Source organism: uncultured Acetobacteroides sp. (assembly GCF_963667355.2).
In the GTDB taxonomy this organism is placed as follows: Bacteria; Bacteroidota; Bacteroidia; order Bacteroidales; family ZOR0009; genus Acetobacteroides.
In genome coordinates this window covers 346029-461371 of the sequence record NZ_OY763328.2, presented here as the reverse complement: position 1 = coordinate 461371, position 115343 = coordinate 346029, and the positions used below count along the sequence as shown (strand labels likewise).

Genomic DNA, 115343 nt, shown 5'->3' with positions numbered 1-115343 from the left:
TCATGGCCGAAATCCTGCTATCCCGCTACGACCAATTTTGCCTTCAAGGTCTAACAACCCATCTAACCACCAACCTCAACAGCATTGACATCGAGGAGCAGTACGGCAAGCGCGTTCGTTCCCGTATGCGCGAAATGTTTAACCTGCTGGCGTTTGATGTTAATTCAAAGGACAAACGAGTATAATACAAATTGAACGCATATTGGTTTCAATAGCCCAATAGAGTGTATAGTTTCTTAATTTAATAGCCTATATTGATTTGGAGTATAACCTGTTTCGTTTTTAAACATACGACTAAAGTGCTGTGAATGCTTGAAACCTAACTCATAGGCTATCTCACCTATAGATTTGCTTGTATCAAATACTCTCTCCTTGGCAATATCAATTAATTTCAATTGAATATACTCTTGAGCGGATTTACCAGTTTCCTTCTTTATTAAATCCCCAAAATAGTTTGCAGATAGGTGAATCTTTTCTGCACAATATTTTACAGTTGGCAACCCTAATCTTTGGGGTATTTCTGAACTAAAATATTCATTTAGCAAGTTCTCAAACTTTTGCAAGATATCTTTATTAACATTACTTCGAGTAATGAACTGACGATCGTAAAAGCGCATGCAATAATTAAGCAACAGTTCTATATTGTTTGCAATAAGCGTTTTACTGTGCGTGTCTATTGATTGCCTTAGTTCATAATCGATTTTAAGAAGGCAGTCGATAATGATTTGCCTTTCTTTTTCTGATAGGTGGAGCGCTTCATTTACCTCGTAAGAGAAGAATGAGTAATTCTTAATGTTATGACCTAACGAAGTTCCACGAATTAAATCAGGATGAAATAGTAAAGCCCAACCTTTGGGTTCTACTATGTCATTGCTGTTAATGCCTACAACCTGTCCTGGAGCTACAAAAACCAAAGTTCCTTCTTGATAATCATAGTAGTTACATCCATATTTAAGTTCTCCGCATTTTACATCCTTCAAAAACACACAGTAAAATCCAAAGTTTATGCGTAAACTCTTGGTAGGGTTTGCCTTCGACATATCAACTACACTAACCAATGGATGGAGCGTCTCAACTCCTCTCATCGAGTTGTACTGACTAATATTATCCAATTTAAGAATATCGTCCATAGTGGCATTTTTAAAAGGTACAGCACAAATTTAGTCCTTATTTTATAGCTAGTTATAGTCAATTTAAAGAATCCGTAATTGAGGTAAAAGAATCCGTAATCTGTATACAGTACAATTGTGCTAGTCTGCTCAACTTTGCACTGGAATAGGTCTACAAATTTAATTGATGCAATTATGAAGAGACGAAAACTTGGAAGTAGCGACTTAGAGGTGTCTGCCATTGGATTTGGCTGTATGGGGCTAAACTTTGCTTACAGCCACAAACTTGAAAAAACGGAGAGCATTAAATTAATTAGGGCTGCTTTTGAAAATGGAGTAACCTTATTTGACACCGCTGAGATGTATGGTCCCTACACGAACGAGGAGTTGGTCGGTGAAGCATTAGCTCCATTTCGTGATCAGGTCGTCATCGCTTCTAAATTCGGCATTAAATTCGATGATGGGAAACAGGTACAGGATAGTTCTCCTGCACAGATCAGAAAATCAGTTGAAGGATCTTTAAAACGTCTAAATACGGATGTCATTGATCTGTACTACCAGCACAGGGTTGATATAAATACTCCAATCGAAATTGTTGCAGAGACTATAAAAGAACTTGTAAAGGAGGGAAAGATAAAGCACTGGGGGCTTTCGGAAGCTGGCGTAAACACCATACGTAGGGCTCATGCTGTTCATCCAATAGCTGCCGTTCAAAGTGAATATTCCTTGTGGTGGCGTCGACCTGAAGAACAGCTTATTCCTACCTTAGAAGAGTTAGGAATAAGTTTGGTTCCTTTCAGCCCTCTAGGTAAAGGTTTTCTTACTGGAAAAATTGGCACTGACGCTAAGTTTGAAAGCGGAGATTTCAGGAGTATCGTTCCCAGATTTACACCAAACAACCTCGAAGCAAACCAAGGTTTAGTTAATCTTCTCTTTGCTTTCTCCCAACAGAAGGGAGTTACACCTGCGCAAATAGCGCTTGCCTGGCTACTTGCACAAAAACCATTCATTGTTCCAATTCCTGGAACAACAAAACTGCACCGCCTAATAGAAAATACCATTGCTGCAAATGTAGTGCTTTCTTCGAATGAGTTAGCCGAGATACATTCAGCCTTAGCGAACATAAAGATCGCTGGTGAGCGTTATCCTGAAGAACTTGAAAAACGAACAAATCTATAGTGACATGAAAATCAAATTTATTTTAGTAGCATTAGCGGGTATGCTAATGGTTTACTCAGGAGCAGAAGCCCAATCCAATACCAAATCAAAGAGAGTCTTAGTTGCATACTTTTCTCATAGCGGGAATACTCGTGTTATTGCCCAATATATTCAGGAAATTAGTGGCGGAGATCTTTTCGAAATAGTTCCTGTCAAGCAATACCCAACCGATTATAATTCAGTTGTCGATCAAGCAAAGAAGGAGATCAATGCAGGATACAAACCCGCATTGAAGTCTAAACTCGCCAGTATTGATCGCTATGATGTCATTTTTATAGGATCGCCTAACTGGTGGAGTACCATCGCTCCCCCAGTTTCTACCTTTCTGTCTTCCTTTAACTTTAGTGGTAAGACTATTATACCATTTATCACCCATGAGGGAAGCCGAATGGGACGAAGCGTGATCGATATAAAAAAGCTCTGCCCTCAATCAACTGTATTGGAAGGCTACGCATGCCGAGGTAGCAATGTGAAAGATGCACATGACGAAGTGGCGAACTGGCTACAAAAAATAAATATGGTTAAGAAATAGCATATTATAAAGCGTTTCTTTTCGAGTTCTCCTCTTTTTTAAATGGATGGTGGAGTTCCTGTATCATACAGGTTCTGTGACCTTGTGCACCATAATCGTAAGCTTAGTTGTGGATAATGAAAGAAACTATTTGTGATTTCTACAACAATGAATGATAGTGAACTTTAAATATTTAAAGCAATTAGTTTTTTGCCTCTATCTACTTTCAATAACACTCATCTCAATTGCTCAATACAAAAATCAAAACAATATGGATTCATTTTATGCTAAAGGGGTTGAGGCTCCCTCTCAATATTTTGTAGGCAAAGTCTGGGTTAATATAAATATAAACCAGAACGATAACTACAACTCGATGATTGGGACGGTAAATTTTGAGCCAAGTGCCAGAACAAATTGGCATACACATGCTAGCGGACAAATACTTTTTGTAATCGATGGAGTTGGTTACTACCAAGAGAAAGGGAAGCCGGTACAGATCATTCGAAAGGGTGATGTGGTGAAAATTCCTAAAAATGTAATTCATTGGCATGGAGCCTCTCATAGTAATTCGATGACTCACATTGCCATTGTGACTGACCTCGATAAAGACCAAACAGATTGGTTAGAACCTGTATCAGACAAGGAGTACGATAACGGGGATCAAGCCCTACAGGAATCCACAAAGGCTACAAGCCTTACAGAAACCGCCATAAAAAATCACCATGAGCTTTGGCCCAACTACATTTCAAAAGCAAAGCAAACCGACCCTGAATTAGTTGAGGTGTTCGACAACTTTGCATTCGACGAAGTTATTAGCCATAGCAACATCGATACAAAAACACGTGTTATGACGATTATGGCTTCAACCATTGCATCACAAGCACTAACAGAGTATAAGATGTTTGTCAATGCAGCCCTTAATGTTGGGGTTACGCCAGTAGAAGTCAAGGAGATCATCTACCAAGCCATTCCTTATGTAGGCATTGCCAAAGTGATTGATTTTCTCTATGCTACCAACGAAATACTTATTGAACGAGGAATAGCGTTGCCATTGGACGGACAATCTACCACTACTCCCGAAACAAGGCTAGAAGCAGGTCTCGCTTTGCAAAAGAGCATATTTGGCAACATGATCGACAAACTGTATGAGCAATCCCCAAAAAATCAGCTGCACATTCAGCGCTTCTTGTCCGACAACTGTTTCGGTGACTATTTAACACGAAAAGGGCTTGATGTAAAAACTCGCGAGTTACTCACCTTTTCCATGCTAATTAGCATGGGAGGGGCAGAATCGCAAGTTAAAGGACATATTCAGGGAAATATCAGTGTGGGCAACAACAAGGAAACCTTAATAGGTGTAGCAACACAGCTTCTTCCTTACATCGGGTATCCAAGAACACTGAATGCCCTTAATTCAATTAATGAATTAACAGCCAAATAATTAAAAAGTAAGAACAGATGAAGTACGTTAAGTTAGGTAATACAGGTTTGGATGTATCCAAGATCTGTCTGGGTATGATGAGTTTCGGGAAACCAGGTAATGAAAACGGTCTTTTCCCTTGGGCAAAGAATTTTGAAGACGCTAAACCGATTTTCAAAAAAGCAATTGAGTTGGGTGTCAATTTTTTCGATACTGCCAATATCTATCAAATGGGATCAAGCGAGGAAGTGACTGGTAAATTGATCAAAGAGTTTGGATTGGATAGAGACGACATTGTGGTTGCAACAAAAGTTAGAATGGATATGCGCCCAGGTAAGCCCAATGGCGGAGGTCTTTCCCGTAAAGAAATTATGAGTGAAATTGATAAGAGTCTGAAGCGTTTACAGTTGGATTATGTTGATCTTTATCAGATCCATCGTTTAGATCCCCTTACTCCTATGGAAGAGATTATGGAAGCTCTTCATGATGTAGTTAAAAGTGGTAAAGTAAGATATATTGGTGCTTCTACCATGTACGCATGGGAATTCGAACGAATGCAAAATATTGCAGAAAAAAACGGTTGGACAAAATTTGTTTCCATGCAAAATCAATACAACCTGATATATCGTGAGGAAGAGCGTGAAATGATTCCGTTGTGTCAGGATCGCAAAGTGGCAATTATCCCTTGGAGCCCACTTGCTGGTGGACGCGTTGCACACCCTTGGGGTACTAAAACTTCTCGTGTTGAGATTGACGAAGTTTCAAAATGGGTTTGGGATGGCACAAATGCATTGGACAAAGTTGTAGTAGATAACTTGGAGAGGATTGCTAAAGAATGTGGTGTGTCAATGGCACAAACTGCTCTGGCTTGGATGCTTAGCAAACCATTTGTAACATCTCCTATTGTTGGTACAACATCTGTACACCATGTTGAAGAGGCTGTTGCCGCTCTTGATATTCAACTTTCTGTTGATGAGATTGCTGCACTTGAAAAACCCTATGTAAATCATCCCGTTTTAGGTATGATGTAATAACACCTTTATATGAGGGTGTTAGATCGGCACCCTCATATAAAAGTTATCTTCCCTGAAAGTAAATTGAAAAAATATATATGACAGGAAAAGCCATAAAAAATCACGAAGAATTATGGCCTGGTAATACTCCAATTGAATCAGAGCCTGAACTGATTGAGTTTTTTGGAAATTTGGTTTTCGATGATGTTTCAAGTTATGGTAACATCGATATCATAAATCAGAGTGATGACTGCGATGAGTTTTTGCATTGTTCAAGGTGCTCTGGCTGAATGCAAAATAGTTTGCCAATGTGCCATTGAATATAGCTCTTGCCTTATATCCGTTACCTCAAAACTTTAATAACACATTGAATGCTATTAACGAGGTATTACGCTATTTAAAGGCATTGCATTGGATTGTTTGAAGCAGATAGTTTTTGACAAATTTAAAACACAATAAAAATGGAAAATTTCAGCTTTTATATACCAACAACCGTTCATTTCGGCAAAGGTCAGATCGCTAATTTAAGCGCTTCGATAAAGCAGTTCGGAGGAAGCAAAGTCTTGCTTGCTTATGGAGGAGGAAGCGTTAAGAAAAACGGTATTTATGATGCCGTTGTCGCAGAATTGAAAAAAGTTTCCATTGCTTTTGTTGACTGCGATGGCATTAAACCCAATCCACCTGTTGAGGATGTAAACCGAGGCATTAAGATTTACAAAGAGAATGCATGTGATTTCATTTTAGCCGTTGGTGGAGGTTCTACAATTGACGCTTGTAAGGCAATGGCTGCTGGTGTTTGCTACAATGGCGATGTGATGGATCTGATGGCAGGTGGAAAAGGAGAAATTAAAGCAGCTGCTCCATTGGCATCTGTATTAACTATGGCAGGTACAGGAAGCGAATTGGATATGGGTGGAGTAATTACTGCTGGAGAAGACCATAAGAAGCACACAATTATGCATCCGCTTCTTTACCCAAAATTCTCTATACTCGATCCAACCTATACTTTTTCAGTGCCAGAAATTCATTCGATGGCCGGTTGTTTCGACGCCTTGAATCACCTTATTGAGTGTTATTTTATTGCTGGAAGCGAATCTACCGATGTTCAAAACATGATGAACGAAGGGCTGATGAGGTCAATCATTAAAAATGCTCCTTTGGTTCTCGCAAATCCACAAGATTATAATGCTAGGGCTAACATTATGTGGGCAAGTTCAATGGCCTTAGCAAGTTTCCAGTTTGCAATCGGTAAAAAAGGTTCAAACTGGCCAATGCACAGTATGGGGCACGAGTTGTCAAGCCTTTACGATATGACTCACGGTGTTACTTTAGCGCTTATTGCTCCTGCTTATCTGGAATTTTCCCTACAAAAAGCCCCTGAATATACGTGGTTGTTCGCAAATTTCGCCAGAAATGTATTTGGGGTGATTGAATCCGACGATGCGGTAGCAGCAACAAAAGGCATTGAATGCCTAAAAGAATTTACCTTGAAAATTAAGATGCCTAAAAACCTCAAAGACGCTGGTGTCGAAGAAAGCAAACTAGAATATTTGGCAGCTAAAGCAACTGAGTGGGGTAACATTGGCGCACTCTGCAAAATTGAAAAAGAAGAAGCCTTTGAGATATTCAATAGGGCCTTTGCCTAATTAATTGGAGCCTCCGAGTTTAGCATCCTTGGAGGTTCTATTCAATAATTTCCTTACGGCTGATTTAATTAACCCATTATCATCTACTTTTTATATGAGTAAAAAAGTTGTAGTCATTTCGTCAAGTCCTCGTAGAGGAGGTAATTCTGATATTTTATGCGATCAATTTATTACGGGTGCACATTCGGCTGGTCATCAGGTTGAGAAATTTTTTCTTAAGGATAAGAAAATCAACTATTGTACTGGATGCGGCGTCTGCCTTAACGGCGAAAAAAGCTGCCCTCAAAAAGATGACATGGCTGATCTCCTCTCAAAACTGATTGCAGCAGACATCATTGTAATGGCAACACCAGTGTATTTCTACACCATGTGCGGTCAAATGAAAACATTCATCGACCGAATTTGTGCCCGATACATCGAAGTCAAAAACAAAGATTTTTACTTTATCGTTACAGCGGCCGATAGCAATAAACAAGCTTTAGACAAAACCATCGAAGAATTTCGTGGATTTCTAGATTGTCTCGATAATCCGAGTGAAAAGGGGATTGTCTATGGTACAAGCGCATGGAACATTGGAGAAATTAAAAATTCAAAAGCAATGTCTCAAGCGTTGGAAATGGGAATAAATATCTAATCATTTAAAATGCCTTCATCTTTAAAAGTAAAATTTTCTAATCGGTACTTGTTTTATCTGTTTCTACCTCTTGTAGTAGAACAGTTTCTAGAGTATTTGGTAGGTTTGGCCGATTCTATTATGGTGGCTCATGTCAGCGAATCGGCTGTCTCTGGTGTTTCGTTGGTCGATTTTGTAATGGCATTGCTTATCAGTCTTTTTGCTGCGTTATCAACGGGTGGTGCTGTTATTGCAGGTCAATATCTTGGTAAAAAGCAAGTTGATGATGCAAAAGAAGCCGCAAATCAGCTTATTTGGTTTTCTGGTGCTATTTCTGTTATCATCATGCTGATTGTTTACCTTATTAAACCAATCCTATTAAATACGCTTTTCGGTCAAATTTCCAGTGAGGTTCGTCAAGATGCAAATACCTACCTAATGATTACTGCATTATCTATACCTTTTCTGGCTATTTACAGTGCAGGGGCAGCCATTTTTAGATCGATGGGTAATTCAAAGCTCCCAATGCAAATTATGCTTGCTATGAATCTTGCCCATGCAGTTGGTAATGCTATCTTGATTTTTGTTTTTCATTTGGGAGTGGAAGGTGTTGCCATACCAACACTTTTGTCGCGGATAGCTGCTGCCGTTATTATCGTATCGTTAGCGCTAAACAAGAAACAAGTTTTATGCTTAAATCGAAGCTTTTCGCACAAGTTTAATTGGGATATGCTTAAGCGGATTCTCGGTATAGGATTACCTTATGGACTGGAAAACGGCCTCTTTTACCTGGGGCGTATTGTTGTTCTTAGTTTAGTGGCATCGTTTGGTACTGCTGCTATTGCCGCCAATGCCGTTTCGGGGACAATTGTGATGTTCCAGGTTTTACCTGGAATGGCTATAGGCTTAGGCTTAACAGTTGTTGTCTCTCAATGCGTTGGTGCTGGGGAACTAGAATTGGCACAGTATTACACAAACAAGATTATGAAAGTTGTATATGTGGCCAATATCATTAGTTGCGTAATAGTTTTGGCAATCCTTCCCGAATTAATGCATATCTATAATCTTTCAGAAATGGCTACTTCTTTGGCCTCCAAAATTGTTTGGGCTCATGGATTGCTATTTGGCCTTTGGCTTATACATTACCGGTTACGTTCAGAGCCTCTGGCGATGCTAAATTTCCCATGTGGGTTGCTAGTCTATCTATGCTCCTGTGTCGCATAGTATTGGCTTACTTGTTCAGTATTTATTTTAATATGGGCATGTTTGGAACTTGGGTAGCAATGTTTGTTGATTGGATTGTAAAAGCCGCAATTTTCATCTATAGGTATTTAAGTGGCCAATGGATGCAGTTTAAAACAATATAGTATTAAGCAATGGAGAAGATCGTTTTAAATAACAATGTTGAAATGCCAATCATAGGTTTTGGCGTTTATCAAGTTACTGATGCACAAGAGTGCGAAATCAGTGTTTTGGAAGCTATTAATGCTGGTTACAGATTAATAGATACAGCTTCGGCTTATGGCAACGAGCAGGCTGTTGGTAAAGCGATAAAAAGAAGCGGAGTGGCCCGAAATGAGCTCTTCATTACCACAAAGTTGTGGATTTCAGATGCCAGCTACGATAAGGCCAAAAGTGCTTTCGAAAAGTCTTTATCCAATTTGGGGTTAGATTACATTGATCTGTACCTTATTCATCAACCCATTGGCGATGTCTATGGTGCTTGGAGGGCAATGGAAGAACTATACAAAGACGGGAAAATTAGGGCTATCGGCGTGAGTAATTTCCAGCCCGACCGCCTCATGGATTTAATGATGTTTAATTCGGTTGTGCCTGCGGTTAATCAAATAGAAACACACCCATTCAATCAGCAGGTCGACGTTCAAACGTTCCTTTCCGAAAATAACGTACAAATCGAATCCTGGGGTCCATTTGCCGAAGGAAAGAACGACATCTTTAAAAACGAAGTTCTTGTAAGTATTGGCAAAAAATATAACAAGTCGGTTGCTCAGGTTATCCTCCGCTGGCTTACACAACGGGGAGTTGTTGTAATCCCTAAATCAGTTCGTAAAGATAGGATCATTGAGAACTTCAATATTTTCGATTTCCAATTGAGTAACGATGATATGGAATCAATTAAAACCCTAGATAGTGGTAAAAGCTTGTTTTTCGACCATCGCGACCCTGCTATGGTTAAATGGCTGAGCAGCTATAAATTGTAAAGTAACATCCAAGTTGATGAGCAGAACTATAAGAATATCTATTGAGGGTCGAAAGTTTGAAGCATCGCTTAACAGCAATCAAACTGTGGACGACCTCTTGAAAATGTTGCCCTTAGAGTTGACATTACAGCGTTATGCAGGGCACGAATATTTCGGCAAGTTGCCACAAAAACCTTCCGTAAAGGGGGTGGAGATGACATCTTATGCTCATGCTGCAGGCATTTACTATTACGATGGCTGGGCTGCCTTTACCGTGCTTTATGGTGATGCAGACATCACCCCATACAAAGTCGTTCATCTTGGAGATTTGGATGACGAAGTGATACTATTTCTGAAAAACTCGGATGCTCTTGTAGCCGCTAAAGTTGAAGTTGTAGATTAATGTTTTAAAACAAAACGAATATGTCAAAATGTTTAATCGCGTATTATTCGCGTAAAGGACAAAATTATGTTGGCGGAAGTATCAAAAATCTGCCGATCGGCAATACCGAAGTAATTGCAAAGAAAATTCAAGAACTAACGGGCGGTGATTTGTTCCATATAGATACCATTTCACCCTATCCCGTAGATTATATGCAAACAACTAATGTTGCAAAAGAAGAACTCAACACCGATTATCGACCTGAATTGAATGATAGGGTAAGTAATATGGATGATTATGACACCATTTACCTGGGATACCCAAACTGGTGGGGAACATTTCCGATGGCAGTATGTACTTTTCTGGAATCGTACAACCTCTCAGGCAAAACCATTATCCCGTTTTGTACTAACGAAGGCAGCGGATTGGGGCATAGCGAACGTGATATTAAAAAGCTTTGTCCAAGCGCAATAGTTCTTCCGGGTATTGCTATTCGTGGAGGTTCAGTAACCAATGCCGATAAACAGGTTGAAAGTTGGGTTAAAAGCCATTCAAAATAGTTATCGTGGACAAAAACAGATTGGAGGCATTCTCAGATGGTGTTATGGCCATAATCATCACCATCATGGTGTTGGAATTCAAAGTTCCTCACGATACCAGTTGGGAATCGTTGTGGAACCTATGGCCTGTATTTCTGAGTTATGCGCTAAGTTTTGTTTTTGTAGGCCTTTACTGGAGTAGCCACCACCATCTGTTTCACATGGCCGAAAGGGTGAACAATAGAATACTTTGGTCCAATATGCTGGGCTTATTCTTTTTATCGTTCACCCCTTTTGCAACTGCTTGGATGGGCGAAAATACGTTTAACAGCCAAACTGTAACCCTCTATGCTGTAATACTTAGTCTTTGTGTTGTATCGTACTTACTTTTAGTGCATCAATTACGGGCTCTTCACGGTTACGATTCAAAGTTCTCTAAAACATTTAAAGGATATACCAAAATCTTCATAACCATTTCATTAAATTCTTTGGCTGCACTTATTGCGTTTTTTGGATACCCGAGAATAGCGTTTATTTTACTTATCCTGACTTCCTTGGCATGGTTTATTCCCAACCATCGATACGAAAACCACATTACTGATGAGGATTAACTTAATGATCTGTAAATAAAATCCATTGTTTTCAGATCCTTATCATTCTCCCTGCACATTATCACAACACAATGATAGTATGCAAGCCAAGAGATAATACGCTGGATAATATCGAGTTGTATTAAAAGCATCGAAAGCGTTAAATTAGAGGTTGTCCACTAGTGAAGCCTCTTTCTAAGAGTGTATTCCTACAAAAAAAAGCAGCGAACCACAAACCCGAAGGCCCATAGCTCGCTGGTGGGTCCGTCTCGCAAGACTGACACTACAAATATATTGTAATCCTAAGATAAAACCCTAGTTGAAGCATTGACTTTCAAACAAGCAGTTAGTAATTCTTTTATCACTAAGCATTACAAAAGAGCACGCAAAGCGGCCAACGCCTAAGCCGTTGTAAAAGTTTTGTCGAAATCTCCTCTTTCGATGCCGTTCCCGACATCGCCATCATCGAGCAAAACGCCATCTACAAAAGGGTGGTAGAAGTAGGCTCATCCAGCATCCTCACCCACGTTTTCGACATCCAGAAAACCCCAAATTTAAAATACATTTTTGACACCCATTTAGCGCAAAAAGTTAAAGATCAACTATTTTAGACGGATGTTATTTTTGAAATGAACACATAATATCTACACAAATAATTAATTACATTTGCTTGAAATTAACGTGATTTTTCCATTAACTTTTAAAAACCTATTGATGCCTACTGATTTCACAATTATAATCTCTAACAATGACTTACCTGCATTAATTAATCAATTAACTTCTATTCTTGAAGTTGAGGAGAATTCAATAATAAATGTATCTATAAGTCTAACTGCAAGTTATACCACTCCGGATATTTTAATAACATTGTCAGCCTTCTTTAGGAACCTCAAATTGAGGAAAATTGACGTTCATGGTACAATATTTCCAAATCCTAATAATGAAGGTTATCTCAGTAGGATAAACTTTTACGATTCTTTGGGAATTAAATTTCAAGAGAAATACCCTAGAAAGTCCTCTCAAGGTAAATTTTTAGAAATCACCAACTTTAACGTTAAGGACGACTTTCGAATCGTTGATCAAATCATCTTAATATTAAAAAGACAATCAGTTCTTGACACTGACACTATGAGTGTTTTAAGCTTTTGCCTTGGCGAAATACTTGGTAATATTTGCATTCATTCTGAAACTCCAAATGGAGGGTGGGCTGTTTGTCAACATTTTCCTAATCAAAGAAAAATATTATTAACTATTTGTGATACAGGTATAGGTATTCATAAAGCACTAACCATTTCTCCTTTATACAGTGAATGGTCCGAAGAAGAAGCCATAAGTCAATGTATCAATGAAAAGGTAACCAATGGAAAAGGGAAAGGATACGGTCTTTTTGCAACTTCTAATTTTGCAAGGACTAATCAAGGGAATTTAACTATTTATTCTGGCAATCACTTTCTTAAAGTTACTAATAGTAATACTAGTGTTCATAGAATGAACTTTTGGCAAGGAACTATTGTTAATCTGGAAATTAATACTAATATTGCGGTTGATGTTAATAGTGTAACTCCTAATTATAGTGATTATAGAACAGATTATCTTGAAAGATACGAAGATGCAATTATTGACAATTTGTGGGATTAGCAATTTTTAAAGAATAATTATTATGGAAAAGCGAGTGCAATTTTCAATTTTTAGCACAAATTTATCAACAAGAAATTTAGGTGCAATTATTCGCGAGTCATTCATATCTGATCTTAAGAATGGCAATAAAGTAATCTTTGATTTAAGCAACATTGAATCAATCTCAAATTCTTTTGCAGATGAATGTTTTGGAAAACTACTCATCTCATACCAAGTAAATGACTTAAAATCTATTACTTCATTCGCAAACACAACCCCCTTTATTAAAGACACTATTCTTTTTGCTTTAAACATAAGGCTCAAGGACTTAGTTTGCTAATAACATAAATAACATAATTCAAAGAAAAGGATTTAAAGTCAATTAAATCCTTTTCTTTTTTACTATACTTGTAACCAATATTATTCTCTTATCAATACACGTACTGCAAAACGAATAGGCCTAAATGTCAGAAACAAAAGCACAAACCATTCAATCCGAGGCTATTCTCAAAAAACAGTTCATCGAGCAGTTGGTAGCCGAAGGATACTCGCGAGCCATTATACCCGACGAGGATGCCCTATTGATGAACTTCCGTCAACAATTCGAAAAACAAGATGACAATTCTCTCACGTTTGAATCGTTTGTTTTTCAAGTTAATTCATTAAGAATTAGTGATTTTTTAATTGAGGATTCACTCAAAAAGATCTTTGTCTCATATTTCTTGAAACTATCATCCATCGATGATAAAATCTCTCACCTGCAGCAGCAGCAAACAGCTACCGCCAGTTCAAAAAAGCTCTCTTACAGCAAATGTTTGTATAAATATCATATAAAAAATGAATAACGAATTCAATCCAGATGATCATCCCCATGTTTGGCACTACACCTCAATAAACTCTCTAGTAAATGGGTTGATTGAAGAAGATGGTAATCTATGCTTTTGGGCATCTCATCGTCAATATTTAAACGATCCGATGGAAACAATTTTAGGTGTTGATTTAAGAGATAGACTAATCAACGAAAAATCCCTAAAAATAAAATATGGAAAAGCAACACCTGATATATTTATAGTATCATTTTCCCTCTCTCCAGATATTCTTCCAATGTGGAATATGTATGGAGGTAATGGGAATGGCATTATGTTAAAACTTGATTCAAAGTTACTCAACGTAAAAGAATACAGTATGTATCATATGGAATATGACACAATTGAAGTAATAAATCAAATTGAAAATAAATTGGATGATAATTTAAATAGTACATTTACAGAAGGTTGTCCAGAAGATACTTGCAGCAGGGAATCAGCAGTTGTACTCGGAGAGATATTAATTACAGCAAACCTTCCTGAAAAAATAAAAAGTAATTCTTATCAATATGAAAATGAAGTAAGAATTTCACATACAACAGATATTCAACATAGTTTAAAGGATATTAAGTATAGATGTTCAAACGGGGTTATAATACCGTATATGGAATTTCGATTTCTCAAAGAAGCGCTTAAAGAAATCACTATAGGTCCCACAAACGATTTTGAACGCTCTAAATTCTCATTAAAGATGTTTTTAGATTCCAAAGAATTAGGTGATGTCAAAATATCAAAATCCGAAGTTCCTTATCGTGGTTAGAGTACAAACCAATATCACCAACTTCCTATTATCCCTCGATGATAAAATCTCTCACCTGCAGCAGCAGCTAACCAGTTACCGCCAGTTCAAAAAAGCCCTCTTACAGCAAATGTTTGTGTAGCATTATACCCATTAATAATCTATCAATTATGGAAATAGCAAGTATTACAAGAATTATTCAGTTCAAGAATGAAATAAAGGAAAAGATTTCCTCTATTGATAAGAATGCACATAGCGGTAGTACCTTTGGGAGTGAAAGTGAATACACCTATAAAGGGCTAATTTCTGGTGTCGATAGCCTACTAACAGATATAACTACGCTAACTAAATCACCGCAGCAATTCTTAAAACTATCAACCTATAATGAAAGACAAAACATAATAAATGCATTATCTCATATCTCATCGTATTTAAACGATCCTAGCACGCTTATTTCCTACCTTGATACACTTAAAACAGCAATAAGACCATTCCATATACGCTATACAAAAGAACGCCTTCTAGATTTTGATGCTGAACTTTCAGAGTTGGTTCGAAAGAAATCTCAATTTGAAGAAGAGTTAGCAGGTCTTTCCAAAGCAAAAAGGCAAATCAGCAAGGAAATTGAGGCTTATATTAAAATAAAAAAGGAAATCGAAGACCTTAATGCTAACTTCCATTCTGAATATGATGAAACAATAGATAAATATGGTTTGCTTATCACGCTAATAGATAAAGCAAACAACTCTGTTACAGATACTAACAATCTAATTACAAAATCAGAATCCAATTTTAATTCTATCGCAGACACTTTAAACCGTTCTAAAGAACTGTATAGTAAAATAGAAACCTTTAGTAATGGTATTGATTCTGCTTCAGACAAAATGAAATTGATTAATATACACTCAAATGAATTCGAACAGAAGATGCACGGATATGACATTACAATCAATGATTTAAAAGTAAAGGCTTTAGATCTAATAAATAATGCAATAGAGGCTCTAGGTTACAGCACAGCCAAAGGCCTAAGCGCTTCATTTCAAACTCAGATTAATAAAATTAAAAAATCTTGGTATTGGTCGTGGCTTATCGGTTCCGGCATTTTTCTTGCTGCAACAGTAGGCGTTGGGATCTGGATTATAATAGATGTAAAGCCAGATAACTCTTCATTATGGGCTAATATCATTGGTCGTCTAGCAATAACTCCATTCACAATTGCAGGTGCAATCTTCTGTGCAAATCAGTACATCCGTACTAAGAATATACTCGATGATTATTCCTATAAGTTAGTCATTGCTCAATCTATTGTTGGTTTCTCAGAGCAATTAAAGGACAGTACAACAAGTTCAGAAGAATACAAAGACTACATCAGGCTTGCCCTCGAACAAATTCACCAAGACCCTCTCCGCAAGCGTCCCAAAGTTTCTAAAGATGTAGATGGTGGTATTAAAAATGGCATCGACTATGTACTCGAAACGGCTCAAAAAGTAGTCAACTTAACTAAACCAGGTGAGAAATAATATAGTGTCCTATAGAACCCAGTTCGGCTTAGGTTCCTGCCTAATTCGAATCTATCCCCGCAGGCTCTTGCCTGCAATTACCTCGCCAACCACACTCTATTTCAAAAGCACAAAGCTCGGCAGTATTTGGGGCTACGCCGAGTTCCGCCGCGCTACGTTTGTAATGCCGTCGAACTTTTGTAGCGGTTTTTAACCTTTATCAATCCGCTTAATCGCAGATTCCCATGCTCCAAGTTACTCAGGTTTGTATACAATCATTAGCCTATCTTCCCCCTAAGTAATAGTTTAGTGAAATTTGTCTATTGTGTTTCACCCCACCATTCCCTACCTCGCCATGACTTTGTTATCATAAAACAATAGACGGTGTATACCTTTCGAGTAGCTTAAAGTATGCTATTCATTTCTATCTGCACTTCCTCTCTATTACATAAAAATTAATATGCCTAATTTAGCCAAAAGTATTCTTGGCCTTATGATTTGACGAAAGATGTTGCATGTTGTATTAGTTTATTTGTATTAGTTGAATAATGTTAGAATTGAAAATATGGAACTATGAATACATAGAAGAATGTGATCGGAACATATTTACAAATCGTTCTTTCCGTGATTCATAACAAATGGTTTTAAGTACTAATCCTTTTGTTCTTATATCTTCAAGTTTAGACAACATTAGCATTACCGACCCATTGTGTACTTCATACACATGCTCAATATTTGATTTATCTTTAAATTTAAAACCTGCAGAAGGACTTTCAATATTAAGATTTTCTATACAAGAAGCCGATAGTTCAAGTTTAAATTTAGACTTCTGGTTATCTGAAATTGCAATAATAGCATTGTCAAATTTTTCTACTCGAGTTACAACATGGTAATCTAAATACCAAGCATTGCGTTTAAAACGATCGATAAGATGCTTACATAATTCATCCTTGTTTTTTATATCATTAAAACTTATCCCAGAAGCTTTGAAAAAAATAGAATGGCCTTTATTGAATCCAACAACTAAATTTCCTTTTATGACATGAGAAGCAGAAATATCTAGATCTGAGATGTTACAAGATTTTTCGCAATATAAAATAGTGTTATCGCAATGAGGTTTTATCGTTCTCTTTCTAAGTTTTAGCTCATTATCGATATAAATATTTCCTTCAGAAATAAAAACACCATTTCGCATAAACCCATAATCACCAAGTTCTACAGGTTCTATAGGAATCCAAGTAGCATGATACTTTAGGAAATGCTTATTTATTTTATGTGCATAACACTTTGAAATTGAAGTCATAATCTTAATTTTTTAATTTGCATTAAGCAACCCAAGAATAGAAATGTAATAACAAAATTCCTTCATCAAATTTTGTTTTACACAATATATTCCATACTTGTGCAAACAATCATTTTTTTTATGTAAAAAATATTACACAAATCAGTCTTGCATAAATGAAAAGGAACTTCTTTTTTCATTCATCTTTGATAGGTGTAGTTTAATCCGCTCTGTATCTTTTTTTTCTTAGACTCTAACTCAAGATCAATCTATTTGCGGTTCTTTCCCCTCCGTTCACCTAGGTTTCAACTTATAGCGAATCTATCTCGCAGTTTACAACCCCAGTTCGGTTTCGGCTCCTGCCTAATTCGAATCTATCCCCGCAGGCTCTTGCCTGCATTTTCCTCGCCAACCGTACTATAATTCAAACGCTCAAGGCTCGGCGGCATTTGGCTACGCCGAGCTCCGCTTCGCTACGGTTGTAATGCCGTCGAACTTAAGTAGCGTTTTTTAATCGCAATCGAATGTATTAGCAACAGGCATACGCCTTTTAAAACACCTTCTGCTATTTATTGGCTGGTATCAGATGCTTATCTAATCCCCCTTATCTACTTGTTTTTGGCAAACTTCACCACAACTCCCATTTTTTACACTTTCGCTTTTTAAGAGTTTTTACGACTTATCAGGGGCTATTGCTATTTAACACATCATCCATATGGTAGATTTTCCATATTACATGGAAAATTTTCTGAACAAAACTACCATATTCCAGTTTTGCAGTCTATATTTGTAAGTAATTTACCATTTTAAAGCATAAATCAATGATACAGGAGTTTTCTGCCGAAAATATCTACTCTATCCGCGAGAAGCAAACCATATCCTTCGTCGCTTCAAAGGATGCATCTTCTCAGGAACTCCTTACCCACGAGGTAAAGCCAAACTTACGCCTACTAAAGTTGGTTATTCTTTACGGTGCTAACGCATCTGGTAAAACCAACCTCCTTTTTGCCATGCAGCAACTTTGGAGCCTCCTATTTTATCCCAAATCAAATAAAGAGGCTTCTATTGAACGTTATCCGTTCCTTCTTGATAATAAAAGTATTGAGCAACCAACTGTACTCTCTGCCATTTTCTATATCAACTCTATCAAGTATCAGTACTCCGTTTCTTATAACGAAAACCAAATAATTTCTGAAGAAATGAAGTATGCTCCTAACGGCATTCTTTCAAGATTCTATATTCGTACCGCATCAGAAGAAAGTGATGCCCCAAAAATTGAGTTTGGTGACCTTCTTGGTCTGTCCGCTAAGGCTAAAGACATCATTATAGCCAATACCTTACACAACCACACTGTTCTATCTACCTTTGGAAAGATAACAGTTGATGCAGAACCTTTTAGCATTGTCTATAAGTGGCTCAAGAACACCGTACACGGTGTTTTCGAAAACCTCAAATTTATTGACATCACCAAGTCTATCTTAGAAAGCCCCAACAAAAAACGATTCTTTCTTGATGCCATAAAAAAAGCAGATTTCAATATATCCAACCTAGATATTGTAGAAATAGAGTACGACCTACCTCCGAATATTAGGGAGGCTATCTCTAAAAATGATACTATACCATCATCTGAAAAAAAACGCCTATTAAGCGAAACAAGAGAGGTTGTAGAATTTTCACACACTACAAATGAAGGTGCCTTCCCTCTAATCTCAGGACTTCAATCAAAGGGGACTATCCAGTATTTTACCTTACTCGACAAGTTATTCAATATGATAAATGGTAATCATATCTACATGATTGATGAGGTAGAGGACCAATTACACTACGACCTGTTAATTTACTTCCTGTCTAGTTTTTTGCTCAACTCCAACGAAGCGCAGCTTATTGTAACCACCCACAACCAGCAGTTGCTAGACGAGGACTTTATTCGCCGCGATATGGTGTGGTTTGCCGAGAAAAATAGGCAATCTGCAGCATCTGAATTCTACTCCGCTGCCGATTTTGGCCTTCACAAAAACATATCTCTTTACAACGCCTACCGCTCAGGTCGCTTAGGCGCTAAACCTTCTACAGGTTCACTTTTCTTGGAGGATTAACCAATGGTGCTAAAACGTAAAGTTCAACCACAACGCATATCTGTTGCAGTTATTGGTGAAGGTATTACTGAACAATACTATCTGCAATCAGTAAAAGATTTTGTAGGTGTTAATCTCGAACCTAAACTTCCAAAATATTCAGAAGGTTTTGATTACTTAGAGCGTAAGATCAAAGAGTGTATAGAATTAGGCTACCCAAAAATTCTTTGTTTAATAGACATGGACAACAAGGCTAACGCTCAAAATAAAGCCATGTATTCCAAGTTGAAGGATCGTTATCACAACAAAATTATTAAAAACAAAAAAAAAGGGTTAGAAAGTAAAATTGTTTTCTTCGAAACCGAACGCTGTCTCGAACTTTGGTTTCTCTACCATTTCCAGTATACTACACGGAAATTTAGCAGTTATTCCGAGTTGGAAAGAAGCCTTAAAACTTACATCCCCTCATATGAAAAAAGTGAACGCTTCTTTATCAAAGCGAGAGGTCTCCATAGGCTAATCACCAAAGATTGCAAAGGAAACTTTACAACAGCTTTAGCAAACTCTACAAAGTCAGTTTCTTCTAAACTTCAAGATAATCGAGATTATACCTATAGCGAGATGTCCGATTTCTTTAAAGAAATCACACCATCCTCCCAATAAACGCATAGGCGGCTCCTTCCCTTCGGGTAGCCGCCTTTTCGCCATAATTGATTTTCAACTCCACTATATCACTCTACACTTTACTCCCTGTTCTCTTCGGAGATTCCCCGGGGCTGTTTGGGGCCTTTGGCTACAGCCTGTCATGCTTTTTGCATTCGGCACCCTTCGCTTCGGTCTGCTCCAATGCCCTCAATTCCTTCGGGCATCCCAGCAGCCCTTCGCTACGGCTGCCGAGCAAAAAGGCGCAGCTTTCCCCCGGCCCCTGCTGCTCACGCCAGGCTTCTGCCAACGGAAGCTACTTTACCATAACGCGATGTTATAGTACAAACCCCAAGGGGCTACGCTTCGCTCCGGGCTGCGCCTTTATCCTATAACCGCATTATGCAAAGTAGCCCCCAAAACAGCCCCTCGCCCGCCCACCGCCCCTAAATTCAAAGACCACAGCATTCCCCGCCACCCTTTCAGCGGTGCAGTTTTGGAGGGGGAATTTAGGGCAGCGCATCTATCATGTGCCTGCGGTAGCGGCCAACGTTCGCTCATCCGCTCCTCCCTGGCTCCAGCCCATGCTCGTTTCTCGCAAGCCCGTCGCCGCGGTCGGTGCTGCTTCGCTACCTTTTGTCCGCCACCTCGGCACCCCACGGCAAAAGTGGCTCAGGCCTCACCGCTGTTCGTTGCTCCACCGGTCTGTCGCTGCTCCGTTCGTTCCTCCCTCCGCAGTCGCCACCCCGTTCCGCGCCTCACATCGGCTCCTCCCTCGCCACCCTTGCCCAAAACCCCCAGCACCCTTGACACCATCGGCCACCCCCTCCAAAACCGCCCTTTATTCACCCCGCTAAAAGACACTCAGCGTTTCCCTATCGTTGTAACTCTAAAATCTAATGTCTAATATCTATCGTCTAAAACTCCCGCCCTCCCCAGCCGATACGAAATGTAAGTCGTTCCGCGCCTATGCGTCAAGGTCAAGCCCTACGGGTTTTTCGCAAAATCTCCACCCTCGCCTTCGTGCCTCCGGCTCAGGTAGTATTTTCCGAAAAAACCTTGACCCGGCGCTCCACTCCCTTTGCTGGTCGCTATCGGTTGATGAGGGCTACCTCTGCTCGGACTATCAACCTTACCGCTGCAATCAGCCGTGTTGAGGTTTACCCGAACAAAAAAAGAGGACTCCCAATCGTGGAAATCCTCTCAAAAAGGTTTTGCGCATTACCGCTGCTGCGGCTTATCGCTCGTGTGCTACTCGCCTTCAACCGACACCTGGGCTACTGCCGTCATAACGCCACCCGCTAGGGTGATGTAGCCCGCAACGGTTACAACGGCTGCCGGCAGCGCAACGGGGCTGGCGATAATCGCACCGCCAACGGCGGCTAGGCAGAGCCCGATGGTACGAACTCTTCTAAAGAACTTGGGGGTGGGGGCCGCTGCACGCTTGGCCAGGCCCAGCTCATTTCCCTTCATGCTCGCTTGTTTTAAAGATGATCGATTCGAGGTGGTGAATCCGGCGCTCCAGAAACTCAATCCGCTGGTTCATCAGCTCGTTGATCCCCTTGAACTCCGCCTTGATCAGCGCCATGGTCGACTTGACCTCCGTAACGTCCTTTTCCACCCGCTTGAAGTCAGCTAGCAGCTGCCGAAGGAAGTAGGCCACAACGGCCAGCAGCACCGAGATCAGGGCGTAGAAGTAGGGCGCCGAATTCTCCATCTACCGTAGGATTAGGGTTAAGGCTGCGCTAGGCCAGACACCTTAACCAGCGATACCGAGTTGTACTGACCGTTCTTCAGCGAGTAGAGCTCGCCGTTGACCAGCTGAAGAAACTCCACGCCCAGCACCAGAAACAGCGGCTTGGTCTCCGCCTTGGCAAAGGTGCTATTTAGCGATATCGCCTCCTTGGTGGGCTCTGCAGCGGCCACGCTAACCAGGTAGGGCTGAGCCTCGCTTACCTCAAAGGTGCCCGCCTCAAAGTCTACCTTGGCCACACCCGACACCAGCCTCACGTGGGTAGCACCTTCCGGTGCCCCGAAATCGCTCTTTGGCGTAATCACCCCAAAGCTTACGGTCGCCTTACCCTCGGTGCGGTCAATCGTCGAGGCCACCTTCCTGAAGTAGCAGGTACCTAGCTTGGCGTTGCTGTTGAACTCGAACCCCTCCAGCAGCTCCAGCTCGCCGTCCAGCACGTTGCGCTTGCCGCGCGTGCTGGTGCCGTCGGCTTTTACCACCCTCATCATCTCGCCCGTTAGGCGGCTGGTCATGCGGCTATCGGAGCCGTTTCTGATGAAGCTGCGCAGTGCATCCCTCAGCAGCTTGCCCGCCTTGCCGGATCGCCCAAACTCCGCACCGTTCTCGCGCGTGCGCTCAAACGCCGGGTCGCTCTTGATGCGAGCACCATCCACGCCGCCCTTCATGCGGGCGAGGTGCCCATCCTTGGTCTTGTAGAAGGAGAGGTCTCCGACCGTTCCCTTCAGCTTAATTAGTCCTTCCTGTTTTGCCATATCCTAAAAATTTTGGTGAACAGGGGCAAGCTACAAAGCGTAGCCAAGAAATAAAACTAACCGCTTCCGATACTGGTCGTTATCGTCGCTTTTTTACCCATCCTGCCGAATCAGGCAGCCCATTTTTTTGTAACTTTGGGTTAGGCAACTCCACGGATAAGCCAGGGATGCGCCATACATCAAACCTACATAAAGCATACCCCAACATGAAGCAGGCACGCGTAGTCATTTACCCCAAGGACATCCAGTTCATAACGGGCAAGAGCGAGCGTTACGGCAGAATGCTGCTCACCAAAATCCGTAAGGCAAACCGGAAAGACGAGCACCAGTTCATCACCGTTCACGAGTTTGCCGCCTTTACCGGCATTCCCGAGGAAACCGTTGAGGCCTACCTCCGATAAAAGGAAAGGAGAATCGGCAAAAAAGAGCCACTTTGCCCGCCATCATCGCATCCCTAAGTCATCAAAAAATCCCAAATTCAAAGACACCAATTCGGTGAACGACCCTAAAAAGCTCAATTTAACACCCTAATTTTCCACCCATTACAAACCTCGTTCGAATCCCTCCCTCTCCGCAGACCACAACATCAAAGCACAACAAAGCCCTGTAAACCATTCGATTTACAGGGCTTTGTATTTTCACCCCATTTCATTTTTCTACCCCAATTCCCAACCTTCAAGCCGCAAATTTTGTACGTCATTTTTTATCGGCTCTACTTAACGCACCGATTCCCTTGTATAAAACTGGACATTTGCGCTTTACAATATGAATTTTGAGGGTAATTTCCGATATCATCAAGACTATATAGTTTTACGACTAACACTGAGATCTGCATCTACTTGCTAAATTCTATTTGCGATAAAGGCAACAGTTAGGTAATGCATTGTACGTTTTATCGTTGGCCTTTTGCCTATCGGTGTCATGCCCAACCTTTGCAATAGCACTATGAATGACATCAATGCCTGTTTTTGTGGCGTCATACTCTACCTGAATCTTCTTTGTTGTCATGTTCCAAGATGCAAGTACAACCCCTTTTACCGATTTGGCGGCATCTTCAATTCGCTTCTTACAAGACTCACAGTTACCAAAAACCTTAAAAGTAGCATGCTGAATCGTTGCCATTCTTTTTGCTGAAGTTGTTGCTTGCTTTGAGGATTGGTTACCTGTGGAAGACATATCCATTCCCGGCATGCTGCCGTGGTTATGTTCGGCAGAAGATTTTCCGCCATCGCTATTCATCATGCTGGGCTTACCTTCTAGTTGGGCAGCAGCATCAACGCTAAACGTTCCTTGGGTGATAATTTGCTCGCCATCAGACAATCCCCCTTCTACAACAAAGCTATCTCCTAGCTTAGGACCCAATTCTATTTCGCGCATTTTGAATATATGCTCTTCAGTATTAGGCTGCTTAACATACACTATCGAACGTTTGCCAGTCCATAAAACTGCTGAAGAGGGTACCACTATTTTGTTCTTATATTCGCTAAGGTTGGCCTTTATGATACCTGTAGCAAACATTTCGGGTTTAAGTTTCCCCGTATGGTTCCCAATTTCGACTCTAACCTTAGATACTCTATTGGTTGGATCGATTACTGGATCTATAAACTTGATAGCACCTTCAAAACTTTCTCCTGGTAATGCCTGAATGGTAAACGAAATTTTGTCCCCTTTCTTTATAAACGGAAGATCGCTTTCGTAGGCATCAAACATTACCCATAAAGAAGAGAGGTTTGCAATGTCGAATAGGACCATCCCTTGGCTAACATAATCGCCGTTGCTTACGCGCTTTCCAGTAACAATGCCCGATGTATTAGCTGTTATTTCAACGTTATTCTTTATCCTTCCTATGCTTTCAATTTGGGCAATCTGCCTATCGCTTAGCTTCCATAGGTGCAGCTTCTCTTTCGCTGCTTGGTACAATTCAGGCTGTTGCTGCTTATCTTTTGCAGTCTCTAGGAGTTCTTGTTGTGCCGTGACCAACTCGGGTGAATAAATGAGAGCCAAGGCTTGTCCTTTTCGTACAGGTTCCCCGGTAAAGTTCACCAACAATCGTTCGATACGACCGGGAATATGGGCAACCTGATTTTGCAAAAGACGCTCATCAGCCTGTAGCTTCCCGTACAATCGAAGCTCTTTTACCGGTTGTTGGCGCGAAACTACCGTAGTTTGTACGTTGGCAAGCGCAGTGGCCTCCTTGGTAAAGCGTATAGCCTCGGAATCTTCTACAGCCCCTCCTTGTACCAAAGGAATAAGATCCATTCCACAGATTGGGCACTTCCCGGGTTTCGTCATACGTATTTGAGGGTGCATGGAGCATGTCCAAATTGTCGCTTTGCGCGCTTGGGCTATATGGGTGTGCTTACTATCTGTTCCCCCATTAGAGTGGAATAGCAGCCATCCCAAGAATAGTCCACCCAATGCGAATAGACCATATCGTACATATTTACGTGAAAGTATCTTTTCCATTTTTCTTATCATTGATTGGTTTGATGATTTTGTGTTACTGCCATCAATCGGTTAAGCCATGCCACTGCGGTATTGTTATCTACAACAGCATCTACCTGTTTTATCTCATAATCGAGCAATTGCTGGCGCACCCGTAGAATGTCAGTTAATTCGGTGCCAGATGCTGCAAAACTTCTGAGCATAATATCAAGCGTTTTTTTTGTTAGCTGCCCCTGCGCAGCGTAAAGGTTCATCCTTCGCCGTGCATCTTGGTATAGCTGAACGGCTTCGTAGTATTCGGCTTGTAGAGCATTTGCAGTAGCCTGATAGTTTTGCTCTGTTGCCGTTTTCATTAATGCTGCCTCAGCTTGCATTGCCTTATACTTCTTACGGTATATAGGCAGGGTTACTGTAATCATTGGCATAACCATATCCTTACCATTCATCGGAGAAGTCGACATTGTGCTTTTGCTGATTACGGTATAGTTGACACCAAACCCAACCATAGGGTATCCCATGCGTGTAACCATCTTCTTTCGGGCCTCCAACGACTTTTGTTCGTAACCGAGCATTCCCAGCATTGGATTACTGGCAAATAGGCTATCTGTTACCTGGAGTAGTTGAGGATTAATAAATTCAGCATAAAGAGTGTCGGGTAGCATCAACGGCATTCTTACTGACCTATTTAAGGTGGTATTAAATCGGGCAACAATAGTGACCTGCTGATTCTTTAAGAGGTCAATGCTATTTTCCAGCTCTCCAATCTCTATCTGTATGCGGTATAGATCGGATAACCCTGAACCAGCAGCCTGTCCCCCCATTGGGCTACTCTGCATTGGCGAAGATGACGGAGCGGCACCTGCCCCCATGCTGCTGCCCGAACCACCTCCCGAGCCTTGCATTCCCGACGAGCCCGAAGAGGCGCTCTGGGGTGATCCTCCCTGTACGCTTTTAGGAGTGGAAGGACTCCCGCCTCCTGCTGGAGGTGCTTTATATTTTACCAACGAAAGTCTTTCAACAGCACGTAAAATATCAATGTTCTTTTCCGAAATGTGGATGTTCTGTTTTACCTTATACAGCTCATACCAAATACGCTGTACGTCATAAAAGGTCTGCAGCTTTGCATCACGAAACGATTCGTACTTCGCATTTGCCATCAGGCTCATCTCATCCTTAGCAGATTTAAGCACCCCAAACCAAGGAAACATCTGCATAAAGCGAATTTCGGCAACTTGGTTTCCGCTTAAAACCTCCATCGGCTTTAGGAAGAAACCAATGCTTACCTCAGGATCAGAAAGGCTACCTGCTTGTGGTACCTTCTGCAGTGCAGCCTGGTATTCGCTAAACTTCTGCATTACAGTAGGATTGTTTTTTGCGGCAATCTCAAGGTAATGCATCAGCAAATCGGATTGTTGCTGACTTCTGGCTGTAATGCTACAGCTAATCATCACGATTGCGAACAGTATCTTTTTATTTCCTATTGTTTTCATACCTGCCTAATCGTTATTTGGTTCAACAACATCCATGTTCTTTCGGCCTACAGCCCACTCTCGCCACATCGATTGAAATAAGGGCACCACAAATACGGTCATTACCTGTATTACCATGCCTCCAAAGGCTGGAATGGCCATAGGAACCATGATGTCTGCACCCTTTCCTGTAGAGGTGAGCACTGGTAGTAGTGCAATAACAGCGACTGCAGTTGTCATCATTGCTGGTCGAACACGTTTAAGGCCTGCTGTAACCACCGCCTCGCGTACCTCTTCGACGGTAGACGGATGCTTCTGCTCAAATACCTGATGGATGTACGTACCCATTATCACCCCATCGTTGGTTGCAATTCCAAATAGGGCAATAAAGCCAACCCACACCGCGACGCTCAAGTTTATGGGGTGCATTTGAAACATGTCTCTCAGGTTTATTCCGGCTACGGAGAAGTTCATAAACCAATCTTGCCCGTATAGCCACATCATAATAAAGCCCCCTGCAAAAGCCACAAATACTCCAGAGAAATGGATAAACGATGCCGTAACTGTTCTAAACTGGAAGTAAAGCAGCATAAATATCATTATAAGGCTGATCGGAATAACTATTGAAAGCCTCTTTGTTGCCCGAATCTGCTGCTCGTAGTTTCCTGCAAACTTGTACGAAACACCTGGTGGTAGCTTAATTTCCCCCGAATCAATCTTCTTCTTTAAAATTTTGTTCGCATTTTCAACAACATCTACTTCGGCTTTCCCTTCTTCCTTGTCGAATATGACATAACCAACTAAGAAAGTATTTTCGCTGCGTATCATCTGCGCTCCTTGCGTGTAGTTTATATCTGCAATTTCGCTTAGTGGAACCTGCACCCCATTCATTGAGGGTATTAGGATACGCTTCAAATCTTCAGGGGTATTGCGAAGTTCTCGTGCGTAACGTACACGCATTGGAAATCGCTCTCGCCCTTCAACCGAATTGCTCAACGCCATTCCGCCTACGGCAACCTGTAGTACTTCCTGCACATCGTTAATGCTCATTCCGTATCGTGCCATTGCTTCACGGTTTAGCTTTACCTCGATGTATGGAGCACCCACCGAGCGGTCGTAAAATACCGAGGATGGCTTTACATCGGGAATTTTCTTTAGCTCCTGCTCAAACATCAGCCCCGCCTTTTGTATGGTTTCCAAATCGGGGCCATACACCTTTAAGCCCATGGGGGCTCGCATACCGGTCGAGAGCATTACCAGACGAGTCTCAATTGGCTGAAGCTTAGGAGCAGAGGTTAAGCCGGGAATATTGGTAACCTTAACGATTTCGTTCCAGATATCCACCGGACGTTTTATTTCGGGTCTCCACTGCCTAAAGTATTCTCCCTTACTGTCAAAGACTAGGCTATCCTTTGGAATGACCCGAAATCCCTCTTTGTTAGGATTGTATGTCTTCCCACTCTTTAAGACGTAGTTATCATCTCTATCAACCTTAAAGCGCATACGATGCCCGTTTTCGTCTAGAATGTATTCGGGTCGATAGTTGATCGTATTCTCGAACATTTGAACAGGTGCAGGATCAAGTGCAGAATTTACACGTCCCCATTTACCGACAGCAATTTCTACTTCTGGAATTGCAGAAAGCCTCCTATCCAGCGTTTCAACATATTCTAGGTTCTTTTCGATGCTCGAATGTGGCATGCTGGTTGGCATAAGTAGGAAAGAACCTTCGTTGAGCGATGGCATAAACTCTTTCCCTATACCTGGAAACGCATTTGCCGTACCTCTCCAAACAGATGTTTGCCTAAAGCTATTCCAGCCTACCTTTTCAAAACCTGTTGCTACAAAACCCGCTATTCGATCAATACCAAGCCAAATGAGGATTCCAAAGAACAGCGTAAACGCTGGTAGCAAAAGAAACTTTCGCTTGTTACCTAAGCCCCAGCGCAGAATAGGCTCGTAGAAGTGTACCATAGCCATAAGTGCTGTAAGGATAACGCCAACTATTCCTGTTACAAATAGAAAGTTTACCAAAGCGCTATTGTGTGCACCCAAAGGCAACCACTCGATAGAAAGGTAGTATATAGCAACAAGCACGGTAATCGCTATGGTTATATAGCTGGGGTATTCTCTGCGTTTCTCCGACCAACGATGGTCGAGCAGGTTGTTTATTCCAATCGCTGTTAAAGCCAAAATAGGCCAGGTATGCCATAGGGTAAGCAGTGCTAGTCCTGCAACAATTAAGCTCCAGTTCCAGTACTTGCGGATCTTCGTGGTGTTGAATCGAACATTAAAGAAGATATGCATTAGGGTAGGCAGCACCACTATCCCAAGGATAAATGCCGATAGCAGGGCAAATGTTTTGGTAAATGCTAGCGGATGGAATAGCTTACCTTCTGCAGCCTCCATGGCAAATACAGGAAGAAAGCTTATTATGGTAGTAGCAATAGAGGTTACTACAGCCGATCGTACCTCGGTTGTTGCTTGATAGATTACCGACATCAGCTTCTTGCCTCTAATCCCTTTGTTTTCGGGCATCTCGAGGTGTCTCAGTATGTTCTCGACATCTACAATTCCAATATCTACCATTACACCAATGGCAATTGCTATACCCGATAACGCTACAATATTAGCATCAACCCCAAATAGGTGCATCAGGATGAAGGTCATCAGTACCCCGATAGGCAACAATCCGGCAACAATTATGGATGCTCTAAGGTTGAGCACGAGCACAATGATTACGATGATGCTGATAAGGATTTCATGCGATAGCGCCGATTCAAGTGTGCCAATAGTTTCCTTAATTAATCCGGTACGATCGTAAAAGGGAACGACCGTTACCTTCGATACGCTACCATCGGGCAGCGTTTTTTGCGGCAACCCGGGTTCAATCTCCTTAATCTTATCTTTGATATTGCTAATCACCTCCATGGGGTTCGAACCGTAACGAGCAACCACCACCGCCCCAACTGCTTCGACTCCGGACTTATCCAACCCTCCGCGCCTTGTTGCTGGTCCAAAAGAGGTATGCGCTACATCTTTTATGCGCACAGGCGTACTATTTCGAACCGCAATCACGGAGTTGTCCAAGTCTTCTAGGTTCTTTACGTACCCCAAGCCTCTTATGATGTACTCCACGTTGTTGAGTTCAACGGTTTCGGCTCCAATATCAAGGTTGCTTTTGCGAACGGCATTCATTACGTCCATTACCGAAACATTGTAGGCCTTAAGCGCTTCTGGATTTACATCCACCTGATATTCCTTTACAAATCCGCCTACCGATGCAACCTCCGAAACACCTTCGGCGGTTGAAAGTCCGTACTTTACGTAAAAATCCTGTATGGTTCTCAATTCTTGTGGACTCCAGCCGCCATTGGGCTTGCCCGTCTTTGGATTTCGTCCTTCAAGTGTGTACCAGTAAATCTGCCCCAGCGCAGTTGCATCTGGCCCTAATGTTGGTGTTACTCCTGCGGGCAATGTACCTGCTGGCAACGAATTTAACTTTTCAAGGATACGAGAACGGCTCCAGTAGAACTCAACATCATCCTTAAAAATGATATAGATGAACGACATTCCAAACATAGAGGTGCTTCTCACCGTTTTTACGCCGGGAATGCCAAGTAGGGCAGTTGTTAGCGGATAGGTAACCTGATCTTGAATATCTTTTGGCGAACGCCCCATCCATTCGGTGGCCACAATTTGCTGGTTGTCGCCAATATCAGGTATGGCATCAACAGGTATTGGATTGCGGGGGAGGCCTGTTTGCCAGCTAAACGGGCTATAAACGATCCCAAGCACCACAAAGGCTATCAGGAATATAAACGTTACAAGCCTATTCTCAAGAAAATACTTTACGAGTCTATTAAACATTGAGCAATACGTTAAGAGTTTAGATAGCTAGTATGCCGAACTAAAACAAGTTCAGCATACTAGTGATAAAAAAATTCCAATACAAAACCTTCTTATTCTCTACTTCTTCCTAACGTAGCGGCAGCAGCTGGGTAAGCTACGATATGCTTTGTCGTTAGCCTTATACTTCTCAGTATCATGGCCTACAGCAGCGATTCTCTTTTGAACTTCATCGCTAGTTACCTTCGACGGGTTGTAGACTAAGGTTAGCTTCTTGGTATCAACATTCCAATCAGCCTTACTTACTCCTTCAATTTTTGCGGCTTTTTCTATGCGCGCTTTGCATAGCTCGCAGCTACCCCAAACTTTTATGGTTGCAGTTTTTGTAGCAACCATTTTGGAATGGTCGTGCTTTTGAGCGTATGAGGTAATACTCAAAGCAGCAACAATAATAGCTGCTAATACGATTTTTACTGTTTTCATCTTCTTAACTTTTAACGTGTTTAATAGTAATTCAAAACGAAATATACGGAAACGGCAATGCGTTGGCAAATGAGCATAAGCACATCCCCCAAACACATTTAGTCTAAGAAGATTCAAATACGGAAAACACAAATATCTGTCAAGCTAACCATGCTGGTTGATAATTCATCAGGCGGTTTGCTTTCCTTGTTTTGTGATGTGTAAAATGCTAATGTGTGAGTAGAAATACTTGCAGGTAAAGCAACAACCTGCAATGGCTGTTTCCCTAAGTCAAGATGAAAAGAAGTAGGGCTGTAGCTATTGTCAACAGCATACACGGCTACCTCATCGTGGCAGCAGCTTGATGATATGCCATTATGTACGGGACAACTAGAAGAATCATCTTCCATACCACAAGATGCCTTCTGTTCAGAGAAAGACCATTTCACAGCCGCCACCTCTCCGCCACAGCTATGAGCGGCTATAGAGAGGTGCATCCCTGAAAGGAAGATCAGCAGCGCAAACGATATGGATAGAAATTTCTTCATCTTACTTTAATATGCAAGAAAACAATAAAATTGTATAATCCCTGCTATCTGATTTTTTTTAACGATAATCTTTTCCCGTGGCCGTTTGGGGCTGCTGGCTTCAGCCTGTCATGCTTTTTGCATTTTAATAGCGGTTATAAACCGCTACTTAAGTTCGCGCGCATTTACAACCGTCGCGAAGCGGAGCTCGGCGTAGCCAAAATGCGCCGAGCCTCGTGCGTTTATTCTAAGGCGAGCAGAGCCTAGAAAAGGTATGCTATTATAGAATAATTCTATATTTGAATTGAGTTTGTAGTCTTTCGCTCATACCACAGTTTTTCCTTTTGGAGAAGAACTAATTGTACTTTCAAAAAAATAGTAGAATTATCATAACTAGGAATGGATAAGGGAAAATAGATCTCTTTTTTTGGAGGAATAGCAACCCTTCTGTTGAAAAACTCCAAAACAACAGGTGGAATTGAAGTATTTGTTGCATAACCATAGTCGCAGTTTATCGTATTGCTATTCTTATCATGTAAACAATAATATATTAAAATATGAGATGGCTTGGCTGGATCATCTACGAAAAATGAAGATCTAAGCAATATCGTATCAGACAATTCATTCTTTACTAAGAATCCAATACCACAACTATCTTTTACTAATTCAACATTTACGATGGTATTATTCAAAAGCGAATCAGGTATATTTTGTTTATTCTGAGAATGGATATTCGTATTAATTAACATCAACACAGTAAGTATGATAAGTATTCTGCTTTTTTTTATTGCCATCATAGTTAAGTTATTATACCCTTCTCTCCGTAATCTACACCAACGCTCAAGGCCTGTTGAATATTGGCTACGCCAAACTTCACTATGTTTCGGTTGCCTCTTCGACTTTACTAATTATCTGTTTATAGACTGCAATTAATAGGTTATCCAAGAAAAATCTACAACTTACCACCATTTAGTAATGCTTTTAAATTTGTCTAGTAATACATTTTTCTCTTCCTCTTTTATTGTAACCCTTAAAATACTATATATTCCTTTTGTTATAGTTTGAAAAGAGGTATTTACTTCAAAGAAGTAATCCCCAATTTCTCCTTGAATTATTAATAATCTTATAGTTTCATCAAAATCCACAAGCCCATTATAAGGATCTTCAATAAATCTATCCCAAGATTCATTTGAAACCCAAAACGTAACTATCAATTTAGACTCACCTTTCAATTCTGATAGAGATATCCGCATTTCAATTTTAAAAGATGGCATTAGATTGTCAATTTCAATAATCGAAAGTTCCAAATTGATAGGATCATATATTTTTATTTCTGACATACTTTTTCATTTAGGTTGAGCATGAATTAAAGCAGTTAGTTGCCTCAGTTCGGCTTAGGCTCCTGCCTAAGTCGAATCTATCCCCGCAGGCTCTTGCCTGCAATTACCCCTTTCGCTAAGCGCTGCCTCCTCGCTTCGCTTGGTTTAGCGTGGCCTCTGGCCGTATTCGGAGGCGGAAGGTATCAATTACATGTAAGTTTTCCAAGGAGCATTAGCGAGCGCCGCCGTTGATGGTAGCTCCGCTTTTATATTTTTGTTGTTCTCCTATCCGTTTCGCAAAACTACCGCTAACAAGAACATCTACTCCGGCAAAGCCTGCCAACATAACCCGACAGCGGCAAAACCGACCGCCGAATGTGTGCTGATCGTAGCCTCTGCTTAACTGATAAATATCTGAATCGATTAGATGCATCTTTTGGTGCGATAGATGCATCTGAAAACTCAACAGATGCATATTTTAGTGCGAAAGATGCATCTAAAAACTCAACAGATACATATTTTAGTGTGAAAGATGCATCTAAAGACTCAACAGATGCATATTTTAGAGCAATAGATGCATCTGAAAACTCAACAGATACATCTTTTAGTGTGAAAGATGCATCTAAAGACTCAATAGATTCATCTTTTAGTGCGATAGATGCATCTGAAGGCTCAACAAATGCATCTACTCCCGGTAAAGCCCACCAGCAAATACGCCAAGCGCAGCCATTTGCTGGGGCTGCGCTTTATGTGTTTTTTATGTTTGCCTTTTAGTGGTGGTATAAGCCCGCTATAGCAGCATAACCACCTGCTTCTCACTCAGGCAAAGCCTGCCACCATAGCTCGACGGGGCAAAGCCGACCGCCGAACGTGCGCTGATCGTAGCCTCTGCTTAACTGATAAATATCTGAATCGATTAGATGCATCTTTTGGTGCGATAGATGCATCTGAAAACTCAACAGATGCATATTTTAGTGCGAAAGATGCATCTAAAAACTCAACAGATACATATTTTAGTGTGAAAGATGCATCTAAAGACTCAACAGATGCATATTTTAGAGCAATAGATGCATCTGAAAACTCAACAGATACATCTTTTAGTGTGAAAGATGCATCTAAAGACTCAATAGATTCATCTTTTAGTGCGATAGATGCATCTGAAGGCTCAACAAATGCATCTACTCCCGGTAAAGCCCACCAGCAAATACGCCAAGCGCAGCCATTTGCTGGGGCTGCGCTTTATGTGTTTTTTATGTTTGCCTTTAGTGGTGGTATAAGCCCGCTATAGCTGCATAACCACCTGCTTCTCACTCAGGCAAAGCCTGCCACCATAGCTCGACGGCGGCAAAGCCGACCGCCGAATGTGCGCTGACGGTAGCCTCTGCTTAACTGAGGCGAATATAGTGCGTTTAAATAAACTTGGCTTAATGCGAGATTCTCCTTGGATTTTCACCCATACATGCTAGTCCAATATATATGGGTAAAACAAAAAGAAATATTATACTTAGAGTTATAATTACTCTATATTTATATATTTTGGTTTTTGCAAACCAAAAATAAGCAAGAGTAACTAAAAATTGTAATAGCAACAACAAATAACCAAATAGTATAAAAAAAAACAAGATTTTATGTATTTGGCTAGGTAATAATACTGATATAGTTGAATTAGTTAGTTCAACTATAATAAAATCGATTACTCCTAAAATATAGAAGAATAAGCATGTGATAAATACATAGTAAAGCAACTTAAAATTGCGATTACCATCTTGCCTTAATGTACCCATAGTATTATTGTGAAATTTATTTTTCGTCTATTTTGATTGATCTGTAATCTTTTTTTACATCAGTTCGGCCTCAGTTCGGCTTAGGCTCCTGCCTAAGTCGAATCTATCCCCGCAGGCTCTTGCCTGCAATTAACCCCTCCGCTAAGCGCTGCATCCTCGCTACGCTTGGTTTGGCGCGGCCTCTGGCCGTATTCGGAGGCGGAAGGTATCAATTACATGTAAGTTTTCCAAGGAGCGTAAGCGAGCGCAGCCGTTGATGGTAGCCCCGCTTTTATGTGTTGGTGCAAGCTTACCGCTTAATGGCAGACTAAGACCGCTACTTATGTTCTACGTATTTACAACCGTAGCGAAGTTGAACACGGCGTAGCCAAAATGAGCCAGCCTCGTGCGTTCATTCTACGGCGAGCAGGGGAGGATGTGTGCTCTTTATGAGCAGGAATGGCTTCCTCGCTTTAGGAAATGATTTCTGCATTCGCCGATGGCTTTTTCTTCTATTTTTGGCTTGAATGTATTCGAGCTCCGCAACGCAGAGGCAAAGAAGGTGGAGCAATTCCTGCGCTCGGTTCGCGATGTGGTTAATGCCACCTATCCCGACCAGACTAAAAAGCTCACCGAGTACGGCTTCGAGGTTAACGAAGCAGCCCCTAAAGCAAAAAAGGATAGCAAGAAGTAGCACTTAGGTGCATAAAAAAAGAAAGCGTAGCTGCGGCTACGCTTTCTTTTTTTATGAATATGGCATTCCTCACAAGCTACTTTACCTCGCTAGCCTCCACGTAGTACGAGGCTGCGCTTTCTTCGGATACGCTTCTAGCGCAGGTTTCGCCATCGCATCGGCCGCAGGGCTTAGGTGCAACATATCCAACCTTTCTTAGCACGCCCTTAACGGTTACCTTTTTTCCCCTGAAGCTGGCTGCCGATCCGCTCTTTAGCACCACGGCCATGCGTACCGTTCTATCGTTCTCTGGCGATACGAATATTCGCTTATCGCTCTTGGGGCAAACGGAGTAAACCATTCCCGTAAATTCAACTTTCTTCCCTGCAAGCTTCGAAGCGTTCTTGGCCATATTGGCAAGCTCTACCTTGCCGGCCTGAGCAATAATCGCCCCAACGAAAAATAGGGTTACTAGTAAAAACTTTCTCATCATAGCAAATTATAATTAATCATGTTAATGCTTGCTTAGTCGCCTAGCGCTTTCGAGTGCCATATCTCTAGGATGCGCTTCGGCTTAAAATGGTCGTTTGAAGACCGCCTATCCGTTCAGTATCGTTCTACGCAAAAATTACGGAGGCCAGAAAGAGGAGCACCGCTGCCGCCGCAACCGCAAGAGCAATCAGGTGGGTTTGGAAGGTCACCTTTTTGGGGAAGATATCCTTCGCCTCCTTGCGGAAGAAGTCGATAAGCGCGCCGGTAGGGCAGAAGAAGCGGCACCAGGCGCGCGGAATGGCAATGGAGAGCAGCAGGAAGGCTACTGCCATTACTACCACCCCTTTTGATGCCGAGGCGAAGAAGAAGAGCGTAAAGGGCTCGGCTCCGGTAACGTCGATGGTGGATCCAAATATGGCGATGCCCAGCACAATGAGCATTACCTTGGTTCGGGTACGGGCGAGAATGCCGGTTACGCTTTTGGGCAGCTCCAGCTTCTTGGGGTTAAGCTTTCCCAGCAGCTCCTGCGATGCGCCAAAGGGGCACACATAGGTGCAGTAGAAGTTCTTTCCAAAGAAGAATGGAAGCAGAATGGCAAGTGCTGCCAGGGTGAGGAAGATGATCTGGTTCTTCAGCGATATCCCCTGGATGAACCATCCCCCAATCAGCTTGATGGAGAGGAACGAGCCGTAGGCCACGCCCAATACCCCAACCGATAGAACGATCAGCGTGATGCGGTACCTGCTCAGCTTCTTGGGGAAGCAGTAGAAGGCTAAGGCGTACAGGAGCACCAGCAGAATGGAGCCGTAGCTGATAATCTTCTTCATGCTGGCTTTTTGGGCAACGGCCGAGGCCTTGCTGTACTCGGCTAGGCGCTGCTTCACCGTTTCGCCAATGGCGGTGGAGGAGTAGGTGGCCCCCGATACCGCATCCCAGCTCTTGGCAACGGCATCGCTGGCCGAAAGTCCGTTCCACTGTGTCAGGAATCCCTTCTCCTTTACGGTTGCCACAAATTCGGGGGTCTCGTCGTTGCGTAGCAGGGCAACCCCCGTCACCTTGTCGTTTCTGTCGAGCAGAATTGCCAGGGGCACGGGGCCGCTGTAGCCGATAATCTTGCTGGTGGTTTGCTGCGCGATCACCGCTTTCCCGATGGCGCCATTGTTCCGATCTTTTACGATCCACTGCTCTACACCATCGCTTTCGATGGAGGCGGCTTCGGGGAGGATTGCCTTAAGGCAGGCTAGCACCTCGGTGTTGGGGGCTGATGCTATTTTCGATCTCAAGTCGCTACCATTCTCGGCCGTACGGATTCCGATAAGGGCAACAATGGAGAGGAGAACAACCAGCTGGGGTAGCTTAGCCTTTAGGTTCGCAAGTTTCATGGCAATTGGATGATTGGTTTACGCAGTAGGTGAATTAAAAAAAAGCCGTCGCCAAGTCAGAAATCGTAGCAGTGCTTAATCCAATAACGGATAACGAAGAGTGTTAAAGCATGATGTTCGCACCCCGACGTCCTGATCTCTTTGACAGCTTTTTCTTTCTACAAACTGCTAATATTATTGAACTACTAGTTCGTTTAGGATATAGTCTGATTTTGCAAACTTCTCGAGGAAGAATAGGATGAATCGGCTATCCACGCAGATGTTGCGGCAGTTCTCCTCCGTATATTGGTAGTCGGAGTACGCCCCCTGCCAAATCCTATCGAAGTTAATGCCGATGAGCTTACCCTTGGCATCAATAACCGGGCTGCCGGAGTTTCCGCTAGAGGTGTGCGAGGAAGAAAGGAAGCAAATGGGCAGTTTATCTCCCTTGAAGTATTTACCGAAATCTTTCTTCTCGATGAGTTCCTTTAGCCTTACGGGCATTTTGTAGTCTGCATTATCTGAATTTTTCATTCGCTTTTCGTACATGCCATCGGCAGTTGTGCTGCAGCTGTAGATAACTCCATTGTTAGGGCTTACACCCTTAACTTTCCCGTACGATATGCGCATGGTGCTATTCGCATCGGAGTACAGGTTATCCAAACCGCGCATCTCAATAATGCCGGCAAGATAACGAGTATAGAAAAAGCCGTTCTCGTCCTGTGCCTTTGCTCGCTGGCGGATAATCTTATTTACGTTGGTCATGTATAGGCCAATCGCCATTTTATAGATCGGATCGTTTGTTAGCATGTCGATCCCCTTGGTACCAACGCTGTCTAGGAACGACGATACCTTGCTCGAATCGGTAAGTATGGTCGACTTGAAGGCATCTTCGGCAAACTTTTCGAAGTCGCCGTTGTACTTTTTGCCTACCTCTACCATATATTCGGGGTGGAAGTAGCTGGGCAGGTTCTTGTAGTACATGCCCAGCAGTTTGCCAAACACCTTTTGGTCGATGTCCGTATTCCAGTTGCTGTATATCTGGGGTAGCAGGGTTTTAAGATGGCGGGCTTCGCCTTCGGCTGCCTTTGCCGATGATTTACGGCCGCTTTTTACAATGCTTACCAGCTTCTCGAACTTTCCGGCAAAGGGTACCGCCTCGGCACCGTTAATTCCCGCCTCGTTGAAGTAAAGATCGGCTCGGTTATACATCGAGAGAATCCTATACTTAACCCTTAAGCTGTCGAGCACCCCGCCATATTTTGCAATTCGCTCGGGCGAAGCGTTAACCCACTTGGTGAACTCCTCTTCTTCGGCTAGGCGATTCTTGTCGATGCCATTAACGGTTATCCCGTAGAGTTCTCCCTTCCACTTAAGCAGCTTATTCATCATGGAGCTCATGCGGGTGGTGTAGCGAAACTTTACGTTGGCGTCGGTTTCCATTGCCTCGCTCATGATCTTCATCTTAGCTTCGCAAATGGCAATTCGGTGCTGGTTATCGTCCTTAACAATTTGCTCGAGCGCAAACGAGGGAATGTATCGGCGTGATGACGAGGGAAAGCCTACTACCATTGCAAAATCATTTTCTTTGAGACCTTTAGTGCTAATAGGAAGAAAGTGATTTGGCTTATAGGGTTGGTTGGTTGTACGCCATTTTGCGGGGTTGTTGTCGCTGTTGGCGTATACGCGTAGAAAGGCAAAGTCGCCGGTATGTCTGGGCCATTGCCAGTTGTCGGAATCGCCACCGAATTTGCCAAGCGAAATAGGTGGAACGCCTACCAAACGTACATCTTCGAATACTTTGTATAGGGCAAGTAGGTACTGATTCCCTCCCATGAAGGCGGTAATCCCTCCTTCTAGCTTGGTTCCTTTCGTTGCCTTTGCCACGATTTCTTTACCACGGATATCAAGTTGGCGATCATAATCGGCTGCGGAGAGTTTTTCGAGTCCGGCGGTTATCTCTTTGGTGATATCGCGGATTTCTACGAGCTGGTTAACCTTCAGCTCGAAGCAGCGCAGCTCGCGGGTGGTGGTGTCTGCCCAATATCCGTTGGCAAGCAGGTCGTGCTCGGGGTTAGAGTATTGCTCAATATAGCGCATCACGCAGTGGTAGTTGGTCGTTAAAAGCCCCTTCCCCGATACAAACGATGCCGTACAGAAATTCTTTAGTCCCATTCCTTCAGAGGAAAGTCCAACAACGGCATCCTTAATGCACTTTTTGTTGATGCTGTATATATCCTCCTTTGTCAGCTTAAATCCAGCCTTTTTTATATCCTCCATTCGGTACTTGCTTAGCAACGAAGGAACCCAAAATCCCTCATCAGCCTTGGAGGGAATGCTTAAAAGCAGAAGCAGTAGGACAGATAGTCCAATGCTAAAATGTCTCATAGTTTGAATTTGTTTTTGTGGAAGATTTGGGTAGTGCTGCCCTGAAAACGCAGGGCAGCCAGTTTTGGTGTAACAAGTACTACGATTTCAGAATTTGAAGAAGGTATGCTATCTGCTTCTTCTCCGTTCCATTTGTCGATTTTTCAGCCCTTAATGTTAGCATTCCCTTTACACTACTTATCTGTGCATATATAGCAGCCGAAAGTATTGTTCCCTTTTGTTCCTTATTTTCAGATAGTGCCTTTAACTTTTGCACGTAACATATCTGTAGGTTCTGAACATACCGATCGTTGGCAGCTCCTGCTTTAAGGATACAGTTCGAAAGATCGTTGAAGTAGTGCTCTATGGTATAGGTGCATCCCAATCCTTCGTTGGCAATGATTCGCGAGGGGATGAAATTGCCCAACAGATCATCTACCACATCGTTCTGCTTTTGGAAAAGCATATCGGTTTTAGAGCCGATGTAGGGGATTAGCGATGGTTCGTTTAGCCAGCCAATGTTGCGAATTTCGTTTACGGCAAAGGCGAGCGCTTCGCGCTGCTTTTCAGCATCAACCGCCTTTCTTTTTGCTTTTATGTCGCCAATTGTTCCAGCAAATTCGTAAACTCCTCCTAGGTAGCTCAGCGTATGACCTAGTTCCTTGGAGTATTGCTTAAATATAGCCGCATAGGTATTATCGTAAATCTCAGGAGTCTCAGTTTCCTTGTAAAGCCATTTTGCCGTATTCTTGATAATCACCTTTAGGTTTTTTATTCCGTAGGTCGATGCTTTTACGGCATCATCGCCAAGGGCATCGGCTTGCGATGAAGGATCTGGCATAACCTTAGCCACAGCGGCACCACTATAAAGATATTTAGGATCGCTTCCGTTGTTCTTAAACCATTGCTCTAAGGTTGGTACCTCCTCAGTGGTTGAGGTGGCGCTTAGTATTGGCTTATAGCCATACTTTATGGAGAAGTAATCGAAATCGCCTAAGATGGGAGGGGTGAATTTAACCCCTTTGTCCTCTGGTTGCGCCACATAGTTATTGCGGGCATAGTCCATAATAGAAGCAGTAGTGCCGTACCTTTGTGTAAAGGCTGCCGATCTCAAGGAATCAACGGGGAAAGCATACGACGCGCGCATGTTATGCTGTAATCCCAGTACATGCCCCATTTCGTGGGCTACTGCATAGCGGATAAGCTCTCCCATGGTAGCATCATCAAGTTTAAGGGTGCGAACTTTGGGGTCAGCTGCCGCTGTTTGTACGTAACGCCATTCCTGCAGCAGCTTAATAACGTTGTGGTACCAGAATATGTCGCCACGAACGATCTCTCCAGATCGGGGGTCGTAGTATATTTCTCCGCTGGCATTGGCATCTTCAACGGGGAGGTATCGGAAGCAGTTGTGTCGGAAGCTAAACTCGTCGAACGAAGCATCGTTCTGGGGATAGTCCTTCGCTTCTACTACATTTTTGAATCCTATTTTTTCAAAAGCTTTGTTCCAGTCTTCAATGCCTTGCTTAACATACGAGCGCCATTTGGCAGGCATTACAGGGTCGATGTAGAAGATGATGGGTTTAGCAGGAGCTACTAATTCACCTCTCTTGTACTTCTCTGCATCTTCTGGTTTAGGCTCAATGCGCCAGCGGGAAATAAGCTGTTGGGTAGATACAGGTTGTCCCGATTCGTAGATACGTTTTGACTTTGAGAAGAACCCGATACGGTCGTCGTTGGCACGAGCCATCATGGGTACTTTGGGCAGCAGGTAGAGCGAATAGCGGAGGATGATTTTTGAGGCATCTCTTTCGCTAACAAAAGGTAGAACCGTGCTAACCTCTAAGGTTTGGTCGTTAACGCTCATACGTATAACCTGTACACCTTTAGTTTCTAGGCGTCCCGATTTAATTTTGCCATCGAGCGGAGATACATACGCTATCTCGTCGGCAAAGAATTTGGTTACATCAATGATGTAAGAGTTGTTACCCGTAGTCTCCTCAATGTCGAAGAACTGAAACTCTGGGGTGATGTTATTTTTGTCAATAGCCTTGGCTATTGGATCTTTCTCGTCAACAATGCGGTAGTCTTGGGGGTATTCTATTACAATTCGATTTCCCTTTTTTTGGAAACGAACAAGGATTGGATCCTTACGGATTTGGCCAGCTGATATTTGTTTGTTGTTGCTAATCTTTTCTACACGTCCAGCAAATAGTAGGTCTCTACCAAGTATGCTGTCGGGAATCGCGAGGTAGTAGCTATCCTTTACTTTAAGTACGCTAATAAATCCAGCCTCTACATGCGCTTTATCTTGTATAGAGGTGGTTTTCTTTTCTATGGTTTGTTCTAGTGGAGATGTTGTGGTCGATCTTTCCTTTTTGGGATTAGAACCCTGAGCGTAGTTGCCTACGCTCAGGGTAAAAAGGGTAAGAGTCACAAACGTAAGTTTGGTGATCATCCTGTTTATTTTATTACAGCTTGAGTGAATTGATAGCGAATGGTGTATTTACCGTTCTCATTTTTTACGATATAGTTGGCTGTAGGTGCAAAGTTAGAGTCCGAACATTGAAGTATAATGTCCATTGAAATTGTAGATGTTGTTAGGTCGTAGGAACCATTGATGCTCTCAATTTTTACAATAACAGGTTCAACATTTGTTGATTGCGATATAGCACCAGATGTTTGTTTTGAGTCGGTATACCAGTTTGTTACAGTTTTACCATTAACAGTCGTTGTTCCGAACCAGTCGTATCCTGCCTTCGATTTATACAGAGTTACATCTTGTGATGGTATGATTGCAACACCCTTCATTCCATCTCTCTGTGTTGGTATAAATTTGATAAAAGAGTCGTTGATAAATCCTGTTGTGACATTTCCATATTTTACAATGTAACCTGCGGGGAAATAATCTGATATGTTTAGTAAGTTTTTGGTAAGAATCTCCCATCTTTCAGTTTCTACAGTAATCGATGAAGTCCATCCTGCCTTTTTAAACCATGTATGTACTTCAGGTTTCCATGCATTTCTTTTATCTAAATTCACCCAATGTTCTCCGGTTGACTTAAACGCGTTGGTTGTCATATCCCAAATTAGAGTCTTTATTCGGTAAGCCGTTTTAGTGTCAAATTGAGTAGCAGTGCCATTGCTTAAACTGAAGTTCTTAAAAATGTTATTTGCATTAAAGAACGAAGTTGTAAAATCAACCTCAGGGTTAATCAGCGTAACTGTTGCTGTTTTTCTTGTGTTATCGACGATGAATTCTTGAGAGTCGCCAGCAAAGTTTATTTCAAGCTTCTTTTCTTGTGTGATATCTGCCGATTTTACTTTTACCTTAAAGGTTGCCTCTAGGGCGTTGGCAGGAATGCGGATGCTGCCGCCGTCAAGACCTTCGGTCGTAAAGTCAGTTCCTTCTACTGCACCAATAAAAGACAAAGGAACAACAATGTCCTTTGATAAGGCTTCGCTTAGCGCAACCTTTACATCAATGGTTTCGGCAAGAAGTGGATTGGTGAGCACCTCGTTGGTATTCACGAACGACACCTTGGTGAGGTTCGACTTCTGCGAGTCCATGATCGTAACGGTAACCGCATTTTTTGTAGGGTCTACAATAAAGCCTGCAGCCTGCTTAAGTGTAACGGTAAGCGTGTAATCGTCGGCTGTTGCCGAGATGCTAGGTTGAAGAATAATTTCACCTGATGAGGCTCCTGCAGAAATGGTAACATTCTCGGCATCCGAAATCACATAGTTTGTGCCATTGACAGCCGTACCCGTAATCTCGATTGGAATTGTTAGCTGTTTTTCAGCTGGTGCGCTTAGGTTAATCTTTACTCTTACATCGCCACTCTGGTTTTCGTAAACCTGAATAGCATCTTTTTCGAACGAAACTGTAGGCGTAAATGGCTCATCGTCCTTTTTACATCCCATAGCCAGCACTGCAAGGGTCAACAGCAGCGCAAAGATTTGTTTGGTAGTTTTCATACTATTTGGAATTAAGATTTGGATTACGTTCTACTGCATTCTTTGGGAATGGCAGGATTAACTTATCACTTGGGAAAGGCACATCTTTGTTATTGATGCCATTAAAGTAGGTTCGTGTAATACCTTTTCCCTTACGGATAAAGTCGTAGTAGGTGTGTCCCTCAAATGCGAGCTCTTTTCGACGTTCCAGCATAATGGCATCGATAAGTGCTTGCCCTGAAGGGTAAATTGGAGTTGCATTAACATTTGCACGCTGCCTGATAGTGTTTAGATCGTTACGAGCGGTAATTACATCAGACAGTTCTGCAGCAGCTTCAGCTCTGGTTAGGTACATCTCTGAAAGGCGAATTGCTGGAATATATCGTTCTTTAAGACCGATACTTTTAAACTTGATGGTAACAGTATCTCTAGCATCACCTGGAAATGGAATTATTAAACTTTTGCGGACATCATCGTTTTCGTATAACGAGTATAAGTCCTTAGAGACAGAACAAGCAACTGTCTTTTCTACATCAGGAACTCCGTAGTAGGTCGAAACCGTTCTCGTAGTTTTGGCGGTGAAATCTATTATCCAAATATCTTCCTGGTTTGGAACTGTTGAGCTCCAAGCACCAAGATAATCCTTGTTGGGGACTAACGAGTAGCCATAATCGGCAATCACCTTGTTCGAATAGTAGTAGGCGTTTTTATAGTCTCCTTTGTAAAGAAGTACCCTTGCAAGCAGAGCCTGAACTGCGGCCTGTGATATCCAAGCCTGCTTTATTCCAGTAGTGCGGCTGTTGTTCGTTAATAGGGTATCGGCCTTTTTTAAATCGGAGATAATAAGGTCGTACACAACGTATAACTTGCTACGTACAGGATAATCTAAGACGGGGATCTTCTTGTCCATCATTACGATTGATTGATGGCTTCCTATTTTAGAGTAGCTGTAGGGTTGGGCATATAGGTTGCAAAGGTTGAAATGAGATAGCGCTCGCATAAACAGTGCTTCGCCATAGTACTGGTCGCGAAGCTTCGTGTTAGCGTAGGTTCTGGTTTTGCAAGCTTCGATGATGTCGTTTGCCTGATTAATGATCTTGTAAAAATTCTCATAGAAAAACATAACGGCATCATCTTCGTCGTCGTATAGGTTACTAAACTCGTAGGAGGGCGTAATGTCTTTAACTAGGGCACTTGTTGCCGATTTGGCCATTTGCAAGTTTCCGCTTCTGCTCTCGGAGTAGGCAATCAGGGCGCTTCCATAGGTATCCATTATGTTGCTATAGTCTCCAACTACTGCAAAATTTAACCCTTCTAGGTCCTTCGTAATTTCATTGTTCGATATGGTCATGGTAGGTTCCCTGTCGAGGAAACTCTCGCATGAGGTTGTGCCGACAAGTGTTCCCAGCACAAATGCAATATGGAATATAGTACTGCTTTTCATTGTTTTTTAGAATCTAAGGTCAATACCAAAGGTTATCTGTCTCGATTCGGGGAAACCGTAACGGTATTCAGCAATTCCGTTTCCGCTTCCTCCTTTTTTGTCCTTGTACCAGTATGCTAGATTGCTAATCTGAGTGTTGATGCTGGCATTGTCAATCTTTATTCGCTTTATCCATTTTGATGGTAGCTTGTAGGCTAGGGATAAGGTCTTAAAGTTGATATTGGTCATATCGTATAGATAGCGGGTAGAACCGTATCCCACGTAATTGTCGAGAGAGAGCTTTGGAACATCGGTAATCTGTCCTGGTGTTGTCCATCGGTCAAGCTGGTTCACCGTTTGGTTGTGTATTAGGATCTGACGTCCATCCGAGTTTGTGTTGAGGTAGCTGTATGGGATTGTTTTCTTACCTCCGATATTGTAGCTCATAACAATGGATAGCGTAAAGTCTTTATACTCGAAATCGTTTACAAAACCACCAAAGAAATCTGGAGATGCTTTTCCTGCATACACACGGTTCTCGATCTTATTAGCCAGCACGCCGTCGGTAGTAATGGTCCCATCTTTTAAGTACCATAACGCAGTTCCTGTTTGAGGATCTACTCCAGCATAGCGTGCGGTGTAAATGCTGCTCACGTCCTTTCCGAGCTTTAGCCCATTATACGAGTAACTAGAGGGTGGCAACTTGTCGAGGTTGTTTGCCAGCTTTGTTAATCGATTGGAGTTGCTGGAGATGTTAAAGTTCGACCTCCACTTAAAATCTTTGCTGTTTATGTTCTTTGTTTTAAGCGTAAATTCGAATCCCTCGTTCACCATATCGCTGGTGTTTGCCGAGACTGTAGAGAATCCTGATTCTAAGGGGATGTACAACGATTGAATTCCTCCGATTACTGTGTTTCTATAGTAATCGAATGTTATGCCGATTCTTGATTTGAGAAAGCTGGCATCGAAGCCGATGTTTAGCTTGTAGTTCTGTTCCCATGTAAGGTCGAGATTGGGAGCGGAGCGTGGAATCGCTCCGGCTTCACCGTTATAGACATACGATGATCCATATGCGTATGTTCCACGTGCTGAGTATGTGCCAATTTTAGAGTTTCCGGTGCTACCGTACGAAGCCCTTAGCGTTGCCAAAGGTACTAGATCGGTAGGGAACCAATTTTCTTTTGAAAGAACCCACGTTGCCCCAATTGATGCGAAGTTCTTTGCCTGTACATCGCCCCCAAAGATGGAGGATGCATCTCGACGAAAGTTTACGCTGACATTGTATTTTGAGTCGTACGAGTATCCAACTCGGCTGTAATACGAAATGGTTCCTTCCGAACTTTCTGAAGCAGATGCGTCAACATTTTCGGTTGCTCCATATCCGATAATTGGGAGTTTTTCCATCGGTAAATTCTTCTCGGTTGCTCGTAGTCCGTTGGAACTTTTATCGCTGATTTCCATGCCGGCTAGAACAGAAACGTTGTGCTTGTCGTCAAACGTTTTATTCCATTCTAGCTGGTTAAAGTTGTCCCAAGCAAACGTTGAATTGTAGATGTCTTTTATCATACCTCCAGATGTGGCACCCGATGCATTCTTCTTCGAATTGAAGACGTATGTTCTTGCGTTTGTGTAGTCAACGCTCATAGAAGTTTTGAAACTTAGATCTTTTAGGATATGGTAGGTAAGCGACACATTGCCGTTGGTGTTGTAGTCCTTCTTTTGGTTCTTATTTTGTGCCAATGCGGCCAAGGGGTTTACATACGCCTTGTCAAAAGGAGGATTGGTGTTGAATGTTCCATCGGCATTGTAGGGCGAAAGATTTGGTTTCAATGCGAAAGCCCCGGAGAACATGCTAAACACATCCTTATTGGCCATAGAGAATCCGAAGACGGCATCGAAGTCGAGCTTATCGGTCAACTTTGTGTTAAGATTAAGGCGCGAGGTAATTCGATAGAGATCATTCCCCTTGGAAACTGATTTCGTATTGTTATAGCCTGCAGAGAAGCGGTAGGTTGTTCTTTCGGAACCTCCTGATACGCTCATATTGGTCTGTGAAGTAAAGCCTTGTCGAAGGACTAAATCGTACCAGTTGGTGTTGATGTCGGTTGCCCCTGCTTTTAGCTTTGCATCTTCGAGAGAAATACCTGAGTTTACTTGTGCTTCGATGGCAAGTTTTACGTAATCTTCCGTATTCAGATACTTTACGCTGTTAATGACGTTGGCAACTGAAAACGACTGCGAAATGTTGAAGGTTGCTTTCCCTGCTTTTCCCTTTTTGGTTGTAATAAGGATTACTCCGTTGGCAGCATTTGCCCCATAGATGGCGGAAGTTGCCGCATCCTTTAAAACGGTGATGGTTTCAATGTCGTTTGGATTTATAAGCGACAACGGATTTGTTTGTGTTACCCCTTGGTTGAAGGCTTTGTCGATATTGGGATTCGATGCATCAAGCATGGGAATACCGTCTATGATGAAGAGAGGTTGACTTGATGCTACAATATCGGAACTTGTAACCTGAGTTAATGAACCTTGTCCGCGCACCTGTATGCTTACGGATGCAGATCCTGGATCGCCAGAGTTGTTCTCAACAAGTATACCCGCCATACGACCTTCCAGCATTTTATCTACGCTTTCGGTTGCTCTGTCTACTTGAAGATCCTTAGCCGAAATTTGCTCAACGGCTCCAACAACGCTTTCGCGCGATTTTTTGCTGCCGTAGCCAAGCACGATGGCTTCCTGAAGCTGGATGTTCTCCTCTTCGAGGATCACAACAAGGTCGTTTTGCTTGCCAACAACAACTTCTTGGCTTTTATAGCCGACCATACGAAACGTAATCTTGCTGTTTGCCTCTGATACCTTTATGAGGAATTCGCCGCTTATGCCTGTCGAACTCGCCAATTTCGAGCCTTTAAGGGTAATGTTTACTCCGGGAATAGGCTGGTTGTTTTTGTCTAGCACCTTTCCTCTCACATTTCGAACTTGTGCTTCTGCTGCGAATGCTATGAGCAGAACAAACAAGAACAGAACTAATCTTTTTGTCATTTAGATTTGATTGTAGTTGGTTAATTCTTCTTTATAAAAACGTATGGGTTCTCTGTAACCCGTTTTTCTCCCTTCACCATATGCGTAAAGGTTGGGTGGTTGAGGAGCAAAAACAGCTTTTCCCGATCCGATGCTCTTTTGCTCTCGAATACAATTTGAAGTTCGGGATATGTAACACTACTTTTTGCCACTATGCTGTGAATGTGGAATTGCTCGATTTCTACATCCTTAAGGAAGGGAGAGAACGGAAGCTTTCTACCAAAAGGGAATTTCCGCATGGTAAGTGTTAGCGTATCTAGCCTTGTTCCTGCTGCAATTTCCTCGGTCGATTCGTAGCTGTTCTTGATGAAGATCTTGTTTAGGATTCTGCTGCGTTGGCTATCGGCGTTTTCGACATCAACAGAGTTTATGGTGTAGCAGGTGCCTACCTCTGTTGGCTTCTTCTTTAGAATCATTACAACCGATGGGCTTTCGATTCGCGCCTTTAGGCTATCGACGTTGAGGCCTTGCTTGGCGAAAATGTCAACGAAGAGCGTCTTCTTATACTCCGATTCGATGAAGTAAACGCCGTTCATCGTTTGCAGCTTATACATTAGTACGAGCCCATCGAATGAGTCGTAGTAGTTGTTGATGGAAAGCCTGTACCTAAAGAACTTGATGTTGGTATCTTCGGGATAGGCAACTGGATGCTTAGCCTTGGTGTGGAGTATTTTGCGAAGGTTATCCTCGGTAACGATGCTGTCGTTTACGTAAACCGTTAGGTCTTCTTTAGAGGGGCTGTACTGCACGCCATAAATTCCTTTGTGGCGCTTTAGCTTATCGGCGAGCGCCTCGAAACCGATGGAGTTGCGGATGGTTTTGTAGTTGTTCAGTTCTATTGAGCTTGCATTTTTGTTCAGATCTAGGATGTGCCAAACGTTTCGGTAAACGTATAGGTTACGTTGGGCAATAAGGTAGACCGATGTTGTTAGAAAGAGCAGCGTAGCCGCTAGGATAAGTAGGCCGGTGCGCTTTTCAATCAGCTTAACGGCATAGCGCTTTTTGTTTAGAACCTGCTCTATGGGAGGTCCTGTGCGGTTGTTGGGGGAACCGTTCGGATGATCCTTCATATTCCCCTCTTCGTTTCTGTTTTTGTCTTGGTTCTCGAACATAGGTTTAGGAGTTTTCGGTAGCAAATAACGAGTAATGAAAGGTGGTTGTCGTCTTAATTCAACATTTGAGACCTGTGTTTTAGGTCTCAAAAAGATGTTTTTAATTTCTTGTAAAACTCAGTTGGATAGGTGAATGGTAATAATTGAGACCTTTATTGAGCAGGGAAGGACTGGTGGGTTGGTGTGTTTTAGCTCGAAAAAGCAGGTAGGTTTGACGGATAACTAAACCGATACCCTTTCACTTTTCTACCCCGATTAGCGGAGGCGCAAAATGGAAGAGTAACACTGTAGGCATATAGGGTAATCTTCCCCTTTTGTTGGAGGTAATGCTATAGAGAATGGGGGAGTGCATGCGGTACACCCGGTAGTATTTTCTGGTGGAAATATGTACAGCGGAAGGGTGGCTACTCTTCGTTGGGGCTTAAGCCTAGCTGGGCGGCGTACTCGCTGGGGGTAACGCCCTTTTGCTGCTTAAATATGCGGTTAAACGAGGCTTTGGAGTTAAAGCCCGACTCGAGCGCAAGCGATAGCAGGGTGTAGGTTTTGAATCGTGGCGAATTCATCTTTTCGATCACCATATTTACCCTATACGTATTTATATACGACGGAAAGGTTTGGTTGGAAAAGATCTTTACGGCCTGGGAGACTATGGCAGATGGCACTTTTAGCCTCTCCGAAACCATCGATAGGGTTAGCTCGGGCTCTTGGTAGAGCTGCTGCTCCTTCATCAGCTGGTCTACATCATTAAATATCCTTTCGAACTTCGGATCAATCAGCTGTTCGTCGTCCTGGGACAGTGGGGCGCTGCTCTTTTTCTTGCTGGGCTGATCTACGCTGCTGCTTACCTTCGATAGCAGAAAGGCATACTTATTGCCAATGTATATAAATAGGATGGCAAAAGTAGAGGTGAGGACATTTATGACAAGCAGCTTATCGGTAATCTGGTAAATGCTCAATACCTGAACCAGCTCCAGCGCTACAATAAGACCAAAAAGCGTTACGCTTCCTAGAACCACTGTGGCTAACCACCACTTGGTTTGGGTGGATAAATCGAGAAGGTAGGAGTCGGTTTTCTTGGTCCTCAGGTATAGGAAGAGCACGTAAATAACGTAGGAACCGACTACGAGCACCTTATACCAGCTAATCAACCTTTGGAAGATGTTGTTCGAGCAGGTGCACGATCCTTCGGCCTCGCAGCTATACAGGTTCCACACATCCTGCATGAGGACTTTTCCAACAATTAAAACCGCCAAGGGGATAAGGTGAACGAGCGTAGAGCGGCTAAGCGTGTAAGCCTTGTTGAGCATGCTCTTTACGTATACTAAAAGCGTTGCTCCATGGATTATATTAAGGCTGCAGGTGTTTTCTACAATAAAGTGGAAGCGGTGTATCAGCACCGATCGCTCAACTAGGTAGGCTACCTGCGCAACAATTAGAATCCCCAACCAAAACATAAGGATTTTCTCAGACAGAGTCTTCCCCTTTTTGTTGGTAAATGAAATAAAGAAGAACGAAAGTAGGGCTAAGCTAACTACGTTTAGTTGTTCCATGGAGTTGTCCCTTACTCTTCAATTACAAAAAACACGCTATGCAATTTCAACCTTTGCAAATGTAAATAAATAAGAATAGATAGAAAATTGTTGCGCATTTTTAAATGCGCTACCCTCATAGAATGGTCGCACACGGGGGAAAAGCTAATGCCGAAAAGAATTTACCCTCACATATCGCAAAAATCGAAGATATTGTAGGTGAAAGTTGGCGCTAATCTCGTGCTGTTTGTTTATACGTAAAGGATGCCGTCGAAGGTTGCCGATGCGTTAACCCCTCTCAATCTACTACGATGAAAAACAGTTGCCATAAGCGTAATTTGATGCACGTTTCCCCTTACTTGGAAGGGCAGGGCGTAGGATTTCTCCATCTTCCTCACGTAGTAACTCCGGTTTGGATGCCACCGTACTATCTGCCAACTGCCATAAGGGCAAATAGTACAAGGCGTAAAGTCCTATACTGGAATCTTATGAATTCCAACCTTTAAGGTTGCTCCATTCTTCCACCTGCCTGCCATCTCCAGCAAAGATGTTGCGGAGCTTTGCGTTACCGCGAGCGTTGCTCTTCTTTTTGCTCTCGTTTCTGTATCGCTAATCGAGCCTATCTGCTAGGTAATTTCGATCTCCAGATGTTTTGCAGCGAGTCTTCTCCTCGTTGCGAGTCTATATTTCCGTTAGTACACCCGCCTATATGCGTGTAAGTTGGTAATACAGCCGTATGCTATCGTTGCAGCTGCCGACCAATTAACGGATTTGGTGGTAGATTGTCGGTTATGCTGTTGCAGCTGGAACTTCGAAGATAGATAGTGCCGACTGCATCGGAGAAAATGGAATGATATCCTGCGAATTGCCCAAACAAAAAAGTACAAATGGATATCCAACTGCCAATGTGTCCGATTGTACTTGTACAAATGGATAAATGAGAGGTGATTTACCCATTTGTACAAGTATAAATGGGTAAATGGCCGTGAAATATAAAAAAATACAAGTGAAAATTAGTAAATGAGCTGCAGTTTATCCATTTTCACAAGAGAAAATGATGTTTTGCTGACAATAAGTCCGTTTGTAACGGAGAAAATGGGTAAAATAGGGGCAATAGGTTCATTTTCCAAAAAATGTTTGGGTAAATGGGCCGCAATAGGTGTTGTTGACCATGAATAATTAGGCAGCTTGCAAAGGATATGTTGTAACGCTCGAAAAAGTTGGGTTCCCAGACATGTGTTTGATGCCGATATGCTAAAGCATGTCAATGATTTTAAAGGTATAGTTCTACTGGATCGCTACGTAACGGTATTCGCAGCTCCAGTAGAACCATATACATAAATGCTTTGTAGATGCTGCTAAGCATAAGCTCGAAGCGTAACGCTGCTAATGAGTGCTTGCTGGCATTTTTGCTTTTCGAGCGGATCTTCTTTACTCCTTTACTGCATTCATTACCTCGTCGTAGGGGAGCTTCTTGGTGCAGAAGAACCAGTCGTAGCACTTTATGTTGCCTTTACTCTCCATGCGCTCCTTGGCAACGCCGCACGAGCCTGCAGTTGGTACAATTACATCATCGCCAGGCTGCCAATCGGCAGGTGTTGCCACGCCAAAGGTGTCGGCGGTTTGTAGGGCCACAATCACGCGGTATAGCTCGTCGAAATTTCTGCCTAAGCTTAGCGGATAGTATATAATAGTCCGAATTATTCCGTTAGGGTCGATGACGAATACGGCTCTTACAGCCTTGGTGCTGCTCTCTCCGGGTTGAATCATTCCATACTTCTTGGCTACTTCCATGGTGATGTCCTCAATAAGCGGGAATTTCACCTCAACATCCTTCATGCCCTTGTACTCAATCTTCTCCTTTATGGTACGGAGCCATGCAATGTGGCTGTACAGCCCATCAACCGATAGCCCAACCAGCTTGCAGCTAACTTCGGCAAACTTGGCCTCCTGGCTGGCAAAGGTCATAAATTCGGAGGTGCATACTGGCGTAAAATCGGCAGGATGGCTGAATAGAATCACCCAGCTGCCCTCGTAGTCGGCTGGAAAGTTGATGTCGCCTTGGGTGGTTACGGCCTTAAAGGCGGGCGCTGCGTCGCCTATTCGAGGCATCGATACTACTTCTTGTTCCATAACAACGCATTTTATTGGGTTTACATTCTAGTTTTCTTCCATTCCTCCTTCATGCGGGTAAGATCGGTAAGCCAGTCCTCGATGTCGTTCTCATGCTCCAGCTCTTCGTTGAGAATTGTCACCGCCATCTGGTAGGTGGCGTGGTCTTTCCCATGCGTGAAATCCGCAATCTCCTGATAGCGCTGTATCGCGCACCGTTCGCCCTTCAAATTCTGCTCTAAAATGATCTCGATATAAAAATCGGAGGGGGCATCGTAAGGACAGCGCGCCTGCGTCATCCAATCCATTGGGTTGGTTACGGGTATCCCGCCCAGCTGGATTATCCGGTTTACGACCAACACTGCATGGTTGAGCTCCTGGGTGGCATGCAGCAGAAGTTCCGGTTCAATTTCGCTCCGCATGGGGCCTTCCATTAACCTTGCTCCAATCCAGTACTGGTAGTAGGCCAGCCATTCCTCCGAGAGCGCTGCATTCAGCATCTCTATAAGCGTATCAGCATCAACAGATGATATTTTAGTTGCTCCTATACCCATGTCGTTTGGCTTTAAGTAAGAAATACACAATTTAATCTATTATGGATGAAAACTCAACGGGAACAGCCTCTTCTTTTATGCTGATGGGGAAGTGGGGGAGAGGTGGAATTGGATTCCCTTTTGAGGTGAGTGCTTAGTCGTCGTTGCTGTTGTGATGGCTAGCCGGATGGGGGAAAAAGAGGCGGCGCCATGCCGGATAATATCCTGCAATGGCGCCGCATTTTTTAGCTGCTGCAAAAGGTTTAGCACCTGCTAACCCTCAATTCTGCGTTGGCAGCTGATGCTTAAGTCTTACTTTATCTTGCCTACAAAGGTTACCACGCTACGAGCAGGAACTTTAAAGGCGCTGGTCGAGCTTAGCGCGCTTCCAGGCTTAAGATTGTCCCCTGTTGCATCGGAGGTGGTGTAGGGCACGTACGAGCTGATGGTTGCTCCCTTTACGATAGGGGAGAAGGTCTTATCCACCGTCGAGTAGTTTACGGCAACGACAATCAGCTCTTTTCTGTTATTGTCTATAAAACCCGAAAGCATAAGGCCTGTAGGGTCGTTGGTCTTGTAGGTAGACGAGGCAACGCTAACGCGTACTGCGCCGGGCCTTACAAATCGGCTAAAGTTACCCATGGCCCATAGCAGCTTCGAGTCGGTAAAGGTACCATCCGAGGTGTTGTCGCTGGCGTACACCAATCCGTCCTTGTAGTCGCCATTGGTGATGCCTAACCACCATTGCCAAGCCGATGCATTGGCTGTGGTGATGTCGAAGTGCATGATGCGGGCAACGTAAAGGGCAAACGTCATGGTGAGGTCTTTGCCAGGGCCGCTACCAGCCAAAGGATCGGTTTCGAGCATGCAGAATTCGGTTTGCCAAAATCCCAAGTTCTGATTTTTTAGGGCCGCGCCCATGCTTTCTCGGGTCGAAACCAGCTTGCTTTCAGGTGTGGTCGTAAAGTAGCCGTGGGCTCCAATCAGGTTGGGTACGTGGCTCAGATTCCCGATGTAGCTAGGCGAGGTTGAGTTGAAGAAGTTGAAGATATGGTTGCTTCTACCGGGGTAGTTGTTGTCTGCCTTGTAGGTTAAGTCGTACTGACCCGATTCGCATACCAGAATTTTCGAGTTCAAGTTGGCCTCGGTAAGCTTTTGGTCGAGATTTTTTACCACTAGGGCAATGTCGGAGTCAAGCGCAGGCGATCCTTCCTGGCTGCTGCCGTCCCACTTCCACTCGGGCTCGTTAAAAGGCGAGATGTAGTTGATGTCTACACCGTCGGTTTGCTTGATGCCTTTTACCACGTTAACCAAGAAGTCGGTGTATTCGCCTATCTTGCCCGATTTTAGGTTGTAGCTTACGCTTGTTCTACCCTTGTTGTTGGCAATTCCGTTTTCGGTCATGTAAACAGGGGGCGAGTTGGTGAATCCAATAAAGGTTTCCACGCCTCTGGTCTTGGCGGCGCGAAGAAACCAGCGCTGTCCTTCCTGCTTGTTCCAGTCGTAGGTGCCATCGGCATTAAGGAAGCATTCCGATCTTCTCCATACCGTTTCGATGTTGCTCGTAGATCCCTGTTCGGCGCTTCCCGCTCCGATGTTGAATCGCCACGACGAAAGGCCAATTCCTTTTGGTTGTCCGTTGGCATCCATTGCGGTGCTAAAGAGCAAGTCGGCCATGGCATTTCGCTTCTCTACGGGCCAATTCTTTCCAATAAATTGGGCTGTCCAGCAGTCGGATGCCCCAAAGTTATCCATAGTTTGGTACGTCTTCGAAACATCTATAGTAACAACTGCCTGCCCAGGTTGATACTCACTTCCGTTTGGGTCCGATTTGTCGGCCTTACAGTTGGTTGTTAGCGCAGTTAAGGCTACTAAAAAAAATGATTGAAATTTCATCTGTAATAGGAATTACATGCTGCTAGTAAAATAGAAAGTGTTGCTCGGTAATCCTAGAGCACACTCCTCGTATGTTTGTAAAAAAAAGTGTTGGGAGGATCTTTCCTCCCAACAACCAGGCTTATACTACAACCCTGGATTTTGTTTTAATAAACCACCAGACAATTCTATTTCTGATTGAGGAATTGGGAATAGATTGTACACACCCTCCTCAAAGTAAATACCCTTATCTTGTCTTTCTCCCTTGTTGGCCCATTCTAGTGGGTCGGCAGTGGCTTCGTTCATATTCCACTTTACAAAGGTTCCATTAGGACCAAAGATGTAGGATAGCATTGACTTTGATACATCGGATGGATTCTTCCATCTGCGTAGGTCGTACAGGCGATGCCCCTCGGTAGCTAGTTCAAGACGGCGTTCCTTATAGATTGCATCTCTTAATGCATCACCACTAAGGTTCATGTCTGTTGTCAGGTGTACTCTATCTCGAACTTCCTTAAGTGAAGCAATGGCTTCATCAGGATGATTGCTATTGTATGCCGCTTCAGCATGGATGAGGAGTAGATCTGCATACCTCATCATGATGTAGTTAAGGTTATTGGTGCTAGCATCGTAAGGAGTTGGTCTATCTGCTTTAGGAATGTAGTACTTACGGCAGATACGAGCTGACTTATGCTTGCTTGGCGTAATAACGTATGCCTTAGCATTAGGGTCACCATAGACATCGTCACCATTCTTAATGATGGTAGAGCGGAGTCTTTCTATATCACCCTCGTCCTTGTATGCTTTTTCAAGGTTTGCAGATGGTTGTCCCCACGACCAACCTTGGTCATCTCTAGAACCTGAAACAACTGGAAGTCTAAAGCCTGTATTTAGTTCTGTATTCTTGTTGAACTGAACTTCGAAGATCGATTCCATTCCATTTGGATTTTTTGTGCTCCAAACGTTTGCAAAATCAGGCTCTAGTTTATAGATCTTCTTGCCAATTATTTCAGCAGAAACAGTACGTGCAGAATCCCACTTCTCGGTGTAAAGACAAGCTTTAGCTAGGTAGGCCATGGCAGCCCCCCAAGTAGCGCGTCCCTTATCGCTTGCTCCGTACGACTCAGGTAACACTTGCGCCGCGCTTTTCATATCGCTCTTTACCTGGTTGTAGATCTGCTCAGCAGTTGATTTGGCCATCTTTACCTCGGTTGGAGGAATTGCTTTAGTTAAAAGAGGTACTCCTCCATAGTTCTTAACAAGTTCAAAGTAAATAAGTCCTCTTACGAACTTGGCTTCTGCAATTAGACGGGCTTTAAGTTTATCGTTGGTTATTGGCGAGTTGGTAATGCCTTCAATGGCAATGTTGCAACGGTAAATTCCTTTGTAACAAAACTGCCAATGGTTGTTGTTTACGCCATTTCCAGCCTTTCCTTTGTACATGTAGTGACATAGTTCCCAAGTTTCACCACCATCTTGAGTGGTGTTACCAGCCCACATATCGTCGGTACACATGTCGGAAACTAACTTGAAGTAGGTAGTTTGCCACCAGTCGTCATACAGTATAGATTGGTAACAGCCATTAACCGCTTGAGTACATTCTTTTTCGGTTTGGAAATAGGTGTTTAAATCTTGAGTACCTCTTGGTGGTTCTTCAAGAAAATCGCTACAGCTCGCAAATGCAGCTGCAAAGCCTACTGCAAATAGTAGTTTTGATATCTTCTTATTCATCACGTTTTCTTTTTTTATAGGTTAGAATGATAGGCTCATGTTTACCAAATAGGTACGCGCAACTGGATATGTACCCCAGTCAATACCTGCGTTTAGGATGCCACCTCCAACTTCTGGATCAAGACCCGAATATTTGGTAAAGAGGAATGGGTTTTGAGCGGATAGGCTAACTCTTAACTTGTTGTTGGCAAATAGACCTTTGTTAAAGGTGTATCCAAGTTGAATGTTTTTGCAGCGAACAAAGGATGCATCTTCAACATAGTAACTAGAGATTCTGTTGAAATTGCTATTCTTATCAGCCGAAGTTAGTCGGGGTTGAGAGTTGGTTGGATTATCAATTCTCCAAGATGCATCATATAGTCCTTTCTTAACATTGGCATTGTTTGCTCCACTCATCAAGGCATACTTTGTGGTGTTGAAGTTTTCGTTGCCAAATGATCCGTACCAGAATGTGGTAAAGTCGAAGTTTTTATACTCCAGCTTAATGTTTAAACCAACTGTTACATCAGGGTAGGGGTTACCTAGGTATTCTCTATCCTTGTCGTTAAGAACACCATCCTTGTTCAGATCCTTGAAGCGGAAATCTCCAGGTACAGCATCGGGTTGAAGCAGGTTTCCTGTATTGGATGTATGTGAGTTGATTTCTGTTTGATTCTGGAATACGCCATCAACAACATAACCATAGTATCCAGCAAGCACAGAACCTTCGATGGTGCGAGTAATGTTACCACCTTGGAATCCACCATCAAGAATTTCGCTTCCGTTGGCTAATTTTAATGCTTTGCTCTTTGCATGGGTTAGGTTAAGTCCAATGTCGTACTTTAACCCATTGTATTCGTCGTGATAGTTGACGGATGCTTCCCATCCTTTAACTTGGATACTGCCCACATTTGCCCATATACGCGAAAGCCAAGTTGGATAACCACTATAGGTTGGGTATTTGGTCTCCATGAGCATATCTTTAGATTCCTTGGTGTAGTATTCTCCTGTTATGGTCAACTTATCATTTAGTAAACCAAGGTCTATACCAATGTTATAGTCTTCAACAGTTTCCCATTTAAGGTCTTTGTTGCTCACTGTTGATGGGTAAGTTGCAATTACAGCACTTCTGTCACCTCCAAATACATAATAACCACTAGAGAGTTGATCTATATAGGCTCCATCAGAAATGTTTTGATTACCGATTCGTCCCCATCCTGCGCGTAGCTTTAGGTTGCTAATCCACGATATATCTTTCATGAAGTTTTCACTGCTAGCTCGCCAAGCAAGAGATAAAGAAGGGAATGTAGCCCACTTGTTATTCTCAGAAAATTTCGAAGAACCATCAGTACGAACAGATGCTGTTAGGTAGTAACGGTTATCGTAGTTGTAGTTGATACGGCCAAGGTAGGACATTAATGAGCTTGCATTGTCTACACCGCTTACACCTTTGTCGCCAGTTGCTGCGTTAAGGTAGCGAAGCAGCTCGTTGCTGTTGGGTAAGTCCTTGCGGCTAGCATATAAGTTGCTATAGGAGTAGCGCTCCATATTATAACCAGCCATGGCTGTAACATTGTGCTTGCTTGCAAAGGTTTTCGTATAGGTTACAAAGTTATTCCATACGTAGTCAAATGCGTTATTATGTGTACTGCTAACTTGATCCTTATCATTTTTCTCTAAGTTGTCAATGAAAAAGATTGGGGTGTAGCTACGATACTCGTCGAAACGAAGGTTTAATCCTAACTGAGACTTGAAAACTAAACCTGGTATAGGCTCAATTGCAAGGCTTGAGTTGGTTGTCATTGCATATTGCTTGTTTTGATCGTTACCTGCGCGGTAAACAATTCCTGCGGGATTCCACGATTGGTTGTGGACAGAACGGGCAAACCAGCTAATAGGCTTAGAGCGATCCGTAACTCCATTATTTATTCTTTCCTCCACGGGAATATAAACAGGCGTTGTGGGATCCATTGACAAGGTGTTGGAGATTACATCAGGGGTGTTAACCCAACTTTCGTAGCGAGGATTGAACGTTTGGCTAAAGGTGATGTACTTGTTGAACTTGTACTCGGAATTGAAACGAGCAGACACCTTTTCCCATTTTCCCTTATCCATTTGTGATTCCTGCTTAAAGTAACCAATGCTACCTGCATAGGTGGTCTTTTTATCTCCGCCTGCGAAGCCTAGGTTATAGTTCTGCATAGGTGATGTAGGTCGTATAACTTCGTCCCACCAATCGGTTCCTGATTTTACTGTACTTAGATCAGAAAAAGGAAGCGTCTCGCCCGCATTGGCTTTACGCTCGTTCATTACCTTAGCATACTCTATTCCATCGGCAAGTTCTGGCTTTGGTAGTGTTTGAATGCCATAGTAGGCGTCAAAGTTGAAGGTAATCTTGCTTTCCTTTCCTTTTTTTGTTGAGATAAGCACAACTCCGTTGGAAGCACGAGTTCCGTAGATAGCAGTTGCTGAAGCATCCTTAAGCACTTCGATGCTTTCAACATCGCTAGGATTTAGAAAGTTAAGACTATTGCCCATTGGTACTCCATCAACAACATATAGAGGATCTGAACCATTAAATGATGAGATGCCTCGAATTAACACCTTTGGGGTCGATCCTGGTGCTCCAGATCCATTCATAATCTGCACACCAGCAACTTTCCCTTGAAGCGCATTGCTGATATTGCCAGATGAAAAGTTCTTAACTTCCGATCCTTTAACTGTAGAAATGGAGGTGGTTAAGTCCTGCTTTTTTACAGTACCGTAGCCAACAACTACAAGTTCGTCAATTAGCTTGGTGTCTTCTTCAAGCGTTACGTTCAGAGTCGTGTTGTTGCCAACCTTAACCTCTTGCTTTTTAAAGCCTACGGCCGAGATGGAAAGTACATCTTTGGCTTCTGCTTTAATTGTAAAGGTTCCCGTAACATCCGAAATAGCGCCTTTGGTAGTCCCTTTTACAATAACGGAAGCACCAATAACAGGGCTCTTGTCCTTTGCAGAAACAACAAGTCCCTTTATGTTTTTTACTTGTGCTGATACCTGCAGTACTCCAAAGAGTAGTAGCAAGGTTAGCATCCAACTGAAATATCTTTTCATAAAGTGAATTTTTACGTCTTAGTACTATCGTTTGATCATCTTCGCCCTGTTGAGGTGCGAGTCAAAAATGAACGTGTAGGCAGTGCGGGTTGGCACGTTAAGGTCAACGTTGTCTCCGTTGTTAGGTCGTGTTTTCTCTGGATTGGTTTTACTGTCAAATCTCCAGAATGGCTCTATCCACCATCCCCATGGGTGTTGAGGACCAATGATAAACTGAACATTACCCTCCAGTTCAACGTCTAATGAATAGATGTATGGATTAGTTGTAGACTGTTTTAGGAGAATTGCTGAACTAGGACTCCAGTTTTGTTCTGGGTGATCAGCAAAGCCTTTTCCGATAAGCCCAATTTGTATAGGAGTGTCAACGCCATCTAACTTATAAGTAAGCGAATTTGGGGTTGCATCGGTTGGCGTGTATTGTTTAAACGAGTAGGTGCTAGTTTTTGTATTCAAAACAATCTCATAGTATCCAACAGCAGGAAGTACAATTGGGTTGGAGTTGGGATCGTTTATGATAACTGTTTTGCTATCATCTAAGCCAAAACAGTTGGGTTGGAAGTCTGTTTTCTGTGGAATAAAGCGAACCTTAGTGTCTGCTGCTGCTGAGTAGTATTTTGCAGTGTAGGTGTAAGGAACTGTGTGATCTACAAGCATAGGAACACCAAAAAGATCGGAGTTTAGCGCAACTTTGGTGTCTACATCTGTCAAGTACATCTTTTCGAAGTCAGGCATGTCTGATACTGTAAGGTTTGTAGTTCTTGTAACCCTATTTCCTTTCTCTGTACCAATTGCCTTGTCTCCAACGGTGTACTCGAATTTGTAGTTGGCTATCTCGCTAGGTAGTGTGTATATTTTTTCAACAGTAGCAGTCTTTCCGCTTACTAAAACGCTGTCGTAGTAGTTTAGCGGTGCTCCAGATTTTATTACAACATATCCTAGTTCCTTGTTGTCTGAAACATCAATAGAGACTCTAAATACGGTTTCTTTGGATGCAACTTGAGACTTTATTACTGTAAGGGCATTATCGGGTGCCGATACAAATACGGGCATTGTAAAGTCTCCATCCATGTGTACGATTATCGACTTCTGAATCGTTTTCCCGCTAACGTCAGTAACGGTGATTACGATTTCGTTTGGCTTGTCCACAGCAGTAGCGGGTACCTTAAACTTGTAGTCGAGGTTGAAAGATTTTACCAAAGAATCTTCAAAGGTTATTGTTTTGTCTAACGACCATTCGGCAATTTTAAGGTTGATACTTTTAATGCCGATATCATCGGTTACGGTTCCCTGTGCATAAAGATCATAACCTTGAACCCAGTGTAACTCGCTAGTCTTTAAACTAAGCGTTGGTGCTGCTTTGTCTTCGTTTACGTAATCGAGTTCTGACTTTTTACATCCCTGCACTACCAATAGGAGTAGTAGCAGATAAAGCCAAATGCGATGTTTTCTCATAGAATGTGTGTTTTAAAACGTCTGTAAAAACTACTTCCAAGTGTTAATTTTAGAATATCAAATTAACGCTAAAGCAATACCATGTTGATTAAACATTGTCTCAAACTCTTTTGATATTGTCGATTTCAGCTAAAAGTGAAAGTCCTTAGAAAATGATTCAAAATGTTGTTATTACGGCAGATAGTACGGATTATCGCAAGGAAAGTTCTGTTGCGTTTCCTTTTTTTTGATAGTTTTGCATGGAGAATGCATAAGAGGGGGTGACCTTAACTTATTTTTTAATCGAATTGGTTTTTTTGTATATGTATTTGCTTGTTGATGCCTGTTGTCGCCTTTGGGGAAGACTGATTACTTGAGATTGCTAGCATGTATTACAATTTTAGAGAATTCTACATGGGCATTCTCAATGTTAGAATTGTCACCGAACCTGTGAATAATTTAAATCATGATTGGTACTGTCGTTTTTTTGAGTCGTATTTCTTTTAAAAGCCTTAGTGTTGTATTCGGTTTGTTGTTTACAATAGCTACAGTGGTGGCATCACCTAACAATACTTCCAATATTAAAAAGTACACCACGGTAAATGGCTTAACAAATAATGTGGTTTACAAAATCGTACAGGATAAGCAAGGCTTTATGTGGTTTGCTACCGAAGACGGGCTTAATAGGTACGATGGGCATCGCTTTGTAGGTTACAGAAATGATCCGACGAATAAGAAGACAATCTCGCAAAATTTCATTCAGAGTATCTACTGCGATGCGCATGGCGATATTTGGGTTGGTACTGCTGAGTCTGGTTTGAACCGTTATAACTGTAGAGGTGACGATTTTACCATATTCCGCCATAAGAAAGATAGGTATAGCATTAATGGGAACGATATTATATCTATTATTCCTGCCAGAGATGGGAATTTGTGGGTGGCTTCCTATCGAAATGGGATAAATTACTACGATAGAAGGAGTGGCAGATTCTACGATAGAAAAGACATTCTTGCTGCATGCAAAAGTAGGGGTGACTATAAAGTGCAATCAATACTTGAGGGGAGAAATGGCATTTTTTGGGTTGGCACCCAGGGAAATGGGCTATATGCGTACGATTTAGTCAACAGGAAGAGCACTCCAATCAAGGGTGTAAATCCTGCGGGGTTAACGGTGTTCTCTATTGGTGAAGACCCTACGGGCCATGTTTGGATTGGTACCAACAGGGGATTACTGGTTGTGAAAGATGGAGTGCTGCAAGTAGTACCTAATTTGAAAAGCATTGCGGGTAAGGAGGTCTTTGCCATATTCTGCGATAGAAATCAGAATATGTGGATTGGTACTGACAAGGGTGCCTACATTTTTAAGCTTCGGGATGTCTTTCGAGCAAATGCGATAAGCGTCGATTATATAGGGGAGGGACCGTCTGGACTTTCTTACCAGTCTATTAGATCCATTTCTCAGGATAGAGATGGCAATATTTGGATTGGAACCTACACTGGTGGTGTCAACTTTATTAGTAGTATCCCCGATAAGTTCAGGCTAATTGCAAAGGATACGCCAGGTAGCGCCCTGTCGTACGATAAGGTATGGGGCATGTGCGAGGATAAACAGGGGAACCTGTGGGTTGGCACCGATGGTAGCGGTATCGATAAGTTTGATGCTAACCTCAATAAACTAGGCAGCATGCGTTCCAATCCGTCTAATACAAGTTCGCTAAGTAGCAATGCAATTTTGTCTGCCTACTGCGATAGGCGGGGGGAGCTGTGGTTCGGCACTTTCGAGAGTGGGCTAAATCGTGTTGACCCTCGGAGCGGTAAGGTTACCCGGTTTCTGAAAAATGGAACTAGCCGTAGCATCAGCGACAATACCGTGCGCGCCATCTTTGAGGACTCGCAGGGGAAGTTGTGGGTGGGAACCGATGCAGGAGGACTTTGCTGCTACGATCCTAGGTCGCAAAATTTCGCGGTGTATAACACAAAGAATTCGGGAATCAGCGAGAATGACGTACGGTCGATCTGCGAAGATGCCCGTGGAAATCTGTGGGTAGGCACGTATGGCGAGGGACTTAACCTGTTCGATAGAGCCAGGAGGCATGTTGCCGTCTTCCGTAATGTACAGGACGATCCTTCGTCGTTGAGCTCGAACCGGGTTCAGGCAATGCTCGTTGACTCGAAGGGGCGCCTGTGGGTGGGAACGTCGAGTGGCCTATGCCGCTACTCCTACGAAACACGCAACTTTAAATCGTTTACCGAAAAGGAGGGGCTTGTCAATAATAACGTAATGGCGATCTTGGAAGATGGCAAGGGCAATTTATGGATAAGCACCACCCGGGGAATTTCTAGGTTCTGCATCGATAAAGGCAAGTTCGAGAACTACGACCTGCACGACGGGCTGCAGAGCGGGCAGTTTATGCCGGGCTCTGCCATTCGTTGCAGGGGTGGGCGCATGCTTTTTGGGGGGACGAACGGGCTAAACGTTTTCGATCCGTCGAGAATCAGCAGTACCCAGTTTGAGCCAGAGGTGCTGATAACCGATTTCCAGATTTATAATGCCATTGTTCCTATTCGAAGCACGGAGAATCCGAAGAGTCCGCTTCTTCAGAGCATTACACTAACATCGGATGTTGAGCTGAGCTACCGACAAAATACGCTGTCGTTCGACTTTGTTGCTTTGAACTACAGCTTCCCAGAAAAAACGCAATACGCCTACATGATGGAGGGTGCCGATGAAGGCTGGAATAAGGTTGGCGGTAAGACTTCAGCGACGTACCGGAATCTTGGCCCTGGGAAATACGTGTTTAAGGTTAAGGCCACCAACCAGGATGGTGTTTGGTCGAAAACGGTTAGGGAGATTCGCATAACCATTCGTCCTCCGTTTTGGCTTACCTGGTGGGCGTACCTCTTCTATGCCATTTTGATAGCATTGGCTGTCCGGGCATCGCTTAGGCTGTACACCTTTAGGATTAGAACGCTTAATAAGCTGGAGATTGCGCGTATCGAACAGCAGAAGTCGGAGGAGGTGCACCAGGCAAAGCTTGAGTTCTTCACCAACATCTCTCACGAGTTTAGAACTCCTCTTACCCTTATCATAGGGCCGTTGGAGCGATTTATTGCTGCCGAAGCAGATCCTGCCAGACGGAAGCTGCTGGACATGATGCACCGAAATGCGAATCGCCTGCTTCGGCTTGTGAACCAGCTGATGGATTTGCGGAAGACGGAGCGGGGCGAGATGAAGCTCAAGGTGCAGGAGATGGATCTTGTTGCCTTCTTGCAGGAGATGACGTTCTCGTTCGAGGAGTTGTCGCATCAGAAGCATATTACCCTGCAGCTGGATGCGGAGGAGGAGCATGTTTTGGGGTGGGCAGATCCTGAATTTCTCGATAAGATTCTCTACAACCTCCTCTCCAACGCCTACAAGTTTACCTCTAGCGGTGGTCGAATCGTCATAAGCGTACGGAGGATGTCTGTCTATGGGCAGGAGCATGTTCGAATCGGTGTTGAGGATACTGGGAAAGGCATGCGTCCAAAAGAGTTGGACCGCATATTCGAGCTCTTCTACCAGGTGCCCGGAGTGGGCAGCGCTTTGCAAAAGGGTAGCGGCATAGGCCTGCACCTTACCAAGATGCTGGTTAAACTGCACAAGGGCGAGATTAGCGTATCCAGCGAGGAAGGGCGGGGGACCTCCTTCTTCGTTGATCTTCCCCTGCAAAAGGAGGCCTACGCTGCCGCCGAGGTGGCCAGCGAACCCGTGGAGAAGGCTGTGGTAACCGATCTTGCCGAAAGAGCCATTGATATAGAGCCTATGCCCGATGAGGATGTGGCTAAGCACGTTGGCCGGCTGTACACCGTGCTGGTGGTTGAGGACGACGACGACATCCGACGCTACGTTAAGGATGAACTGCACAACCTGTACAACGTTATTGAGGCCTGCAACGGCGAGGATGGGCTTAAGATGGCAGCCGAGTTTCAGCCTGACGCCATCATCAGCGACGTAATGATGCCCGTGCTCGATGGGGTGGAGATGTGCAAGCAGCTGAAGCTGGATATCACCACCTCGCACATCCCCATTATCTTGCTTACGGCGAAGTCGTCCATCGAAGATAGAATTGAGGGGCTGGAGAGCGGGGCCGATTCGTACATCCCCAAGCCGTTTAACCCGGCTCACCTGAAAACCCGCATCGCCAAGCTGATTGAGCTGCGCGAGCTGCTGAAGCAGAAGTTTAGCAAGAGCATCAGCTTTCAGCCCAGCGAGGTGGTGGCTTCCTCGCCCGACGAGGAGTTCCTCCGAAAGGCGCTGGCGCTGATCAATGAGAACATCTCCAACTCCGACTACAATGGCGACCTGCTGAGCAAGGATTTGGGCATGAGCCGCGCCAACCTGCACCGCAAGCTGCGGTCGCTGCTCAACCAGTCGTCGAGCGAGTTTATCCGCAACATCAGGCTTAAGCAGGCCGCCATCCTGCTTAAGCAGAATAAGCTTACCATCGCCGAGGTTGGCTACGAGGTTGGCTTCAGCTCGCCAACCTACTTCTCGGCGTGCTTCTCCAACTACTTCAAGATGTCGCCCTCGGAGTATGTTGCCAAGAATGCGGAGCGGAAGTAGTAGCGCATGGCAAAGCGGGCGATTCCGTATTTTTAGCTGAGGCCATCGCCGTTAAGCTAAGCCTGAATTCAAAAGGATAAACTCCCAATTGCAGCACGTTATCCCCTCCACTGGAGGGGCAGGGGTGGGTTAAGAACGCGAAGTGAAGCGAGAATGCTGTTTTTTAAACGAACAAACCCACCCCCTACCCCCTCCAAGGAGGGGACAACTATTTTCAATCATGCACTAATGCTTGATATCTATCTTCATTCTTTCAAAGCAGAGCACTAAACATCCTTCGCTTGAAGGTCAGGCCTGTGGCATTGCCCTTATGGCGCTGGATTAACCTCTTTTATAGTATACTTCGATGGGGTGTGCTAGCATATTAACGATAATAGTACTAGTTTTGCGGCACTTTTGCCTAGTTATAGGCATTGATTAAAACTTAGGATAATCGAATGATTACAGTCTCAAATCTGGCGATTCAGTTCGGGAAGCGCGTTCTTTTTCAAGATGTGAATTTGAAGTTTACCCCCGGCAATTGCTACGGTATTATTGGCGCAAACGGTGCCGGAAAGTCTACATTTTTAAAGATGCTTAGTGGTACGCAGGACTCCACCCGTGGAAAAATAGAGCAAGGGCCGGGCGAGCGTATGTCAGTGCTTAAGCAGGACCACTTCGAATTCGACGAGTTTCGCGTGCTGGATGCGGTGCTGATGGGCCATACCGTTCTCTGGGGCATCATGCAGGAGAAGGATGCGCTTTACGCAAAGCCCGATTTCTCGGAAGAGGATGGCATCCGCGCCTCGGAGCTTGAGGAGAAGTTCGGCGAGATGGACGGATGGAACTCCGAAAGCGATGCGGCCATGCTCCTAAGCGGCCTAGGCATTAAGGAGGATAGCCACTACAAGCTCATGAAGGAGCTCAACGGTAAGGAAAAGGTGAAGGTGCTGCTGGCGCAGGCCCTATTCGGCAAGCCCGACAACCTGCTGCTCGATGAGCCTACCAACGACCTCGACCTCGAAACCGTAATGTGGCTCGAAAACTACCTCTCCAACTTCGACAATACCCTTTTGGTGGTATCGCACGACCGCCACTTCCTCGACTCGGTGTGTACGCACATCGTAGATATCGACTTTGGCAAGGTTAAGCTATTCCCCGGTAACTATAGCTTCTGGTACGAGAGCAGCCAGCTGGCCCTCCGCCAGCAGGCCAACCAAAATAAGAAGGCCGAAGAGCGCAAGAAGGAGCTGCAGGAGTTCATCCAGCGCTTTAGCGCCAACGTGGCCAAGAGTAAGCAAACCACCAGCCGTAAGAAGATGCTCGAGAAGCTCAACGTGGAGGAGATTCAGCCCTCAACCCGCCGCTACCCCGGTATCATCTTTACCCCCGAGCGCGAAACCGGCAACAGCATCCTCGAGGTTAAGGACCTCAACAAGGTGGCTGAGGATGGTACCGTGCTGCTCAAGGACGTTAGCTTTACCGTAGAGAAGGACGAGAAGATCGTCTTCCTATCGAAGAATCCGTTGGCCATGACCGCCCTCTTCGAGATCCTCAACGGCCACATGCAGCCCGATTCCGGCTCGTTCGACTGGGGTATCACTATCACCACCGCATACCTGCCCTTGGAGAACGGCGATTTCTTCCAGAACGAGATGAACCTGGTGGAGTGGCTGGGCCAGTATTCGTCGGATACCAGCGAGAGCTTCCTCCGCGGCTACCTCGGCAAGATGCTCTTCTCGGGCGAGGAGATCTACAAGAAGTCGAGCGTGCTTTCGGGAGGCGAGAAGATGCGCTGCATGATCTCGCGCATGATGCTCCGCAACGCCAACGTGATGATCTTGGACAATCCCACCAACCACCTCGACCTAGAGTCGATTCAGGCCTTCAACAACACCCTTACCAACTTTAAGGGTAACGTGCTGATGTCCTCGCACGACCACGAGTTCATCGAAACCGTGTGTAACCGTATCATCGAGCTTACGCCAACCGGCATTATCGATAAGCAGATGGACTACGACGACTACATCACCAGCGATAAGATTAAGGAACTCCGCGATAGCATGTATCAATAGCATAAAAAATCCCGCCACCGAGCGGGATTTTTTGTAGAGACGCGTTTCAAACGCGTCTCAATTGATCCCCAATTTATCAGATGCGTTTCAAACGCATCTCTACGTGTTTGTAGGCTTTGACTTCTTTATCTTCTCCAGTATCATCCTTTCAATCTCGTCCATCTGTTCCACGGGCAGCCCCTGCACCAGCTTCACCAGCCCCACGGCGGCATCCTTGCGGCGGATGGACTGTAGAGCATGCCCCTCGATGTCGTTTTCGGGCTTCGATGGCGTCCACTCGAACAGGTCGTTTGGGGTACAGTTTAGCCCTAGGCATATCTCCTCAAGGTCGTCTACGTCTACCTTTTGGGTTAGGCTTCGCGACAGGTGGTATGCCTTGTTGTGCTTGTAGCCCTGCTTCTTTAGGTAGACGTAGGCATTGTCGATTCCTTTAAGGGCAAGCACGCGCGAGATGTTCATTTTTAGCATGTCGTTTAGATTTTTTGGGGTTACTTCCGCTAATTTATGGCATTCTTCATTTCGATGGACCGTTTGCCCCCAGAAAAATGGCGATTCCCCTCCGAAAAATTGAAAAGCCACCCCTAGGGATGGCCAATTCTGTGCTTGTTTCGATATCCGTAGCTGTACAAAGGAGCTGATCGGAATCCACTTTGATATTTGTAGATGTACAGAAGAACTAACTGGAACCCATTTGAGTCTTTGTAGATGTACAGAAGAATTAGTCGGAACCCGTTTGAGTATTTGTATATGTAAGGAAGAGCTAACTGGAACCCATTTGGGTATTTGTAGATGTACGGAAGAGCTAACCGGAAACCGTTTTGGTATTCGTAGTTGTTCGGAAGGACTAATCGGAGTACGAATTGGTATCAGTAGCCCTTCCGAAGAGCTACGGGGTGTACGAGTAGGCTACGGCAGCTGGCTTATAGCACCCGAGCCATCCGCTCCACCGCCTCCTTTACGTAGGCGCGGGGACAGGCCAGGTTGATGCGGCGGAAGCCGCGGCCGTTGGTGCCAAACGTGCTGCCGCTGTTGAGGCCAACTTGGGCCTCGTGGATCAGTTTGCGGTCGAGCGCATCATCGTCAAGACCGTATGCGCTAAAGTCCATCCAAGCCAGGTAGGTTCCCTCGGGCTTGTAGAGCGTAACCTTGGGCAGCATTGCTTTAAGCAGCTCCTCCAGCAGGTCGGCATTGCCCTTGATGTAGGTAACGAGCTGGTCGAGCCACTCGTCGCCGTGGCGGTAGGCCGCCTCGAGCCCCACGATGCCGGCGATGTTGCCCATGCCGAGGTGCAGCTGCTGCTCCAGCACGTGGAGGTAGCGGGCTCGTCGCTCGGCGTTGGGGATTACCGCGTAGGCCGTCGATAGCCCCGCCAGGTTAAAGGTCTTGCTGGGCGCCATAAAGGTGACGCTGGCCGCGGCAAAGCGCTCGTCGAGGTTGGCGATGTGCAGGTGCCTATGTGGGGGAAGGATGATGTCGGAGTGGATTTCGTCGCTGATGATGGTAACGCCATGCTTCAGGCACAGCTCGCCGATGCGGCGCAACTCCTCCTCGTCGAACACGCGGCCCACGGGGTTGTGCGGGTTGCTAAGGATGATGGCCTTTGCGCCCGCGAGCTTCTGGTCGAGATCATCGAAGTCGATCACGAAGCGTCCGTCGGCCACCGTAAGCGGGTTTTCCACCAGCGTGCGGCCGTTGTGGTTTACGGCATCGAAGAAGGGCGGGTACACGGGCGTTTGGATGACGATTCGGTCGCCGGGGTTGGTGTAGGCCAGCACGGCCACGTTGAGGCCGGGCACCACGCCGGGGCAGTGGGCAATCCAGTCGCGCTCGATGCTCCAGCCGTTGCGGCGCTTCACCCAGCCGATGATGGCCTCGAAGTAGGAGTCGGGGCGAAGGGTGTACCCCAGCACGGGGTGCGTAAGGCGCTGGGCGATGGCGTCGATCACGAATTGGGGCGAGCGGAAGTCCATATCGGCCACCCATAGCGGGAGTACCTCGGGGTTGCCGAAGACGCCCTGGCGGGCATCCCACTTGATGCAGGAGGTGTTGGTGCGGTCCACCACCTCGTCGAAGTTGTAGGTCATGGTCTTTTAGTTTGATATGAGGGTTGCTGCTTGCGGTGTGCGATTCCGAGCGGCTCCGTCGCATGCCGAGCAGCGCAAAGTAACAAAAAAGGGGGAGCAGCTGCTCCCCCCTTTTTATTTGGAGTTACGAAAAGTCGATATTACTTGTTTAGCTGGCTAATCTTGCCGAACATGCCGTCAACCTTCTCAAGAAGTTCCTTCCAGATGGCCTTGTAGTAGGCTCTCACGAGCTTCTTGTTGTCTTTTCCATCAGGCGTGTTAGCGCGGCTGATCATCTCCTGGCGAAGCTCAATGGCCTCGTTGATGATATTGATCGCTTCTGCTTGCTTTGCTGGATGGAAGTAGGAGAACGTATAACAGTCTGCAACAACTTCGCTCACTAGGTAGTCGATGTCCTTTTTTAGTCTTCTTACGCTTGCCATACTATGTAGGTATTTGTTGATTATGGCGCAAATTTAGCATCTTTTTAATACAAATTTTAAGCCTTTTGAGTTTTTTGAAGTTTATAAATGAAAATTATCGAAGGCGTGGTTAGTTATGCTATTTTTGTCGCCTGTTGTGGATATGCCGCGAATCATTATAGAGTAAATGAAAAGACGTTTCAAGACTGCGTTTTGGAGGCGGATAGAGCTGCTTGCCAGGCTTAAAAAAAATGTGGATAAGCTCGTTTCTACCGTACTAGCTCTGACCAGTATTTTTAGCATAGCGCTTATCGTATACGAGGTGGGCTTCGACCTTAGCGACGAATTTTATGCTGAGGCCAGCAGGTTCTACTTTGTTGCGCTGCTAATCTTTTTTGTTAGCTTCCTTTTTCGTTCGTTTAAGCAGGAATTCCGCGAAGCGAGAGAGACGCGGCACTACTATGTGTGGGGCTTTTTTGCGGTGATTTTTTTTCTCTTGCTGATCGCCTACATTAAGCCCGACGAGTATATCCGAACAAAGGCACCCTTGCTTGCTGTGTTTAAGAGTCAAGTATTCACCTACGTGTTTCTGCTTGTGCTGTCGGTTATGGAGCTATCCCGCTCCACCTTCGGCTTTTTGAAGAAGGAGATCAACACCTCGCTCATATTTGCCTTCAGCTTTTTCTTTATCATCTTCGTGGGGGCGGGGCTGCTGATGCTCCCCAACTCTACAACGCATGGCATCACCTTCGTAGATGCGCTGTTTACATCAACAAGCGCGGTGTGCGTTACCGGCTTGGTTGCTGTCGATACCGGAACTGCCTTTACTACCCTTGGCCAGTTCTTCATTATCATGCTTATTCAGATCGGCGGTATTGGCGTGATGACGCTAACCTCTTTCTTCGGTATCTTTTTGGTGAATAAGCTCTCGTTTAAGAACCAGATCAACATGGGCGACTTTATTAGCGAGGAAAACCTAGGCGAGATATTCCGTACGCTGATGAAGATTGTACTGGTAACCTTCATCATCGAGGCAATAGGTGCAGTCTTTATATACTTCTCGGTTAAGGATACAATAGGGGATGTGAGCGAGGTGTACTACGCAATTTTCCACTCCATATCGGCGTTCTGCAATGCGGGCTTTTCGTTCTTTGGCGATAGCCTGTACGATGCGCGTGTACGCTATAACTATAGCCTGCATACCTACATCTCGTTGCTGATTATCTTTGGAGGTATTGGCTATCCCATTCTGTTTAACTACATGCAGCTGGTAAAGCATGTGGTGCGAAACAAGGTTCGGCAGCTGTTTGGGCTGCAGCATCGCTACCACCATCTGCCCAAGATTATCAACTTGCATACGAAGCTGGTGGTGTATACCACGCTCATCTTGCTGGTGGTTGGCACGGTATTCTTTGCAATTTTCGAGTATAACAACACGCTGAAGGGGCTGCCCTGGTACGGCGTGCTGGCCGAGTCGTTTTTGGGATCGGTAACGCCAAGAACTGCTGGGTTTAATTCGGTAAACATGGGGCAAATTCTACCTCAAACCATTTTGCTCACCATGTTCCTGATGTGGGTTGGTGCATCGCCCGTATCTACCGGTGGTGGTATCAAAACAACGACGTTTGCAATTGCTGTACTTAATGTTTGGAATACTATGAGGGGGCGTGAACGTCTCGAAATCGGGGGGCGCGAGATTACCAACAGCACGCTGCTGAGGGCTTTCTCTGCCATTCTCCTCTCCGTTTTTATGATTGGGTTGTCCAGCTCGCTGATAAAGCTTTTTGAGCCTAAAATAGATATGATGGCTATCGTATTCGAGTGTATCTCGGCGCTAAGTACCGTGGGGCTGTCGTTGAATATTACCCCAACGCTCGACGATGGCAGTAAAATCGTTCTAATCTCCACCATGTTTATTGGTAGGGTAGGAGCGCTTACGTTTTTATCGGGATTTGTTAAGCATTCCGCGGAACTGAATTACCGCTATCCGAAAACTAGCATATTTGTCAACTAGAAATTATTCGTGTTATGAAATATATCATTATAGGACTAGGAAACTACGGCTCGGTGCTTGCCGAGCGCCTTACGTCTATGGGGCACGAGGTAATCGGTATCGACTCGAATAGCCATAGAGTCGAGGAGTTAAAATCGAAGATTACCAGCACCATTTGTATGGATATAAACGAGGTGCACCTACTTAAGGTGCTCCCACTTAATGATGCCGATGCGGTTGTGGTGGCAATTGGCGAAAATGTTGGCGCTTCAATTCTTGTTTCGGCAGAGCTAAAGCAGCTAAAGGTGAATAAGCTAATCGGTCGTGCAATCTCCACCCTGCATACCACCGTGCTTGAGGCTATTGGGGTAGACGAGGTGGTAACGCCGGAGAAAGATTCGGCAGAAGACTTTGCGCTTCGCCTGGATGTAAAGGGGCTTCAAGACTCGTTTCCTGTTGCCGAAGGCTTCCGCATAATCTCCATGGCAGCACCTCCTGTAGTAGTCGGACAAGCGGTGGGCGAGCTGCTCCTTGGCGATAAGTTCAACCTTAAACTGGTGACGATTATTCGAAAAGAGCATGTGATCAACTTCTTGGGATCGAAGTCGGTTGTCGAGAAGGTTATTCACCCAATTGGGCTGGGTACCATCATTGAGAAGGATGATATCCTTTACCTGTTTGGCGAATCGAAAAACCTGAAGGATTTCTCGCAGTTCTTTTCCTAGGAACGGCTATTTCTTAAAGATAAAGAACACGGCTAGAATCAGGAAGCCAAATCCAATAAGGTGGTTCATTTTTAAGGTCTCGGTTTTGAAAACCAGTAGGCTGAAGCTCATGAAAACCACTAGGGTGATAACTTCCTGAAGCACCTTTAGCTCGACTAGCGAAAATGGTCCCCCATTTTGGTTGAAGCCGATACGGTTGGCTGGAACTTGGAAGAAGTACTCAAAAAGAGCGATTCCCCAGCTTATAAGGACTACAGCAAAAAGTGGAAGTGCGTGAAACCAGCTGTATTCTTTGAATTTGAGATGCCCGTACCAGGCAAAAGTCATAAAGATGTTTGAAAGAACCAACAGCGATATGGTGAGTAAAACTTTCATCTTGTTCTTTTCTTTTGGGGGGCAAATATAGTAGTTTAGCCTCAAAAGTAGTTTTGCGTTTCGGACGTAATAGAATTTAATAACACACACTATGATACTTGATTCGATTAATCAGCTACAATGCTATTCGGCTTTTCTTCCTGCTGTAGAAAAGATTGTAGACTATATTAACTCCGTAGATTTAAATAATCTTCCATCCGAAAAGGTCTTCATTGATGGTGAGAACCTCTTTGTAATTCCTTCGGTTTCTAAAGGAAAACTCGCAAAGGACGCTAAGCTAGAAGCGCATAATGTATATGCCGATCTTCAGCTATGCCTTAGCGATGGCGAGACTTTTGGATGGAAGGATCGAAAGGAATGTCAGCAGCCAATAGGGGAGTATAGTCACGAAAAAGATATTATCTTCTTCGACGATCAGCCAACAACCTATGTTTCCGTAAAACAAAACGAGTTTGTGCTTTTTATGCCCTGGGATGCTCACGCACCCCTTATTTGCGAAGGAGAGGTTACGAAACTCATATTTAAAATAAAGGTAGGTTGATTTGTTTAGTGTAAAAGTAGGGTATAATACCTAATTATTTTTTCAAAGGAGATGGCAATTGTCATCTCCTTTTTTAGTTTTGTGTTTTATTTAATGGCAAATAATGAAATTAAGCAGTAGGGTTCCCGATTCTCATTACCTATTTCGATACTTAGCGTTTGCATTTGCTACTAAAGCAAAGCAGTCGGTCTTCGATTTTCGTTATTTCCCTTTTAAGGTTTTAAAAGGTGATGAGAATATTGCTTTGGATACCAATCTAGATTCCTCGATTGGCAGAATTCCAATTGCTCATAATAATCTAGCGCAAACTCTTGATGAGTTAGTTCGACATACAGATACCCTTTCGTTCTTAGTTTTAAAGGATGGGAAAGTTGCCTACGAATACTATGCTGATGGAATTAATGGGCGAACACCTATGCTGTGCTACTCAATTACCAAAAGTATCTTTGCAAGTTACTTGTCTGTACTAGAAAGCGGTGGAGTTATTTCCTTTTCCGATGCGTTGAGAAAGTATCATAGTCATTTGCCAGACTTTGTTGCAAATCGAACTTTTCAGAGCTTGATGAACATGGAGTCGGGTATACGTTATAGGCATGGTAAAAGCCCTTTTACCGATATGGCGAAGTTTTGGCTATCTCCAGATATTCGAAAGGATTTAAGATCAATAAAGCCTTGCTGCGAGGGTAATGGCTATTTTTACTACAACGATATCCATTTGCACCTGCTCACCCGAATGGTAGATAGCCGGATTTCCGACTTGTCGGTAGATATCAACCATAATTTTTGGCAGCACCTAAAGCCTACTTCAAATGCGCTTTTCTGCATGGATAGCTTAGAGGGGAGGTATTTGAAGATGGATGGGGGTATGGCAGTTGCGCCTTACGATTTGGCTAAGTTTGGCTTACTCTATGGTAATGACGGCACGATTTATGGGAAGCAGCTGCTTAATAGCGAATGGTGTGCTAACCTAAAGAGTTCGGATGACGTAAGAACCGATTTGGAGTACTGGGATTTATATCGCCAAATGAAGCACGATTGGTATTCAATCTTTAGTCAAGAACGTACCTATTACAAGAATTTTTGGTGGGGAGTTAAGCAGGATGAAGGTCCAAACGACATATATGCAATGGGGATTTTGGGGCAGTTTGTCTATGTCTCTACTCGGAATAATGTTGTTATTGTGAGGCAGGGCAATAGTTGGGGGGTGAAAGGCTGGTGGCCCTACATATTCGAGGAGTTAGCTTCTAAAGTCTAGTTTTATCAGAAATTGAGGTGTGGCTGCTTTTGTAGTAGCGATATGCAAAAAGTAAGGCTGACCTTTTGGGTCAGCCTTACTTTTTATATTTTTTGTAATGGACTGCTAGGCATGTCGTAAACTAACGAATGGGCTTCGATGGTAAACCAGTCCTCGAAAACCTCCCATGATCTTTCAGTTGGCCATAAACTTTCGTCGGAATACCAATCGAGCAGCTCATTTCTAAAGATCTGATCGTAATTCTTTTCGAGATATTCAACTATTTCATCTTCATTCTCGAATTCAGGAATCAGGTAAACGTTAAAGTCTCCACTTTCTTCAATCTCTTCTAAATCAAACTGCTCATCAACTGATAAAAGCCAATCCCAGAAAGGCTTTTGTGGAATTACAGCTAGCGCGTTCCTGTTAACAATCTTCATTATAAACTATTTTTATGGTTAGATGTTCCTTTGTAGTTTACGCATCAGAATATGGTTGAGCGTAACGTAAAACGGTTCATCTTTTGGGTTAAACAAATGTAGCGAAGAAATTCGAACTCTTCAAAATGAATCCTGCGAAAGCAGATTTTCTTCAACACTAAAAAAAAAACGTAATTAGTTGGCATTGTTATTATTCTTTGCAAAATTTGCTCCGCTTTATAAACACTCATTTTTTTATGTTAGGAATAGATACGGTGCATTTTATCATGCTAGTATTGTTGGTGATAGCAACTGCTGCCTTTGAGTTCATCAACGGGTTTCACGATACAGCAAATGCTGTTGCGACGGTAATTTACACCAATTCGCTTAAGCCTAAGACTGCTGTAATTTGGTCTGGATTGTGGAATGTTCTGGGCGTGTACGTAGGAGGAGTTGCTGTGGCAATGGGTATTATGCACCTTATACCTGCAGAGATGCTTGCTGACCACAACGTATACAAGGCAATGGCATTAATTTGGGCAATTATTCTTACGGCTATAGCCTGGAACTTCTTTACTTGGTACTACGGTATTCCTTGTTCGAGTTCGCATACGCTTATTGGTGCTATTTTTGGCGCAGGGTTGGCTTACACTCTGCTACATCCCGAATCTTCTGTTGTTCTAAACTGGCAAAAGATTATTGATATAGGATTAGCCTTGCTGATCACCCCTGTTTTGGGATTTGTACTAGCGTTAGGGATGATGTACATTCTGTTTAAGGTGGTAAAGAAGAAAAAGATTTTCAAGGAGCCTAAGGAGAAGAAAGCGCCTCCTTTTTGGATACGCTCTTTAATGATATTTACCTCTACCTGCGTAAGTTTCTCGCACGGGTCTAACGATGGGCAGAAGGGGGTTGGCTTAATGATGATGATTCTTGTAGCTCTTGCACCAGCATACTTTGCCCTTGATAATAATAAGGATCCTAGGGATTTGGTTGAAAGCATCCAGCGTGTAGAGTCTGTTCTTAATAGGGTAGATTCAACCAAATTAAGTTATGGAGAGAAGCAAACCGTAGCTATATCTGTTGCAAAGTTTAATGCTTTGGCTGCTGATTTATCTAAGGTAGATAAGTTTAGCGAACTGCCTCATAATGTAGTTGCTGATGCTAGGGTGGACCTTACTAATTCTGCAAAAAAACTAAAAGCCTTAGAGGAAGAAAATAGCGATGCCTTTGTTGGCGTAAATAAACGAGATATTAAGCGTTTTAAAAGTGATTTAAAAGGGATTGATAGCTATGCTGAATATGTTCCTATATGGGTAATTCTTTTAATTTCCATTTCATTAGGTCTTGGTACTATGATAGGATGGAAGCGAATAGTAGTTACCATTAGCGAGAAAATTGGGAAAACGCAGATGTCATATGCTCAAGGGGCAACATCTGGAGTTATTGCTGCTTCTACTATTTCACTATCGTCGGTTATCGGTTTGCCTGTTAGTACAACGCATATTTTATCGTCGGGGATTGCGGGTTCGATGGTTGCAAGTGGAGGTTTGAAGAACCTTCAGACAAAAACTCTGAAGAACATTGGAATTGCTTGGTTGGTAACCCTGCCTATTACCATTTTGGTGTCAGGATTGCTGTATTGGCTATTCCTTTCAATTATAAATTAGTAATTGATAAGATATTTAAAAACGCCGAAAAGGGGGTGATTTGTTGATCGCCTCCTTTTCGGCGTTTTTATGCGTTGAAACTGCGTAAGGCAGAATGTCAGAGACGGCTTTGAAATACTTTTAAAAGCCGAAAAAGAATGCAACAACCTAGCCTTTTATCTAAATCTTAAGCATATAAAATGATCACCTATGAAACGTCATGATGTTGTATTTATCCTTGTAGTCTTGGCTCTTTTTGCGCCATTTTTTCTCTCTCAATCTCTTTATGAGATCTACTGTAAGTTTAATCTTGAGCATGGACTTGTGATGAGCTTCATAAAGTTTGCCATTTTGGCGACTTTGGGCGAGTCCTTGGGCTTGAGAATTCGGAAAGGGATTTACGACTATAAAGGTTTTGGTCTATTACCCCGGGCTGTCGTTTGGGGCTTCTTAGGGATTGCCATTAAGGTTTCCTTTTTGCTGTTTCTGCCGGGAGCGGTAAATTTACTGGGTTATCTAGGTGCTGCTGGCGATTCGTTTGGTTTTAAGTTCTTGCAGTCCTTTACAGCCTCATCCCTTATGAACCTAATATTTGCTCCTGTGATGATGTCGCTTCACAAAATAACCGACACCCATATTTTAGAAACAGGGGGTACTGTAAAAGGTCTTTTCTCAAAGATTGATGTTGCTGTAATACTACAAAAGGTAGATTGGCGCATGATGTGGGGTTTTGTTTTCAAAAAAACGATACCACTTTTTTGGATACCCGCACATACCATAACCTTTTTGCTTCCTGCAAGTTTTCAGGTGCTTTTTGCTGCTATTCTTGGAGTAGTATTGGGTGTTATACTTGCTTTTGCTGCCAATAAAGCGAAGTAGAAGCAGGAATTTGACTATATTCGCACACGGAAAATTTGAAAAGGGAAAGAGTTCTTTAGTAAGATTGAAAGATTCGGCATAAAACCGATTTACTTAGAAGTTCTCTTTTTACGTATGATATGGAAACGGCTTCAGGTTTAACAACCTGTAAGTCGTTTTTTTTTGCCTCTATCAGACTTTTTGTACTAATAGTATTTGAAGATTTGAGCGATGTGGATTGGTAATTGTAAGTTGCAGGCAATGATTTGTAATAATGTGTAATCGCAGGTGGGTGGCAATCTTATATTTTGTCATTGATTTATTTGTTGTTGCCTACAATGTGATATCATATATGCTTGAAATGTTTATAAATTATTTGTCAAGCCAAGAAAAAACTATTAAATCGTTTTTATTTATTAAAATAATCAGTAAAATTGTCAAACTGAAAATCAATCATCTTGTGGTTATGCATCAAACCCCTATAAACATTGAAACCGTGGATCGGTTGAAGCGCGAATCAGGTATTGCAAGTATAGGCAAAGCCTCTATACGCGAACTTGTTAAATTGGTAAACCAAATTGAAAGTGCAACCAATTCCCAGTTTGTAAAGATGGAGATGGGGGTGCCAGGATTAGCAACACCATCCATTGCTATTGAGGCAGAAATTGAGGCATTGAGGAATGGAGTTACATCGATTTACCCAAATATTGAAGGTATTGCTCCTTTAAAAAGAGAGGCTGCTCGATTTGTGAAGAATTTCCTCGACATAGATGTTCGCGAAGAGGGATGCATTCCAACTGTTGGTTCGATGCAAGGAGGAATGGCTGCTTTTATGGTTGCTGGCAGGTACGATAAGGCTAAGGATAATGTTCTTTTCATCGATCCAGGCTTTCCTGTTCAGAAAAACCAGCTAAAGATGCTTGGAATGAAGTACGAGACGTTTGATGTTTACAACTATCGTGGAGAGAAGTTGCGATCGAAGTTGGAAAAGTACTTGCAGCAGGGCAACATTTCGTGCATCATCTACTCAAATCCGAATAATCCAAGTTGGGTTTGTTTTACCGAGAAGGAACTACAAATAATTGGTGACTTGGCAACTCAATACGATGTAGTAGTAATTGAGGATTTAGCCTATTTCGCTATGGATTTTAGAACGGATAAGTCTAAGCCTGGTGTGCCACCATATCAGCCAACTGTTGCCAAATATACCGACAACTACCTGATGCTTATCTCGGGGTCGAAGGCATTCAGTTATGCTGGGCAGCGCATTGGCTGCGTGGTAATATCCGATGTGCTTTTTAGCCGTCGTTTCCCCGATCTAAAGCGCTACTTTCCCAGTGACGAATTTGGTAAGGCTATGATTTTTGGTCCGATTTACGGTCTTTCTTCTGGTGTTGCCCACTCGGTTCAGTACGGATTTGCAGCGCTTCTAAAGGCTGTGAACGATGGGGAGTACAACTTTGTTAAGGATACGCGTGAGTATGGCGAGAAGGCTAAAGTCTTGAAGCAGGTATTTGAGCAAAACGGCTTTCATATCGTTTACGACAGAGATGAGGATAAAATACTTGCCGATGGATTCTACTTTACCGTTGGCTACCAAAATCTAACAGGCGAAGAACTCGTAGAAGAGCTGCTTTACTATGGCATAAGCGCTATTTCGCTAAGTACAACCGGAAGCAACCGCGAGGGAATTCGGGCTTGCGTATCGCAGGTTGTCCGAAGCCAGTTCGATGTTCTGAATGAACGCTTGAAAAAATTTAACGAGAATCATAAGGTAGACAAGGCCGTTGCCAAATCTGCCGCATTATAAAATGTGTAATCCAACAAAATAACTGCATATGGCAAAAATTCGAGGAGCAATAGTTGTCGACACTGAGAAATGCAAAGGATGTTCTCTTTGCGTTGTTGCTTGTCCAACTAAAGTTATCAGCCTAGCGCAAGAGGTAAATGGTAAAGGCTATAACTACGCTTACATGGAAAATTCAGAGAGCTGCATCGGTTGTGCTAGCTGCGCACTAGTATGTCCCGACAGCGTTATTACGGTTTACAAGGCCAAAGTTGAGGCCTAATTTACCCTAACTAGAATAGCAAAAGAATATGAAAGAGCTAAGGCTAATGAAGGGGAATGAGGCTGTTGCAGAAGCTGCAATTCGTTGTGGTTGCGATGGCTATTTTGGATATCCAATTACCCCACAGTCCGAAGTAATGGAAACCCTAATGGTGAGAAAGCCATGGGAACAGACCGGGATGGTTGTTTTGCAGGCCGAAAGCGAAACGTCATCCATCAATATGCTCTACGGTGGTGCTGCTACCGGGAAAAAGGTAATGACTTCATCTTCGTCGCCAGGCGTTAGCCTTATGTGCGAAGGTTTGACATATTTGGCAGGTGCCGAGCTTCCTTGCTTGGTGGTTAACGTTGTTCGTGGAGGCCCAGGTCTTGGAACCATTCAGCCAGCACAGTCGGACTACTTCCAAGCCGTTAAGGGTGGTGGACACGGCGATTATCACATGATCGTTCTTGCACCAGCTTCGGTTCAGGAGATGTACGATTTCGTTGATCTATCCTTCGAACTTGCATTTAAGTATCGTACTCCAGCCATGATCCTATCTGACGGCGTTATCGGTCAGATGATGGAGAAGGTTTACCTTGATGACTACAAGCCACGCTGGTCTAAGGAGGATATCTTGAAGTTGCATGGCGAATGGGCTTGCACCGGTAAGACTGCCGATCGTGAGCGTCATATTGCAACATCGTTGGAGCTTGAGTCTGCTCGTCAGGAGCAGTTCAACCATAAGCTACAGGCTAAGTACAATACTATTCGCGAAAAAGAGGTTCGCTGCGAGGAGATCATGTGTGAGGATGCTGACTACATCATCGTTGCCTACGGTTCATCGGCCCGTATATCGTCGAAGGCGGTTGAGCTTTGCCGTGCCGAAGGGCTAAAGGTTGGGCTTCTTCGTCCAATCACCCTGTTCCCTTATCCTACCAAGGAAATTCAGGCTCACCTTTCGCACGTAAAGGGATTCCTTTCTGTTGAAATGAGCGCTGGACAAATGGTTGAGGATGTACGACTAGCCGTAAACGGAAAGGTTCCTGTTTACCACTACGGTAGGTATGGCGGTATGATCCCTTCGCCAAACGAGGTGGTTGATGCAATTAAGACTAACTTCTTAGGAGGAAAATAGCGATGGCAGAAATTTTAGTACAAGATATCGTTAAACCAGAAAACTTGGTTTACGAAAAAGCAAAAGTGCTTACCAATAATGTAATGCACTACTGTCCTGGTTGTACCCACGGCGTTATTCATAAGCTGATTGCCGAGGTTATTGACGAAATGGGCATTCAGGAAGATACCATTGGCGTATCGCCAGTAGGTTGTTCGGTGTTGGCCTACAACTACCTCGACATCGATTGGTTGCAAGCCGCTCACGGCCGTGCTCCCGCATTGGCTACCGCTGCAAAGCGCCTAAACCCAGAGAAGCACATCTTCACCTACCAAGGTGATGGCGACCTTGCTTCGATTGGTACTGCCGAAATCATGCACGCCTGCAACCGTGGCGAGAACATTGTAGTGATCTTCGTTAACAACGCCATCTACGGTATGACTGGAGGACAAATGGCTCCAACTACCCTGATTGGCCAAAAAACGGCAACCACCCCATACGGACGTTCGGTTGAGCTTAACGGACACCCATTGCGCATCACCGAGCTTATCGCTCAGCTGCCCGGTACATCGTATGTAACCCGCCAGAGCGCTCAAACTCCTGCTGCCGTTCGTAAGGCCAAGAAGGCAATTCGCAAGGCATTCGAGAATGCGGCTGCCCGTAAGGGAACCTCGTTTGTAGAGGTGGTAGGTACCTGCAACTCGGGTTGGAAGCTATCTCCAGTAAAATCGAACCAGTGGATGGAGGAAAACATGTTCCCATTCTATCCGCTTGGCGATCTTAAAGACGAATAGCCAATTCTAACATCAAAATTTCTAAAGCAATGAAAGAAGAAATCATTATAGCAGGATTTGGTGGACAAGGCGTTCTATCAATGGGAAAAATTCTCGCCTACTCGGGCATCATGCAGGGCCAAGAGGTAACCTGGATGCCTTCGTACGGCCCCGAAATGCGTGGTGGTACTGCTAACGTTACCGTAATCCTAAGCGACGACCGTATCAGTTCGCCCATCGTGCACGAGTACGATACGGCCATCATCCTTAACCAGCAGTCGATGGATAAGTTTGCCGAGTTGGTAAAGCCCGGTGGCGTGCTTATTTACGATCCTAACGGAATCGTAAACCATCCTACCCGTAAGGATATCAACATTTACAGGATAGAGGCTGCCGAGGAAGCTGCTCGCATGAACAACGCTAAAGCGTTTAACATGATCGTACTTGGCGGATTCCTAAGCCTAAAGCCTATCGTAAAGATGGAAAACGTGCGCAAGGGGCTCGAAAAGTCGCTTCCTGCCCGTCACCACCACCTTATTCCAATGAACGAGGAGGCTATCCAAAAGGGGATGGAAACTGTAAAGGCGGTTAATGTGCTTTAATAGCGAAGGTTATTTATAGAGTAAAAGCGGTCCATTTGGGCCGCTTTTTTTGTTGATGGACGTAAATGTTCCAAGTTTCGATGTGGTTTTTCATACAGCGATAAAAGAGTATCAAACTACGAAGTAAATATCTATACAGCGATAAATATGTATCAAACTACGTCGGAGTTTTTTATACAGCGATACTGTACGCCAAAATGCGGTGTGGATTTTTATAAAACGATAAAATGGTACAAAAAATCGGTGGAAATTGTCGTTTTTTGGAAATAAAATTCGAAAAGTAGTGAGTGATAATCGCGCTATTCGTTAAATTGGCCTCTGTTACCCGAAAAAACAAAGCCATATGCTAAAGTTCGATGTGTCGAGGGTTCTTCTGATGAAAGGTATCGGAAGACCGGGTGTTTACCTTAGGAAGCTGGGATACACGCAGGGAAAGGCCAGCCGACTGGTTAATGGTACTACGGCCAGCATTAACCTGTACGATTTGGAGCGGATTTGCTTGAGGCTAAACTGTACGCCCAACGATTTGCTGGACTGGTCGCCAAGCGACAGCGAAGACGATATTGCCAACCATGCGCTGCAGTCAATCCGTCGCAAAGAAGCCGCTGTAGGGCTTGTGGCGCTGGTTCAGGGACTTCCGGTAGAGAAGATGCAGGCTATAGAAAAGCTGATTCTCGAAAATATTGGAGAGAAAAACGCTAAGTAAAAAAGACGAAAGGCCTACAACAGTAGGCCTTTCGTCTTTTATGGCTTATGAGGGATAACCCTTCTCTGGAAGCTAGGGTATCTGCTTTACAATCCCAAAGTTTTTCGAGACGTCAACAATGGGGTTTCCCTTGTAGAAGAGCGTCCCAAAGACGCTGATGGAGCCGGATAGCCTCTCCTGGGCGTTAATCCGCGCCTTGCCCGTTCCTTCGATTATCACCTTGGCCTTTTCGGTCACCAAGTTGTAGCCGTCGAACATTCCCGAACCCTTCATGCGCAGAACAAAGGTTCTAGATGTCCCTTTTATCTTGAGGTAGGCGGCGCCGCTGGTTTCGATGGTAAGGTTGCTGCACACAAGCGCTACGCCCAGCTTGCTCGCTCCTTTTAGCATCAGTTCTAGGTTTTCGAATTTTAGGGGGCGTGGCGAGGTTATATTTGCGCTTCCATCAATAAATAGGTTGTTGATGCTCCTAAACGATAGGTGAAGGGTAGGTATCTCGGCGCTTTTGAGGCGCATGCGGCGGTCGCGCTGCTTGGGCATCTCTACCATAAGCAACCCGTCGCGGACGGATACGTTTATCCGTTCTACAATTGATGCTTGACCGCTAATGGTGAGGGCTGGATTGCTTGTTTGGACCATGCGGATCTTGTAGCTGCCTACAATGGCAATCCGGTTGAAAGCGGGTAACTTAATAGTCTTGCTGGTGACTTCCGAGGCAAACAGGTATATCGGAAGAGTCAAAATGGTAAGAACGAGGAGGGCTCTTCTCATGGTTGTTGACTTTTCCGAAAAGTAAACAAAAATGGAGGAAAAGTTACGCGATGGGAGAAAAAAGTTGCCCAGATACTGACTAAGGTATCTGGGCTTGCAAGATCGATATCCGAAGATATCTGGGGTATTAATTGGTTTTGCAAATATAGCAAAAAAGAATTATGCCGACTTTTTGCTGGTGCTAAGTGCTGTTAATAAAATGTATGCTAGGCAGGCTAGTGGAACTGCGAATCCGGCAACGATGCTTTGGCTATAATCGGCCACCAATCCGAAGAGGAGAGGGATAACTGCTCCACCAATGATAGCAGCTACCCATTAGTCCCAATATTTCATTCGACCAAGAAGCACTTTGTCGATATCGTTCTTGTGAAGATGGTCGTGCCTTCGGGCGTTTTTAGTCCATTGTGATTATTATTTTCCCTCTTGTGTGCCCCTTTTCTACCATTTCTTGCGCTTTTGCAGCCTCTTCGAGCGGGTACTCCGCGTCTACATGAATTTTAAGCTCGCCATTCTCCACCATTTCGCGTAAGCTGTTTAGGTTCGAAGAGTTTGGCTCAACAAAGCAGTAGTGGTACTCAATTTCGGGTTTAGGTAGAAGCGATGCTTCTTTAATATTTTCGATTATGGATATAACCCTGCCCTTTCTCTTTACGATGTCGAAGCTTCGTCTGAATGTTTCTCCTCCAATGGTGTCGAATACGAGGTCGACTCCTTCTGGTGATAACTTTTTTACCTCTTCTTCTACATTTTGAGTGGTGTAGTCGATGGCATATTTTGCTCCAAGTTTTTTGGTGTACTCTATATTCCTTTTGCTTGCGATGGCTATTACCGTAGCCTCCTTTTTTGTTGCCAGCTGAATGGCAAACGAGCCAACACCACCCGATGCCCCCCAAATAACGATCGTCTCATGTTTCTTCAACTTGCCATGGGAAAATAGCGATTGGAAGGCGGTTAGGCCTGCAAGTGGTAGCGCCGCCGCATTTTTTAGGGGAATGTTTCGGGGAGCCTTGGTAATATAGGCTTCAGGAAGAGTTATGTAATCTGCATAGGTGCCATGCTGTATGGTTGGCCTGCGGCAGTAGCCAATAACCTTCTCACCTATATCGAAGCGGTGAGCGGCAAAGCCGTGGTCAACAACTTCGCCCGAAAAATCCCATCCTGGTATAATGGGGAATATGCAGGGAACACGGCTGACTAGTAGTCCTTCCCTTATTTTTACGTCGACAGGGTTTACGCCTGCTGCGGTTACCTTAACAAGAACCTCGCCTTCTCCCGGTTTTGGTAGCTTTAGGTCGACGAGTTTTAGAACCGACGAAGGTCCAAAATCGTCGTATTGAATTGCTCTCATCTTTTTTATTTTACAACATGCTAGCTGCATAAATGTTGGCAATAAAAAAGGCCGCTAGCTTAAATTAGTAGCGGCCTGAAGCAATCAATTTTATGTTGTTGCAGATTTAATCTTCCAGTAGGTCGGGGCGGAGCTGTTGGGTTCGCATTATGGCTTGCTCTTCCTGCCACTTGCTAATTTCCTTGAAGTTTCCGGAAAGTAGGACCGCTGGCACTTCCCAGCCATTGTATACAGCAGGTCGGGTGTAAACCGGTGGAGCAAGCAGCCCATCCTGAAACGAGTCGGTCAATGCCGAGGTCTCATCGGAAATAGCGCCAGGCACAATTCGCACTATGCTATCTACAATAACGGCGGCAGCCAACTCGCCACCCGAAAGAACGTAGTCGCCAATCGAAATTTCGAGCGTTACCAGATGTTCGCGAATACGATGGTCGACCCCTTTGTAGTGTCCGCAAAGGATGATGATGTTTTCGAAGGTGGCCAGGCGATTCGAGATTCCCTGCTTAAGCGTCTTTCCATCGGGGGTAACGTATATGATCTCGTCGTAGTGGCGTTCCGATTTCAGTTTTTCAATGCATCGGAAGATCGGATCACACATCATTACCATGCCGGCATCGCCCCCAAATGCGTAATCGTCTACGCTCTTGTGTTTGTCAGTGCTGTAGTCTCTGATGTTATGAATAGCAATGTCAACAAGCCCTTTTTGTTTGGCTCGTTTTATAATGGAATGGTTAAACGGACTTTCGAGAAGCTCGGGGTGAATTGTAAGAATGTCAATTCTCATAGTAAACTTTTTGCAAAGTTAATTTCCTGTAGCGTATAGGCAAAATGGATGGTTGTGATTCGCTGAAAGAATGTTAATTGTAGGATACTGTTCAAGCACTTGAATTAAGTGCTTAACATGCTTAATTTTGATTGTTGCATTAGGAGACCTTTGCTTATGCCAGGTTTGGCAGCAATGAATACCTGAATGTTTGATTTAAGATTTCATGGCGAGATAGTGCCGTGGATGTTTATTGCTTCTTATCTGTCATTTGCAGAATTGAATCATAGATCCAAAATACAAGCAGTTTTCAGGTTGTATTATAAACTTTATTAAAGTCAAATTAACGGTTTTCGCTTAGGCCCCCAATGGCATTAGGCAAAATATTATTTCGTTTGGCATTGGTAAATACTATATTTGCACTCTGGTATTCGAATGTGTGCCATAATTAATTGGCGACAATTTGTGGAAACTCCAAATTAAATGTTATGGAATCTGAAAAAAATGATGCTCTAGTTCCTGAGGAACAGCTCAACAAAAGCGTTGAGGATACTGTGGATGCTACCCCTGCTGCTAATATCGAAGTAGTAGAAGAAGGAAACGAAACTAGTCCTGCTGTTGATTTTTCGGAAGAGGAAGCTATGCTTGCTGCCGAAGAAATTGATCTTGGAGAAGAAGAAGAGACTGAAGATGCTGCACATCCAGTGGTGGACTATTCAGGTCACTCTCTTCAAGAGTTGGTTGCTGCTCTCGAAGCTATCGTAACGAATAGCTCAGAGTCCCCACGTCGTGAAATCGAAGCTATTAAAATTGCTTTTTACAAACGACTTCGTGTTGATGTTGAGGCTAAAAAGGCTGATTTTTTAAAGGCAGGGGGAGAGGAAACTGAATTTAAAGCACCGGAGTGCCCCGAAGAACAAACGCTTAAGGATCTCATAATGGCCTATAGGAATGCAAAGCATCTTAAGGGTAAAGAGATAGAGGCCGAAAAAGAAAATAACTACAAGGAAAAACTTCAGATTTTAGAGGAATTAAAAGTTCTTTCTGAAGGAGCTGAAGCTCACAATCATACTTATCAAGAATTTAGAAGCCTTCAAAACAGGTGGAAGGAAATTGGTCAGGTTCCTCAGGCTCATGTTAAAGATCTTTGGGATAACTACCACTACCTTGTTGAAAAGTTTTACGATTATATAAAAATCAATCGCGAGTTACGCGATCTAGATCTCAAGAAGAACTACGAGAACAAAATTCTTCTTTGCGAAAAGGCAGAAGAGTTACTTCTTGAACCATCTGCAATTCTATCTTTCCAAAAGTTGCAAAAACTTCACGAACAGTGGCGCGAGGTTGGTCCTGTTGTAAAAGAGTTTAAGGAAACGCTTTGGGAAAGATTTAAGGAGGCTACCTCTAAAATAAATAAGAAGCACCAGGAGTACTACGACCTGCAAAAGGAAGATCAAAAGAAGAACCTTGATGCTAAGACTCTACTTTGCGAAAAGGCAGAAGAACTCTTAGAGAATGATCCTAAATCTACAAAAGATTGGAATAAGAGATCGAAAGATTTAATTGAGCTCCAAAAGGTTTGGAAAACTATAGGTTTTGCGCCAAAGAAGGAGAATCCCAAGATATATCAGCGTTTCCGTGAGGCTTGCGATGCTTTTTTTGCAAAAAAACGTGAGTTTTACATGCAGTTAAAGGGCCAAATTGAGGTGAACCTTCAAGCAAAATTGGAACTTTGCGCTAAGGCTGAAGAAATCTCTGCATCAACAGATTGGAAGAAGGCTACAGACGAGTTAATTGCTCTTCAAAAGCAGTGGAAAGAGGTTGGTCCTGTGCCTCGTAAGCATTCGGATGAAGTGTGGAAACGTTTCCGTGCCGCATGCGACTCTTTCTTTAACCGTAAGTCTGAGCATTTCTCAGGTATCGATAAACTTTACGAAGAGAATTTGACTGCAAAAGAAGCCCTAATTGAGGAAATTAAGGCATTTGAATCTTCGGAAGATGTGATGGGGAGCTTTGAAGCATTGAAGGAGTTTCAGCGTCGTTGGGCAGAAATCGGTTTTGTTCCAATGAAAGATAAGGAGCGTATTCAATCGACATATCGCGAGGTGATCGATGCTCAATTCCAGAAAATTAAGGGAACCGATGCCGAACGTAAAATTGGAAAGTTTAAAGGTTGGGTGGAGTCAAACACTGGTAGGGGTGATAAAAAGTTCCGTGCCGAGCGAGATAAACTCATCGGTAAGATTCGCCAGCTGGAGTCCGATATCAGCGTGTGGGAAAATAATATTGGTTTCTTCGCTAAATCGAAGAATGCAGATACGATGATTAAGGACGTTAAAAACAAAATCAATAAGGCAAAGGAAGAGATTACCCTTATTGAGGAGAAGATAAACCTAATTGATTCTCAGCTACCCGAATAGATTGAAAAAAAACGATAATGGCACAGACTAAGTACATTTTTGTAACTGGAGGCGTAACATCCTCATTAGGAAAAGGAATTATCTCGGCATCGCTTGCTAGGTTGTTACAGGCTCGGGGGTATTCTGTAACCATTCAAAAGCTCGATCCATACATTAACGTTGATCCAGGAACATTGAATCCTTACGAGCACGGAGAATGCTATGTAACCGAAGATGGAGCAGAAACAGACCTTGATCTTGGACACTACGAGCGTTTTACCAATAATCCAACTTCTCAGGCAAACAATGTAACAACCGGAAGAATATATCAGTCGGTTATAAATAAGGAGCGTCGTGGAGAATATCTAGGGAAAACCGTGCAGATTATTCCCCATATTACAGACGAGATTAAACGCCGTATTAAAGTTCTAGGATCGAAAGGTAAGTACGATGTGGTAATTACTGAAATAGGTGGAACTGTCGGTGATATTGAATCGTTACCTTATGTAGAGTCTGTTCGTCAACTTCGTTGGGAGTTGGGAGCAACCAATTCGTTGGTTATTCACCTTACGCTTGTTCCTTATGTTGCAGCAGCAGGCGAACTTAAAACAAAACCAACGCAGCACTCTGTAAAAATGCTTCTGGAAACAGGAGTTCAACCTGATATTCTAGTGCTAAGAACAGAAAAATCGCTCTCTCCCGAGGTGAAGAAAAAAGTTGCTCTTTTCTGTAACGTCGATAAGGATTCTGTAATAGAATCGATTGATGTTCCAACTATTTACGAGGTTCCTCTTGTAATGCTTAAAGAGAAGTTAGACCTTACTGTTCTTCGTAAGCTAAACCTGCCTTCGGATAATGAAGTTGAACTGTCGGACTGGATTAATCTGGTTGATAGTATTAAGCATCCTAAGCATGAGGTGTCTATCGCACTTGTGGGTAAGTATATCGAGTTGCATGATGCCTACAAATCGATTGTTGAGGCATTTATTCATGGTGGTGCATCGAATTCTTGCAAGGTGAAGATTAAGTGGATTAATTCTGAAAAGATTGCAGATGATAATGTAGTTAGCTTGCTTGGCGATGTTCATGGGATACTAGTTGCGCCAGGTTTTGGACATCGTGGTATTGAGGGTAAGATTTCAGCCATAAAGTTTGCTCGCGAGAATAAGGTTCCATTCTTTGGTATTTGCCTTGGAATGCAGTGCGCTGTTATTGAATTTGCTCGTAACGTGCTTAACATGGCAGAGGCAAATTCCACAGAGATGGTTGTTTCTACTCCATATCCTGTAATCGACTTGATGGAAGATCAGAAGGATGTAACCGATAAGGGCGGTACTATGCGACTTGGTGCATACCCTTGCTTGTTGAACAAGGATTCGTTGGCGTACAAGGCGTACAAGTCTGAGGAAATTTCGGAACGACATCGTCATCGATACGAGTTTAACAACCAATATATCGATCAGTTTGAGGCTGCTGGTATGAAGTCTGTTGGAACTAATCCAGAAACCAACTTGGTTGAGGTGATTGAAATACCAGAACATCCTTATTTTGTTGGTGTTCAATTCCACCCAGAATATAAGAGTACGGTAGCCAATCCACATCCGCTTTTTGTAGCCTTTGTAAAGGCAGCCTTAAAGCATAAGACTGAAAAGTGTAAATAAAGAACAATTTATTTAAATGGATAAAAAAAGTATTATCGGTTTGGTATTAGTAGGTGTAATCCTAATCGGATTCAGCTACTACAATAACCGACAAATGTCGAAGTATCAAAAGGAACAGGCAGTTGTTGATTCGATTGCTAAGGCAAAAATGCCAAAGGATACGTCGAAAAATGAGGCATCTGTTGTTCAGGAGCAGCTTAAGCAAGAAAAGGCTAAAGATAGTCTCGAAGTCGCATCCATTTCTGAAGCAATGGGTGCTTCTATGGCTAGCGCTATTAAAGGAACAGAGGAGTTTTACACCCTTCAAAACGACCGAATAAAGGTTGTGTTTTCGAATAAGGGAGGTAGAATTGCTTCGGTGGAGGCTCTAAAATATAAGCGTTACAATGGCGATAAGTTGGTTCTATTTACTCCTGAAAAGAGTCAATTTGATATTAACCTGTTTATTGGACAGAGTATTTCAACTTCGAAATTTTACTTTCAGCCTGTAAACGTTGGTAAGAACGGTGTTTTATCTGCAAAAGATTCTGTGAAAAGCGCAGTTTTCCGTTTGTATACCGATGCTTCGAGTTACATTGAGTATGTGTACACCCTTAAGAAGGGGAGCTACATGGTTGACTATAAGGTCAACTTTGTTGGTTTGGAAGGTAAGTTGCCACAAAACATGACCAGTTTGGACATTAACTGGGCTATGGATGCTCCACAGCAGGAGAAGGGCTTTAAGTACGAGAATAACTATACCAATGTTGCCTACAAATTCCCAGGTGAAAAGGGAGATTTAGAAGAACTTTCGGCAATGAAGGAGACTGGAAGCGAAAAAGTAACAACCAAGATTCAATGGGTTGATTTTAAGCAGCAATTCTTCTCTTCTATTCTTGTCGCAAAAAATAGTTTTACCTCTGGAGATGTGAGCCAAACTACGCATCAACCAAATTCTGGTTATGTGAAGAACTTTAAGGCAACTCTTCAAGTACCATTTACACCTGCTACAAAGAGTATTGATCTTGCATTCTACTTTGGGCCAAACCTTTTCAATGAGCTTAGAAAGTATGATATGGGCTTTGAGACGGTTGTGCCTCTTGGTTCTTGGATTATACGTTGGATTAACCGTTGGGTAGTTATTCCTGTATTCGACATGTTGGAATCGCATATTGCCAGTTTTGGTATAATCATCCTTATCCTTACCGTTTTAATTAAACTCGTTCTATTTCCGCTTACCTACAAGTCTTACTTGTCGATGGCGAAGATGAGGGTGCTTAAGCCAGATGTGGATCAGATTAATGCGAAGTACCCTAAGAAGGAAGATGCAATGAAGAAGCAGCAAGAGGTTATGGCGCTCTACCGTAAAACTGGCGTTAATCCCATGGGGGGGTGCTTACCAATGCTTTTACAGATGCCAATTCTTTTTGCAATGTTCAAGTTCTTTCCTGCATCGTTTGAACTTCGTCAGAAAAGTTTTCTTTGGGCTGATGACCTTTCGTCGTTTGATTCAATTGTTAATCTGCCTTTCGATATACCAATGTATGGTGGGCATATTAGTTTGTTTACGCTTCTAATGGCTGTGTCGTTATACCTAACATCTAAGATTAATACGGCTCAGATGGCAGATACTAACCAGCAGATGCCAGGTATGAAGTTTATGACGTTGTACATGATGCCTGTGATGATGCTACTTTGGTTTAACAACTATGCGGCTGGTTTGAGTTACTACTACTTGTTGTCTAACCTTATCACGTTAGGTCAAACCTACTTTATTCGTCAAACGGTTGATGATGCGGCTGTGCATGCTAAATTAAAGGAGGCTAGTAAAAAGCCTGTTAAGAAGTCACGTTTCCAACAAAAGTTGGAAGAGATGGCTAAACAACAAAAAAAAAAATAGATAGTTAATGTCTGTATATGAAAGGCCACCTTCGGGTGGCCTTTTTCGTGTATTGGATTATAAAATACTAGCTTTGTCTGGCAGTTAAGGATACGTCTTAAGTCTACCTGCTTTTGAGTTAAATGTTTGTTTTTGATGGATAGGTTTTTTTTTCGCACTTGCTCATTTCTGCTAATTTCCACAATCGTTTTTGCTTTTTTTGTTGAAATAGAGCCTGCTGGTGCAAAGATTAAGTATAAGCAAAGTGTTAGTACTAGGGAACAGTGGGTTGATTCTGTATTTTCACAGTTAACCACTCGGCAAAAGATCGGGCAGCTGATGATGGTTGCTGCATTTTCTAGAAAGGATTTGCAGAATGTGGAGGAGGTTGAATCTCTTATAAAGAATTATGGAATAGGAGGTGTAATCTTTATGCGTGGTGGTCCTGTAGCCCAAGCTAAACTTACCAACAGATACCAAAACCTCTCTAAGATACCACTTATGGTTGGTATTGATGGCGAATGGGGGCTCTCGATGCGACTTGACAGTATTAGGGGGTTTTCTCGACAAATGCTTTTAGGAGCATTTAAGAATGATAGCCTTATATATGAAATGGGGAAAGAGGTTGCTCGTGAGTGTAAGCTACTTCGTGTAAATGTAAACTTTGCGCCTTCTGTTGATATTAATAGCAATCCGCTAAATCCAATTATAAATGTTCGTTCTTTTGGCGAAAACCGCGATTTGGTCAGTCAAAAGGGAATTGCCTACATGCGAGGTATGCAGGATCATGGCCTAATTGCTTGTGCAAAACACTTCCCTGGTCATGGAGAGACAGAGGTTGACTCGCATCGTGCACTTCCATTTTTGGGGCTTAGCCGTCAGCGGCTAGATTCTATAGAACTTTATCCATTTAGGAAATTGGTGAATGCTGGTGTTCAGGGAATAATGGTAGGGCATCTTTCAGTTCCTGCATTAGAGCCTAACCTTGACAATCCAACAAGCATATCGCGAAAGGTTGTTACCGATTTATTGAAAAAGGAGATTGGCTTTAAAGGTTTAGTGTTCTCCGATGCGCTAAATATGAAGGGAATATCAGCTTCGCGATCGCCCGAGAAGGTTTGTTCTGATGCTCTAAGAGCGGGGAACGATATCTTACTTTTCCCAGAAGATGTTCCTGCCTCCATTCGTAAAATTGAATGGGAGATTTTCTGGGGGCGTATTGACGAGAAGGAGGTAGACGAGAAGGTAAGGCGAGTGCTTGGTGTAAAGTTCGATCTTGGATTAACAGGTTATTACCCAATTGATGTAAATAACAACCTGGTAAAAGATTTGAACAGTACTAATGCCGAAGGGTTACGAGAAAGCATGGTGGCGAGTGCAATGACGGTTATCTCTAATAAGGATGACATTCTTCCGCTTATGCGTCTAGATACGTTAAGTATTGCAGTTTTGAATGTTGGGGAAGATATGGAGAATACTTTCACGAACACGATGGCACAGTATTGTAAGATTCGCCAATTCGATATACAGAGAAATGCAGGTCAAGTAGCATTCGATAGTCTAGGTAACGTTTTAAAACCGTATAATCTAGTTATAGTTGGGTATCATGATACCGATGCTCGTGCCGAGAAAAACTATGGAGTAGATAGCGTTTGTGCTGCATTTATTGGCCGATTAGCCACCGAAAAGAAATGTATTTTAAATTACTTTGGAAGCCCTTACGGAATAGGTCTTTTCCCAAATTTGGATAACTTTTATTCTATTACTGTTGGGTATGAATCATCGGTGCAAAGCGAAAAGTGCATGGCCGAAGTGCTCTTTGGTGGACGAAAGGCTACGGGATTTCTTCCTGTTTCTATTAACCCTGAATTCAAACAAGGAAGGGGAATTCAACTCGATTCTGTTATTCGTATCCGGATGGGAACGCCTGAAGAGTTCGGTATTAACAGGACGAGCTTTGCTGATGTTGAAGAGTTGGTGAATAAGGCAATTAGTATTCAGACAATTCCTGGTTGTCAGGTCTTGGCAATGAAGGATGGGGTGATCTTTTATTATAAAGCATTTGGATCGAAGACTTATAATGGTGATGATACAGTTTCTACAACCGATATGTACGATATAGCATCGGTAACCAAGGTAAGCGCGACTCTGCCTGTTCTTATGAAACTTTCTGACAACAAGTTCTTGGATGTAGATCGTAAAATAGGTGACTATCTTCCAGAACTTAAAAACACCAATAAGTTTGATATTACTTGCAGGGAGATACTTGTCCACCAGTCAGGACTTTCTTCTGGAATATCGATGTACCCTAAGTACTTGCGTTCGGTATTTAAAGGTAAGCCACTGTATAGTGCTACAATTTCTGATGACTATCCGTTCAAGACCGAAGACGGGAAGTATCAAAATCGAAGCTACTACTTGGATAATGCCCTTTTTGGAACGGAGTATTCCGAAAAGCACCAGCTTCAAGTGGCGTCATCTATCTATGTCTCGAAATCGATAAAGGATAGTATTTTGGTGGATATTACAGGTTCGAGAGTTAGCGGTAGAGGCGAATACCATTATTCTGATCTTGGCTTTTACTACTTTCAGCGAATCATAGAAAATTGCTACCACAAATCGCTAGATAGGGTTGTGGATAGCTTGTTCTTTAGGAAACTGGGGATGAATTCAACCATGTATAATCCTACTGACAAAGTAAGCCTGGCGAACATTGTACCAACAGAGGTTGACTATACGTTTAGAAATCAGTTGTTGCGCGGATTCGTTCATGATCCAGGTGCTGCTCTTATGGGAGGAGTTGCTGGGCATGCCGGTGTATTCTCTAATGCGATAGATTTGGCGAAGCTAATGCAACTTTACCTTAACAAAGGAGTGTATGGAGGGGATCGGTACTTTAGCGATTCTACCTTTAACTTGTTTAACACACCTCAGTTCTCAAACAACCGACGTGCATTGGGGTTTGATAAGCCTGAACCCGATAGCAAAAAGGAAAGTCCAGTAGGGAAGGAAGCCTTGCGGCTATCTTTCGGTCATACAGGCTATACGGGTACAATGGTATGGGCTGATCCTACCCGAAAATTTGTGTATATTTTCTTGTCAAATAGGGTTTATCCGTCTTCGCAGGGGAGTAAACTTAGCGAGTTGAATACCCGAACCGATATATTAACAAAGTTTCTGCATATGATTGACGATAAATCCTCCACTAAGCATAAAGACTAAGGCTGTTTTATTGATTACTCCTTTGAAAAGAAACAAGTTGTTCTTTTTCGTCGTGATTGAGATGTTGTGCTTTTATTTTAAGGCTCTGTACTCTTTGTAGTTTAAAATGCTTCATTTTCAAAGTTAAAAATGAAGCATTTTATAACCATTGTTTTGTATAATTAAAAACAACTATTATATTGCACGACCTTTAATTAGGGGCTAATCCTTTAAGTCATGACAGCAAAATTCAGTAAGACACGCGAGACCATTGTAGATGTTTCCCGTAATGTTTTCGGGGAAATGGGCTACTATAATGCCACAATTAATGATATTGCGCTTGCTTGTAATAGAGGGCGACGCACAATATACACCTACTTTAAGTCTAAAGATGAGATTTATAACGAGGTAATAAAGGTTGAGTCTACTAAGATGTCTGCCGAGTTACAGAATTATTTCTCGAATGTACTCGATCCTCATGAGAAACTTAGGATGTACATCATCAAGCGTATGGAGATTATTCGGAATTTGGTGTATGCGCACAAAGCTTTGAAGACTTGTTTTTTTAAGGAGAAGGCTCATTTTGATCAAATTCGTCGGGAATTTGATAAGGAAGAGATTAAAATTGTGCTGAGCATCCTCGACGAAGGTATTCGTCGTAGTGTTTTCCAGGTTCTCAATATGAGCTTAACGGCTCACAATCTCTTGGTAACGTTGAAGGCCTTTGAGAGCAACTTTATGGAAATGAACCCTGACGAGGCGTTAAAGCAAAGGCAACAAGAGATTATTAGAGTTATTCTATACGGCATTTTCAATAATAATAACCTACGATAGCGAGCCTGTTACACAATTTTGCTTTTAGGATTCTAGGTTGAGAACGCTTGCTAGCTTTCTATGTGGAGCGTTCTTAAATAAAACGAACAATTGGCGGCGGGAACGCTGCATGCGTGAAAGGGACGAAAAGAAGGGGTCAATAATTATAGGAAGAGCCATCAACAACTATTTTAGGAAGGTTGTTGATGGCTCTTTTCGTTGTTGGTATGGCGTACATGGCTCTGATCGCAAGCTGCAGCGGTGCTTGGTTGCTGTTCGGGGCTTGTTTTTGGGTGCTATTTGCTATCTTGCAGCACCAAACTTAATTCAATGCGGCGTTTCTTTTGGCTGTTAATCTTCATTCTCCTGTCTGCAACATCTTCTTTTTCGCAAAGTCGGCTTAGCGTTGTTGGCTTTGTTTCTGATACTACGGGAAAGCGCCCTGTAGAGTTTGCCACGGTTGTGCTTCTTTCGAGCAGAGACTCTAGCATTGTTAGCTCGGCGCTTGCCGATGTTAACGGCGTGTTCGAACTGCGGAATGTAGCTCCTGGACGTTACCTCGTCAAGGTTTCTCAAATGTCATTCAGCTCTACTATAAAGCGCATCAACGCGAGAGGCGCTAGCGGACTTTATAACGTGGGGAACATCCGAATGGTGCGGAAGCAGATTGCCCTAGGGGAGGTGGTTATCACCGGGAAGAGCACTCCGGTTAGGGTGGCTAAGGACACCATCGAGTTTAATGCTGGTGCCTACAAGCCAAGGGAGCAGGATATGGTGGCCGATGTGCTGCGCAAGCTGCCCGGCGTTACGGTGGACAAGGATGGCGCTGTTACCATCAACGGAAAGCCAGTGACGCAGATCATGGTCGACGGCAAAAAGTTCTTCTTGAACGACCCGTCGCTGGCTACCCAGAATCTGCCGGCTGATATCATCGATAAAATACAGGTGGTCAACAAGAAGAGCGACCAGGCGGAGTTCACCAAAATTGATGACGGCAACACCGAGAAGGTGATCAACCTCACCCTGAAGAAGGACAAGAAGCGGGGCGTATTTGGCAGCTACCGGGCGGGCGTTGGCACTCGCGATGCCTACGACGTGGGGGCGCGAACCGGCGGTTTCGAGAACGCCACGCAGCTGGTGGCCTTTGGGGGGTACAACAACATTAATAGGCATGGCGGGGGGAGCGGCGCGGCTTTCCCGAACGCCTCGAAGCAGGGCATTGTCACCATTGGCAACGCTGCGGTGAACCTAAACTACGAGCCGAGCGAGAGGCTGCACGCCAATGGGAGCTACCGATTTGGGTATAGCAGCACCGATAAGGATGCAAGCGCCAACCGGCAGAACTACGATACGCGGGGAACCTTTAATAGCGATAGCCATACGGAGGGGAATTCGATTAGCCGCTCGCATAGCCTCTACTCGCGGGTTGAGTATGCCGCAGATACTACGCTTTCGGTGATTATCTCCCCGAATGTTCAGATGTCGGGGGGCGACTCGCATGACGGCAGCCGTTCGCACCTGTTCGACACCAATGGGGCGCTGGTTAACTCGGAGGAGCGGACCTCCTCCCGTAAATCGAGCTCGGAAACCTACGGGTTGGCCGTGCTCCTTCAAAAGAAGCTGGCGAAACCCCGCAAGACGCTCTCGCTCGATGTTGACGGGAAGCTGTCGAACAGCAGCAGCGACGATTTCATCCTTCAGAAAAACTACTACGCGGCGAAGGACTCGACCAACATCCGCAACCAGAGCGTTGATGCCAGCGGCAGGAAGGCGTCGTTGGGCACCAACCTAGCCTATACGCACCCTCTGGGCAAATACCTTACGGCGGAGCTCAGCTACCAACTGAATGCCACCAGCAACCGGAGCACCAACGCCGCCTTCGACTTTAACCCCTCCACCAAGCGGTACGACATGGCCAACGGCATGTACTCGAAGCGCTACAAGAACGAGGAGTACAAGAATGCCGCTGGCGTTTTCCTGAATTTCTCGAACGGCTGGCTGGTGGTCAACCTTGGGGCCAATGCCAACATCATCAGCCAGGACTACCACAACCGGATGGGCGTGGCCTGGCTCGATACGTCTGTCGTGTACAGGAATATCTCGCCCTCGGCGCTCGTGTCGTTAAGTTCCGGCGAGGGAAGCGACCTCTCCTTTAGCTACAGCGGCAATACGCGGCAGCCTGGGGTGGAGCAGCTGCACCCGATCCAGAACCCCAATACGCCCAACAGCATCTACCTGGCCAATCCGCTGCTGAAGGAGGAATTCGGCCATTCGTTCTCGCTTAGCTACAGCTACTTCAACAAGGTTTCCTTCCTCTCGTTTAGCAATAACCTTGGCTACAGCTTCACGCAGGAGGCCATTGCCAGCAAAAGCTACCGCGACGAGCTGGGGAAGTACTACCAGCAGGCCGTTAACGTGGATGGCCAGTACAGCGTGAGCAACTTTACCACCATCGCCAAGTCGATGTTCACCAATATGCTGCACCTGTCGGCCTCCGTGAATACGGGCTACAACCACACCCCCAGCTTCTTTAACCAGGTGAAGTACTTCGCCAACCAAACCACCCTGGGCGAGACACTTAAGGCGTACCTTACGCTCGAATCGGTAGAGGTTGGCGCCAATTGCGGCTACTCCACCAATTGGGCCTCGTACGATGGGCTTGCAGCCAATGCCTCGGCCACGAAGGAGAGCAGCCGCTACTCCACGCTCTCGTTCGGGGGGGATATGACGGTTCGGCTTCCTGCCGGCTTCGTGGTGAAATCTACCATCGAGGCCTCGCGCAAGCAGGGGAGCCGCAATGCGGGCGGCGAAAGCTCGTATCTGTGGAATGGTGCGCTAACCAAAATGTTCCTAAAGGATAGGTCGCTGGCGCTGACGGTGCTGGCCTTCGACATTTTGGATAAGTTCCGCCCCTTTTCGAGAACTGTGACGGCTTCGTACATCGAGGAAGCCCGGTATAAGGCCATGTCGCAGCTCTTTATGGTGTCGCTGAGCTACAACCTCAACCGATTCGGCGGTGCGGCGAAGGGTCGATAGCATCGGCGGCTCTTGGTGGACTTCCATAGCTGGGCCAGATCGTATGAGAAGTACCCCATCTACGCGTAGATGGGCGCGAAATTCTAAAAGAATGGTTCATCTACGCCTAAAAGAGCAGGATCGCTGCTAAAATTACTCCCATTCACACTTAAAAGAGCATGGGTTTTGCTAAGATTATGCACATCCACGCTTAAAAGGGTAAGAAATTTGCTAAGAGTTTACTCATCCACGCTTAAAAGAGCACGGATTTTGCTAAGCGGCTGCTCTTTTACGTGTAGATGGGGACGAAATTTTATGGATAGGGTTCATCTACGCGTAGATGGGTCCGTTGCTTTTTATCTGTCGCCCCTTCGACCTGTCGGTGTGGCCGATGCTTACGCCCTCCGTCATCTTGCTGCTAGGGAGGAGTCCCAGCCATAGCGCTACGGCCATCATCGGCAGCAACACTTCCTAGAAGGCCGTTGATTCCTTATCCATCACCCTGCTATTATAGGCAAAAAGCGGGAGATCCACTGCTGGATCTCCCGCTTTTCGTTGGCGGTATTCGGTTGGCTGGGGCTACATTATCTCCTCGTCCATGCCGTTGGCGTCTTGCTGTTTCTGCTGCTTGCGCTTGAAGTCGTTGATACGGTAGGTGAAGCCCATAAAGACGTTGGGCGTCTCCCTCCAGTTCTTGGTGTACGAGGTGAAGCCGTTTCCAAAGCCATCGCTGATGTACTTGTTGGTATTGAACACGTCGCTAACCCTTAGGCTGATATCCCCTTTGCCTTTAAGAATGGAGTAGCGGGCTCCCATATCTACGTAGTAGCTTGCGTGGGTTTTTCCCTGCGAGCTTCCGCCCATTCCGTGGAATCCGCCAGCTCCGGTAGTCACCACGGGCGATTTATAGTTGTACATCACCTGAAAGCTGAGCTGCTTGCTGAGGAACCAGTTCGACGTGGCGCGTAGTGTCCACGAATCGGAGTCCTTGGCCTTACTGTCGAGCACGCTGCTGCTGTTACCGGTGAGCTTGGTGTGGAAGTAGCTGTAGCTGCAGTTGGTATTCCACCATTTGAACAGGTTGATGTTGGCCGAAGCCTCGGCGCCATACGATTCGCCGCTGTTTAGGTTTACGAAGGTGGTATAGGAGCGGAGCGCGTCTATTTGTTGGCGGATACTTGCTACAATCCCGGTAGTTTTTCGGTAGAACGTAGTTAAAGTAAGAGAATTCTTGTTGAACAGGCGGGTATAGCCTACCTCAAATGAGTTGATGTACTCGGGATTGAGGTCGGGATTACCCTGCGAGGTATTCAGCGTATCGGCGCGGTTCACGAAAGGGTTCAGCGACCACATCCTTGGACGGTTGGTGCGGCGGCTGTAGTTGATGCCGAACTCGTTGTTGTCGTTGGGGGTGTACTTCACGAATGCAGAGGGGAAGAAATCGAAGAAGTTCTTGCTGAACGACTTCTTTTCGGTCTGCTGCTCGCCATGGGTATCGGCATTCTCGGCGCGTATCCCTGCCTGCGCCTTAAACTTGCCCACGCTGATGCCATAGTTGGCATACACCGCGTTGACAGTTTGACGGTAGTCGAAGTCGTTGGTGTACTGGGACTGAAGAACAGGGGCGGTGTTGGCGGCGTAGGCCTTGGACAGGTCGTAGGTCGACTTGCTGTCGTTGTTCGAGAGCATGTAGCCCACCTCAATGCGCCCCTTCTCGGCCAGCGGAAGCACATAGTCGGTACGAAGCATGGTTCTCGTATTATCGTTGGTGCTGCTGGTAAGCTGATCGGTGTAGGGTGTCAGCGGTTTTGGGTTGATATTGGCCGGAGTTTTGGCGTTTTGCTCGATGGAGGTCTGCTCCAGCTTGTCGTTGCCCCTATCTATGTTGAACTCGGCCGTCAGCTCCTCGCCTTCGCGGGCAAAGGTATGCTTGTAGGCTAGGTCGTACTCAAAACCGTTATTGTTGGTTCTCTTATTCCAGGTTTGGCGCTGGTAGTCGTACATCTTCACATTGTCGATGCTGGTGGAACCGGTAGCATTCTCGTTCGACTTCATGTTTCTGGGCTCGAGCGTAAATGAGGTGTTCAGCGTATTCTTATCGTTCAGGTAGAAGTCGACCCCCGCCTGAATGTTCTGCATCCTCATCTTATTATTGGTGGTTGTATTGCGCTGCAGCAGCGTGTTGGCGCTGCCGAAAGTGTTGTTCGACCACATATCCTGGTAGCTTTCGCCATCGAACGAGCGCAGGGTGTAGTTCACAAAGTAGTTGAGCTTATTCTTTCGGTAGTTGAGGGTTGCCGATCCCATCCACTTGTTGTTGTAGCCAGCGTTTAGGTTCACCATTCCGTTAAGGCCGCGCTGCACATTCTTCTTTAGGATGATGTTGATGATGCCCGACATGCCCTCGGGGTCGTACTTGGCCGAAGGATTGCTGATGATCTCCACCCTCTCGATGAGGTGGGCGGGCATCTGATCGAGGCTGACGAGGTTAGAGGGTCTCCCGTCAATCAGAATGGTAACGTTTGATCCGCGCATCGACACGTTGCCGTCGAAGTCTACGGCAACCGCAGGGAGCGACTGCATGATGTCCAGCGCCGTTCCTCCGGTGCCGTACATGCTCTTGTCGATGTTGAAAACCTTCTTGTCGAGGTTGTTCTGCACCTCGCTCTTGCGTCCTGTAACGGTTACCTCTGCAAGGTTTTTGGTGGCTGGGGTTATGTCAACCTTACCAACTTCGGTATTTGGTTGCATGGCTTTAACATTTTTGATTACGGAAGTGGCGTAGCCGATGAACTTAACCTTTACCGTGTATAGACCGTAGGGAACTCTATCGATGGCAAACCTTCCGGCGTTGTCGGAGATGCCTCCCGTTACAAACGTGCTATCTTTTGCCCGAAGGATGGTGATATTGGCGTACTCTACTGGCTTGCTTGTCGATTTGTCGATCACCGTTCCCGTCAGCTTCGAGAACTTAAGCGATCCAGAGGGATTCCCGTTGTGGCCTGCACCCGTCCCTCCGCCCGAGCGCTGCTGCGCTGTGGCAGCCGCGGCCAGCCCGAGGAGTGATGCAAGCATGAAAATCCTGAATTTGTTTAAACTCATTGGTCGATTTTTTGATTTACATGTGAGATAACTGCCTTCTTAGACACTCCTTTTCTTGCAGAATTGCGTTTGCTTATCCTATTTTTGTTAAGGCTTTGTTAATCGTAATAGTTAAAGCAAGCAGATGGTAAGTAAGCGCATTGTTGTAAGCGGTCGGGTTCAAGGTGTTGGATTTCGGTATTATGTTGATCGAAAGGCCCAGGAACTGGGCGTGTATGGGTATGTAAGGAATCTTCCCAATGGAAAGCTGGAGGTGGAGGCTGAGGGTGACGACGTTTCCGTGGAAACGCTTATCGACTACTGCCGCATTGGGCCTGCCCGCGCGCTGGTTGATAGGGTAGAGGTGCACTCGCAACCCGTGGTTGGCTACACCCACTTTGGGGTGAGGTAGCCTAGCGCAAAGGCAGCGTAAGGCTCAATGCGCGGTTGCAGATGCAGCGCTCTAGGGGGGGCGTGAGCTGATGTTGGGAGAGTCGGGTATTCTATCTTTACCCGCTTAGCGGATGCTGTTAACCAGCACGATGTACTGCCAAGGTAGCAGGCTTATCCCTTTAGATGCTCCGTAATCGGTGCCCTTCATGTAATCGGTTGTAGGGTATGGCGGTGTAGCGGTGCAGGCGGTGCTCGAGCTGAAGTTGAATATGCCAACAACGGTGCTGCTGTACTTCTCGCGTTCTATGGTAAAAATTTTGCTGCTGCTATCGAAGTGGTAGCTGAAGGCGCCTCCCAGCTCGCCATTCCAAAGAGCCTCGTACCTCTTCTTTAGCGCAGCTAGCTTCCTGTATAGCTCCTCGAAGTCGCGGTTCACGTTCCACTCGATGCAATCCTTATCGAAAAACTTAAGGCGATGGCTTAGGGCCACCTCCTGCCCGTTGTATATTAGGGGGATGCTCGGCACTAGGAAGGAAAGGACGGCCATCTGCTTTGCGGCAAGCCCCATCCGCTCGAATTCGGTGCCGCTCCAGCTGTTCTCATCGTGGTTCGAGGTAAAAACGAGCCTCATGTCGTGGGGGCCGAAGAGGGTGTGCTGCTTCTTGAAGCATCGGTCTAGATCTTCGACGGTATTCTTACCCTGCGCAAGGCCGTTCATGATGTGGTGGATGTCCCAGCAGTAGGTGGCGTCGAAGGCGCTGCGGTGCAGGTGAGGATCTTCGCTCTCGGCGAGCATAAACACGTGGCGTACTGGGTCGAGCTCCTGGCGGATATACTCCCAGAATTCGACGGGCAGCAGGCTGGCCATATCGCAGCGGAAGCCATCGATGTTGGCCTCGGTGAGCCAGTACTTCATGCAGCTGGCCATCTCTGCCCACATCTGGCGGTTGTGGGTGTCGAGCTGGGCAACGTCCGACCAGTCGTAGGGGGCTACGATCTTCCCGTTGTTATCCCACTTGTACCAGTCGGGATGCTCCGCTATCCATGCGGCATCGCGCGAGGTGTGGTTGGCCACCCAGTCGACGATCACCTTTAGCCCCTTTTGGTGGGCATCGTCAACAAAAGCCTTGAAGTCGTCGAAGCTGCCAAACTCGGGGTTGACGGCCTTGTAGTTCTTAATGGAGTAGTAGCTGCCGAGCGTGCCCTTCCGTTCATCTTCCCCGATAGGGTAAATCGGCATCAGCCAAATGATCTTAATCCCCAGCGCTTTTAGGCGGGGGAGGTGCTCTTGGGCGGCTCTAAAGGTTCCTTCGGGGGTAAGCTGCCGTACGTTGAGCTCGTAGATGGTTGCGCTCTTTGTCCAATCGGGGTGTTTCACGGGGTACTTGCTTTTAGGGCACTTTTTTGCTGCCTCAAATATAGCGCAGAAGAGGTTGTGTATTCAAGGGGGAGGGGGGTAAGATGCGTTAGGCGTTGGTTATCGTTTGCTATTGGGAGAACTCAGCATTTGAGGTGGTGGTGGCCTGTGCGATCGAATCAATGGAGGTTTAGGTTCTGCTAGGCAAAGGATAGCCTGTTCGTTACCAGCTGCAGTAGCTCCAGAACTCGGCGCAGTAGGACTAGAGCTGGTCGCAGTAGTTCCAGAGCTGGCCGCAGTAGCCTCAGAGCTCGTCGCAGTAGTTCTAGAGCTGATCGCAGTAACGTTAGAACTGGCCGCAGTGGCTCTAGAGCTGGTCGCAGTAGCTCTAGAGCTGGCTGCAGTAGCAATAGAGCTCAGCCAAGTTGCCCCAGAGCTCATCCCAGTAGCAGAAGAGCTGGGGCTAGGATTATTCACGGAACTGTGTCTACCCTATTTTTTCGGAAGCAGGAATTACGCCTGCCTTTTAGGTTAGGGCTGCTAGCGGGGCAAGGGTGGCGGAGGAACGGAGCCACTTGTATACCCTTGCCCCGCTAGGAGGCCTGGCCTTCCTTCGCGGGTGTTCTTCATGCTCCAAACTTGGCCATCCGCTCGGCAAATTTAATGCAAAGCTGCCCGTAGATGAGCTTCCACCCCGCAACTTCCCGCTTTGGGCTCGAGTTGATATCCCGAATAACGAGGTATATCAGCTTCTTGATGGCCATGTCGGAGGAGAAGCACCCCTTGGTCTTGGTCACCTTCCGCATGCGCCGGTGGATGCCCTCGATGGGGTTGGTGGTGTACATGAGCCGGCGGATCTCCCTGCCGAAGTCGAAGAAGGAGCTCAGCTTGTACCAGTTTTCCCGCCAGCTCTTGACGGCGGTGGGGTACTTCGTCCCCCAGCGCTCGGCGAAGCGCTCGAGCTCCGCCTCGCCCGCCTCCAGCGTGGGGCTGCCGTAGATGGCCCGCATGTCGGCGGTGATGGCCTTGTAGTCTTTTTTAACCACGTACTTGAGCGTGCTGCGCACCTGGTGGACGATGCAGCTCTGGATGACCGTCTCGGGAAAGGTGCTGCTGATGGCCTCGCTGAAGCCCTTGAGGTTATCCGTGCAGGCGATCAGGATGTCCTCCACGCCCCGAAGGCGCAGATCCTGCAGCACCTCCAGCCAGAAGCGGGCCGACTCGCTCCCGGCAATGTAGATGCCCAGCAGCTCCCGAAAGCCCTCCTGGCTGACCGCGTAGACGTTGTAGAGCGCCTTGCCCTGCACTGCACCGCCCTCGCGGCACTTGAAGTGGATGGCATCGAACCAGACTATCGCGTAGAGCGGGCTCAGCGGGCGCTGCTGCCACTCCTGCAGCTCGGGGATGAGCCGATCGGTGAGCTCGCTCATCTGGGCGGGCGAGAGCGAAAGCCCGTAAACCTCCATCAGCAGCTTCCGAATGTCGGCGTAGCTCATCCCCTTGGCGTAGAGCGAGAGCACCTTCTCGCAGAGCTCGTCGTCCAGCAGCACCTGCCGCTTGGCCACGATCTCTGGGGTAAAGGATCCGTTACGGTCTCTGGGGGGGCTGAGCTCAAACTCGCCGTTCGAGCTCTTAACCGTTTTGGTGGTAGCGCCGTTGCGCTTGTTGCCCTCCGAATCCTTCAGGTGCTGCTCCAGCTCCAGCGCTAGGGCCTTCTCCAAAAAGTGCTTGAGCAGCGGGGCGAACACCCCATTCTCGCCGCTTAGGCTCTTGCGCTCGTAAAGGCCTTTGATGGCCTCCTTCTCAAATTCCTCGTAGCTGAAGCTCGCTACTTTTTCTTCCTCTTTCATTGTCTGCAAAGTTATCGTTATCATTTTGCAGACACAGTTGCATGAACAGTCTCCTGGGGCTGAAACCTCAAAAACTTATCTCAAACGCGAAAAAGCAGAGGCCGAAGGCTGGAGCGTACGGAGAGGGATGGAAAAAAAAGAGGCTGCTCGCAGGAGCAGCCTCTAAGCATTGTGGTGTGCTACTTTACGAAGATTAGGAACTCCCAAGGCTTGAGGGTAATCTCTGTGTTTGGCTTGTAGGTTTTACCGCTAAGGTACTCGGCTTTGGCCATGGAGGGGGTTTTAGCCTTCGCCGCTTTCCCGCTCATGTTGAAAATGGCAACGACCTTACTTTGGCCGCTGGTGCGCTCTACCGTAAGGGTGTTGGTGGTAGGGTTGGCCTTGTAGGTGGCGTTGCGGTTATCGCCGCTCCAGAGGGCTTTGTTGGCCTTACGGAGCTGGTTGAACTTCTGGTAGAAGGTGGTGTAGGAGGCGTCGCCTGTCCACTGGATAGGATCCTTCTTGAAGAATTCGAGCCGCTTGTTGAAGGCTACCTCCTGCCCGTTGTAGATGAGCGGCATGCCCGGCATCAGGTAGCACAGCGCGGCAAAGGTTTTGGCGGCAGGGCCCATGCGCTCGAACTCGGTGCCGTTCCAGCTGTTCTCGTCGTGGTTGGAGGTGAAGTTCATCCTGATGGCGCTTTGTGCGTAGAGCGAGTCCTGCTTTTTGGAGTACTGGGCGATGGCGCATACTCCCTGCTTGCCTTGGGCAATTTGGTTCATGATGTGGTGGAGATTCCAGGCGTAGTCCATGTCGAAGGCGCGGAGGGTAAGCTCGGGCTTCTCGGCTTCGGCGAGCATGAATACGGGCTTCACCTTGTCGAGCTCGCGGCGGGCGTCGTTCCAGAAGTCGGTGGGCACCTCGCCGGCCACATCGCAGCGGAACCCGTCTATGTTGGCTTCGGTGAGCCAGAACTTCATGGCATCGATCATGGCGGCGCGCATCTGAGGGTTGGCGTAGTCGAGCTTGGCCACGTCGGTCCAGTCGAAGGGGGCAAGGATGTTGCCGCTCTAATCCTTTACGAACCACTCGGGATGCTCGATGAGCCACTTGGAGTCGCGCGAGGTGTGGTTGGCCACCCAGTCGATGATCACCTTGAATCCTAGCTGGTGGGCCTCCCTAACGGTGGCCTTAAAGTCGTCCAGAGTGCCGAACTCGGGGTTGATGCTCTTGTAGTCCTGAACGGCGTAGTAGCTGCCCAGCTCGCCCTTGCGGTCCTTTACGCCGATCTGGTGGATGGGCATAAACCAGAGGATGTCCACGCCCAACTGCTTTAGGCGGGGGAGGTGGGCCTGCATGGCCTTGAAGGTCCCCTTGGGGGTATACTGCCGGGTGTTCACCTCGTAGATTACGGCGCTCTTGGCCCAGGCTACGTGGTTGATGGCTGGCTGTGCACTCTGCTTGTGTTGGCCGAATGCGGTGGCGGTGAGCAGCAGCGCGAGGACTCCAATTACTGCTTTTTTCATCTTTAATTGTTTTGTGATGTACGGTAGTACTGAGAGTGTGCAAAAAGAGGATGCTCTAAAATTAGAGCATCCTCTTATATTAATCTATTAGATTTTTAGAGCTTAACAATTGAATATGTCAGCGCCTTGGTGTTTAGCTTGATGGTGTACGTTCCTGCTACTGTAATAGGAATATTTGAACCACCGTTTGATAAAACGCCGCCAGAACCACCTAGGTTTTTATCCCAGCTGTTGTTGAAGCGGAATTTGATTTCGCCAACAACAAGGTTAACGGTTGCAACATACTCATCGGCATTGTCGCCATCGTCCATCATGAAGTCTGGACCATCCCATTTATTTGGGGTGGCGCTACCAACAATACCCCAAGTTTTAACATCAACAGGGGTGTTGAAAGGCGTAACGGTCATCGACTGGATGGCAGTGGTGGCACCGCCGTCAGGGTAGGTGCTGCTAGGTAGCCCCGAGGTCGATGCAACTATTCGGTAGTAAACCTTCGCAGCAACCTTCGGAGTTAGTCGAAGACTACCAATCAGGAATTCGTCGAATGCAAGGTTGGTAGGCGTGTAGGTTTTGCCTAGGTTAACGCTGCTTAAAACCTTAGCTTTTGACATATCCGCATTCTTCGAAAACTGAATTTGGTATTGGATTGATGCCTGAAAGCCATAGTCGGCAAGGCTCTAGGTAAATGGCTGTGCAAAATTGGCGGTTTTTTGCACATCGGTTAGCTTCGTTAAATCAAAAGATGATTCGTTCTGAGGAGAGCTTAGAACAGGCGCTGTTGGGGTTTCAGAAATGTAAACCTTGGTTTCGTCCTTGTCGCAAGCGGCGAGCAAAAAGATGCTAGCGGCGACGTATGCTAATAACTTCATTCTTTTCATAGTTCAATCGTAAAAATTAGTAACCAACGTTTTGTGTGAGGTTCGGATTACAACTCTTATCTCTTGTAGGGATTGGGTAAAGGTCTCTATAACCATCGGTACTAGTTCCTGCCGCTACATTACCCTTCCAAGGCCATACGTAGCTGCCGTTTGAGAATTGTCCAAATCGGATAAGGTCGGAGCGACGATGGCCCTCCCAGTACAGCTCTCTCGATCTTTCGTCGAGGATAAATGGAAGATCGTAGCTGGTAATGTTTCCGCTTGTATTGCCATAGGCACGTTCGCGGAGCTTGTTGATATATATGATGGCCTGAGCCTCGGTGCCTTCTGTACTTCCTCTTTTAACCGCTTCAGCATACATTAGGTAAACATCGGCAAGGCGGAATACGGGGAAATCGACATCAACAAAGTCGGGGTGCGCGTGGGTTGCAGGCGAACCGTTAGCTTTTACGTTGCGGAATTTGGTGATAGCCCATCCTTGGCCAAACTGAGCAACGTCGTTGATGTCAAGAGTTTGATCCGTTGAATAGAACATTGCACGCTTGTCTGCACTTGCATCTTGAGGGGCAGGGAACTTGTTAACAAGGGCTTTGGTTGTACGGATACCGCCCCATCCTCCGCCAACACCGAATTCGTTAGCTTTCATACTTCCACCAATGGCGGCATGAACAAGGTAGGTTGTTCCACCGTAGGTAGTAGTGGAAGACCCATCAAAGGCAATAGCGTAAATGATTTCATTGCTGGTGTTGTTGTCGGCTAGGAAGTTGTTCCTGTATGGGGTGTTCTCTACCGAATAGCCCCCAGAAATCACTTTCTCGCAGTACTTAGCGCACTCGGTATTCCATTTTATGATGGCATCATTGCTAGGCTTGTTTTCCTTGTTGTAAACAGATGCGTTTAGGTAAAGCTTAGCAAGAAGAGTCCAAGCAGCAGCTTGGTCGGCACGGCCATACTCGTTGGCGCGAGGGGCTACCATATCCTTTTCGATAGCCAGAAGTTCGGTTTCGATGTACTTGAAAAGATCGGCACGTTTGATCTGCTTTGGGAAGAACGAGCCTGGCTTATCCTCTTCGGTAACAAAGGGCACATTGCCGAACATGTCGATGGCGTGGTAGTACGAAAGAGCGCGAAGGAAACGGGCCTCAAGAATAAACTTTTTTGCCTTCTCCTGATCTGCAGCACTTAAGTTGCTCATAAACTCGTTGGCATCACGGATGTACTCATTCTCAATGGTAATCGCGTAGAAAATTCTCGAATAAAGAGCAGCGATAAAGGTGTCGTTGGGAGTCCACGTTTGGTAGTGGAAGTCCTTAATGGTGGCATCGTTCCAAGCCATTATCGCTTCATCGGTAGAAAGTTCCTGCGCATTCCATAATTGGCGGAAATAGTTGCCGAAACCTTCGTCGATACCGATAATGTCTGGTTTACCCGAAGGACCTTGTTGCCCGCTCACCGCATAGGCTGCGTACAATTTGGCAAGTGCCTGCTTGTATCCGGTGGCATTGGAGAAAACGTCTTTCGAGAACGTTTGGCTTGGGTCGATTGGAGTTACATCCAGATCGCTGGTGCATGATGCTGCACTAAACATCACTCCAACTATAAATATTGCGATTTTATTCAATTTCATGACTTTAATTTTAATAGCGTACTACTTAAAATTGATGTTCAATCCAAGGGTGAAAATTCTTGGACGAGGATAGATGCTATTGTCGATACCACCCGATACTTCAGGGTCTAAACCACTATAGTTTGTAATAACAAATGCATTATTTACGCTAGCCGTAATTTTACCCGATAGCTTCTCGGTGAAAAGCTTGTTGAAGCTGTAGCCTAGGCTGATGTTGTCCATGCGGAAGAATGAACCATTCTCCACGTAGAAGTCAGACCAGTACTGAGGGGCGGAGAACTTCGTCTTGTTTACAGCGGTAGGGACGTTGTTAAGGTAGCCCGACTGGTTGTAAACTGAGGCATAGGTTGCTCTATCCGATGCAACGTTGTTGTAAACGTAGTTGTCGAGATAAACACGTCCGGCAAATGATAAATCCCAGTTCTTGTATTGCAATGCGCTCGAAATACCCATCGAAACAGTTGGGTTTGGCTGCTTGTAGAGGTACTTGTTAGAGTTGTCTGCGCTTACAGATCCACCCTTACCAGTTCTATCTACGTACAAACCTTCAATAGGCATTCCTGTTTTTGGATTGTAAACTTGCTGGAAAACTTGATATGAGTAAATAGGGGAACCAACTCTTAGTACCTGAACTTGGTTGCCATTACCTCCCGAGATTCCTCCTTTTTCAATACCTTGGAAGTTTGGATCGTCAAACTTGGTTAACTTGGTAATCTCGTTCTTGTTGTAGTTGATGTTGTAGCTAACGCTCCAGTTCAAATCTTTTTGCTGAATAGGACGAAGGTTTAACGAGAAGTCAATACCCTTATTCTCCATATCGCCTACATTGGTAATAAGGTAGTTTGAGAAGTTGGTTCCTGCTGCAATTGGAATTTCAGAAAGCAGGTCTTCGGTCTTGCGTAGGTATACGTCAACAGAACCCGAAACTCGATTATTGAAAATCCCAAAATCGGTACCGATGTTATATGTTGTTGTTGTTTCCCACTTTAGCTTTTCGTCGTAAGCAGCAGGGCGGTATGTATTAACGAATTTGTCGCCAAATTGGTATGCAGCAGATGGCTCGCTGATGGTCCAGTAAGGAATGTAGCCATATTCGCCGATACCCGCTTGTTGTCCGGTAATACCCCAACTGGCACGTAGCTTAAGCTCGTTAACAATTGTATTGGCAAGGAACTCTTCTTTGTTGATCTTCCAGCCTACAGCAACTGATGGGAATTGACCCCAACGGCCACCAGAGTAGAATTTCGACGAGCCATCAGCTCTAACAGTTGCCGAAAGGTAGTAGCGTTCTAGGAATGTATAGTTAAGTCTTCCAAAGAAAGAAAGTAGGTAACTTTCGTTTTTGCTGATGATGTTGTCTCTATTTACTTTGACAGAACTAGCATCGAAGTCTCTTCCTCTATACCAAAACCATTGGTCCGAATATCCAGCAGTTGCATCAAAAGCATGGTTACCGATAGTTTTGTTATAGTTCAAATAGATTTCAAAAAGCTCGTTTCTGTTGGTTTTATTCGAGTTGTTTATTCTTCCAATACCACCACGGTAGGTCCATGCGGCATCGTTTGGAGCGTTGTCAACATAGTGGCTTTCGGTGTAGTCTAACGCTGCGTTTACGGTTGCCTTAAGTTCAGGTAAGAAGTGGAACTTGTAATCAACTTGAGCATTTCCAATAAACTTGTAAATATCTCCTGTATTGTCGGTTTGATTAATCAACGAAACAGGGTTGCTTACACCAATAGGGTTAGGCTGTCCGTTCGAGTTGTTAGAGCCATTAGCGTTGGCGTCCGAAAGGTTAGTCCAAGTAAAGTAGCCACCATATTTAGAGTTGTCTCTAATCACTTGTGTAGGGTCGTAAGCTATTGCTGCACCAACGGCATCCTGCTCGCTATAGTTGATAGCTTGCTTAGAACCTCTAGCGTTAACGGTTAGCTTAAGGTAGTCGTTTAAAAAAGAAGGGTTGAACGAAACTGCAAGAGAGTTGCGCTTGTAGTTGTCGCCCTTAAGAACTCCATTTTCATCTCTGTAACCGTAAGATACACGGTAAGGATATCCTTTATATGAACCTTGGATAGCAATGTTTTGGTCTGTGCTGAATGCTGTACGGTAAACCTCGTCTTGCCAGTCGGTGTTAGCGCTGCCTAGGCGTTTTACGGCTTGGTCGTTTACTCCGGCAACTTTCTTTGCTGCAAGATCCTTAATAAGGGCTCTGTACTCATCGCCATTTAAAACATCGATTGTTTTTGGCAGGTAGCTAATTGACGAAGAGCCGTTGTAGGCTACACTTAGCTTAGAATCTGCTCTACCTTTTTTGGTAGTAATCATAATAACGCCTGTTGTTGCTCGCGAACCGTATATTGCAGTTGATGCAGCATCTTTTAAGATGGTAAACGATTCGATATCGTTAGGGTTTACAGCGTTAAGATCATCAGAACTCATAGGTATTCCGTCAATAACTACAAGAGGGTTGCTGCTTGCATTTAGTGAAGACTCACCACGGATACGAATCTTTGTAGCACTTCCAGCGCGTCCACCTTCAGAGGTAATAACGACACCTGCAGACTTACCAGACAGTAGCTGTTGTGGTGTGGATATAGCTCCTTTGTTGAAGTCTTTTGAGCCTACGGCTTGTACGGCACCAGTAGCATCAGACTTCTTTACCGTACCATAGCCAATTACTACTACTTCGTCAATGGCTTTGGCGGCTTCGGTAAGCTGTACGTTTAGAGTTGCTCCTCCAACTTTAGCATCGAATGGCGTGTAGCCCACAAAGGAGAACACGAGGGTTGCACCTTTAGGCGCATTAATTGAGTATGCACCGTAGATATCGGTAGCTACACCGTTGGTAGTACCTTTAACGATTACGCTTACCCCTGGTAGACCTTCACCAGTTTTGGAATCAGTTACTTTCCCTGTAACTTTCAGATTTTGAGCTATTGCTCCAACTGAAAATAGGGAAACTACCAGTAAAGTCATAAGGGATTTCCTTAATGCAGAAATGGGTAGTTTCATAATTCAAGTGTTAATTTACGTTCTAGAAATTGACCTTTTTGCACTACAAAACTATTGTAAGTTTAATAATGTTAACCAGTGTTGATTGTTTGTTTTTTTAGCAAACGTTGTCGCAATCGTTTGCGACTTGTAAAAAATGTTGTAAAACATAAAAATCATGGGTCGAAAATGGAATGTCAGAAAGAGTGTCATCTTTTCCTCTAAAAATGTTTATTTTGTAAATAAATTATTGAAACGCCTAATCGAATGACAAATAACCGAGTGACAATTAAAGATATCGCCAAAGAATTGGGGCTGTCGGTTTCGACGGTTTCTCGTGCGCTAAAGGATCATCCAGATATTAGCATTGAGACTAAGCGGGCTGTGGTGGAACTTTCGCAGAGGCTGAAGTACAAGCCGAATATGATGGCCTTGAGTTTGAAGAATAGCCGTAGCAATATTATTGGGGTGATTATACCGGAGCTGGTTCACTACTTTTTCTCTTCTGTCATTGCAGGTATTCAGGAAGTGGCTGATAAGCATAAGATGCGCGTAATTGTTCAGCAAAGTAACGAAAGTTTTGAGCAGGAAGGCGAAGCGCTAGACGCTTTTTCGGATGGATGGATTGAGGGGCTAATCGTATCTATTTCGAAGGAGACCATTTCCTATGAGCATTTCGACGAGCTGCAGGCAAAGGGCATCCCTATAGTATTCTTCGATAGGCCTATCGATCAGGATAACGTCGACTCCGTGGTCTTCGACGACTACAAGGGGGCTTACGAGGCAGTTGAGTATCTCCTTAAAATTGGAAGACGAAATATCGTTCATTTCGCTGGTCCTGCATCGACGCACGTGGGGCGCGAAAGGTTACGCGGCTACCGCGATGCGTTACGGGACAGCTCGATTCCCTTTAGGGAGGAATTGGTGGTGCATGCCGACTCGTTCGAAAAGGGAGGTACTGGTGTAGAGGCCTTGGTTGCGAAGGGGATTGAGTTTGATGCGATATTTACCTGCAACGATTTTACAGCAATTGGAGCTCTGAAGGCCCTGAAACGGGAAGGCTTACTGGTGCCCGACCAGGTGGCGGTTGTTGGCTTTGGGGATGAAGATATTGCCAAGATGGTAGATCCTCCGCTAACTACGGTGCGCCAGCCAGGGAAGGAGATGGGACGTGTGGCAATGCTAACGCTTATTGAAAAGATTAATAACGCTCCTACTAAGGAGCGAGAACATAAGCTAGAAGCGAATATTGTTGTCCGCGAAACCACCTAGCCACTAATTACAGTAATGCTATTTGAAGAGGGAATGCCGCTGGCATTCCCTCTTGCTATTTGAAGGGATAGGGCTTATGCTGCTTTTATCTACATGCGTCGAATTTTGCATTTTACCCAGTAGGATGAGGTGAACTGTTGCTGCGATTGCCGAATCTTGCAGCTTGTGTTCTGTTTTGAACTAGCATTAGCCTTATTGTGTAGCTCTGCTTTATGGCTACATCCTTTTTGTTTTTTCATTCTAACGCCTATTGGAATGCTTGTAAGGCTGTTTTGCTTTCTCGAAATACCGCTTTTCTACTGCACAAGAATCGATTTCCTGTCTTCGGGAAAGTAGTTCTGGTGCCACAGGAATTGATTTCCTGTCTTCAGGAAAGTAGTTTTGGTGCCACAGGAATTGATTTCCTGTCTTCAGGAAAGTAGTTCTGGTGCCACAGGAATTGATTTCCTGTCTTCAGGAAAGTAGTTTTGGTGCCACAGGAATTGATTTCCTGTCTTCAGGAAAGTAGTTCTGGTGCCACAGGAATTGATTTCCTGTCTTCAGGAAAGTAGTTCTGGTGCCGCAGGAATCGATTTTCTGTCTTCAGGAAAGTAGTTTTTGTGTTACAGGGAATGGTTTTCAAACTTTTGGTAGGTACCCTGGGTATTACCCGATTAGGTTTCCGAGGCATAATAAACCATTTTTTGTGCCATCAGAGGCGCTTTTCTGGTTCGGTGTGGGCACGTCTGGTGCTAGTAATGCTTTCTTTCGGAGTATATGGGCTGCGCGGTTGGGGGAGGATGCACGAACGGCAGGTACCTTTGGAAGTGTTTGTCCATGTATTTGGGGCAACTCCTGCTGTAGCAGGGGAGGTGTGCTCATCCAATATTTTTACCGTTAGAATTACCGTTTTCGATGGAATCGGGTGGACTGCTGCTTTTTCGGTAGGTGTTGCATCTGTGTAGAGGTGCCTTTTGAGAGCTATGCTAGCCGTACAGGAGTGTCGCCGACTCGGCATTGTGGCTGGTGGGAGATGCTTGCCCCTGCAGCTATAAGAGGCTGTTCCTGTCGTTCCGAAGGCGGAGGCGTGGTATCCTTCTGCATCGTATCCCGAGAAGAGAAGATCGAGCTGCTGTTGTGCGTAGATAGCGGTCTTTTATCTCCTTTTCTCGCATTTTTTCCTTCCGATCTTTGTTGGTTAGCCCTATTTCTGGTTTCCGCAAACCTTTGCGGTGGAACTGTTTCACCGTGGAAAAGATGTTGTGCAACATGTATTGGGTGAAAAATGTTAAAATATATACTCATGCAAACGTTTGAAATGCCAATATATCTCTTTTGCATTCTCTTAGCGA

The 115343-nt window shown here is 44.6% G+C and carries 88 protein-coding genes and 1 pseudogene (1 of these 89 only partly in view); 45 read left to right on the top strand and 44 right to left on the bottom strand.

Going from position 1 to position 115343, the window contains the following annotated elements; all coding sequences use genetic code 11:
- Positions 1–185, top strand: partial view of a hypothetical protein gene (locus tag ACHZA1_RS01915; RefSeq protein WP_320053553.1) — the 3' portion only. 418 nt of this gene lie to the left of the window's left edge; the window shows 185 of its 603 coding nt (coding positions 419–603); its start codon lies beyond the left edge, outside the window; it ends in the stop codon at positions 183–185.
- A 51-nt stretch (positions 186–236) separates the two neighbouring features.
- Here the strand turns inward: ACHZA1_RS01915 and ACHZA1_RS01910 are convergent, their stop codons facing one another.
- Positions 237–1130, bottom strand: a complete 894-nt coding sequence (locus tag ACHZA1_RS01910) for a helix-turn-helix transcriptional regulator (RefSeq protein ID WP_320053552.1) — start codon at positions 1128–1130, stop codon at positions 237–239.
- A gap of 174 nt (positions 1131–1304) precedes the next feature.
- Between ACHZA1_RS01910 and ACHZA1_RS01905 the strand changes: the two genes are divergently transcribed.
- From ACHZA1_RS01905 to ACHZA1_RS01830, 16 genes are all read left to right on the top strand, one after another.
- Positions 1305–2288: an aldo/keto reductase gene (locus ACHZA1_RS01905; protein ID WP_320053551.1), complete on the top strand. Its 984-nt coding sequence runs from the start codon at positions 1305–1307 to the stop codon at positions 2286–2288.
- 4 nt (positions 2289–2292) lie between these two features.
- On the top strand, positions 2293–2859 hold the full coding sequence (locus tag ACHZA1_RS01900) for a flavodoxin (RefSeq protein ID WP_320053550.1): 567 nt from the start codon (positions 2293–2295) through the stop codon (positions 2857–2859).
- A 250-nt stretch (positions 2860–3109) separates the two neighbouring features.
- A complete protein-coding gene (locus tag ACHZA1_RS01895; protein WP_320053549.1) occupies positions 3110–4279 on the top strand; it encodes a carboxymuconolactone decarboxylase family protein in 1170 nt (389 codons plus the stop codon).
- A 17-nt stretch (positions 4280–4296) separates the two neighbouring features.
- On the top strand, positions 4297–5289 hold the full coding sequence (locus ACHZA1_RS01890; RefSeq protein ID WP_320053548.1) for an aldo/keto reductase: 993 nt from the start codon (positions 4297–4299) through the stop codon (positions 5287–5289).
- 443 nt (positions 5290–5732) lie between these two features.
- Positions 5733–6917 (top strand): iron-containing alcohol dehydrogenase, encoded by a 1185-nt coding sequence (locus ACHZA1_RS01885; protein ID WP_320053547.1) that lies wholly within the window; start codon positions 5733–5735, stop codon positions 6915–6917.
- 94 nt (positions 6918–7011) lie between these two features.
- Positions 7012–7551, top strand: coding sequence for a flavodoxin family protein (locus ACHZA1_RS01880; protein WP_320053546.1), 540 nt, complete (start codon positions 7012–7014; stop codon positions 7549–7551).
- Positions 7552–7560: 9 nt separating this feature from the next.
- Positions 7561–8754 (top strand): MATE family efflux transporter, encoded by a 1194-nt coding sequence (locus ACHZA1_RS01875; protein ID WP_320053545.1) that lies wholly within the window; start codon positions 7561–7563, stop codon positions 8752–8754.
- Between the two features lie 152 nt (positions 8755–8906).
- Entirely contained in the window at positions 8907–9752 is an 846-nt protein-coding gene (locus ACHZA1_RS01870; protein ID WP_320053544.1) for an aldo/keto reductase, read from the top strand.
- A 16-nt stretch (positions 9753–9768) separates the two neighbouring features.
- Entirely contained in the window at positions 9769–10134 is a 366-nt protein-coding gene (locus ACHZA1_RS01865) for a cyclophilin-like fold protein (protein WP_320053543.1), read from the top strand.
- Positions 10135–10154: 20 nt separating this feature from the next.
- A complete protein-coding gene (locus tag ACHZA1_RS01860) occupies positions 10155–10673 on the top strand; it encodes a flavodoxin (protein WP_320053542.1) in 519 nt (172 codons plus the stop codon).
- Positions 10674–10678: 5 nt separating this feature from the next.
- Positions 10679–11263 carry a TMEM175 family protein gene (locus ACHZA1_RS01855; protein WP_320053541.1) on the top strand — a complete coding sequence of 195 codons (585 nt, stop codon included), beginning with the start codon at positions 10679–10681 and terminating at the stop codon, positions 11261–11263.
- Between the two features lie 693 nt (positions 11264–11956).
- Complete coding sequence (locus ACHZA1_RS01850; protein ID WP_320053540.1) at positions 11957–12880, top strand: hypothetical protein; 924 nt, start codon at positions 11957–11959, stop codon at positions 12878–12880.
- A gap of 22 nt (positions 12881–12902) precedes the next feature.
- On the top strand, positions 12903–13199 hold the full coding sequence (locus ACHZA1_RS01845) for an STAS-like domain-containing protein (RefSeq protein WP_394701051.1): 297 nt from the start codon (positions 12903–12905) through the stop codon (positions 13197–13199).
- Between the two features lie 124 nt (positions 13200–13323).
- Positions 13324–13704 (top strand): hypothetical protein, encoded by a 381-nt coding sequence (locus ACHZA1_RS01840; RefSeq protein WP_320053538.1) that lies wholly within the window; start codon positions 13324–13326, stop codon positions 13702–13704.
- Positions 13697–14485 carry a DUF2971 domain-containing protein gene (locus tag ACHZA1_RS01835; RefSeq protein WP_320053537.1) on the top strand — a complete coding sequence of 263 codons (789 nt, stop codon included), beginning with the start codon at positions 13697–13699 and terminating at the stop codon, positions 14483–14485. The genes ACHZA1_RS01840 and ACHZA1_RS01835 overlap by 8 nt, the downstream gene beginning before the upstream one ends.
- Positions 14486–14634: 149 nt before the next feature.
- Positions 14635–15984 (top strand): hypothetical protein, encoded by a 1350-nt coding sequence (locus ACHZA1_RS01830; protein WP_320053536.1) that lies wholly within the window; start codon positions 14635–14637, stop codon positions 15982–15984.
- A gap of 550 nt (positions 15985–16534) precedes the next feature.
- Here ACHZA1_RS01830 and ACHZA1_RS01825 read toward each other — a convergent pair.
- A complete protein-coding gene (locus tag ACHZA1_RS01825; RefSeq protein ID WP_320053535.1) occupies positions 16535–17266 on the bottom strand; it encodes a hypothetical protein in 732 nt (243 codons plus the stop codon).
- Positions 17267–18066: 800 nt separating this feature from the next.
- On the opposite strand from ACHZA1_RS01825, the gene ACHZA1_RS01820 reads away from it, so the two are divergent.
- Both ACHZA1_RS01820 and ACHZA1_RS01815 read left to right on the top strand, forming a co-directional pair.
- Positions 18067–19341, top strand: coding sequence for an ATP-binding protein (locus ACHZA1_RS01820; protein WP_320053534.1), 1275 nt, complete (start codon positions 18067–18069; stop codon positions 19339–19341).
- 3 nt (positions 19342–19344) lie between these two features.
- Positions 19345–19983 carry an RloB domain-containing protein gene (locus ACHZA1_RS01815; protein WP_320053533.1) on the top strand — a complete coding sequence of 213 codons (639 nt, stop codon included), beginning with the start codon at positions 19345–19347 and terminating at the stop codon, positions 19981–19983.
- Positions 19984–21213: 1230 nt separating this feature from the next.
- On the opposite strand, the gene ACHZA1_RS01810 is transcribed toward ACHZA1_RS01815, so the two are convergent.
- Genes ACHZA1_RS01810 through ACHZA1_RS01800 form a run of 3 tightly spaced genes read right to left on the bottom strand, consistent with a single transcriptional unit; the run spans position 21214 to position 22467 of the window.
- Entirely contained in the window at positions 21214–21435 is a 222-nt protein-coding gene (locus ACHZA1_RS01810; protein ID WP_320053532.1) for a hypothetical protein, read from the bottom strand.
- Positions 21422–21679, bottom strand: coding sequence for a hypothetical protein (locus tag ACHZA1_RS01805; protein WP_320053531.1), 258 nt, complete (start codon positions 21677–21679; stop codon positions 21422–21424). Before ACHZA1_RS01805 ends, ACHZA1_RS01810 begins: the two co-directional genes overlap by 14 nt.
- A gap of 17 nt (positions 21680–21696) precedes the next feature.
- Positions 21697–22467: a hypothetical protein gene (locus tag ACHZA1_RS01800; RefSeq protein ID WP_320053530.1), complete on the bottom strand. Its 771-nt coding sequence runs from the start codon at positions 22465–22467 to the stop codon at positions 21697–21699.
- Between the two features lie 206 nt (positions 22468–22673).
- Here ACHZA1_RS01800 and ACHZA1_RS01795 point away from each other — a divergent pair, with 206 nt between their 5' ends.
- Positions 22674–22868, top strand: coding sequence for a hypothetical protein (locus tag ACHZA1_RS01795; protein ID WP_320053529.1), 195 nt, complete (start codon positions 22674–22676; stop codon positions 22866–22868).
- Positions 22869–23316: 448 nt separating this feature from the next.
- Here ACHZA1_RS01795 and ACHZA1_RS01790 read toward each other — a convergent pair whose 3' ends face one another.
- From ACHZA1_RS01790 to ACHZA1_RS01760, 7 genes are all read right to left on the bottom strand, one after another.
- Positions 23317–24942, bottom strand: a complete 1626-nt coding sequence (locus ACHZA1_RS01790; RefSeq protein ID WP_320054936.1) for an efflux RND transporter periplasmic adaptor subunit — start codon at positions 24940–24942, stop codon at positions 23317–23319.
- On the bottom strand, positions 24942–26402 hold the full coding sequence (locus tag ACHZA1_RS01785) for a TolC family protein (RefSeq protein ID WP_320053528.1): 1461 nt from the start codon (positions 26400–26402) through the stop codon (positions 24942–24944). The genes ACHZA1_RS01790 and ACHZA1_RS01785 overlap by 1 nt, the downstream gene beginning before the upstream one ends.
- A gap of 6 nt (positions 26403–26408) precedes the next feature.
- Entirely contained in the window at positions 26409–30251 is a 3843-nt protein-coding gene (locus ACHZA1_RS01780; protein ID WP_320053527.1) for an efflux RND transporter permease subunit, read from the bottom strand.
- A gap of 99 nt (positions 30252–30350) precedes the next feature.
- Entirely contained in the window at positions 30351–30713 is a 363-nt protein-coding gene (locus ACHZA1_RS01775) for a cation transporter (RefSeq protein ID WP_320053526.1), read from the bottom strand.
- A 113-nt stretch (positions 30714–30826) separates the two neighbouring features.
- Positions 30827–31240, bottom strand: a complete 414-nt coding sequence (locus ACHZA1_RS01770) for a hypothetical protein (RefSeq protein WP_320053525.1) — start codon at positions 31238–31240, stop codon at positions 30827–30829.
- Between the two features lie 272 nt (positions 31241–31512).
- On the bottom strand, positions 31513–32016 hold the full coding sequence (locus ACHZA1_RS01765) for a hypothetical protein (RefSeq protein WP_320053524.1): 504 nt from the start codon (positions 32014–32016) through the stop codon (positions 31513–31515).
- 162 nt (positions 32017–32178) lie between these two features.
- Positions 32179–32559: a hypothetical protein gene (locus ACHZA1_RS01760; RefSeq protein ID WP_320053523.1), complete on the bottom strand. Its 381-nt coding sequence runs from the start codon at positions 32557–32559 to the stop codon at positions 32179–32181.
- Positions 32560–32913: 354 nt separating this feature from the next.
- Between ACHZA1_RS01760 and ACHZA1_RS01755 the strand changes: the two genes are divergently transcribed.
- The 3 genes from ACHZA1_RS01755 (at position 32914) to ACHZA1_RS01745 (ending at position 34995) form a co-directional block, all read left to right on the top strand.
- A complete protein-coding gene (locus ACHZA1_RS01755; protein WP_320053522.1) occupies positions 32914–33312 on the top strand; it encodes a hypothetical protein in 399 nt (132 codons plus the stop codon).
- 244 nt (positions 33313–33556) lie between these two features.
- Complete coding sequence (locus ACHZA1_RS01750) at positions 33557–33826, top strand: hypothetical protein (protein WP_320053521.1); 270 nt, start codon at positions 33557–33559, stop codon at positions 33824–33826.
- Positions 33827–34800: 974 nt separating this feature from the next.
- A complete protein-coding gene (locus ACHZA1_RS01745) occupies positions 34801–34995 on the top strand; it encodes a hypothetical protein (RefSeq protein ID WP_320053520.1) in 195 nt (64 codons plus the stop codon).
- Between the two features lie 76 nt (positions 34996–35071).
- Here ACHZA1_RS01745 and ACHZA1_RS01740 read toward each other — a convergent pair whose 3' ends face one another.
- The 16 genes from ACHZA1_RS01740 to ACHZA1_RS01665 all read right to left on the bottom strand — a co-directional run bounded on the left by ACHZA1_RS01740 (position 35072) and on the right by ACHZA1_RS01665 (position 61071).
- Complete coding sequence (locus tag ACHZA1_RS01740; RefSeq protein WP_320053519.1) at positions 35072–35467, bottom strand: hypothetical protein; 396 nt, start codon at positions 35465–35467, stop codon at positions 35072–35074.
- A 124-nt stretch (positions 35468–35591) separates the two neighbouring features.
- Positions 35592–36848 carry a 4Fe-4S binding protein gene (locus tag ACHZA1_RS01735; protein ID WP_320053518.1) on the bottom strand — a complete coding sequence of 419 codons (1257 nt, stop codon included), beginning with the start codon at positions 36846–36848 and terminating at the stop codon, positions 35592–35594.
- A gap of 174 nt (positions 36849–37022) precedes the next feature.
- Positions 37023–39215: a S46 family peptidase gene (locus ACHZA1_RS01730; protein ID WP_320053517.1), complete on the bottom strand. Its 2193-nt coding sequence runs from the start codon at positions 39213–39215 to the stop codon at positions 37023–37025.
- Positions 39216–39294: 79 nt separating this feature from the next.
- Positions 39295–41649, bottom strand: a complete 2355-nt coding sequence (locus ACHZA1_RS01725; RefSeq protein WP_320053516.1) for a zinc-dependent metalloprotease — start codon at positions 41647–41649, stop codon at positions 39295–39297.
- A 5-nt stretch (positions 41650–41654) separates the two neighbouring features.
- Entirely contained in the window at positions 41655–43169 is a 1515-nt protein-coding gene (locus tag ACHZA1_RS01720) for a hypothetical protein (RefSeq protein WP_320053515.1), read from the bottom strand.
- A 1-nt stretch (position 43170) separates the two neighbouring features.
- On the bottom strand, positions 43171–44592 hold the full coding sequence (locus ACHZA1_RS01715; RefSeq protein ID WP_320053514.1) for a RagB/SusD family nutrient uptake outer membrane protein: 1422 nt from the start codon (positions 44590–44592) through the stop codon (positions 43171–43173).
- A 6-nt stretch (positions 44593–44598) separates the two neighbouring features.
- On the bottom strand, positions 44599–47613 hold the full coding sequence (locus ACHZA1_RS01710) for a SusC/RagA family TonB-linked outer membrane protein (protein ID WP_320053513.1): 3015 nt from the start codon (positions 47611–47613) through the stop codon (positions 44599–44601).
- A gap of 20 nt (positions 47614–47633) precedes the next feature.
- Positions 47634–48764 (bottom strand): hypothetical protein, encoded by a 1131-nt coding sequence (locus ACHZA1_RS01705; protein ID WP_320053512.1) that lies wholly within the window; start codon positions 48762–48764, stop codon positions 47634–47636.
- Between the two features lie 404 nt (positions 48765–49168).
- Positions 49169–50314 carry an AraC family transcriptional regulator gene (locus ACHZA1_RS01700; RefSeq protein WP_320053511.1) on the bottom strand — a complete coding sequence of 382 codons (1146 nt, stop codon included), beginning with the start codon at positions 50312–50314 and terminating at the stop codon, positions 49169–49171.
- Positions 50315–50544: 230 nt separating this feature from the next.
- Positions 50545–50682, bottom strand: a complete 138-nt coding sequence (locus ACHZA1_RS01695) for a hypothetical protein (RefSeq protein WP_321427029.1) — start codon at positions 50680–50682, stop codon at positions 50545–50547.
- A 1042-nt stretch (positions 50683–51724) separates the two neighbouring features.
- Positions 51725–52426, bottom strand: coding sequence for a peroxiredoxin (locus ACHZA1_RS01690; RefSeq protein ID WP_320053510.1), 702 nt, complete (start codon positions 52424–52426; stop codon positions 51725–51727).
- A gap of 20 nt (positions 52427–52446) precedes the next feature.
- Positions 52447–52959: a ferritin-like domain-containing protein gene (locus tag ACHZA1_RS01685; protein WP_320053509.1), complete on the bottom strand. Its 513-nt coding sequence runs from the start codon at positions 52957–52959 to the stop codon at positions 52447–52449.
- A gap of 291 nt (positions 52960–53250) precedes the next feature.
- Positions 53251–54834: a glycoside hydrolase gene (locus ACHZA1_RS01680; RefSeq protein WP_320053508.1), complete on the bottom strand. Its 1584-nt coding sequence runs from the start codon at positions 54832–54834 to the stop codon at positions 53251–53253.
- Positions 54835–54960: 126 nt separating this feature from the next.
- Complete coding sequence (locus ACHZA1_RS01675; protein ID WP_320053507.1) at positions 54961–56544, bottom strand: RagB/SusD family nutrient uptake outer membrane protein; 1584 nt, start codon at positions 56542–56544, stop codon at positions 54961–54963.
- A gap of 21 nt (positions 56545–56565) precedes the next feature.
- Entirely contained in the window at positions 56566–59619 is a 3054-nt protein-coding gene (locus ACHZA1_RS01670) for a TonB-dependent receptor (protein ID WP_320053506.1), read from the bottom strand.
- Between the two features lie 24 nt (positions 59620–59643).
- Complete coding sequence (locus ACHZA1_RS01665) at positions 59644–61071, bottom strand: hypothetical protein (RefSeq protein ID WP_320053505.1); 1428 nt, start codon at positions 61069–61071, stop codon at positions 59644–59646.
- A 532-nt stretch (positions 61072–61603) separates the two neighbouring features.
- Here ACHZA1_RS01665 and ACHZA1_RS01660 point away from each other — a divergent pair.
- Both ACHZA1_RS01660 and ACHZA1_RS01655 read left to right on the top strand, forming a co-directional pair.
- Positions 61604–65653 carry a two-component regulator propeller domain-containing protein gene (locus ACHZA1_RS01660; protein WP_320053504.1) on the top strand — a complete coding sequence of 1350 codons (4050 nt, stop codon included), beginning with the start codon at positions 61604–61606 and terminating at the stop codon, positions 65651–65653.
- A 437-nt stretch (positions 65654–66090) separates the two neighbouring features.
- Positions 66091–67707: an ATP-binding cassette domain-containing protein gene (locus ACHZA1_RS01655; protein ID WP_320053503.1), complete on the top strand. Its 1617-nt coding sequence runs from the start codon at positions 66091–66093 to the stop codon at positions 67705–67707.
- Positions 67708–67806: 99 nt separating this feature from the next.
- Here ACHZA1_RS01655 and ACHZA1_RS01650 read toward each other — a convergent pair whose 3' ends face one another.
- The 3 genes from ACHZA1_RS01650 to ACHZA1_RS01640 form a co-directional block, all read right to left on the bottom strand.
- Positions 67807–68175: a helix-turn-helix transcriptional regulator gene (locus ACHZA1_RS01650; RefSeq protein WP_320053502.1), complete on the bottom strand. Its 369-nt coding sequence runs from the start codon at positions 68173–68175 to the stop codon at positions 67807–67809.
- Positions 68176–68627: 452 nt separating this feature from the next.
- Positions 68628–69791 carry a MalY/PatB family protein gene (locus ACHZA1_RS01645; RefSeq protein ID WP_320053501.1) on the bottom strand — a complete coding sequence of 388 codons (1164 nt, stop codon included), beginning with the start codon at positions 69789–69791 and terminating at the stop codon, positions 68628–68630.
- A gap of 140 nt (positions 69792–69931) precedes the next feature.
- The gene (locus tag ACHZA1_RS01640; protein WP_320053500.1) at positions 69932–70213 is read right to left on the bottom strand and encodes a hypothetical protein; all 282 of its coding nucleotides are present in this window, start codon (positions 70211–70213) and stop codon (positions 69932–69934) included.
- A 166-nt stretch (positions 70214–70379) separates the two neighbouring features.
- Between ACHZA1_RS01640 and ACHZA1_RS01635 the strand changes: the two genes are divergently transcribed.
- Together ACHZA1_RS01635 and ACHZA1_RS01630 are read left to right on the top strand one after the other, a co-directional pair.
- The gene (locus ACHZA1_RS01635; protein WP_320053499.1) at positions 70380–72206 is read left to right on the top strand and encodes a potassium transporter TrkG; all 1827 of its coding nucleotides are present in this window, start codon (positions 70380–70382) and stop codon (positions 72204–72206) included.
- A gap of 14 nt (positions 72207–72220) precedes the next feature.
- Complete coding sequence (locus tag ACHZA1_RS01630) at positions 72221–72910, top strand: TrkA family potassium uptake protein (protein WP_320053498.1); 690 nt, start codon at positions 72221–72223, stop codon at positions 72908–72910.
- Between the two features lie 6 nt (positions 72911–72916).
- On the opposite strand, the gene ACHZA1_RS01625 is transcribed toward ACHZA1_RS01630, so the two are convergent.
- Complete coding sequence (locus ACHZA1_RS01625) at positions 72917–73285, bottom strand: DMT family protein (RefSeq protein ID WP_320053497.1); 369 nt, start codon at positions 73283–73285, stop codon at positions 72917–72919.
- A gap of 91 nt (positions 73286–73376) precedes the next feature.
- Here ACHZA1_RS01625 and ACHZA1_RS01620 point away from each other — a divergent pair, with 91 nt between their 5' ends.
- Both ACHZA1_RS01620 and ACHZA1_RS01615 read left to right on the top strand, forming a co-directional pair.
- Entirely contained in the window at positions 73377–73826 is a 450-nt protein-coding gene (locus ACHZA1_RS01620) for a YhcH/YjgK/YiaL family protein (RefSeq protein ID WP_320053496.1), read from the top strand.
- 103 nt (positions 73827–73929) lie between these two features.
- Entirely contained in the window at positions 73930–75081 is a 1152-nt protein-coding gene (locus tag ACHZA1_RS01615) for a serine hydrolase (RefSeq protein WP_320053495.1), read from the top strand.
- 83 nt (positions 75082–75164) lie between these two features.
- On the opposite strand, the gene ACHZA1_RS01610 is transcribed toward ACHZA1_RS01615, so the two are convergent.
- Positions 75165–75500, bottom strand: coding sequence for a hypothetical protein (locus ACHZA1_RS01610; RefSeq protein ID WP_320053494.1), 336 nt, complete (start codon positions 75498–75500; stop codon positions 75165–75167).
- A gap of 236 nt (positions 75501–75736) precedes the next feature.
- On the opposite strand from ACHZA1_RS01610, the gene ACHZA1_RS01605 reads away from it, so the two are divergent.
- The 8 genes from ACHZA1_RS01605 (at position 75737) to ACHZA1_RS01570 (ending at position 83232) form a co-directional block, all read left to right on the top strand.
- Positions 75737–77149, top strand: coding sequence for an inorganic phosphate transporter (locus tag ACHZA1_RS01605; RefSeq protein WP_320053493.1), 1413 nt, complete (start codon positions 75737–75739; stop codon positions 77147–77149).
- 189 nt (positions 77150–77338) lie between these two features.
- Entirely contained in the window at positions 77339–78007 is a 669-nt protein-coding gene (locus tag ACHZA1_RS01600; protein ID WP_320053492.1) for a hypothetical protein, read from the top strand.
- A 445-nt stretch (positions 78008–78452) separates the two neighbouring features.
- Positions 78453–79796: an aminotransferase class I/II-fold pyridoxal phosphate-dependent enzyme gene (locus ACHZA1_RS01595; protein ID WP_394701086.1), complete on the top strand. Its 1344-nt coding sequence runs from the start codon at positions 78453–78455 to the stop codon at positions 79794–79796.
- 28 nt (positions 79797–79824) lie between these two features.
- The gene (locus ACHZA1_RS01590) at positions 79825–80055 is read left to right on the top strand and encodes a 4Fe-4S binding protein (RefSeq protein WP_320053490.1); all 231 of its coding nucleotides are present in this window, start codon (positions 79825–79827) and stop codon (positions 80053–80055) included.
- 28 nt (positions 80056–80083) lie between these two features.
- Complete coding sequence (locus tag ACHZA1_RS01585; RefSeq protein WP_320053489.1) at positions 80084–81172, top strand: 3-methyl-2-oxobutanoate dehydrogenase subunit VorB; 1089 nt, start codon at positions 80084–80086, stop codon at positions 81170–81172.
- A gap of 2 nt (positions 81173–81174) precedes the next feature.
- Positions 81175–81945 (top strand): thiamine pyrophosphate-dependent enzyme, encoded by a 771-nt coding sequence (locus tag ACHZA1_RS01580; protein ID WP_394701050.1) that lies wholly within the window; start codon positions 81175–81177, stop codon positions 81943–81945.
- Between the two features lie 29 nt (positions 81946–81974).
- A complete protein-coding gene (locus tag ACHZA1_RS01575) occupies positions 81975–82526 on the top strand; it encodes a 2-oxoacid:acceptor oxidoreductase family protein (RefSeq protein ID WP_320053488.1) in 552 nt (183 codons plus the stop codon).
- 343 nt (positions 82527–82869) lie between these two features.
- A complete protein-coding gene (locus tag ACHZA1_RS01570; RefSeq protein WP_320053487.1) occupies positions 82870–83232 on the top strand; it encodes a helix-turn-helix transcriptional regulator in 363 nt (120 codons plus the stop codon).
- 72 nt (positions 83233–83304) lie between these two features.
- Here ACHZA1_RS01570 and ACHZA1_RS01565 read toward each other — a convergent pair whose 3' ends face one another.
- From ACHZA1_RS01565 to trmD, 3 genes are all read right to left on the bottom strand, one after another.
- Positions 83305–84003 carry a head GIN domain-containing protein gene (locus tag ACHZA1_RS01565; RefSeq protein ID WP_320053486.1) on the bottom strand — a complete coding sequence of 233 codons (699 nt, stop codon included), beginning with the start codon at positions 84001–84003 and terminating at the stop codon, positions 83305–83307.
- A 394-nt stretch (positions 84004–84397) separates the two neighbouring features.
- The gene (locus ACHZA1_RS01560) at positions 84398–85351 is read right to left on the bottom strand and encodes an NADP-dependent oxidoreductase (protein WP_320053485.1); all 954 of its coding nucleotides are present in this window, start codon (positions 85349–85351) and stop codon (positions 84398–84400) included.
- 106 nt (positions 85352–85457) lie between these two features.
- Positions 85458–86135, bottom strand: a complete 678-nt coding sequence (gene trmD / locus ACHZA1_RS01555; RefSeq protein ID WP_320053484.1) for a tRNA (guanosine(37)-N1)-methyltransferase TrmD — start codon at positions 86133–86135, stop codon at positions 85458–85460.
- Between the two features lie 467 nt (positions 86136–86602).
- Here trmD and ACHZA1_RS01550 point away from each other — a divergent pair, with 467 nt between their 5' ends.
- The 6 genes from ACHZA1_RS01550 (at position 86603) to ACHZA1_RS01525 (ending at position 99082) form a co-directional block, all read left to right on the top strand.
- A complete protein-coding gene (locus tag ACHZA1_RS01550) occupies positions 86603–88534 on the top strand; it encodes a DUF349 domain-containing protein (protein ID WP_320053483.1) in 1932 nt (643 codons plus the stop codon).
- A gap of 17 nt (positions 88535–88551) precedes the next feature.
- Positions 88552–90174 carry a CTP synthase gene (locus tag ACHZA1_RS01545; RefSeq protein ID WP_320053482.1) on the top strand — a complete coding sequence of 541 codons (1623 nt, stop codon included), beginning with the start codon at positions 88552–88554 and terminating at the stop codon, positions 90172–90174.
- Positions 90175–90190: 16 nt separating this feature from the next.
- Positions 90191–92053 (top strand): membrane protein insertase YidC, encoded by a 1863-nt coding sequence (gene yidC / locus ACHZA1_RS01540; protein ID WP_320053481.1) that lies wholly within the window; start codon positions 90191–90193, stop codon positions 92051–92053.
- A gap of 135 nt (positions 92054–92188) precedes the next feature.
- Positions 92189–95254: a glycoside hydrolase family 3 N-terminal domain-containing protein gene (locus ACHZA1_RS01535; RefSeq protein WP_320053480.1), complete on the top strand. Its 3066-nt coding sequence runs from the start codon at positions 92189–92191 to the stop codon at positions 95252–95254.
- Positions 95255–95470: 216 nt separating this feature from the next.
- Positions 95471–96067, top strand: coding sequence for a TetR/AcrR family transcriptional regulator (locus ACHZA1_RS01530; RefSeq protein WP_320053479.1), 597 nt, complete (start codon positions 95471–95473; stop codon positions 96065–96067).
- Between the two features lie 309 nt (positions 96068–96376).
- A complete protein-coding gene (locus tag ACHZA1_RS01525) occupies positions 96377–99082 on the top strand; it encodes an outer membrane beta-barrel protein (RefSeq protein ID WP_320053478.1) in 2706 nt (901 codons plus the stop codon).
- A gap of 558 nt (positions 99083–99640) precedes the next feature.
- On the opposite strand, the gene ACHZA1_RS01520 is transcribed toward ACHZA1_RS01525, so the two are convergent.
- Positions 99641–102163, bottom strand: a complete 2523-nt coding sequence (locus ACHZA1_RS01520) for an outer membrane beta-barrel family protein (RefSeq protein ID WP_320053477.1) — start codon at positions 102161–102163, stop codon at positions 99641–99643.
- A gap of 124 nt (positions 102164–102287) precedes the next feature.
- Between ACHZA1_RS01520 and ACHZA1_RS01515 the strand changes: the two genes are divergently transcribed.
- Entirely contained in the window at positions 102288–102554 is a 267-nt protein-coding gene (locus ACHZA1_RS01515) for an acylphosphatase (RefSeq protein WP_320053476.1), read from the top strand.
- A gap of 105 nt (positions 102555–102659) precedes the next feature.
- Here ACHZA1_RS01515 and ACHZA1_RS01510 read toward each other — a convergent pair whose 3' ends face one another.
- The 7 genes and pseudogenes from ACHZA1_RS01510 to ACHZA1_RS01480 form a co-directional block, all read right to left on the bottom strand.
- Positions 102660–103913, bottom strand: coding sequence for an alpha-amylase family glycosyl hydrolase (locus ACHZA1_RS01510; protein ID WP_320053475.1), 1254 nt, complete (start codon positions 103911–103913; stop codon positions 102660–102662).
- Positions 103914–104518: 605 nt separating this feature from the next.
- Entirely contained in the window at positions 104519–105742 is a 1224-nt protein-coding gene (locus ACHZA1_RS01505) for an IS256 family transposase (protein WP_320052030.1), read from the bottom strand.
- A 179-nt stretch (positions 105743–105921) separates the two neighbouring features.
- Positions 105922–107079 (bottom strand): annotated as a pseudogene (locus tag ACHZA1_RS01500) (alpha-amylase family glycosyl hydrolase).
- Positions 107080–107342: 263 nt separating this feature from the next.
- Positions 107343–107858 (bottom strand): SusF/SusE family outer membrane protein, encoded by a 516-nt coding sequence (locus ACHZA1_RS01495; RefSeq protein ID WP_320053474.1) that lies wholly within the window; start codon positions 107856–107858, stop codon positions 107343–107345.
- A 66-nt stretch (positions 107859–107924) separates the two neighbouring features.
- Positions 107925–108116: a hypothetical protein gene (locus ACHZA1_RS01490; protein WP_320053473.1), complete on the bottom strand. Its 192-nt coding sequence runs from the start codon at positions 108114–108116 to the stop codon at positions 107925–107927.
- A 25-nt stretch (positions 108117–108141) separates the two neighbouring features.
- Positions 108142–109752, bottom strand: a complete 1611-nt coding sequence (locus ACHZA1_RS01485) for a RagB/SusD family nutrient uptake outer membrane protein (protein ID WP_320053472.1) — start codon at positions 109750–109752, stop codon at positions 108142–108144.
- A gap of 21 nt (positions 109753–109773) precedes the next feature.
- Positions 109774–112725 (bottom strand): TonB-dependent receptor, encoded by a 2952-nt coding sequence (locus ACHZA1_RS01480; RefSeq protein WP_320053471.1) that lies wholly within the window; start codon positions 112723–112725, stop codon positions 109774–109776.
- A 282-nt stretch (positions 112726–113007) separates the two neighbouring features.
- On the opposite strand from ACHZA1_RS01480, the gene ACHZA1_RS01475 reads away from it, so the two are divergent.
- Positions 113008–114012, top strand: a complete 1005-nt coding sequence (locus ACHZA1_RS01475; protein ID WP_320053470.1) for a LacI family DNA-binding transcriptional regulator — start codon at positions 113008–113010, stop codon at positions 114010–114012.
- The last annotated feature ends 1331 nt before the right edge of the window (positions 114013–115343 follow it).

Coding starts and splice junctions, on each gene's coding strand:
- ACHZA1_RS01765 (WP_320053524.1), bottom strand. CDS start 32,016: ATGATGGCAATAAAAAAAAGCAGAATACTTATCATACTTACTGTGTTG.
- ACHZA1_RS01910 (WP_320053552.1), bottom strand. CDS start 1,130: ATGGACGATATTCTTAAATTGGATAATATTAGTCAGTACAACTCGATG.
- ACHZA1_RS01605 (WP_320053493.1), top strand. CDS start 75,737: ATGTTAGGAATAGATACGGTGCATTTTATCATGCTAGTATTGTTGGTG.
- ACHZA1_RS01630 (WP_320053498.1), top strand. CDS start 72,221: ATGAAATATATCATTATAGGACTAGGAAACTACGGCTCGGTGCTTGCC.
- ACHZA1_RS01715 (WP_320053514.1), bottom strand. CDS start 44,592: ATGAAAAGCAGTACTATATTCCATATTGCATTTGTGCTGGGAACACTT.
- ACHZA1_RS01650 (WP_320053502.1), bottom strand. CDS start 68,175: ATGCTAAAAATGAACATCTCGCGCGTGCTTGCCCTTAAAGGAATCGAC.
- ACHZA1_RS01530 (WP_320053479.1), top strand. CDS start 95,471: ATGACAGCAAAATTCAGTAAGACACGCGAGACCATTGTAGATGTTTCC.
- ACHZA1_RS01595 (WP_394701086.1), top strand. CDS start 78,453: ATGCATCAAACCCCTATAAACATTGAAACCGTGGATCGGTTGAAGCGC.
- ACHZA1_RS01860 (WP_320053542.1), top strand. CDS start 10,155: ATGTCAAAATGTTTAATCGCGTATTATTCGCGTAAAGGACAAAATTAT.
- ACHZA1_RS01525 (WP_320053478.1), top strand. CDS start 96,377: ATGCGGCGTTTCTTTTGGCTGTTAATCTTCATTCTCCTGTCTGCAACA.
- ACHZA1_RS01480 (WP_320053471.1), bottom strand. CDS start 112,725: ATGACTTTACTGGTAGTTTCCCTATTTTCAGTTGGAGCAATAGCTCAA.
- ACHZA1_RS01685 (WP_320053509.1), bottom strand. CDS start 52,959: ATGGGTATAGGAGCAACTAAAATATCATCTGTTGATGCTGATACGCTT.
- ACHZA1_RS01905 (WP_320053551.1), top strand. CDS start 1,305: ATGAAGAGACGAAAACTTGGAAGTAGCGACTTAGAGGTGTCTGCCATT.
- ACHZA1_RS01695 (WP_321427029.1), bottom strand. CDS start 50,682: ATGGAGAAATCCTACGCCCTGCCCTTCCAAGTAAGGGGAAACGTGCAT.
- ACHZA1_RS01795 (WP_320053529.1), top strand. CDS start 22,674: ATGAAGCAGGCACGCGTAGTCATTTACCCCAAGGACATCCAGTTCATA.
- ACHZA1_RS01805 (WP_320053531.1), bottom strand. CDS start 21,679: ATGGAGAATTCGGCGCCCTACTTCTACGCCCTGATCTCGGTGCTGCTG.
- ACHZA1_RS01850 (WP_320053540.1), top strand. CDS start 11,957: ATGCCTACTGATTTCACAATTATAATCTCTAACAATGACTTACCTGCA.
- ACHZA1_RS01600 (WP_320053492.1), top strand. CDS start 77,339: ATGAAACGTCATGATGTTGTATTTATCCTTGTAGTCTTGGCTCTTTTT.
- ACHZA1_RS01890 (WP_320053548.1), top strand. CDS start 4,297: ATGAAGTACGTTAAGTTAGGTAATACAGGTTTGGATGTATCCAAGATC.
- ACHZA1_RS01745 (WP_320053520.1), top strand. CDS start 34,801: ATGGCTTTTTCTTCTATTTTTGGCTTGAATGTATTCGAGCTCCGCAAC.
- ACHZA1_RS01485 (WP_320053472.1), bottom strand. CDS start 109,752: ATGAAATTGAATAAAATCGCAATATTTATAGTTGGAGTGATGTTTAGT.
- ACHZA1_RS01570 (WP_320053487.1), top strand. CDS start 82,870: ATGCTAAAGTTCGATGTGTCGAGGGTTCTTCTGATGAAAGGTATCGGA.
- ACHZA1_RS01770 (WP_320053525.1), bottom strand. CDS start 31,240: ATGAAGAAATTTCTATCCATATCGTTTGCGCTGCTGATCTTCCTTTCA.
- ACHZA1_RS01625 (WP_320053497.1), bottom strand. CDS start 73,285: ATGAAAGTTTTACTCACCATATCGCTGTTGGTTCTTTCAAACATCTTT.
- ACHZA1_RS01760 (WP_320053523.1), bottom strand. CDS start 32,559: ATGTCAGAAATAAAAATATATGATCCTATCAATTTGGAACTTTCGATT.
- ACHZA1_RS01490 (WP_320053473.1), bottom strand. CDS start 108,116: ATGAAGTTATTAGCATACGTCGCCGCTAGCATCTTTTTGCTCGCCGCT.
- ACHZA1_RS01720 (WP_320053515.1), bottom strand. CDS start 43,169: ATGAAAACTACCAAACAAATCTTTGCGCTGCTGTTGACCCTTGCAGTG.
- yidC (WP_320053481.1), top strand. CDS start 90,191: ATGGATAAAAAAAGTATTATCGGTTTGGTATTAGTAGGTGTAATCCTA.
- ACHZA1_RS01835 (WP_320053537.1), top strand. CDS start 13,697: ATGAATAACGAATTCAATCCAGATGATCATCCCCATGTTTGGCACTAC.
- ACHZA1_RS01820 (WP_320053534.1), top strand. CDS start 18,067: ATGATACAGGAGTTTTCTGCCGAAAATATCTACTCTATCCGCGAGAAG.
- ACHZA1_RS01710 (WP_320053513.1), bottom strand. CDS start 47,613: ATGACAAAAAGATTAGTTCTGTTCTTGTTTGTTCTGCTCATAGCATTC.
- ACHZA1_RS01505 (WP_320052030.1), bottom strand. CDS start 105,742: ATGAAAGAGGAAGAAAAAGTAGCGAGCTTCAGCTACGAGGAATTTGAG.
- ACHZA1_RS01840 (WP_320053538.1), top strand. CDS start 13,324: ATGTCAGAAACAAAAGCACAAACCATTCAATCCGAGGCTATTCTCAAA.
- ACHZA1_RS01885 (WP_320053547.1), top strand. CDS start 5,733: ATGGAAAATTTCAGCTTTTATATACCAACAACCGTTCATTTCGGCAAA.
- ACHZA1_RS01895 (WP_320053549.1), top strand. CDS start 3,110: ATGGATTCATTTTATGCTAAAGGGGTTGAGGCTCCCTCTCAATATTTT.
- ACHZA1_RS01670 (WP_320053506.1), bottom strand. CDS start 59,619: ATGAAAAGATATTTCAGTTGGATGCTAACCTTGCTACTACTCTTTGGA.
- ACHZA1_RS01880 (WP_320053546.1), top strand. CDS start 7,012: ATGAGTAAAAAAGTTGTAGTCATTTCGTCAAGTCCTCGTAGAGGAGGT.
- ACHZA1_RS01725 (WP_320053516.1), bottom strand. CDS start 41,649: ATGATCACCAAACTTACGTTTGTGACTCTTACCCTTTTTACCCTGAGC.
- ACHZA1_RS01735 (WP_320053518.1), bottom strand. CDS start 36,848: ATGAAACTTGCGAACCTAAAGGCTAAGCTACCCCAGCTGGTTGTTCTC.
- ACHZA1_RS01815 (WP_320053533.1), top strand. CDS start 19,345: ATGGTGCTAAAACGTAAAGTTCAACCACAACGCATATCTGTTGCAGTT.
- ACHZA1_RS01865 (WP_320053543.1), top strand. CDS start 9,769: ATGAGCAGAACTATAAGAATATCTATTGAGGGTCGAAAGTTTGAAGCA.
- ACHZA1_RS01900 (WP_320053550.1), top strand. CDS start 2,293: ATGAAAATCAAATTTATTTTAGTAGCATTAGCGGGTATGCTAATGGTT.
- ACHZA1_RS01610 (WP_320053494.1), bottom strand. CDS start 75,500: ATGAAGATTGTTAACAGGAACGCGCTAGCTGTAATTCCACAAAAGCCT.
- ACHZA1_RS01475 (WP_320053470.1), top strand. CDS start 113,008: ATGACAAATAACCGAGTGACAATTAAAGATATCGCCAAAGAATTGGGG.
- ACHZA1_RS01755 (WP_320053522.1), top strand. CDS start 32,914: ATGTGTGCTGATCGTAGCCTCTGCTTAACTGATAAATATCTGAATCGA.
- ACHZA1_RS01775 (WP_320053526.1), bottom strand. CDS start 30,713: ATGAAAACAGTAAAAATCGTATTAGCAGCTATTATTGTTGCTGCTTTG.
- ACHZA1_RS01655 (WP_320053503.1), top strand. CDS start 66,091: ATGATTACAGTCTCAAATCTGGCGATTCAGTTCGGGAAGCGCGTTCTT.
- ACHZA1_RS01705 (WP_320053512.1), bottom strand. CDS start 48,764: ATGTTCGAGAACCAAGACAAAAACAGAAACGAAGAGGGGAATATGAAG.
- ACHZA1_RS01665 (WP_320053505.1), bottom strand. CDS start 61,071: ATGAGAAAACATCGCATTTGGCTTTATCTGCTACTACTCCTATTGGTA.
- ACHZA1_RS01785 (WP_320053528.1), bottom strand. CDS start 26,402: ATGAAAACAATAGGAAATAAAAAGATACTGTTCGCAATCGTGATGATT.
- ACHZA1_RS01545 (WP_320053482.1), top strand. CDS start 88,552: ATGGCACAGACTAAGTACATTTTTGTAACTGGAGGCGTAACATCCTCA.
- ACHZA1_RS01640 (WP_320053500.1), bottom strand. CDS start 70,213: ATGGCAAGCGTAAGAAGACTAAAAAAGGACATCGACTACCTAGTGAGC.
- ACHZA1_RS01800 (WP_320053530.1), bottom strand. CDS start 22,467: ATGGCAAAACAGGAAGGACTAATTAAGCTGAAGGGAACGGTCGGAGAC.
- ACHZA1_RS01830 (WP_320053536.1), top strand. CDS start 14,635: ATGGAAATAGCAAGTATTACAAGAATTATTCAGTTCAAGAATGAAATA.
- trmD (WP_320053484.1), bottom strand. CDS start 86,135: ATGAGAATTGACATTCTTACAATTCACCCCGAGCTTCTCGAAAGTCCG.
- ACHZA1_RS01675 (WP_320053507.1), bottom strand. CDS start 56,544: ATGAATAAGAAGATATCAAAACTACTATTTGCAGTAGGCTTTGCAGCT.
- ACHZA1_RS01575 (WP_320053488.1), top strand. CDS start 81,975: ATGAAAGAAGAAATCATTATAGCAGGATTTGGTGGACAAGGCGTTCTA.
- ACHZA1_RS01780 (WP_320053527.1), bottom strand. CDS start 30,251: ATGTTTAATAGACTCGTAAAGTATTTTCTTGAGAATAGGCTTGTAACG.
- ACHZA1_RS01680 (WP_320053508.1), bottom strand. CDS start 54,834: ATGAAATTTCAATCATTTTTTTTAGTAGCCTTAACTGCGCTAACAACC.
- ACHZA1_RS01515 (WP_320053476.1), top strand. CDS start 102,288: ATGGTAAGTAAGCGCATTGTTGTAAGCGGTCGGGTTCAAGGTGTTGGA.
- ACHZA1_RS01645 (WP_320053501.1), bottom strand. CDS start 69,791: ATGACCTACAACTTCGACGAGGTGGTGGACCGCACCAACACCTCCTGC.
- ACHZA1_RS01690 (WP_320053510.1), bottom strand. CDS start 52,426: ATGGAACAAGAAGTAGTATCGATGCCTCGAATAGGCGACGCAGCGCCC.
- ACHZA1_RS01580 (WP_394701050.1), top strand. CDS start 81,175: ATGGCAGAAATTTTAGTACAAGATATCGTTAAACCAGAAAACTTGGTT.
- ACHZA1_RS01590 (WP_320053490.1), top strand. CDS start 79,825: ATGGCAAAAATTCGAGGAGCAATAGTTGTCGACACTGAGAAATGCAAA.
- ACHZA1_RS01535 (WP_320053480.1), top strand. CDS start 92,189: ATGGATAGGTTTTTTTTTCGCACTTGCTCATTTCTGCTAATTTCCACA.
- ACHZA1_RS01550 (WP_320053483.1), top strand. CDS start 86,603: ATGGAATCTGAAAAAAATGATGCTCTAGTTCCTGAGGAACAGCTCAAC.
- ACHZA1_RS01560 (WP_320053485.1), bottom strand. CDS start 85,351: ATGAGAGCAATTCAATACGACGATTTTGGACCTTCGTCGGTTCTAAAA.
- ACHZA1_RS01495 (WP_320053474.1), bottom strand. CDS start 107,858: ATGTCAAAAGCTAAGGTTTTAAGCAGCGTTAACCTAGGCAAAACCTAC.
- ACHZA1_RS01635 (WP_320053499.1), top strand. CDS start 70,380: ATGAAAAGACGTTTCAAGACTGCGTTTTGGAGGCGGATAGAGCTGCTT.
- ACHZA1_RS01810 (WP_320053532.1), bottom strand. CDS start 21,435: ATGAAGGGAAATGAGCTGGGCCTGGCCAAGCGTGCAGCGGCCCCCACC.
- ACHZA1_RS01845 (WP_394701051.1), top strand. CDS start 12,903: ATGGAAAAGCGAGTGCAATTTTCAATTTTTAGCACAAATTTATCAACA.
- ACHZA1_RS01565 (WP_320053486.1), bottom strand. CDS start 84,003: ATGAGAAGAGCCCTCCTCGTTCTTACCATTTTGACTCTTCCGATATAC.
- ACHZA1_RS01520 (WP_320053477.1), bottom strand. CDS start 102,163: ATGAGTTTAAACAAATTCAGGATTTTCATGCTTGCATCACTCCTCGGG.
- ACHZA1_RS01875 (WP_320053545.1), top strand. CDS start 7,561: ATGCCTTCATCTTTAAAAGTAAAATTTTCTAATCGGTACTTGTTTTAT.
- ACHZA1_RS01740 (WP_320053519.1), bottom strand. CDS start 35,467: ATGATGAGAAAGTTTTTACTAGTAACCCTATTTTTCGTTGGGGCGATT.
- ACHZA1_RS01825 (WP_320053535.1), bottom strand. CDS start 17,266: ATGACTTCAATTTCAAAGTGTTATGCACATAAAATAAATAAGCATTTC.
- ACHZA1_RS01615 (WP_320053495.1), top strand. CDS start 73,930: ATGAAATTAAGCAGTAGGGTTCCCGATTCTCATTACCTATTTCGATAC.
- ACHZA1_RS01730 (WP_320053517.1), bottom strand. CDS start 39,215: ATGAGACATTTTAGCATTGGACTATCTGTCCTACTGCTTCTGCTTTTA.
- ACHZA1_RS01620 (WP_320053496.1), top strand. CDS start 73,377: ATGATACTTGATTCGATTAATCAGCTACAATGCTATTCGGCTTTTCTT.
- ACHZA1_RS01700 (WP_320053511.1), bottom strand. CDS start 50,314: ATGGAACAACTAAACGTAGTTAGCTTAGCCCTACTTTCGTTCTTCTTT.
- ACHZA1_RS01585 (WP_320053489.1), top strand. CDS start 80,084: ATGAAAGAGCTAAGGCTAATGAAGGGGAATGAGGCTGTTGCAGAAGCT.
- ACHZA1_RS01870 (WP_320053544.1), top strand. CDS start 8,907: ATGGAGAAGATCGTTTTAAATAACAATGTTGAAATGCCAATCATAGGT.